At 38.9% G+C, this 85,197-nt stretch carries 60 protein-coding genes (1 of these 60 only partly in view); 14 read left to right on the top strand and 46 right to left on the bottom strand.

All coding sequences use genetic code 11. From position 1 onward, the window contains the following. Positions 1–196: hypothetical protein (locus tag ACK2WI_RS06360; RefSeq protein WP_409150124.1), on the bottom strand; the 196-nt coding region annotated here is incomplete at its 3' end. Between the two features lie 237 nt (positions 197–433). Here ACK2WI_RS06360 and ACK2WI_RS06355 point away from each other — a divergent pair. Further along, a complete protein-coding gene (locus ACK2WI_RS06355; RefSeq protein ID WP_409150123.1) occupies positions 434–616 on the top strand; it encodes a hypothetical protein in 183 nt (60 codons plus the stop codon). Between the two features lie 374 nt (positions 617–990). On the opposite strand, the gene ACK2WI_RS06350 is transcribed toward ACK2WI_RS06355, so the two are convergent. After that, positions 991–2,169, bottom strand: a complete 1,179-nt coding sequence (locus ACK2WI_RS06350; protein WP_409150122.1) for a PepSY-associated TM helix domain-containing protein — start codon at positions 2,167–2,169, stop codon at positions 991–993. A gap of 74 nt (positions 2,170–2,243) precedes the next feature. Then, on the bottom strand, positions 2,244–4,706 hold the full coding sequence (locus ACK2WI_RS06345) for a TonB-dependent siderophore receptor (RefSeq protein ID WP_409150121.1): 2,463 nt from the start codon (positions 4,704–4,706) through the stop codon (positions 2,244–2,246). Between the two features lie 1,165 nt (positions 4,707–5,871). On the opposite strand from ACK2WI_RS06345, the gene ACK2WI_RS06340 reads away from it, so the two are divergent. The 3 genes from ACK2WI_RS06340 to ACK2WI_RS06330 all read left to right on the top strand — a co-directional run bounded on the left by ACK2WI_RS06340 (position 5,872) and on the right by ACK2WI_RS06330 (position 7,654). Continuing rightward, positions 5,872–6,072, top strand: a complete 201-nt coding sequence (locus ACK2WI_RS06340) for a hypothetical protein (protein WP_409150120.1) — start codon at positions 5,872–5,874, stop codon at positions 6,070–6,072. A gap of 304 nt (positions 6,073–6,376) precedes the next feature. Continuing rightward, on the top strand, positions 6,377–7,363 hold the full coding sequence (locus tag ACK2WI_RS06335) for a lipoate--protein ligase (RefSeq protein ID WP_409150119.1): 987 nt from the start codon (positions 6,377–6,379) through the stop codon (positions 7,361–7,363). 84 nt (positions 7,364–7,447) lie between these two features. Continuing rightward, on the top strand, positions 7,448–7,654 hold the full coding sequence (locus ACK2WI_RS06330; RefSeq protein ID WP_409150118.1) for a hypothetical protein: 207 nt from the start codon (positions 7,448–7,450) through the stop codon (positions 7,652–7,654). Between the two features lie 143 nt (positions 7,655–7,797). Here the strand turns inward: ACK2WI_RS06330 and ACK2WI_RS06325 are convergent, their stop codons facing one another. The 3 genes from ACK2WI_RS06325 to ACK2WI_RS06315 form a co-directional block, all read right to left on the bottom strand. Further along, positions 7,798–10,323 (bottom strand): tetratricopeptide repeat protein, encoded by a 2,526-nt coding sequence (locus ACK2WI_RS06325; protein ID WP_409150117.1) that lies wholly within the window; start codon positions 10,321–10,323, stop codon positions 7,798–7,800. Between the two features lie 279 nt (positions 10,324–10,602). Then, complete coding sequence (locus ACK2WI_RS06320) at positions 10,603–11,364, bottom strand: TIGR03915 family putative DNA repair protein (protein ID WP_409150116.1); 762 nt, start codon at positions 11,362–11,364, stop codon at positions 10,603–10,605. Beyond that, a complete protein-coding gene (locus ACK2WI_RS06315) occupies positions 11,364–12,617 on the bottom strand; it encodes a putative DNA modification/repair radical SAM protein (protein WP_409150115.1) in 1,254 nt (417 codons plus the stop codon). Before ACK2WI_RS06315 ends, ACK2WI_RS06320 begins: the two co-directional genes overlap by 1 nt. Before the next feature lie 126 nt (positions 12,618–12,743). On the opposite strand from ACK2WI_RS06315, the gene ACK2WI_RS06310 reads away from it, so the two are divergent. Next, a complete protein-coding gene (locus ACK2WI_RS06310; RefSeq protein WP_313368692.1) occupies positions 12,744–13,250 on the top strand; it encodes a pyridoxamine 5'-phosphate oxidase family protein in 507 nt (168 codons plus the stop codon). 28 nt (positions 13,251–13,278) lie between these two features. On the opposite strand, the gene ACK2WI_RS06305 is transcribed toward ACK2WI_RS06310, so the two are convergent. Continuing rightward, positions 13,279–13,488, bottom strand: a complete 210-nt coding sequence (locus ACK2WI_RS06305) for a hypothetical protein (RefSeq protein WP_409150114.1) — start codon at positions 13,486–13,488, stop codon at positions 13,279–13,281. 73 nt (positions 13,489–13,561) lie between these two features. Here ACK2WI_RS06305 and ACK2WI_RS06300 point away from each other — a divergent pair, with 73 nt between their 5' ends. Further along, a complete protein-coding gene (locus tag ACK2WI_RS06300) occupies positions 13,562–15,757 on the top strand; it encodes a sensor histidine kinase (protein WP_409150113.1) in 2,196 nt (731 codons plus the stop codon). Between the two features lie 88 nt (positions 15,758–15,845). Here ACK2WI_RS06300 and ACK2WI_RS06295 read toward each other — a convergent pair whose 3' ends face one another. The 5 genes from ACK2WI_RS06295 to ACK2WI_RS06275 form a co-directional block, all read right to left on the bottom strand. Continuing rightward, positions 15,846–16,979: a TlpA family protein disulfide reductase gene (locus ACK2WI_RS06295; RefSeq protein ID WP_409150112.1), complete on the bottom strand. Its 1,134-nt coding sequence runs from the start codon at positions 16,977–16,979 to the stop codon at positions 15,846–15,848. After that, a complete protein-coding gene (locus ACK2WI_RS06290) occupies positions 16,980–17,705 on the bottom strand; it encodes a DUF4369 domain-containing protein (protein ID WP_409150111.1) in 726 nt (241 codons plus the stop codon). A gap of 203 nt (positions 17,706–17,908) precedes the next feature. Next, positions 17,909–18,382: a hypothetical protein gene (locus tag ACK2WI_RS06285; protein ID WP_409150110.1), complete on the bottom strand. Its 474-nt coding sequence runs from the start codon at positions 18,380–18,382 to the stop codon at positions 17,909–17,911. Positions 18,383–18,597: 215 nt separating this feature from the next. Next, positions 18,598–22,584, bottom strand: a complete 3,987-nt coding sequence (locus tag ACK2WI_RS06280; protein WP_409150109.1) for a LamG-like jellyroll fold domain-containing protein — start codon at positions 22,582–22,584, stop codon at positions 18,598–18,600. A 240-nt stretch (positions 22,585–22,824) separates the two neighbouring features. After that, positions 22,825–23,952: a hypothetical protein gene (locus ACK2WI_RS06275; RefSeq protein WP_409150108.1), complete on the bottom strand. Its 1,128-nt coding sequence runs from the start codon at positions 23,950–23,952 to the stop codon at positions 22,825–22,827. Between the two features lie 213 nt (positions 23,953–24,165). On the opposite strand from ACK2WI_RS06275, the gene ACK2WI_RS06270 reads away from it, so the two are divergent. After that, positions 24,166–25,461, top strand: a complete 1,296-nt coding sequence (locus ACK2WI_RS06270) for a CitMHS family transporter (protein WP_409150107.1) — start codon at positions 24,166–24,168, stop codon at positions 25,459–25,461. A gap of 108 nt (positions 25,462–25,569) precedes the next feature. Here the strand turns inward: ACK2WI_RS06270 and ACK2WI_RS06265 are convergent, their stop codons facing one another. Next, positions 25,570–26,082 (bottom strand): hypothetical protein, encoded by a 513-nt coding sequence (locus ACK2WI_RS06265; protein WP_409150106.1) that lies wholly within the window; start codon positions 26,080–26,082, stop codon positions 25,570–25,572. 547 nt (positions 26,083–26,629) lie between these two features. On the opposite strand from ACK2WI_RS06265, the gene ACK2WI_RS06260 reads away from it, so the two are divergent. Further along, positions 26,630–27,097 (top strand): hypothetical protein, encoded by a 468-nt coding sequence (locus ACK2WI_RS06260; protein WP_139185446.1) that lies wholly within the window; start codon positions 26,630–26,632, stop codon positions 27,095–27,097. Positions 27,098–27,172: 75 nt separating this feature from the next. Here ACK2WI_RS06260 and ACK2WI_RS06255 read toward each other — a convergent pair whose 3' ends face one another. The 25 genes from ACK2WI_RS06255 to ACK2WI_RS06135 form a co-directional block, all read right to left on the bottom strand. Continuing rightward, on the bottom strand, positions 27,173–28,141 hold the full coding sequence (locus ACK2WI_RS06255; RefSeq protein WP_169918999.1) for a discoidin domain-containing protein: 969 nt from the start codon (positions 28,139–28,141) through the stop codon (positions 27,173–27,175). Positions 28,142–28,152: 11 nt separating this feature from the next. Next, positions 28,153–29,982 (bottom strand): RagB/SusD family nutrient uptake outer membrane protein, encoded by a 1,830-nt coding sequence (locus ACK2WI_RS06250; RefSeq protein ID WP_409150105.1) that lies wholly within the window; start codon positions 29,980–29,982, stop codon positions 28,153–28,155. 8 nt (positions 29,983–29,990) lie between these two features. Further along, positions 29,991–33,161 (bottom strand): SusC/RagA family TonB-linked outer membrane protein, encoded by a 3,171-nt coding sequence (locus ACK2WI_RS06245; RefSeq protein WP_409150104.1) that lies wholly within the window; start codon positions 33,159–33,161, stop codon positions 29,991–29,993. Between the two features lie 846 nt (positions 33,162–34,007). Then, entirely contained in the window at positions 34,008–35,096 is a 1,089-nt protein-coding gene (locus ACK2WI_RS06240; protein ID WP_409150103.1) for a dipeptidase, read from the bottom strand. 8 nt (positions 35,097–35,104) lie between these two features. Further along, positions 35,105–36,211 (bottom strand): D-TA family PLP-dependent enzyme, encoded by a 1,107-nt coding sequence (locus ACK2WI_RS06235; protein WP_409150102.1) that lies wholly within the window; start codon positions 36,209–36,211, stop codon positions 35,105–35,107. A gap of 3 nt (positions 36,212–36,214) precedes the next feature. Next, positions 36,215–36,685, bottom strand: a complete 471-nt coding sequence (locus ACK2WI_RS06230; RefSeq protein WP_409150101.1) for a RidA family protein — start codon at positions 36,683–36,685, stop codon at positions 36,215–36,217. Between the two features lie 28 nt (positions 36,686–36,713). Next, entirely contained in the window at positions 36,714–38,042 is a 1,329-nt protein-coding gene (locus ACK2WI_RS06225; protein ID WP_409150100.1) for a gluconate:H+ symporter, read from the bottom strand. A 164-nt stretch (positions 38,043–38,206) separates the two neighbouring features. Continuing rightward, positions 38,207–39,595 (bottom strand): ATP-binding protein, encoded by a 1,389-nt coding sequence (locus ACK2WI_RS06220; protein WP_409150099.1) that lies wholly within the window; start codon positions 39,593–39,595, stop codon positions 38,207–38,209. Beyond that, the gene (locus ACK2WI_RS06215; RefSeq protein WP_409150098.1) at positions 39,585–40,940 is read right to left on the bottom strand and encodes a DUF6851 domain-containing protein; all 1,356 of its coding nucleotides are present in this window, start codon (positions 40,938–40,940) and stop codon (positions 39,585–39,587) included. Before ACK2WI_RS06215 ends, ACK2WI_RS06220 begins: the two co-directional genes overlap by 11 nt. A 50-nt stretch (positions 40,941–40,990) precedes the next feature. Further along, the gene (locus ACK2WI_RS06210; RefSeq protein ID WP_409150097.1) at positions 40,991–42,313 is read right to left on the bottom strand and encodes a contractile injection system tape measure protein; all 1,323 of its coding nucleotides are present in this window, start codon (positions 42,311–42,313) and stop codon (positions 40,991–40,993) included. 4 nt (positions 42,314–42,317) lie between these two features. Beyond that, on the bottom strand, positions 42,318–48,659 hold the full coding sequence (locus tag ACK2WI_RS06205; RefSeq protein WP_409150096.1) for a hypothetical protein: 6,342 nt from the start codon (positions 48,657–48,659) through the stop codon (positions 42,318–42,320). A 15-nt stretch (positions 48,660–48,674) separates the two neighbouring features. After that, entirely contained in the window at positions 48,675–53,123 is a 4,449-nt protein-coding gene (locus tag ACK2WI_RS06200) for a hypothetical protein (RefSeq protein WP_409150095.1), read from the bottom strand. Positions 53,124–53,150: 27 nt separating this feature from the next. After that, positions 53,151–53,576, bottom strand: a complete 426-nt coding sequence (locus ACK2WI_RS06195; RefSeq protein ID WP_409150094.1) for a GPW/gp25 family protein — start codon at positions 53,574–53,576, stop codon at positions 53,151–53,153. Between the two features lie 12 nt (positions 53,577–53,588). Then, positions 53,589–53,882: a PAAR domain-containing protein gene (locus ACK2WI_RS06190; protein ID WP_093096905.1), complete on the bottom strand. Its 294-nt coding sequence runs from the start codon at positions 53,880–53,882 to the stop codon at positions 53,589–53,591. A gap of 16 nt (positions 53,883–53,898) precedes the next feature. Then, positions 53,899–55,674, bottom strand: a complete 1,776-nt coding sequence (gene vgrG / locus ACK2WI_RS06185) for a type VI secretion system tip protein VgrG (protein ID WP_409150093.1) — start codon at positions 55,672–55,674, stop codon at positions 53,899–53,901. Then, positions 55,674–56,396 (bottom strand): hypothetical protein, encoded by a 723-nt coding sequence (locus tag ACK2WI_RS06180; RefSeq protein ID WP_093096910.1) that lies wholly within the window; start codon positions 56,394–56,396, stop codon positions 55,674–55,676. The genes vgrG and ACK2WI_RS06180 overlap by 1 nt, the downstream gene beginning before the upstream one ends. Continuing rightward, positions 56,386–56,556: a DUF5908 family protein gene (locus ACK2WI_RS06175; protein WP_409150092.1), complete on the bottom strand. Its 171-nt coding sequence runs from the start codon at positions 56,554–56,556 to the stop codon at positions 56,386–56,388. Before ACK2WI_RS06175 ends, ACK2WI_RS06180 begins: the two co-directional genes overlap by 11 nt. 2 nt (positions 56,557–56,558) lie before the next feature. Further along, positions 56,559–57,017 (bottom strand): phage tail protein, encoded by a 459-nt coding sequence (locus tag ACK2WI_RS06170; RefSeq protein ID WP_409150091.1) that lies wholly within the window; start codon positions 57,015–57,017, stop codon positions 56,559–56,561. Between the two features lie 10 nt (positions 57,018–57,027). Then, positions 57,028–57,492, bottom strand: coding sequence for a phage tail protein (locus tag ACK2WI_RS06165; RefSeq protein WP_093096915.1), 465 nt, complete (start codon positions 57,490–57,492; stop codon positions 57,028–57,030). A gap of 23 nt (positions 57,493–57,515) precedes the next feature. Then, positions 57,516–58,439, bottom strand: a complete 924-nt coding sequence (locus ACK2WI_RS06160) for a hypothetical protein (protein WP_409150090.1) — start codon at positions 58,437–58,439, stop codon at positions 57,516–57,518. Between the two features lie 44 nt (positions 58,440–58,483). Next, the gene (locus ACK2WI_RS06155) at positions 58,484–59,509 is read right to left on the bottom strand and encodes a hypothetical protein (protein ID WP_093096921.1); all 1,026 of its coding nucleotides are present in this window, start codon (positions 59,507–59,509) and stop codon (positions 58,484–58,486) included. 35 nt (positions 59,510–59,544) lie between these two features. After that, positions 59,545–60,966, bottom strand: coding sequence for a phage tail sheath family protein (locus ACK2WI_RS06150; RefSeq protein ID WP_409150089.1), 1,422 nt, complete (start codon positions 60,964–60,966; stop codon positions 59,545–59,547). Between the two features lie 37 nt (positions 60,967–61,003). Further along, the gene (locus ACK2WI_RS06145; protein ID WP_409150088.1) at positions 61,004–62,326 is read right to left on the bottom strand and encodes a hypothetical protein; all 1,323 of its coding nucleotides are present in this window, start codon (positions 62,324–62,326) and stop codon (positions 61,004–61,006) included. Positions 62,327–62,330: 4 nt separating this feature from the next. Then, positions 62,331–62,927 (bottom strand): DUF4255 domain-containing protein, encoded by a 597-nt coding sequence (locus ACK2WI_RS06140; protein ID WP_093096928.1) that lies wholly within the window; start codon positions 62,925–62,927, stop codon positions 62,331–62,333. A 544-nt stretch (positions 62,928–63,471) separates the two neighbouring features. Continuing rightward, a complete protein-coding gene (locus ACK2WI_RS06135; RefSeq protein WP_409150087.1) occupies positions 63,472–64,185 on the bottom strand; it encodes a response regulator transcription factor in 714 nt (237 codons plus the stop codon). A gap of 499 nt (positions 64,186–64,684) precedes the next feature. On the opposite strand from ACK2WI_RS06135, the gene ACK2WI_RS06130 reads away from it, so the two are divergent. Beyond that, a complete protein-coding gene (locus ACK2WI_RS06130) occupies positions 64,685–65,230 on the top strand; it encodes a hypothetical protein (RefSeq protein WP_409150086.1) in 546 nt (181 codons plus the stop codon). 52 nt (positions 65,231–65,282) lie between these two features. Here the strand turns inward: ACK2WI_RS06130 and ACK2WI_RS06125 are convergent, their stop codons facing one another. Both ACK2WI_RS06125 and ACK2WI_RS06120 read right to left on the bottom strand, forming a co-directional pair. Continuing rightward, entirely contained in the window at positions 65,283–66,794 is a 1,512-nt protein-coding gene (locus ACK2WI_RS06125) for a RagB/SusD family nutrient uptake outer membrane protein (protein ID WP_409150085.1), read from the bottom strand. A gap of 15 nt (positions 66,795–66,809) precedes the next feature. After that, positions 66,810–69,884, bottom strand: a complete 3,075-nt coding sequence (locus tag ACK2WI_RS06120) for a SusC/RagA family TonB-linked outer membrane protein (protein ID WP_409150084.1) — start codon at positions 69,882–69,884, stop codon at positions 66,810–66,812. A 396-nt stretch (positions 69,885–70,280) separates the two neighbouring features. Here ACK2WI_RS06120 and ACK2WI_RS06115 point away from each other — a divergent pair, with 396 nt between their 5' ends. Then, on the top strand, positions 70,281–72,455 hold the full coding sequence (locus tag ACK2WI_RS06115; RefSeq protein ID WP_409150083.1) for a DPP IV N-terminal domain-containing protein: 2,175 nt from the start codon (positions 70,281–70,283) through the stop codon (positions 72,453–72,455). Positions 72,456–72,605: 150 nt separating this feature from the next. Continuing rightward, complete coding sequence (locus tag ACK2WI_RS06110; protein ID WP_409150082.1) at positions 72,606–75,053, top strand: TonB-dependent receptor; 2,448 nt, start codon at positions 72,606–72,608, stop codon at positions 75,051–75,053. Here ACK2WI_RS06110 and ACK2WI_RS06105 read toward each other — a convergent pair. Further along, a complete protein-coding gene (locus ACK2WI_RS06105; RefSeq protein ID WP_409150081.1) occupies positions 75,050–75,859 on the bottom strand; it encodes an AraC family transcriptional regulator in 810 nt (269 codons plus the stop codon). The genes ACK2WI_RS06110 and ACK2WI_RS06105 overlap by 4 nt on opposite strands. 305 nt (positions 75,860–76,164) lie before the next feature. Between ACK2WI_RS06105 and ACK2WI_RS06100 the strand changes: the two genes are divergently transcribed. After that, positions 76,165–77,994 (top strand): alpha-L-fucosidase, encoded by a 1,830-nt coding sequence (locus tag ACK2WI_RS06100; protein ID WP_409150080.1) that lies wholly within the window; start codon positions 76,165–76,167, stop codon positions 77,992–77,994. Between the two features lie 41 nt (positions 77,995–78,035). Here ACK2WI_RS06100 and ACK2WI_RS06095 read toward each other — a convergent pair whose 3' ends face one another. The 5 genes from ACK2WI_RS06095 to ACK2WI_RS06075 form a co-directional block, all read right to left on the bottom strand. Next, positions 78,036–78,707: an ankyrin repeat domain-containing protein gene (locus ACK2WI_RS06095; RefSeq protein WP_409150079.1), complete on the bottom strand. Its 672-nt coding sequence runs from the start codon at positions 78,705–78,707 to the stop codon at positions 78,036–78,038. Positions 78,708–78,709: 2 nt separating this feature from the next. Next, the gene (locus tag ACK2WI_RS06090) at positions 78,710–80,047 is read right to left on the bottom strand and encodes an amidohydrolase (RefSeq protein WP_409150078.1); all 1,338 of its coding nucleotides are present in this window, start codon (positions 80,045–80,047) and stop codon (positions 78,710–78,712) included. A 91-nt stretch (positions 80,048–80,138) separates the two neighbouring features. After that, the gene (locus ACK2WI_RS06085; protein ID WP_093096959.1) at positions 80,139–80,990 is read right to left on the bottom strand and encodes an AraC family transcriptional regulator; all 852 of its coding nucleotides are present in this window, start codon (positions 80,988–80,990) and stop codon (positions 80,139–80,141) included. Positions 80,991–81,059: 69 nt separating this feature from the next. Beyond that, complete coding sequence (locus ACK2WI_RS06080; RefSeq protein WP_409150077.1) at positions 81,060–82,175, bottom strand: acyltransferase family protein; 1,116 nt, start codon at positions 82,173–82,175, stop codon at positions 81,060–81,062. 19 nt (positions 82,176–82,194) lie between these two features. After that, complete coding sequence (locus tag ACK2WI_RS06075; RefSeq protein ID WP_409150076.1) at positions 82,195–84,219, bottom strand: beta-L-arabinofuranosidase domain-containing protein; 2,025 nt, start codon at positions 84,217–84,219, stop codon at positions 82,195–82,197. Positions 84,220–84,376: 157 nt separating this feature from the next. On the opposite strand from ACK2WI_RS06075, the gene ACK2WI_RS06070 reads away from it, so the two are divergent. Then, positions 84,377–85,078, top strand: a complete 702-nt coding sequence (locus ACK2WI_RS06070; RefSeq protein ID WP_313367819.1) for an ABC transporter ATP-binding protein — start codon at positions 84,377–84,379, stop codon at positions 85,076–85,078. Beyond that, positions 85,059–85,197, top strand: the beginning of a protein-coding gene (locus ACK2WI_RS06065) for an HlyD family secretion protein (RefSeq protein WP_409150075.1). The gene runs 809 nt beyond the window's last position; the window shows 139 of its 948 coding nt (coding positions 1–139); it begins with the start codon at positions 85,059–85,061; its stop codon lies off the right edge, out of view. Before ACK2WI_RS06070 ends, ACK2WI_RS06065 begins: the two co-directional genes overlap by 20 nt.

Here is an 85,197-nt window from a genome sequence, read left to right as displayed (position 1 = left end):
AGGGCAGTATTATTTTAGCAATGATATCGAACAATATAGGGTTAATGCAAAAACGATGTTCGATTAATCGAACATCGTTTTTGCGCGACTTCCAGGCTAACGTGCCATGCCAGCTAAAATAATGGAACCCCAAAAGGGGTTGTATCTCTAAAATTAAAAAAATTTTCCCTTCCGCTTTCCTGTCATCACCTTCCAATAAATTTAGTCCAAATTTTTACTTCTCAGTGTGACACAAAAAAGGGGCAGAAAAATATTTCACCCCCGCTAGGGGTTATCCCTTGAGTGCTTCAAATTTCTATAAAGATTTCACCCCTTCCAGGGGTTTCATGCAAACACCATTCTTCCGAAGGAAGTTCTTTAGCATCCGGCTCATTTCCAGTGGCGGAAAAATGGATAGAATGCCGTTGACTTGCGCGATGGGATTGGCCTTGGAATGCTTTCAATAGATCATCCCATTAAAAGGGATGATCTATTGAAAGATATTCCCGACAACAAGGCATTCTTTTCATGCGCGTTGGATTGTGCGAAAAGCCACCTTAAATGGGCCGAAGGTTTTTGGTTACTTTTGGGCTCCAAAAGTAACGAAGAGAATTTGTTGATGTTCAAGCATTGGTAATCATTAAAGAAAACCATTTCAAATAAAGAAAGGATTTTCCGAGACCCTTCGGTGCTGTCCTCTGTGTTACAAAAAAGGTTATAGAAAAATATTTCACCCCCGCTAGGGGTTATCCCTTGAATGCTTCAATTTTCTATAAATATTTCACCCCATCCAGGTGTTCTAAACTAGCTTCTATCTCCTCATTCATTTCATAAATAATCGTGCGCTTTCCATCAGGCAAATCCCCATTCCTTAAAACTTTCAGCAGCTTTTTTTTATCCTAACTTGATCAGCTAAATGAAATACTCAAATCCAAAAAAGGTAAAAGCCATACAAGATTATCACCCTTGACTTTCTCAGTGACAACCTTACATGGCGCTTACCTCAACAATTTAGCGACGGACCGTCTTTTTCTTTTTCCTTCTACCCCACCAGATTAAGAACCCTGTAATTGGCAATGAGGTAGCAATAATCCCTGCCAAGAAAGTAGACAATTTCCCGAATTGTCCCCACCATTGGCCCATATGCAATTGCCAAACATAATTTTCAACCTTTTCATGGAGTACAAATGGTCTTTCAACCGCAATATGTTGACCGTTATATTTGTCAAAGACTTCCAAGCCTAGGTTTTCGGTACTTTTTAGACCTGATACGCCCATCTGAAAGGTATAAGCACCTACTTTATCGAGGTTATAAAGCCAAATAGATGCATTCTTCTTATCTGGATTTTTTTCTAAAGCACGGTAAGCAAATTGGGCAAAATCCAATGATGTCCTTGATTCATCTACTGCTGGAAGTGCAGCCTCAAGATGTTCATCAGAACCGCCAAAAGACCTGATGATCGCTGATCCCAAGGAGGCGTGAAAGAAGATAATGATGCCTGTGGCACTTAGGATAAAACACAACAATAGCGAATAGAAACCATAAACATTGTGAAGGTCGTAATTCAATCTTTTGAACCTCGCTTTCCATTTGATCGTGAAACTATCCTGTTTTGTCTTTTTAGTCCATCTTTTTGGCCACCATAGGATTAATCCAGTGATGCAGCTAATCAGAAAAATTACGGTAGAAATTAAGACAACCCAACCTCCTATGCTATGGGCCAAAAGGCTAGCATGAAGATGCGCGGTAACAAAGAAGAAATGTATGGTATAATCGACCTTCATTACTTCAGCTGTATAGGGATTGATATAGATCAGATTTAATTTTTTGGATTCTTTATTGAAAGCTCTTGCCCTAACCGATCTTTCAGGATCATTGAAAAACACCAATTGAGAGATTTCAAGATTGGGATTCGTCTCCTTGACAGATTCCAGCAGTTGCACCGCAGTGGCTTTAGGACCTGCCACTTCCACATATTTGGCATCCGCAGCTGATAGTTCCAATATTTCATCGCAATAAACGATTAAAGTCCCTGTAAGACATACAAAGACTACAATCAATCCTGAAACAATGGATGGCCAAAGGTGTAGCCAAGCGTTTAATCTGCTGAACCAATTTTTACCCTTCTTTTTAGGTGGGGCAGCTTTACTGACAGGCTTGGGATTTTTTTTCACTTCGAAATTTTGCATGTTTTGATAGGTTGTTAGCAATAAACTACCGCGAGGGTCTTTCCCCGCAGTAGTTTGGCATTAGAAAAATCAAATTAGAATTTGAACGATAAATTAGCTAGGAATTCAAATGGTCTTTGTGGTTTGCCATACATATCCCAGTATTTAATATTGGCAATGTTGTTTAATTTTACACCAACGCGGTATTTGGGTTGGTCATAAAATACAGTACCATTCATTACGGCATAAGAAGGGATGTAGAAATCATCAGCGATATTCATCAATACTTTGTCTACATAATTAAATCCAGCTCCGAATCCCAATCCTTTCACTCCATTGTCCAGGAATTTGTAAGAAGTCCATAAATTGGCAACATGTTTTGGAGTCCAAGCTGGTGTCTTTCCAAGAATACCTTCTTCACTCTTCACATATTTATTTTCGTTGAAACCGTAGCCTGCAATAATATTCCAACCTCTGACAGGATTTGCAATTAAGTCAACTTCAAATCCTTCACTTTTCTGCTCACCGTCTTGAATATTAACTCCAGTAGTTACTTCCATCAACCTATTGGTGACCTTGATATTGTAATAACTAACTGTTGCATTGATTAGACCATCCATCAGTTCGAATTTTGCCCCGGCTTCTATTTGGTTTGCTTGCTCAGGTTTCCACTTAATGATATCTGCTTGTTCAGGATCATCATTTATATTCGCAATACCTCTGGATGCGGCAATGTTCGTGAAACTGTTCATGTAATTCGCAAAAATCGAAACCTTGTCTTTTATAGGTTGATATACTAAACCTATTTTAGGGGAAACATTGACTTGCGTATAACCTTCGGTCTCGGTATATGTTTCGGGGGTCGCCCTTTGTTCTACCTTACCGTTTTCGTCTTTTATCTCGGGTTGCCCTGGACTATAGGATTTAATGGTTCCTTGCTGGAATCTATTAACCCTAGCGCTCAGCATCACGAAAAATCGATCGGAGATATTAGTAACATTGGAAAGGTACGCGCTGGATACATTATACTTGCTATCATCAATTCCATCACCAAAACTCCTATCCCCTCTAGAAAGATCAACTTCAGAACGAGTCAATGGTTTCCATACCTGATCCTTCACGGATACCGTGTCGTAGATAGCAAAAAATGGAACCATATAGAGGTTTTTGTTGGTGTAGAATGTTGCATCAAGACCTAATAAAATCTTGTTTTCTACGGAACCAACTTTATAAGAACCATTGAAATTTTGCTGGATTACGGAAAAGTTCAGACTGTAATCATCAAATATTCTATAGCGTCGCTCGATCCTGTTGTCGTCAACAATCATGGGAACCATAAATACGGAACCCTTGTCGCCTGCGTTATTGTATAGGTAAGAAGTTCTTGAAGTCCAATTTTCTGAAATCTGATGCTCAAGTTCAGCACCGATGTTAATGTTGGTCCTATTGGTAGCGATATCATTTGAAGTAAGAGATCGATCATAAGGCAGATCCCATTCCTTCATATTTGACATGGTTAATTTATTGGTATTTCTTAGATAGGCTACCAAAGGTTTTGTAGAATTGTATAGATCAGCGTCTAACCTTACCGTGGTCTTAGCTCCTGCTTTAAACAATAAGCTGGTAGCAAATCCGAAAGCCTTGCTCTTACCTTCATTTTGAAAACCATCATTAGTCATTCCCATCACATTGAACCGTCCTAATGCTGTTCTGTCTTTATTTAAGGGTGCATTAACATCGGCAGTCAATCTGTTCATGCCGAAGCTTCCGGTAATATAGCTTACCTCTCCCCTGAATGATTCAAATGGCTTTTTGGTAACATTATTAACCACACCGCCATAGGAAGTTACTTGGGCGCCAAAAAGCGTAGCAGACGGTCCCTTCAATACCTCAACCTTTTCTAGGTTGAAGATTTCAGATACTGCTCTAGTATTTACTGGAAGGCCATTTCTAACCATTCCTGAATTAAAGGTGGTAAAACCACGCAATAGAATTCCATTCCCACTGTCGTTTACCCCATTGGAAACTACAGCTGAAGGAACTTGACCTAAAGCGGAAACATAATCTGTTGCCGCGGTTTCCAGCATCAATTCTTTGGTAATTACGCTATATGCTTGAGGATTCTCAAGATTGGCCAATGGCATTCTGGCAATATCCTGGGTTTCTTTCCTAGCGTATTTATTCCTTTGGATATCCGATACGATGACTTCTCTCAATTGCGTAGAATTGGATTGTACGGTAATACGGTCCACTTGTGTAGTTTGTCCGGATTCAATAGTCACAGCAACTTCTTCAACGGTATAGTTAGCATAAGTTACCTGTAAAACATATTTGCCTACTGGAGCGCTTAATGAAAAATGCCCAGTTTCGTCCACCGCAGTATTATAGCGAGTGTCTTTTAAGCGAATGGAAGCATAAGAAAGAGGTTTACCGTCGATGGTATAAACCTCACCTTGAATTAGGCCCGTCTGTTGGGCTAATAAAATAATCGGGATTAAAATTAAGATGGAGATCGTTAATGTAATCTTTAGAAAATGTTGAGTATGATTTTTAAGCATAGATATAACTTATTTAGATTAAATATAAATAAGAGGCAAAAATATTACATTTGAAAATCCATTGATAACATATAAGGGATATAAAACAACATATTAAGGATAAAATGAAAACAGAGGCATTAAAGGACCTTTGTGGCAAAGAACATTAACACAAGTTTTAGAGTTTTCTGACAATCAGTTATTTACATAAGGCGTTGGGTTCGAATTGATGTAAAAACGAACTGATAGAAGCACGAAGGGTATCGAATTATACAAAAATGATTGAAATGACGAACAGGTCATCCATCTTCGATGGATAATGACAAGGTGGTTGACGGGAAATCGTACAGATTCTTCACTATTTGTTCAGAATTGGATGTTTCCAAGGAGGGATTCAGAGCACAGCGAAGAATCTATTTATATTTTTTTTAAAGATCGTTGTCATTGTGAATCGTAAGATGAACAATCTATTTCAAATGACTTAGGGATAGTTCCGAGACCCTTCGGTGCTGCCCTCAGGGTGACACAAAAAAGGGGTAGAAAAATATTTCACCCCCGCTAGGGGTTATCCCTTGAATGCTTCACCTTTCTATAAAGATTTCACCCACGCTGTGGGTTGGCCATAACAAACGTACATTTCCTATAAAGACGTAACCACAGCTGGCGGTTGGTTGTTGAAGGGTTCAAATTTCTAACAAACTTTTCATTGTTAATTACGAAAGGTTCATATCTATACAAATCGTCTGTATTGGCGTACAGGTTCTCCATCTTCGATGAAGAATGACAAGATCAGAGTGGAGACATACGTACAGATTCTTCAAATTTGTTCAGAATTGAAGGTTTCCTGAGAGGGGTTCAGAGCACAGCGAAGAATCTATTTTTGTTTTTTTAAGGATCGTTGTCATTGTGAATCGTAAGATGAACAAACTATTTCTATTGATTGTGGATTTTCCAAGACCCTTTGGTGCTGCCCTCTGTGTGACCCAAAAAGGGTTATAGAAAAATATTTCACCCCCGCTAGGTGTTATCCCTTGAATAATTCACCTTTCTATAAATATTTCACCCCTTGCAGGGGTTTCATGCAAACACCATTCTTCCGAAGGAAGTTCTTTAGCCTCCGGCTCATTTCCAGTGGCGGAAAAATGGATAGAATGCCGTCGACCTGTGCGATGGGATTGGCCTTGGAATGCTTTCAAAAGATCATCCCATTAAAAGGGATGATCTTTTGGAAGATATTCCCGACAACAAGGCATTCTATCCATGTGCGGGAGGCCTTGCGAAAAGCCACCTTAAATGGGCCGAAGCCTTTTGGTTACTTTTGGGCTTCAAAAGTAACAATGAGACTGGTTTGGTACTTTTGCCCTTCAAAAGTAACGAAGAGAATTAGTTGATATTCAAGCATTGGTAATCATTAAAGCAAACCATTTAAAATAAAGAAAGGATAGTACCGAGACCCTTCGGTGCTGCCCTCAGGGTGACACAAAAAAAATGCTATAGAAAAATATTTCACCCCCGCTAGGGGTTATACGTCTTAACAATCAAATTTCTCTATAAATATTTCACCCCTTCCAGGGGTTTTCTATACAAGCTTCTATCTCCTCAATCATTTCATAAATAATTGGGAGCTTGCCGTCAGGCAAATCACCAATCCTTAAAATTTTCATTAGCTTTGGTTTTATCCTATAAAAAATATGTTAATTATCGATTCTACTTCTAATGATGCTTATTTCAATATAGCGCTAGAAGAATATTTAATTTACAAATACCCTACTGAGCCAATTTTCCTTTTATACATCAATGCTCCTGCAATTATTGTAGGAAAGTTCCAGAACACTTTGGCAGAGATCAATCTAGAATATGTTCAGGAGAATGGTATTAAAGTGGTTCGGAGGATGTCTGGTGGTGGTGCGGTATACCATGATTTGGGCAACCTGAATTTTTCTTTCCATACGAAGTTAATTGAGGAAGAGTTTATGGACTTTGCTAATTTCACTCAGCCGGTACTCAACGTATTACATCAATTCGGGATACCTGGGCGACTGGAAGGGCGGAATGATCTATTGGTGGATGGCAAGAAGTTCAGTGGTAATGCGAAACTTGCCAAGGCTGGGAAAATGATCCAACATGGCACCATATTGTTCAATTCGGAGATGAGTATTTTGGCCGATGCTTTGAAGATAAATCCATTAAAGTTTCAGGATAAGGCTGTAAAATCCAATCGCTCAAGGGTGATAAACTTGAAAGAATATTTGCCCGATCATGTGAGCATAGACCATATAAAGCAAGCCTTAATCAATCAGATGATGATTGATGATCCGCAGGCGAGCATTTATGAGTTGACGGATGAGGATGTGAAAGCGGTGGAAAAGTTAATCGCAGAAAAATATGGCACATGGGATTGGAACTTTGGTTTTTCACCCATGTATAATTTCAAGAATGCGATCAAAGTCCCTTCTGGTTTTATAGAGCTACACATGGATGTATTACAGGGTGGAGTGATCAATGCAGTAAAGATCTTTGGAGATTTCTTTGCGTCTAAGCCTATTGAAGAGCTTGAAGCTAAGTTAGTCGGCATCAATCACAATGAAGAAGATATCCGGACTTTGCTAAATTCTGTTGATCTTACGGCGTATTTTGGCAAGGTGACGGTGGATGAATTAATCTCTATATTTAGGTAGTTGGAATGCTAGGTTGTGGTGATGGGAATTTAAGATTCAAATCAACACATCCCAATCTAAAATCTTAACAGCAATAATATTTATATGGAAATAAAGGTAATAACAGGCAGCGTTGATGTTCATAGCAATGAAAAATATACTGGCGGAATAAAAATAGAGGCAAAGATAAAAGCCTACATTGAGGAAAATAATATCAAGGACATAAAAAATGTGCTTCCTGTTCAGGTTCAATGGGTAAAAGACAGCAATGCGTATTATACTCTTTTTTATTCCGTTACATTAATCCTTTAATAAAAATTTGAGGACAATGTATTGAAATAACTTCATGTATTGAAGCCTTAAAATAGAGAAAGCCGTTCATTATCCTGAACGGCTTTCTCTATTATTGACCATTAGCTAGGAATAGTAAAGGTCCTTAACTAAGTCTCTAACTGTTATTTCTTTTTCAATTTCTGCAAACGATCTTTTGCTTCAGGGATGATATCATCATCACCTTCATAATTTTCGATTACACTCTCCAAAGTACTTCTTGCCTGAACCGCATCACCTTTGCGGGCATAGGTGTCAGCAAGTAGAATAAAGCTCTTTGCTACCCAATAATCATTGTTATCCATGTTATTGATTACATCAAAGGCTGACTCCTGTGCTTTTGTATATTGTTTTTTAGCATATTGCAATTCAGCTACGCGGTACCTAGCTTCTGCACTTGCGGTCGCTTTACTTTTCAGTGCAGCCAGGTTCAGCTCTTTCAATGCTGATTCAGCATTCCCCTCCTGTTCATACGCTTTGGCGCTGTAAAGATGGGCGGTAGCAATTTCTGCTTCGGTTGCCTTATTGTAATTCTTGATCAATTCAACATATTTCTGCATCTGCTCATAGTCACCAATTTCGTAATAACAGATCATCAGGTTCGTAATGGCATAGCCATAGTTATCCTTATAATCTGAATTAAGCTCTAACTTTTTGAGGTGCACAATAGCTTCGTTGTATTCCTTCAATTTCAGGTACAGTGCAGCCACTGTCATCAGGGTTTTCTCGGTATACTGACTGGTCCAATCGTTCAAGATAATGTTCAAATCGTGCAAAGCTTCCTCTGGACGATTTGTATGGTATAAACTCACTCCTCTGATAAATCGGGCATGTTTCTCTTGCCTTGGTTTTGGGAATTTATCAAAATAGGCATTGATGGCCTCTACTGCTGGCCCATACTGTCCTCTTGAAAACAAGGTGTTACCAGCTTGAAAAGCTAGGTTATCCTGTTCTGCTGGACTTAGGTCAGTGATATTGGTGCTGGTAGCATATTGAATATAGCTGGTTGCATCACCTTGATCCAAATAGATGTTCTCAATTGAAAGCAATGCCTGTGAAGCCTCACTGGTTTTGGAGTAATCCTTTACAATCTTCTGGAAAGTGGCCATTGCAGCTTCAGAATCATCTTTGTTGTATTGTACAAGTCCAATGGTCATCAACGCTCTTGGCACGTAGCTACTGCGAGGATATTGTTCGATCATCTTTTGCAGACCTTCGATGGCAACATCATAATCGCCTTTCACAAAATAGATATAAGGGATCTCAAAGGCTACATCATCTGCATAGTTTGATTTTGGAAATTTTTCAACGACAGACTGAAGGGTCTTTAGTTTGGATTCATTATCTCCCTGCAATCCTTGGATAATACCATGCTGGAATAAGGCATAATCCTGATTTGGTGCCTTTTCCGCAATCAATTGATCATAATATTCATTGGCCTTTCCATAGTTACGCATGGACAGGTAGGAATCTCCTAAACGAGCCATCACATCATACCTGGTATCTTTGTCCAATGAACTTCCTTCATACGCCAGAAAGCGTTCAAAGTATTGGGCTGCTACACTATACCTGTTGATCCTGAATGCAGCGTATGCCAAGGCATAGTTCGCATAATTGTATACAGTAGTTTGTTTGGCAACGGGTAGTTGTAGGAACTTGGAGAAGTTATCAACGGCCTCACCATATTTACGTACTTCATACATAGCCTCTGCCTTCCAATAAGTTGCCAAAGCTGCCATTTCGGGATCAAAGGGAAATTTCTCGGAACGCATGAACATGGAAATACTGTTTTCAAAAGCTCTCTCATTATAGAATTCCAATCCGCGGTAGTAAGTTATCTTTTGATAGACCCTATCGGCAACCTCTTCCCTATTGTTGAAGGATTCCAACAAGTATACAGCAACCTGAAAGTTACTGGAACCCGATAAGACCTTAGCCATACGCATTTCAGTGGTCTCAGAGCCTTTATCTTCTTTGTCAAGGTTGTTGTAAACCATGCCAATATATTGCTGCAGGGGCACTAAAGATGCTTGTACAGAGTCTAAATCATAGAGGATCTTCGCGTAGTTGTACATAGCATCTGCTTTCAGGTCTGCATCATAATTAAGCCTGGATGCTTTATAGAAGGCATCGCGAGCGGCTTGTTTATTTCCGGTATCTTGGGCCATATAGCCTAAAGCGATAACGGAACTTTGATAAAAAGCATCTCCAGGTTCTACTTTCTGCAGAATGGAAGTTGCTCTTTCGTATTCCTTGCCCCTATAGGCAATGATACCAATCCTGTTATTATCAATATTGCTACCTTTTGAGTTAGGATACTTTTGAGGAAGAGGAAAGTGATAAGGTTCTTTGAAGCCATTCTTGCCAAAATACATACCTGCGGCAATCTGGCGCAGCTCAACCTCTAGAGCTTTCCGGTCGATATTCATCTCCGGACTCCGACGGATCTTTACCGCATCGGCCAACATTGGACGATAATCCCTAACCACCTCAATGGAATCCATGTCTTGAGGTTTGGTTCTCTCTAATGGTTTAGTAGGTACCTGTTCTTTTTTCTCTTCTTGCGCATACCCAGCGACCAGCATAACGGAAAAGGTTCCGGTAAGTATATATTTTAAGTAATTATTGCGAATCTTCTGTTTAAGTATCATTGTTCGTCCGTATTTCATAGCATTCCCAAACATTCTTTCCTAATGGAAATAATAATGATTTATCTTCTCCCCTTAAAGTGTGATACCCAAAACTAAAAAATTCAATTCACATTCAGGGGGATTGTCAGGAAATAGGCAAACTCAATGCCAATATATTTACATCTATTGATTATTAATGCAACAAAGATTTTAATGGTCTTTCGGGAAGTAAGCACCTAATAATAATAGCTAAAAATCACTCATTACCAGATTTTTATTTTACCATAGTATTACCAGATCTTAAACCTTTTTTTCCACTAAGTACTTCCAATATCTTTTGGGTACATGCCTGAGGTGAAGTTTTAGGTTTTTGCGTGCTTCTATATTGGTACTTTTGAAATAGGTACTCCAAAGATGTTGATATTCCAATTCTTTAGGATCAATGTTCAATTCGAGTTCATATGGATTAGGGATGGTATCCTTAATATTACCGGAAACTTCATTGATTTCATTGGCTGAATAATGAAAACCATAATTCCTTTTTATATCATATATTAACCAATCTTGGTCGGCAAATCTGTTTTTAAAAAATTCGACAATCAATGGGAGTACATTAAAATCTGGTTCAACCACGGCTGTATATAAACCATCATCTGATTTCACGAAACGAATAAAAGCTTTCATTCGATGTCTTTCGCTGCTCACTTTTTTTAGGGTTTGATGAAGCCGAAGTATACTAGGGTCGCCAAAATTCCGAAGATCTAGTTTCTTCATTTTAAAGAGTTCGATAATAAGCTGGAAAGCATTGAGCCATTCTACAGGCGAATCAGACAAGAAGTTATGATAAAACAAGTTTAGATTTTTTCTTTCCACGACCTTTTCCATAGCAGAGAGAACCCTATTATACTTTAAGGGGTCTGTATCAATAGTCCTGTATTCAGGAAACAATGTACTTTCCATCAAGGATTCCGTGATGGGAACAGCATGAAATTCTTTTCTTTCAAAAGCTTCAAAAACACAGCAGAGATAGCCGGTATAGCTACCATCAAAAATATAATGCATTAAAATAAACTTAATTGGGACATAGAACTGAATTCTATATTTTGGCTTTCGGGCCCCTGGATTGCCTTTCTAATAGCATCTGGATAAATAAATCCTTGAGGGACCAATGTGTCTTGGCATTGCATAAAATATTTTGCTCGATTAAATGCAACACCCATTTTCTTCAATTGATATTCTTTTAGTTTTCCATATTTCCTGGCCTGAATGATCTTTGCTGCAGATTGCCTACCCACTCCTGGAATTCGAATAATCCAATTGTAGGATGCAGAATTAATATCCACCGGAAAAAACTGTGGATTCCTTAATGCCCAGGCTAATTTGGGATCAATTCCCAATTCAAGGTTCTGATGTTTGCTGTTGAGTATTTCATTTAATGAAAAACCATAAAAGCGCAATAGCCAATCAGTCTGGTACAGCCTGTTTTCACGCTGCAATGGTGGTGCTGTTCCGACCTGAGGCAGCATGCTATTCGTAGAATTAATTGGGATATACCCAGAATAATAAACCCTTTTTAAGTTGTAATCCTTATAAAATTCATTTGCTGTTTGCATGATCTGTAGGTCACTCTCTTCTGTTGCACCAATAACCATTTGTGTGCTTTGACCGGCAGGTACAAATAATGGAACTTTTTTGAATGATTTTTTATCCCGTTCTATAGTTTTTATTTCATCCTTCACAATTGCCAATGGTTCTTTTACGGACTGATGGTCTTTTTCTGGAGCTACCAATTTAAGGCCATCCTCCGTTGGGATCTCCAGATTGACACTCATCCGGTCCACATAAAGCCCAGCTTCTTTCAGTAGTGATTCACTCGCTCCTGGTATTGCCTTTAAATGGATGTAACCATGAAAACGTTCTTCTGTTCTCAGTTTTTTAACAACCAACATCAACCTCTCCATGGTGTAATCTGCAGACTTAAAGATTCCTGAGCTCAGGAACAACCCTTCAATGTAATTTCTACGATAAAAGTTCATGGTAAGATCTACAACCTCTTTTACCGAAAAAGAAGCTCGCTGAATATCATTGCTACGCCTGCTCACACAGAATGAACAATCATAGATACAATAGTTAGTCATCAGGATTTTTAAAAGTGAGACACAACGGCCATCTTCCGTATAAGTATGGCAGATCCCACTTGCTGAAGAATCTCCAATCCCTCCTGTATTTCGTCTCTTGCCGCCACTCGAACTACAACTTACATCGTATTTCGCTGCATCAGCTAAAATATTCAGCTTATCATCAAATCCAAACATACGCTTTACCCTTTCTTAGAAACAAATTTACTAATATTTTTAGTAAAATAAACATACAACTTTTGAAATACAACTTAATTCGCAACAATAAGCGTGGTTAGCTGTTGAATATTAAAACGAATAATTATGGCACAAGAAAACTTAAATAATCAAGAAGCGATAGAAAAGTTGAAATCCATCGTCGATCAAATAGATATTGGCATATTATGTTCTTTCAACGAAAATTCTGATTATCCGCATGCAGTTCCGATGAGTAGGCAGGAAGTCGATAAGGAAGGAAATATTTGGTATATCTGTTCAGCAGAAAGTGATACCTATAAAAATCTGGATAAATCTCCTCTAGTATCTGTACTGTATTCAGATCCCAAAAACTTTACTTTCTTAAGTATCAATGGAAAGGTAATTCTTACGAGAGATCAACAAAGAATAGATAGATATTGGAACAAAATGATGGAGGGATGGTTTGAAAAGGGAAAAGAAGATCCAAATATTCGATTAATAAAGGTTCTACCTGACGATGCACACTATTGGGATTCTGATACCAATATGATTGCTACCCTAGTTAAAATGGTAAGAAACTCAATATCCGGAAACAACGAAAGCATCGGTAAAGAGGGAGATCTCAATATTTAAATCCATGGAGCCAAGAATAATCCTTGGCTCAATTTTTTCGATCAATTCTACCTAGAATTAAAATCTTCCGCTCTCCGCTGAATCCCCCTTCATTCAAGGTATTTTCTCCTTCCTCAAAAAAAAGACTTGCTTCTGAAAACACTTTTTTGAAGTCTATTCTGTCATCAACAAAAACATATTTCATTAATAAAATTGAATCCTTAGTTAGATTAAATATTTTCTTATTACTTTGCAACATATTGGTCTTTATTTGACCAGTAAATTCCTATTAGATTTCCCAAGATTGAGTAAGCTATTAATAAATGAATGTAATGAGGTGTGAAGATGAAAAAATACAATTTCTTGGTACAATCCAGGATGTAGGATTTTTTATAGTACTCAATAAGGATGGTACGGTAATGGCGTATAGTGAAAATAGCAGCCAAATATTTCCGGATATAGCCTTTAATAAAACCATTGACTCCCTCTGTAAAGACTTCTTCCTGTCTGACCCAATTTGTAAAGCAAACATTCATGATGAATTAAAAGAATTAAACCATGGTTCTGTTTCAAAAAGAAATACCAGTCTTGTTGAAATTGGAAACAAGCATTACTATTTAAGCTTATTCAAATTTGAGGATTCTCTTTATTTAGAATTTGAAATATGTCGAAATAGAGCTCACAATATTAACTGGATTTTAAACAATAAAATGATTGAAATCCAAGAAGAGGACGAACAGGTTTGGGCCACTCTGACCAAAGTGATATCTGATCAACTCCACTTTGACCGAGTAATGGTATACCGGTTTAATGAAGATAAAAGTGGTGTTGTAGTTGCCGAATCCTTAGGTAATACCAAGCTGGAATCGTACTTAGGATTAAACTATCCTGAATTTGATATCCCTAGGCAAGCTCGGGAACTCTACAAGATAAAACATTGCAGATTTATCGTCGACACCGAAGATCCAGGTTCTACTATCCTTTCTGAAAATCCAGGAGAAATAGACCTCAGTGGGGTTTCTATACGAAAACTGTCCCCTATCCATCTTCAATATCTAAAAAATGCAGGGTTTCGTTCCAGCATTAGCTTTTCCATTATCATCCAAGAAGAGCTCTGGGGCTTGGTATGCTGTCAAAACGAAAATCCTGCTCATATCGACTTAACCGTACGTGACTTTGCCTTATTGGCTACTAATTTTGCTGCAAATAAATTTCAGCGATTAGAGGAAAAGGCAAAGACGGAATATTTAAAGGAAGTACAGCAGATAGAATTAATAATGAAGGAAAAGATCTTGCTAAAGAAAAGAGTCTTTCCTGAATTAAAGAATTTCGCCAATACCTTACTGGAATTCTTAGAATCTGATGGAATTGCTATTGGTTATGAAGGTTCCATTTATCTGGAAGGATTTCACCCCAACAAGGAAGTGTTCCGGTCTCAACTATCCCAAATTACAAGCTTAGCTCAAGACCATGTATTTCTTACCCATTCCCTATCTGACTATCCAGAAATATTCGAGGCATTCGAAAAGGACATTGTAGGCATTGCATTTGCCGAAGTAGATATGCAAAAGGATTTTTTTATCATTTGGTTAAGAAAAGAAATCGTGGTTGAAAGATCGTGGGCCGGAAAACCCGAAAAACATTTTGAACATGATAACGATACCCATATTCTAAAACCTTCTCCTAGAACATCCTTTGATGTATGGAAAGATCAGGTCAGAGGGACTTCTAAAAAATGGAGTTCTAAGGATATACATTTTATTTCAAGGATAAGGGAGCTACTGCGTGACTCCATCCTTCAAAAATCCGGTGAAATAGAATCGCTCAATAAACAGCTTATTGAAATGAATAATGCATTAGATACCTATGCCTATACCATCAGTCATGACTTAAAAAATCCACTTTCAGCCATTAAGGTGTCAACGGAATTTTTACAATATAGGCAGGATGTCAAACCAGATATGTTGAAGAAAATGACCACTAATATTTTAGATTCAGTGGACATTATCCTCAATATGCTCGATAAAATCCATCAATTTTCAAAGGCAAGTTCCTTTAAGTTTACAAGAGAGACCATTGACCCAGAATCTTTTGTTCAGGAAATCATAGATGTCAGCAAACAACGATTTGGTTCCAATAACGTACAGGTCGAGGTCAAGCAATTATTACCAGTTTCTGCAGAAAAGACTTTGCTTTACCAATTGTTCCTAAACTTAATTGGAAATGCCATCAAGTACTCTTCCAAATCTCAATCGGCTTTGGTAATGATAGACTCCCTTCAAACAGACAATGGCGTGATCTATACGATTAAGGACAATGGGATAGGCATTGCAGAAGAAGAATTGAAAACCATCTATGAAATGTTCAAGAGAATGTCCAATGCCAAAGGGTTTGAGGGATCTGGTGTAGGGATGGCAATCGTAAAGAGAATTACGGATAAGTTAGGGATAGATATTACAATCAAAAGTAAAATTGGGGAAGGAACAATCATTAAATTAATGTTTCCTAACCAACCAATTGAACAGTAAGGGAAATCTTATGAAATATTAACCCATGTATCAGGGCAATGGAATCCATAGCCTTTGGTATCGTGTTCGTCATTTCTCCAACAACACTTTATTCAATCAATTTATATTTCCTGAGTACCCTTTCTATGTTATTAAATTCTATTTGCTGCTCCACTAATTTTAAGTCCTTGGTTCTTAACAAGACATATCTCGGAATTTCCATAATATTTAAGGCTTTTTTGAAGATTTCCGAATTGTCCGAATCCAAATAGTAGTTCGGATATTTTACAACTTCTTTTTTCAAATAATTAAGCCAATGGTCTTTACTGGATGAAATGGCAAGCCCCACAATGGTAAAATCTTTAGTGTCTTTGTTTGCAGAATAGAGTGAATCAATTGTAGGATGCTGAGCCAAACAAGGTCCACACCAAGTCGCCCATACATCAATTAACAGATAATCGTGTTTTGATTTCAATGATTCAAAGGAAATAGTTTCTTGAAAAGGCAAAGTGGAGAATACCGGAAAGTTACTTGGGTCATTCTGGATTTCTACTCTTTGGACATATTCTTCATATCTGTTTTTTAGCAATCTTAATTCTTCATCGCTAAAGGAACTTTTACTAAAGGAAGAAACAGTTTTTTCAATCTCTGCTCTCAGATCAAAAGAGGAAGGCCTAAAGAGGGTAAGCAGTTTTGTATAGGCGGTATGGGAATCAACACTCTCTTCAATAATCTTCAAAAGCTTTATGTTCTTCACTTGATTGATAGAATCAATAATATCCCTGTCGAGTCCAATAGAATAGTTTTTTATTTCACTAGCAGCTTCCTGCTCCACTTTATGGAACAATTGGAGCATGTGATTTTCAGGACCTCCTTCGACTGAAATAACTTGGCCTAAATCCCAATTCACTACAATATTACTGCTGTCAATAAGGAAGTATGGCGATTGAATAATTTTATCGTCCTGCCCTACTCCATCGGCATTAACCATTAATCTAGCGGATTTTGGTTGTTCAAAATCAAAATTCCTTTTCAACTCTCCTTCGTAGCAGGTTTTTGATTTATTTATTAAGTCTATAGTATCGGTTCTATTAAAGATCAACTTTACATTATCATTGAAATCCTTTAATTCTTGGATATTCACCTTAAGTTGAACGGTTTTCTCATTTATTTCTTGAGAATAGCAGTGATTAATAAAAATCAAAAAGCAAATGCTGCTAAGAACTATTTTGTGAAACTTCATTTAATTTGGTTTAGTCAAGAGCAATCTTTTATAGAGATTTACGCCATAAAAACTATTTTTAATATCAGCAGATAACTTATTATAATAATCAATGTACCTGGAATAGGAAAAATCTGGAGCCGCTGGCAGCAAATAAGTCATTTCATAAGTATCTGGATGCTCCTTTGAAGCATCGTAATACAATGCAGCCAACTTTTCATTTAATTGTTGCAGTTCATCTTCATAAGAATTCCGCTCAGCATCCGTAATTTCTCCCTTTAGTAAATCTTGAACCTCTAGCTTTTGATCATTTAAATCACCTTTTCTCATACCTAGATTTTTCCAAAGATTGAAGAATGGAGACTGTGTTTCAATCCTGATATCATCATATGCGTATCTCCCATTTCCTTGTTCACTAACGGCTACAACGACTTGATATTCGCTTTCATCAATTAAGAGAAGAAAACCACCACCTTTAAAATTCACCATGGCGACAGAGGGAATATCTACCTGTCCGGTAAATTGAAACTGTTCATTGGAGACAATCGCAGAATCAATCCTTTCTAGATTAATAAAATCCAAGGTAATTAAATCCCCATTTTCAATAGTATATCCAGCCTGACGAAAAACCGAATTATCAATTTTTCCGTTAATCTGAAATTTCATCTGTGAAAAACTGGTTTTAATGGAAACAAGAACAAAAAGTAATGTGAAATAATAGAAACGTGATTTGAAAAGTTGATTCATATATTAGATATAAAAGGAATAGATGCTTTTTGGATTACCTTGTTCAAGATAAGAAATATAATTTATTCCATATACGATTAGGGATTTCATTTTGGGACAAAAGAAATATTAATGCTCTTAGAATTCGAGTAAATATCATTAAGCCTATATAAAAATAGCCCCAACCTTCAGGTCGGGGCCATTTTATTTCACTTAATAATAACCTACTTATTGTATTTTGCTTCGAAGGCATCTGAAGCCTTGTTCACATTGTTCGCAGCATCTTCAAATGCTTTATTGATATCATCTAACAATTTGGTTTCCGTAGCCGGATCTTCAACATTGTTCTTACGGATTTCGATCAATTTAGGATAAGCATCAGTTACGATTTTCTGGTATCCTTTTAAGCCATCCACAACAGCTGTTTGGAATTCAGCATCTCCGTTGAAATCACCAAGGTCTTCTACTTTCTTGATATCAGCATTTAAAGCTTTTTCCCATTCTGCACGTACGGTTTCTGCTTTGGCATAATCCGCAGAGGTCAATGCTGAGTTCATATTGGCAATATGTGATTCATTCTCATTGATCACTGTAATGATTGAATTGTTGTATTCCGCTGCATTCTTCGAGCTAGATCCACAACTTCCTAGGGTCAATGCGCCTAATACGGCTAGGCATGCAAAAGATTTTCTTATCATAATATGCTTTTTTATTTTTTACTTGTTTTCAATTCCAATATTGAAACTTAGCTTCAAATTGTTATTACAAATTTATTCCGAAATCAAGTGCAGACCTATAGCTGAAATCAGGGATTTTTTAATACAACTATAATTATTCAACTCATAAACCAGCATATATCAAATATTCTTAATTCCATAGCTCCATAGGCAATCTTATTAAAGTTCAGCTTATGCTAATAAACTATCGAATCCAATTGAAAATTCATATCCTTCCAATTGCTCATGGCAAATACCAAGTCTGCATTAGCTTGGACCTGTATGCTTTTCATAAGTTTCGATTTAATTGCCTTTGACTCATCCATTACAGTCGCCTCTACCGATACCTCAGAGACCATCTTTGGATTAGCAAACCGACAGAAACTTAAATCAGGTGCCAATGTCATATCCACATCCTCGGTTTCATGCAATTGCAGACCTTTTATACTGATACTTCGGATTTCATTTTCAATGACCCTAGAAAATGTCAGGCCTAATGGTTTATTCCTTTGGCTCTTTAACCGAATCTGGGTAGCATCTGCATTGACCATCAAGATATCCCGTTCATCCTTCTTGGTTTCTATGTTTTCCAGCTTTATCATCGCCCCATCCGGCATAATGCTGTTGTAAGTATAGATGCCATTTGCAGTGCCTTTGATATTGCGAGTCAAACTTTGTCCAAACGGCAATAGATAAGCTCCAGGGATCAGGTAACAAGGATGACTGTTTGGAATATCACTATACAGCTTTCCGTCAAAATTACCGGTCTTTCTACCTTCAGCATCTGTAATTTCTATATCAGCTGGGCTCAACAAAAAGTCCAAAACAAATGTACTTAAGCCTAATGGACCTGAAAATGGCATATCATGATCCGCTAGGTTATAGGCACCATTGCTCATCATAGCTAATGTAATACCGTTACTTAGCGTAAAACCTGGTTTCTTGTCATATTTATAACGTAATTCTCCGCTTTCAAGATAAAAACTCAAGAAACAATCATCTTCATCATGGTGGTTACAATCCCATACTTTGAGTTGCACCCCATCCAAACTATTTACCGTTGTCTTCCCATCTGCGGAAAGCTGGGCTCCTGGATGGTTGTCAGGATAAATAAATTTATAAGGGAAAATACAATGCGAATCACTCAGCTTGTCATAATAGCCACTATCCCAAACCTCACCCGAAGGAATAAAAAACAGCAATGGCGAATTGTTCCGGTCGCATCCTTTCAAGAAAGTGGTCTCAATCTGCCTTATGGTTGTTTCAATATTCTTGCCCGCCCTTTTTCCACAATCATGAAAGTAAAGCAGGGATTCTTTGCTCAATAGTTTCCCATGGATACCTGTAAGTTCGGTGATGATGTCTGCTTCCTGGATGGTCGAGATATTCTTGTTCTCATTAAACAAGTTATCAGCCACCTTTGCGGACATTGATGTGCAAAATCCGGTCGCTAATCCACCATCTCCCTTTCCTTTCAGGAAGTAATGATAAAAGGCATAAAATGCAGCTGTCAGGATGGGATGTCCAAAAATTGGATCTATCGATTCATGCCAGACCTCTGAACTGCCAAAGGTAGCCTTAAAGGTATCCCAACTTGGCTTACCGATGTCAGGATTATGAAAACCTAAATTGTTGTGACCATATTTAAAGCGAATTTCCAATACACCTTTCACCTTTGCCACACGGGTATTACTGAGCATACCATCCGGGTTCTGCACCTGCAGAGATTTTTCAACTCCCACTTGCATTCCCGCATCCACTCCAACCATGGTAAAACTCAGCTTTGTTCCTCCGTTCGAAACCGTCGTGGGCAGACTCTGACCATTGATCAATATCGCTGCTCCATCCAAAAATGCCTTTCCAGTTACCTCCACCACAGAACCTGGGATCAATCCATTAGCAAACTCATCCAATTGGGGTTTAATCCGAATAATAATGCGATTACTCTCCACATTATCCGATGCCCGCTTAAAATATATCAGCTTGGATCCACCTTTCGCATCAGCAGGCATGGTGACCTCCATTGTGCCATCAGGCAACAGTTTCTTCTCCAAGCTTACATTGCCATCATAAATAAAGGTATCAGCGTTAGTAAAGATATTTCCTTTGAGGATGATCTTATCTCCTGGAAACACCTCATAAGTACTTGCTGAGGTAATAAATGGCAAAGTCATCTGTTCATCCCAATCCGCTTGCGTGAATTGGAAAAACTCATTTTCCCCATCTTGTCCGTTATATTGCCCCAATGGACCATCATAACCACGCTGCCCTTTCGCTCCTGTATCTCCATTTCTGGCTCCTTTGCAATCCTCTCCGTTTCCCGCAATACCGCCTATGCCACCATCACCGCCATCGGCTCCGGGGCCACCAAAACCAGCCTGTCCACCTTGATTTTTCCATTTGAATCGTTGGTTGGTAACCGATTGTTCCAAAGTTCCAGTAAGCACGCCAATCGAGATATTTCCAGCATTGCCTCCTACTCCACCCATTCCACCATTTCCACCGTTGCCGCCATCTCCACCACGACCTCCATTGCCACCTTCAACATGACAAGAACCCCAAAACCAGACTAATCCATATCGTCCACCCTCTCCATTGCCACCATTGCCACCTCGTTGTCCTTGGCCACCCTGAATTCCGTTTTCTCCATTTAAATCAATATTGGGAAGATTCTTTAAATCCTTTACCCATAATTTTAAATTGGGTGCATTTCTGCCTGCGGCACCATTTTGGCCAGCTATGCCATCATTTCCTCGACCTCCTTGTCGACCTGTATGGTTATTATGGTCCCGACTCCGTTTCGAACGGTCATAATTCGGCAAACCATTCAAATAAGGATCATCCGTGCGAGCTGGCGTAAATCCACCTGGTCTTTTCCAAATAATCCATGCATCAGGACCACAAATCAACTCTTCCGCATATATCGTTAAAGTCTCTACGTCAGCAGATACCTCCAAATGCACATTCGTTAAATCAATCTTTTTGGCAATGATAACGGTCTCCCTTTGTCCAATTACCGCAGGTCCTCCCATGACATGAAATCCCTCAGTCAAAGTTGGCCAAAGTGCTGGGTTTATCGCTTCAAATGATTTCTTGAAATCGGTCTTGTTGGCTAATTCCACTTTCCCATCGGTTTCCTTGAATAGATCCTTCAAATTTATCCCTGTTGATCTTGGGTTAGTACTACCTAGATTCAAACCTCGCCTTCTGGTCCCACCTCGATTCAATATATCAGGGATAGAGGGTACTCGAGTTTTCTTGATTTCAAAATGGTTGAAACTCTTCGCATTCCCCAGGTTATTATTCAGAATATCCACTTTAGAGGTAATGGATGCCGAATTAAATGTAACTGCCCAATTATGCCATACATCTTCCATATTATACTTCTTCTTGCCAATCAAAACATCACCAGGTTTAATGCTTTTATTACCTTCCAGCTTCAAGGTGCCCAAATCATCGATTGACTTGATTCCCAAGGACTGCATCACCTGTTTGATCCTTTTTAAATGACTTCTTCCTTCATTAAAATCTATATAGATCCGGACATTTTGAATATCTAATACTGATTTTATCTTTTCGGAAAGGATTTTGACCTCTTTTGCCTTCTCCTGCATCAAGCTCGAGCTAATCGCTTCATTCTCCATTTCTACTTTAGCGATACTTCCTTGGAAAGAACTAGCAGAACCATTAAATGATCCACCTAATCGGAATTGCTGTTTTCCCCAATTATTGATCTTACCCATTTTGGCATCAGAGGCCATAACTTTTCCGTTAACTTCCAACTCTGCCAATCCATTTGCATATTTTAATATTCGGATGGTACTAGGCTTACCTTCAGGCATTGGTTCGGAACTCATTAAGGTTTTCATACCTTGATCACTATCGATCTCTGAGACCAAATTTCCATTAGGATCCAAATAAAGAGAGATCGGTTTGCCCTCACTCTCAAAAATCATCTGTTTATTTCCATTAACCTGGTCTGGAGTTAACTCCAAAGTCAGGGTAAATTCAGTTAACTGATCATCGGGGATGTCTAGTTCAATGTCAACATGCGAATCAGATAGCTTCATCGCCGTCTCTTCCATGGCTACATTTCCCTCCGTCTTCCAATTCAAATTCTTGAGCGTGCCGGTATCAGGAAGTATCTGACCTTCCTTAACCTTAAATGAAAACAAGTTTTCCATGATATTTTTGTTTAAATAGTAATTCGAACCTAATTATCTGTTGATAAAAATGGAACCTTAAAACTACTAGTTAAACAAGAGTAATAGCCTGGTTTTGAGTGAATACCAAACTTTAATGAGTGAAGTGAGCAATATACTTAGCGAACCTTACAATTGTCTGAAAAACAACAGTTTACCTAAAATAAGTTATTCATAATCAAGAAGAAAAACCTAGAAATACTCAAGAAAAGAAACATGATTTTACTCCAATAAAACAACATCCTTTCTTGGATTCAGCAATAAGATGCTTTCCTCATTCAAATGAGACTTCAGTTCCTCATTTTCATCCTTGTCCAAATTCTTGTATTGCAGTTTATACTGTTTACTGCTATTTCCATGTCGCCATTCTATTATCTTACAATTACAGGCAGCATTTTCTTGGGTATTTATGATTTGGTTCAAACTTCCAGCATCTGCTACTTTATGGTATAAATTGCGGATAGCGATGATCCCATCCCGATTATCTGATTCGAAGCTCCATGTTGTAGACAAAGCGACCATCCTCTTTTTCAAGGTATCCAACCTTCCTAAGGAGTGGCTTGGCGAAAGGACCTCCCCATTCTTCTTCCGACTCACATAACTATGGATGGATACAATAGCAGGCGAATTATAGACCATATAGCCATAATGATTGATATTGGCGCCATGACGGATGAATTCAAACTTCCCTTTATGGTATTTAATTTCAACGATGTTGTTAACGAATTGACGAAAACGGTTTGGTTCATTAGACCTTGCCTGAGGGGCACCTGTATAATATAACCAGATCCCCGATAAAGCTTTAATTTCCGATGCCAAGGGGCTGTATGAGACTTCAATACCCTTTTCTTTACGATTCAACCGGAGTATTATTAAACCTAACAAAAGAATAACGATTAGACTGGTTAGCAGAAGCAATAATAATACTTTAGGTTTCAGAACCAAATTGCCATACAACAAGGATTTCCTCCTAAGTGGTGTGGCAAATTCTTTATCCTGATTTGCCCTGGAACCTTTGCCAGTCAAATAAATTAAGCAGGCATCGATGAGATAGGGACGCGGATTGCTGACAATGCCAAAATAAGCATCCTTTAATTGCCCACCTGTGATATCGTATTTCCGATTGGGGTAGTTCAGATTAGGTTGTGCATCCTCTTCATAAGGATCATGAGCTAGGTCTGCAGAAGTATAAGGCAATTGCCTACTGATTTCACTCAATACCCTAGCCAATTTGCCGTAATTCTCCCGATTGGTATTTCTGATTAATATATCGCCGGACTCTTTTTCGTACTTTTCAAATACCCGTTCCATTAATTCAATCAAATCTTCCTTATTTGAAATAATAACCATATAATATTAAATATTAAGCACTTACCCACTTTCGAAAACCTTTCGGAAACCAAAATGGACCTTTAGAATCATTTCCGAATGCATAATCACAGCCTATTTCTTTTACATATTACTAATTTGCGAAATAATTGTAAAGATAAATATTTTATCAACGATTAAGTTTTTGTTGCTTAAAATATATCTCCCTAGATAATCAATTAAAATAAATCTTATATGCTAAGTATTATTGGCTTGATAACAATCTTGATCATTGTTATCCTCTTGATGGGCAAGCGTTTTTCACCCATTGTGGTTCTAAGTATAGTACCTTTGGTAGCTGCATTGATTGCAGGTTTTTCACAAAGTGAAATAGCAACATTCTACACCGAAGGGATCAATAAGGTAACGGGGATTGCCGTTATGTTTATTTTTGCGATCCTATTTTTCGGCATCTTGCAGGATATCGGTTTTTTCGATCCACTGATAAACTTTGTCCTGAAGAAAACGGGATCAAACCAAATCGCTATAACCTGTGGCACCGTTATTATAGCTGCCATTGCCCATATTGACGGTTCGGGTGCATCCACTTTTCTATTAACGATTCCACCCTTGCTTCCCATATACCAAAGGCTAAAAATGAGTCCGCATCTGCTGCTATTGTTGGTCGGACTGAGTGCTGGAGTCATGAACCTGATTCCATGGGCTGGTCCAATGGGCAGGGCCGGTATTATAATGGAAATGGATCCCTTCGAATTATGGAAACCTTTGATTCCTATCCAGATCATGGGTTTTCTGCTTGTCTTGATAATGGCCTTTTATTTTGGATGGCGAGAGAAAATGAAAACCAATGGTAAATTAGTTGAACTAGAAAATCAAGAACTGACACCTGGAATGCACAGCCAAACTGAAACCATTGACAAAGAGCACATTAAACCACTTTGGTTAAACAGCTTGATTGCCCTTTTTATTTTTGTTTTACTATTCTCAGGGATTCTTCCACCAGGGCTGATTTTCATGTTAGGATGCAGTATCATTCTCTTTATTAATTTTCCCAAAAAGGAGCAACAGATGCGACGCATAAAAGTCCATGCGCCAAATGCACTGCTTATGGCATCCATCATTATTGTTGCAGGGTCCTTTATGGGTATTCTGAGTGAAAGTGGCATGCTGGAATCTATTGCCAACGATCTTGTCATGGTATTGCCTAAGCAGGCAGTCCCCAATCTTCATTATATTATCGCCTTCCTAGGTGTCCCAATAGAACTCTTGCTCAGTACAGACGCCACCTATTTTGCACTGTTCCCCGTTATCGAACAGATTGTTTCCGAATATGGTGTCGACAGCAGCCGGGCCATCCAATTTATGATGGTAGGAAATATAGTAGGCACATTTATCTGTCCATTTGCTCCGGCAGTATGGTTAGCTGTGGGATTAGCCAATGTAGAATTAGGAAAATATATCAAATATGCCTTCCTATGGGTCTGGGCTTTTGGAATCGTCTTATTGCTGATTATGTACCTATGGATGTAATTCCCAAAACCCAAATCACATGAAGATATTTAATCGAATACAAAAAATGGATCTCGATATACTTTAAAGTCTATTGAGATCCATCCTTTTAGTTTTCCAATAAAACCTTTACCGCACCCTCATTTCATATTTATTAATCATTTTGTTCAACCAAGCGTCTTTTTCCTCAAAAGTTGAAAGCGTTCCTTCCTCATCATTTTCCTCCAAACTTTTAATTATTTCATCAACGTGTTTCAAGTTTAATGCCTTTGCCACTTTCCGAATTTCATCATCAGACCATTCGTTTTCCCACCAAAAAGAAACCTCATCCAACCAAACACCATCCCAGGTGAACAATTTTGGTTCATCTATGTCTTTTTCCAAATCGTAAAGGAAAAATCCTTTATTTGTAACATCATAAGCCAAAATTTGATAACTATTAAAATTTAATATCGGCTTATATTGATCCACTTGATAAGTTTTGCGTTCTTCATCAGTTAATTCCAAAATCGACTCAGGCTTGGAATAATTATATTTCATCAACTCAACTATTTCAGGGTCTGAGATATTCCCATTGAAGATCTCCAACACCAATTCAGGTAATTGAAGTGTTTTAATTAATTCAAAGACTTCTTTTTCCAATCTGTTTTCCATGCTGAATTAGCTAGTGTGTAAATAAAAAATGTTTTCAAGCATAAAATAACTATTTCTATTCAATTTTTTGGATTTTAAGTAAATATTAATGGAGAACCAGGATTGAGTTCCATTCCCCCTCAACTCCCCCTCGACGGTTATCGAGCGAAGCCGAGATGCCGCTCGGGGATCAGCCCCAAAGGTTGAGACGATCATCAGCGGTACCGAGATGACGATCACCTAATGGATATTTGAACCAGGATGGATGGGATGGGAGGATAAACCAAGAACTGGGAATGAACCAGGATGGGTTAGACGGGCTAACCCACAAAGGATGGGAGGATGGACCAAGAACTGGGGTGCTACCCTCCTTTCACTAACCAATACAACAATAAAACAACTTTGTTAAATATTTTTATAACTATTAGGAAATAATTGCGTTATTTTGCATCAAATTTAAATAATGAAAATTCTACTCACCATTACTTTAATTTTAATTCCTTTTTTATCCTTCGCTCAGAATCTAACGTTAGAACAGTTTCTTATGCTCCATAGCATGGATTCAAATAAAACCATCAATTATCTTAAGAAAAAGGCCTGGAAAATATCAAGTCTGACAAATGAAAAAGGAAATATTTTTATTGTATTGAACCATAAGCCTGAAACGAATTATGAATATTTGGCAAATAAAACAGTTAGTGTTTCCAAAAATCAATATATAAGAAGAAATGAAGAGTCAAGGATACAGCTATTTTCCTCATCTCAAAATGTTGTCAAGAGTATTTCCTTAGAAATCTTTAATCCACAAATCTTCAAGAAATTCAAATCAGGATTAAAAAACAACAAATATTCTATTTTTGACCACTTCTTCTTAGGCGACAAAATGGTACAGCTATATAAACGAAATTCAACCATTATCCGAGTATTGACAACAAAATCGAAAAATTCAAGCTTCCAGAAAATCAACTTATGGAAGGTAACGGTTATGTCCGAAGATTACTATTCTAATTATTTTATTGAATAAAAAATGGCCGCTTATTTCTAAACGGCCATAACCTAATTAATCTAATAATTATCCAAACTTAACTAACGCTTTTCCTTAATACCCCAATACATCAATTTCAGCTAGGTGGGTAGATGCCTGTCCATTGAAATTATCTTTAATATTGATCTTGATCTTTTTCAGGAACTGTGCTGGAACTTCAAATTTCTGCATCTCAATCTCTGTCCTGTCCATCACCTGATCAACCGCTAAGGTTTTCCAAGTGGTACCATCGGTACTTCCTAAAATATCAAAGGTTTTAAAGCCATTGGTATTATTCTGTCTTCTGGTCAGTCCAATCTTCGTCACATATACATCGGCTTTGAAATCCACTTCAACCCAATGTGGGAAGTTTGGCTGGTTCCCTTGCCACTGCGTATGCCAGAAGGTATTGATGCTGTTATCGATTACAAATTTCACTTTTCCGTTAGACTCGCCCTCTCCTGTCAACTCTTCTGAGTCTGCCTTAGCTTCCCAGTTTGTTTTTGGTTGAACCTTCTCCACGACCGCTGCATAATAAAGGATAGTTTTTCCAGTTGGGAAAAAGGAGTATCCCTGATCATTGGTAGCGGTTAGTGCTAACATATATTCCTTGCTCAGATCAAATTTCTTAGGATTGTAAGTCAGTGTCAAATATTCAGAACTAGTCTTTCCCTTAGGGATCACGACTGACTCCTTATCGATATTGAAACTTCCTGCTGGAAATGGCAATAGCAATTCTTGTCCATTGATCTCACGGATCTTATTGACGCTGTCCAATGCTTTTTGGTCTTGCGCAAAGCTTATCCGCAGATCTTCTGCTGGATAACCAACACCACCATAATTAACTCTAAACTGGTCTTTTCTTTCATCGATCTGAGGAAAAATCACAAGGTCTTGCCTGCCATCAGTTGCCTTCTGTACATTTAACTTTGCTTCTTCTCGGGTATCGTTCAATTCTTCATAGGTTGGCACATCTTCCTTACAGGAAACCATGGCCAATAATCCTAAGCAGATTGCAATAAATGATTTATTATTCTTTTTCATAAAATTCATGATTAATAGCCTGGAATCTGTACCAATTGTTTATTACGGTCAATTTCCATTTGATGCCAAGGCATAAAGTAATTTTTGTCCTCCCATGGTGCTCTCAATACAGCAGGCACACGTTTATAGAAATCAGGACTATTGATAGCCGTACCTTTTGTCATATCCATACCTTCATAATTTCCACCTTGTCTATAACCTTCTTGGTCAGCAACTTTCCATCTTCTTACATCAAAAAAGCGCTTTCCTTCAAAACATAACTCTACTCGACGCTCTGTACGGATCTCTTGTCTTACACGTGCTTGTGATAAACCTGATGCCAATGCCGGAAGCCCTGCTCTGGTTCTTACCTTATTCAAGTAAACCAATACATCTGGGTGGTTTGGTTGTGCTTCATTCAATGCCTCTGCATAGTTTAGATAAAGCTCTGATAACCTGATCAACATGGCTGCACGGTTAGTTGCATTCGATGGGTTCACAGAAAATGAAGGATGAATATTTTTTCTAGCGGTATAACCTGTTTTAGGCCAATCCCTAGGAGCACCATTTTTACCTGAGTTACCTGTTGCGAAAAATTCAACCCATTTCATCCCTGTTTTTGGAGCACCCGGAATCAATGATCCGTTGAAAGTGATATAAGAATAGAACCTTGGTTCGCGGTCCATATACATTTTATTGGTTCCTTCTGCATAGTACCTAGTTTCAACACTTGAATAGGTATTTTCATTATAAGTACTGCTTTGTTGGATGGTTTGTCCATTTTGCATTCTGAAATCATCCACCAACTCTTGAACAACTGCCAATCCATTGTAAGCTGTACCCGAGATCGCTCTTGGCGAAGCATGGATTTCCCATTGGTAGCGGTTGGTAGCTGGCCTTAACCAGATACCTTCTTTTTGGTATCCATCCCAGAATACATCTCTTGTTGAAAGGTATGCCGTTTCAAAATCATTGGCACCCGTTTTTACAAATAATGCTTTTCCATTTCTTTCTGCTAGGTCAATGGCTGCTTTAGCTTGGGTAGCAGCTTTTTGCCAACGTGAGGCATCATAAGTTGGATTGATCAATTGCTTGCCATCCAAATTTCTCCAGTTGGACATAGCCGTATTACCATTGTATAATGGACTAGCATGGAACAATAGGATTTCAGATTTTACTGCTTCCGCAACCATGCGGTTGATACGACCTAATTGCGTTCCATCAACTGTCGTGGTTCCCATTTGGAAATGCTCTACCGGAAGGTCTTTGATCGCCTCGTCTATCTGTGCAATGACAAAAGCCACTGACTCATCCCAAGAACTTCTTGGAATCTGGTAATTCTCACCCGCTGCATCATCACTTACTAAAGGAAGGATAACCGCTGGACCGTGCATTTTCATTACTGACCAGTAATAGAAGGCCCTTAAGAATTTTGCTTCCGCCTTATATTCCTTGACCAAGGTAGCACCATTCTCCGCAGTCAATAACTCAGTACAACGGTCTACATTATCAATGAAAATCTGAGCCTGTCTGATTTTATTGTAATAATTGACATACATGGTATTCACATTATCAGCGGACAATGCGCCTGAATTCGCTGGGAATTCCTGCCAATTGGATACGTCCATTTCGTCGGTGATCGCTGACCAAAAGTAATTATATGGCTGATCCCAAACATCCTGGATCGGAGAATACAAACCTCCCCAATAGTTTTCCGTTTGTGCACGGTTGGAAAATATGGTTTCAATATTCAATAGGTTGTCCGGTTGTGCATCGAAGAACTTATCGTTGCAACTGTTCATGGACATCGTTGTCGCGGCAAGCAACAACATGATCGATATTTTTTTATAATTGATTTTCATTGCTGTTCTTATTTAAAATTTAGTCTTATCCCCATATTGTAAACTCGTGTAATAGGGTAAGCTGTTCCTCTACCATCACCCATTTCTGGATCCCAGAAATCCCATTTTGAAACCGTGAACAAGTTGGTTCCATTCACATAGATCCTGAACTTAGAAACACCAATTCTATCCAACCATGATCTTTCTGTAAAGTTGTAACCAAATTCTGCTTGCTTCAAGCGAAGGAAATCTGAGCGATGCAACCAATATGTACTTCCATAGTAGTTGGTCGTAACGGTTTCATTCGTCGATAATCTTGGGTACAAAGTTTCTTTATCAGGGTTATTTGGATCCCAACGGTCTAATAGGTTGGTATACATGTTTCCATAAGTAGCACCTTGTGAGAACGGTGTTACAGCAAATCCACTTGCATAGTTTAGATCGACCATACCAGCACCTTGGAAGAATAAGCTCATATCAAATCCCTTAAATCCTCCACCTAGGGTAATACCGTAAGTCAATAATGGAGTCGAACCATAACCAATAGCCGTTTGGTCATTGGAGTTAATGATACCATCACCATTCAAATCCTTGTATCTGATATCACCCACACGCACATCACCAGCTTGAGATGCAGAGTTTGCTATCTCCTCGTCTGTCTTGAACAAGCCTTGGTCAATGTATCCGAAACGTTGTGAAATGCGGTGCCCTTCTCTGTTCAGGTATGGGAAAGCCCATGGCGGTAAGTTATCTTTTACAGCACGGTTAGAGTTGTAGTTCATCGTACCTCTAGCCATAAAGAAACCATTGGTCATTTGCTTGTTGTACTCCAAGGTTAAGTCAATACCCTTGTTGGCAGTCTCGCCAATATTTTTGTAAGGAACGTTTCCTGAGTTATATCCCGATACATAAGGAATATCCAAACCTTGCATCAAGATGCCCTCTCTATCTTCCTTGAATAATTCAGCTATAAATTGCAATTCGCTATTGAATAGGTTGATCTCGAAACCGATATTATGTCTGTAGGAAGTTTCCCAAGTTACATCACCACGCATCAAGGATTCTACATAACCTGTAAAGCCTCTTTGCGATCCTGGAATACCGAAATTATAAGAACCTCCACTTTGTCCAAATCTGGTTAGGTACAAGAAGCGGTTTCCAGTATTCGAGTTTCCTGATGAACCATATGAATAACGTAATTTCAAGTGATCGATATGATCTTTCAATGGCTCGAAGAAGGCCTCATTTGAGATCACCCATCCTAAACCTACAGATGAGAACAATCCAAATCGGTTATTTGGCGTAAAGTTGTCCGATCCTGAATAGGAGAAGTTGGATTCAAAAAGGTATTTTCTATTGTACGCATAAGTTGCTCTTCCCACTAAATTTCTATTTCTGTAAGGAATAGCTGCTTGGTACGAACCAACATTGGATGCTGCATCTGAGAAATCCGTTTGGTTGAACAATAATAAACCGCCAACCTCATGGTCTCCAAATGCACGGTTATAGTTCAATGATGCTTCTGCATATAGACGACGGGAAGACGATCTTCCCAATCCAAAGTTTAGGTCTGGAGATCCTGCATCCGTCAAGTTCAAAATTAGGTTTCCTTCATCATCTCTGCCTTCTGCAAAATAAGCAGGTAGATTTCTAACCCTGGAAAGTACGGATTGAACCGTAGCATCAAATGCGAATAATCCATTTGCACTCAATCCTTCGGTCAAGAAGCCTAATTGTTGAGTCAATCTCAGGTTGGAACGAACTACGTTGTCATATCTGTTATTGATACCTGATTGCGTCAAAGCCTTGTAAGGGTTTTCTGTAGCTCCCTTCACAAATGGCCATGAACCATCCGAGTATTGAACTGGAATAACATGTGGAGAGGTCTGTGTCGCCAAAGCGAAAATATAGTCCCTACCCCTTGCCGGTTCATTATAGTTTTTCAAGAAACCATTGATACCAAAGTCAATCTTGGTATTTGGGGTTACATTGACGGTCAAATTACTGGTGAAATTAAATCGATCTTCTTTCAATGCTGAATTATAGGTATCGATATCTTCAGTTTTAAACTGACCAGTTTCATTGTAATAGCCTAGCGACAAATAATACTGGGCAATATCTGCACCACCGGTAATATTTACGTTGGCTCTGTTATTGGTAGCATTGTTTTTGAAAAGCACATCATACCAATTCACATTAGGATATAGATCCGGATCGGCACCTGTTCTGTGCAATTCTATTCTTTCAGGTGTGTAGAATGGCTGCTTGCCACGCATGGTCAAACCTTCGTTGAACAATTCCATAAAGGTTGGTCCATCCACAAATTCAGGTAGATAGGTAAAGCCTGTGATACCCTGTTGAAGTTCGGCTGAAATGGTTGGTTTACCAGCCTTACCTTTACGGGTATTGATGATAATTACACCATTCGCACCTCTCGTACCGTAAACGGCAGTCGCGGTTGCATCCTTCAGGATCGTGAAGCTTTCGATGTCCTCTGGATCGATATTGTTGATATCACGATCAGGAACTCCATCCACGATCAATAATGGCGATTGCGGAGAACTCGCAAAGGTCGATACCCCACGAACAAAAAGGTTTGCTCCACCAGAACCTGGACCTCCACTACGCTGCGTGGCTACTACCCCAGCCAAACGACCGGCGATTGCAGTAGTCAAGTTAGCAACTGGAACCTTAAGCTCTTCTCTCTTGATGGTCGCTTGCGAACCCACATTACTTTCTTTCTTCTGCGTACCGAATCCGACAACCACAACTTCGTCGATTCCTGCCAGATCCTCATTTAAAGTTACGGTGATGTCCTTTTCATTCTCTGAAAGTGGCACTTCCAGAAATTCAAATCCTACCAACTTGAAAACAAGTGTAGCATTTGATGGTACTTCGGCGACGAATCTACCATTTGCATCGGTAGAAGTCAGCGCTTTGGTTTGTCCCTTTACGGAGATGGTTACCCCTTGCAACAGATTGCCATTGGCATCCTTAACCGTTCCTGTGAAAACGGTCTGCTGTTGAGCAATCATGGATACGTTTGGAAATAATTCCGAAATGTTTGTGGCACCTAAAACATCAATTGGACACATTGATGAAATCAATAAGGTTGCTACTGAAACCTGACCCCATTTTGGGACAAGCTTGAAAACATTGGACATAGGTTTTTTAATAGGTTTCCCCTTTTTCATGTTCATAGTTAGCGGTTAGTAAAATTGATTATTGAGGTAATGATAAGAGATAATTAAAAGAAAAAAAACAGCAATCGTTTGCGTAAATTTTCATTGATTTCGTGGTTTTTTGTTAAAAATTTAAATTAATAATAATACAAAATGCCATTTAATCGGTGCTAAAACCATTAAATAGCACATAAACTAATATTACCCCTGTGTTAATAACATTTTTGTTACAAAACTTTATTATGTCTAACAAGAGCATGAGCATGAAAAAATTTTCGGTCGTCCATTCGGACCATATTCGAGAATCATTCGAGGCATATTCGGAAAATTCCGAACGTGGTACGAATAAGGTCAAAATGATATCGCTTGATAGTCGATAAATTGGAGAGATTGGAGATTTATTGAGAAAGAATAAAGAATTTGATTAGGGAGATTAAAAAAGGAAGGAGTTAGTGAAATATATAAATAAAGTTGAGGGGTAGAATTCGGTTGGAAATCATAAGAATTTATATCAGCGAGAGTACGAGATATGCCCGTGCAAACCTGGTTAAATTTAGCTAAAGGAAATGCCGCCAATAATCTTGGTCTATCCTCACATCCCTTTAATCCTGGTTCAAATGTATGCGGCGGGCGTATGCAATTCGCCCCTACAAACCTGGATAATTTTAGCTAAAGAAAATACCGTCAATAATCTTGGTCTATCCTCCAATCCCTTTAATCCTGGTTCAAACCAACGGGCGTATGCAATACGCCCCTACAAACCTGGATAAATTTAGCTAAAGGAAATGCCGCCAATAATCTTGGTCTATCCTCTCATCCCTTCCATCCTGGTTCAAACCAACGCGCGTCTACAATACGCCCCACCTAAGATAAATTCAAACTCCCCCTCATAAACCTCAGCCAATTGCCATTTGCAATCTTCTGAATATCTTCCTCTGCATAGCCTCTATTTCTTAAGATCGGGAAGACCTTTTGAATATCGGCAATAGTTTCTAGATCATAGGGACATTGTTCTTTTCCAAAGGCGCCATCCAAATCACTGCCTACTGCTACATGGTTAGTGTTTCCGGCAAGCTGACAGATATGATCGATATTGTTGGCCATGATTTCCATATTGCAGCCTGTTCCTTTTGGAGTAGATGTTCCTCGAATCCAATTCGGGACCATCATCCAGGCATCCAATGCTACACCAATAACGGCATCCCGATCGATCAAAGCCTTTATCATGTCATCCGAGAATTGCCGGTTGTGATCCACAAAAGTGCGACAATTGTTATGGCTGGCCCATACAGGCCCTTTATATCGATTTAAAGCATCCCAAAATGCATCGTCATTGAGATGCGTCGCATCCAGGATCATATGCAGACTGTCCATTTCCTTGAGTAAGGAAATCCCGTCCTGATTTAACTTACCACTGGAATCGGTGCCATTGGCATATCGACCTGGACCATAATGAGCTGGCCCTAGAGCACGAAGGCCATATTCGTAAGCACGCTCCAGATAAGAAAGGTTGACTATGCTATCGGCTCCTTCAAGGCTCAGGATATAACCGATAGGCTTTTTTTCATCTTCTTTAGTATTATTCCAAGACGCAACATGTGCATCCAGTTCTGATTTTGTCCGGATCATTTTCAGCTGCCCATCCGCCTCCATCGCTTTATACCAAGCCAATTGCCCTTGAGTTTGTGCCCATGCCTGTTCAGGAGATAACCAACCCGGCAGGAAACTTCCATGTTCCACATATCGAGCAATCTGGGTAGCGACGACAAGACCAATATTACCTTTCCGGAGTTCGTCGAAGGTTACAGTCGCTTTAGCCCTGTCGGGTTTATCATGCATACCTTCTTCCCTCCTGTTCAGTTCGGAAATGGGGATCCGTAAATCCCTGTTCCATTCCATGGCATTCATACTCAGATCTAGGTGTCCATCAATCAAAAAAGGCTGTTCTTGCATAATAATGCTTAAATATTCAACATTCTGTTTCTGGCTATGACTTGCCAATTCTTTACTTTTCGATGGTCTTCAATGACTGATACCTTATCATATAAGGCAACGGTTGGACAGATATGTAGCGGAATGGCATACAGCTCAGTCCCTACAGGATACTCCTGGCTATCATTGACATTCAGTACCATGTGCTCTTCGCTTTGTAAGACTGGTACAGCATCGTCTGCATTCAAAAATTTGACTCTCGGCAATGGTGATTCGGAAGCTACGGCTTTATAGCCCAAGTCTATGCATACGCGGTGCTCATTGATCACGGATATGACCCGGGTCAATAATACGGCAGCTACGTCAAAAGCTTGTTCCGGAATCTTCTGGGAATAGCCCCAATCCCAAAATACAAAGGTTCCAGGGCTACAGGCCACATTCGGGCGTTCTGCATGCCGAGTAAATGAAGGCGATCCACCCACGACAATTTTAAGCGGATATGCGCATTTCTCCTGTAAATAATCGAATGCCTCTTTGAGTATATCATATCCAGAATCTGCTTCTTTCTCACGAATGGCAGAATCAACATTATTAATCTGTCCATCATATCCATGTATGCCCTCAAGAACCAAATGATCTTGCGCAGCAATGCAATCCCAAAGGTTTTCTATATTCTTAATGGATGCTCCAGTCCTGCCCATGCCTACATCTAAATCTAGGTAAAAACTGACTTTTAAACCAAGCTCCTTAGCCAGTTCATTGAGGTTTTGGATGGAATCGATATTATCCAACAAGCAGGAAAAATGGGTGTTCGGATATTCTTGGACTAGTTTAAGGAATCGCTTCATATTAGGGCCTACAGGTTGGTAAGCCAAGAGCACATCCTTTGCATTGCTCAGTGCCAGCATTTCTGCTTCAGCAATGGTGGAACATTTGAATTGCTCGATACCCTCATCAATCATCATTTTGCTGACCTCAAGCATTTTATGGGTCTTGGCATGGGGACGCAATCTCGAGGTATCATTTGCCACCATCTTTTTGAGCAAACGGATATTTCGGGTAATCCGATCAGGATAGAGCAAGAGAGCCGGCGAAGCGATACAATCTGAATTTTTTACTTCGAACCAATTTTCCATTTCTTAATCTTGATGTAATTCAAACATGGCTTCAATCTCCACGGGGATATTGTCCGGAAGGGAACCAAAACCTACAGCAGATCTAACGCCTACTCCATTTTCTTCGCCCCAAACGGATGCAAACAATTCGCTGCAGCCATTGATGACATAAGGATGTCTTTCAAAATCAGGCGTGGCATTGACCATCCCCAAAACTTTGATGACACGTTTTACTTTGTTCAGCGAACCTAAATTGGCTTTTATAGTAGCCAGCATAGCCAGTCCGACCTGTCTAGCGGCTAATTTACCAGCTTCCATATCCATATCCTCGCCAACACGGCCAATGATCAAGGTTCCATCATTTTGAACCGTACCATGACCCGATAAGTAAAGATATTTTCCATCGACCAAACATGGTTTGTACACGCCAAGAGGTTTTGGAGCTGGAGGTAATGTTAAACCTAATTTTTCAAATTGTTCATCTGCATTCCACATGATTTATTATTTTTTTGATTAGTAATTTTTATATAAATAGAGATAAGATCATGACCCCGATCAAACCAACGGTGGAGACAATGGCCTCCATCATCGACCAAGACCGGAACGTATCTTTTACCGATATTCCTAAATATTCTTTAAACATCCAAAAACCTGAGTCATTTACATGTGAAAACATGAGACTGCCTGCTCCAATGGAAAGGACCATAAGGTTAGGGTTAATATTAGTCGCCTGCAATAGTGGCAACAGTACACTTGCTGCAGTAAGGGCGGCGACGGTTGCGGATCCAATACATCCACGGATAATGGCGGTGATCATCCAGGCCAAGATCAAAGGATGTATAGGTAAGCCTTGTAGTGCCTCAGCCAATTTCAAGCTGACACCGCTAGCCTCCATAACCTCCTTGAATACCCCAGAGCCGGCAATAATCAATAAGATCATGGCAATATCCTTGACCGCATCTGCATACACCGACATCACCTCTTTAATGGGTCTACCTTGGAAGATACCCAGTGAAAACATGGCGTAGATCACGGCAATGAGCATCACGATGTTTGCCGAACCTAAAAACGCTATGATTTCATGCATAAAGGTTGCTTCTTTCGGCACCACATAGGGCAAGACGGTAAACAGAACGATCATGACAACCGGTAATAATGCAGTAAAAAAGCTATTGAAAGCACCTGGTTTTTGGTAATTCTCGTCTTCAGGTTTTGGTTCTGCCGGTTGAAAGATTTCAGATTTTCCTGCTTTGATATTCTTGAGGGTCTTACTGAATAAGGGACCACCAATGATAATGGCTGGGATAGCGATGAGCAATCCATAGATCAAGGTCAACCCCATATTGGCATTGAACAAGACCACCAGAGCTACCGGAGAAGGGTGTGGCGGAATAAAGCCATGGGTAACCGACAGGGCCGCCAGCATAGGCAAACCGATATAGACCAAGGGTAATTTGTACTTATAGACGATGGAAAAAATAAGGGGTACCAACAATACAAAGCCTACGCCATAGAACAAGGGAATACCGACGATAAAACCGGTAAATGCCATTCCCCATTGCAAATGCTTGACCCCGAACAGGCGAACCATAACGGTGGCAATATTTTCTGCAGCGCCACTATGGGCGATTAATTTTCCGAGCATGGCTCCCAATACAATGATCAAGGTGAGCCCACCCATGATAGAACCTATCCCCTTTTCAACCGTCCCTGGAATCTTTGCCAAAGGAATGCCAAGAACAATGGCAGCTAAGATCGAAACGATCAAGAAAGCCAAAAATGTATTGATTTTAAAGTAGGTAATGAAAATGATTAGCAACAATAGGCTAAGAAGTACGATTGTAAATACCATTTAGTTTATATTGAAGGTTAGGAAGCTTTCACAGAGAAAGCTTTAGGCAATTGTTATCCCTAAAATAGTAATACCTAGGCGAATAAGAGAGGGATTTGAAAAATAAATATTTAATAGTTCTCGGATCTAGAGTGGCCCCTGTCCACAAAAGAATTATTATTCTGTTAATGGAAAGGTTTGCCTTCCTTCAATAACTCTTTACGAATGCCATCCAATACATCGGAGAGATATATGGATTTTTTATTTTTTGAGGTGGAATCTCTTTCCAAGGCTTTTATACAAGAATAATGAACAGCATTTACAATGGATCCACCGGAGATCACATAATTTTTCACCAGATCTGGAATATCTACGGTTTCATGCTTTTCATTGAGGAATACAGCATCTTCAGGAAAACTGAGTTTCCATATTTTTGCTCGGTCTGCGGCTTCTGGAACAGTAAATTTCAATATCGCATTGAACCTGCGCATAAAGGCATCATCGATATTGTTTTTCATATTGGTGGCCAGGATGACCATGCCATTGTATTCTTCAATACGTTGCAACAGATAGGAAACCTCCTGATTGGCATATTTATCATGGGCATCGCGTACATTAGTCCTTTTTCCAAATAATGAATCGGCCTCGTCAAAAAACAGGATCCAGCCTTTATCTTCCGCTTTTGCAAAGATCTGTTCCAGGTTCTTCTCGGTTTCACCGATGTATTTCGACATGACCATCGATAGATCGATCTTGTAGACATCTTTGCCTACCTCTTTTCCCAACAAACCTACGGTCAGGGTTTTACCTGTTCCTGAGGGACCATAGAGTAAGGCTTTATAGCCATTGTTGATCCTTCCTGCCATCCCCCATTCATTGATCAAAATGCTGTTGTATTTTAACCAGCTCTTTAATTCATGGATTTGTTCTTTCAGTTCATCATTGATCACCAAGTCTTTCCATTCCAATTTGGTGCGGATTATTTTTGCCGGAAAATTGACACTGAACTTGGGTTGGGTAGCCTCGCCAAAGATAAAGCTGTCTAGGTATTCCTTTGAGATCAGAATCTTTCCGCTCATTTCCGGCTCTCCTGCGGGTACTTCATCTAGCCAAAGGATTTTCTTGCTATCAAACAAATGATCAGCCCAAAACAGTTTTTGGATTTCCATCTTCTTTACAAAATCATCATCCCCTAAAAGAAAAACAGCAGTTTCCCCTGTTGGGATAAAACCTCTAAAATCCTTTCCACGTACGCCTCCAATTTTTTGGAAATCACCAGTTCGCTGTAGTTTATAATTGATGGCATTATCAAAAAGATCAGGTTGGATATGCGGCGCCATAGCAATCAGCAATAGGCAAGCTTCTTCTTCATTAAGTTTATGTAGTTTGATAAATTCCTGTAGTTTTTTGGACCAAGTTCGATAATTCGGTTTTGGTTTATCCATTTCATGTTCGGCTGGGAACCAAATACTCAATCGAAATAGGATCAGCTGCTCCAGGTATTTTAATTCTTCTGGTGCATTGATATCAAGAAAGCTGATGCTCGATTCCTTATGTTCCTTTTTACTTTTCATTGAAATAGACTTTTGCTTTTTCCCAAACGCACATTGCTACTTTTAAACCTAATTTATGGCCTTCTGCAGTGGCTTTTTGAAAATGGGTTCCAGCATATATGCAGGATTGTCCGGCCTGTTCTGCTGCGAAGGAATAGGTTGGCCATTCCAAGACCATATCCATACAAGGCGTTACAGCTGGTTCAATCTTGGAAGACCCCATCTTGATGGTCGTTCTACCACCGAAGGCATCATTTCCAGTAAAGTTCTTAAGGATCACCGCAGCAGCCCTACTCAAACAGCTATGGGAAGAAATGTATTCGGGGGTCGAAGGAGTCTTCAGATAAGGATTCCATTGGTCCCCTTTAATGGTTTCAGTCCCTTTACAGGCGCCACCCCAAGCATGCACATGCAGCCCATTGAATAAATTACGGATGGCCGTAATCGGTCTGACTGAATTATAATGATGTTTGCATTCCCAAGTAGCAATAGAGGCATCTAACAAGGCATTGCTGAGCACAAAGAACAGTTTGATGCATTGCGAATTTCTGTAGAATTCCTTTTGGGCAACGAACTGTGCGATTTCACACCAATGTCCTGCTGTGGTATAGGTTCCGCGGGCATCCTCCCAATAGCTAGCAATCACCTTCTGTTCATCTGTCAGGGCTGCATTGATATCCAATATTTCCCTGGCCTGTTGCTTAAATTCTGGTTGTTCTTTTGTAAATGGCGCATCGGGTCTGAATTGCCAATTGAATGGTAGTGCGAAGGCTTTCGCCAAGCCCCAATGAGGTACGTGGAATCGTTGAAACCTGGTTTTAGATCCCTCTTTGATTTTCTGTAAGGGTTGCCAATAACTCAGATTGATCAATTGTCCAGGCGGATTGATGGGTTTAAAACCAGTATAGTCCGAAAATCTAGGCATGTGCAAAGTTCCATACGGATTACTTCCATCGCCATATCGCTGTTCGATGGTCAGTTTTGCCATGAGGTTGCCAATTCCTTCTGGCTTCGTGATATCTAAACTTCTATTATCAGGGTCATAATCTAATTGGCACATAAAATCACGGAAAATATTCTTTTCATCTGCTGGCAATCTTAACCAAAAAAGTTCCATCAGCACCCTATAAGCGGCATAACTGAAGGACTTTCGGATATTGTCTTTGGCGCATTGCGATTTTGATATTTTGATATATTTTGCGGTGCTGCTGCTGAAGGCACAGGTATCATAAACAGACCATGCGTCGTACATTGCAGTATGCATCATTGCCAAGGCTCTAGCGGCCAAGGGAGCCGAAGTTTTGGTCAACTTGATGGCCTCAAGAATAAGTTGATTCCATTTTAACACTAGCGGTTTTTCTGACATGATATTTTACAATAAATTCATCCAACAATCTGTAATCCAGCTTCAACAATTTACCTCCATTCTACATGGATAAGCTGTTTTAGCCACGGAAACTTAATCATATTCAAACTCCAGGGTAGGTAGTCCAGGAGCATATCGACAGACCCTTTTTCAACCTGTACAGTTATCTTTTCCATACCGAGCTCTACTTTCCCCTTTCGTTGTAAAAAGCTTTCCCGTAACCCATCAATGGAGGTCTTCTTTAATATTTCCCAATTGGCAATACAGGCTTCCAGCATAGCATTGACTTCTTCCTTTTCAGCATTGCTCAATTCCATAGTTATAGGTATCGCGGCTTTAATGGGATAGGCACAAAATATCTTAGGAATGACTAATTCATATTCCTTAGGTTGATCAGTTCCAGTTGCTGCAAAATGCAATAGATGGATGGCTTTTTCTTTAGCTTCTACGTTTTTGAAGTCTTTATCCTGTAGCAAATCTAAGCGTTTGAATAATGAGCTTAAGAAGGGATGCAGTAATACTAAACCGACATAATCAAGAAAAATAGCTTCTTTAATATCGCTTGAATCCTTAAACTCATCAAAACTTCTGACCGGATTGTCAACAGTACTGGAATTGGAATAGTTTTCTGGCTTAATAAGTTCAATATGGCTTTGGGAATCAGCTTGATTGGGATTGAAGAAATCAGTTGAAACAGCTAGAAGCAATTCAAGCCAAAACTGCTCTCTCCTCTCCTTCAATCTATCTGATGCGAGATCCTTATTCAATGACTCAAATGTGTAGAGTTCAGTCGCTTTTTTTTCTATTAAATTCTCGTATTTAGGAGCAATTACCTTAATCAATCTGTTCAAAAAACTATCAGGATGTTGCCTAACCAATCGGATCCGGAAATTCGGACTGCGATCTACTTCCAGAATAAAATGATTTAGAGTTTCCAAATTACTAGAAAGGGCTTCTAATACATGTTCATACCAATCATCAATTGGAAATTCCACATTCCAATCTAAAAATCCTTCGCGTAAATAAGAGAACCATTTATTAAAGTTAGCGTGAGCTTTATCCTGAAAATTCAACACATTCTTTGTTGATTTTTCTTTCCAGATCTGTTCTTCAAATTGTTGTCTAATATTTTCTATTAATTGGCTATTGGATTTCATTCCATCCAGATCGCTGAGCTTCAATTTTCCTAGATCAATGGTCAATGATTCCAGGCTTAAGACTTTATTCTCTTCAGATAATCCATTCAGGATTTCATCCATTAAGGGCACAAAAAACTCCCAATATTGATCACTCAGTTTTTGCTGAATGCTAAAACTGTCTTCTCCTTGTGGTAATTGGAGCTCAATACGCTGTCTTTTGATAATATGCAGCATGGTCTCACTTTTTAGTTCCCAAAATCAGGTTCTTGATCTCGACTACATTAATGACGGGTTGATGCTTCTTTAGTTCGGTACCATCCCAATGATTGTATATGGAGGCTACATCAATTTTGGCTTTCCGCATTTTTTCGAAGGCAGCATTGATGAGGGTCAAGTCAGTTTTGTTCTTTTTCTTGTGGTTAACCTGATCCAATGCATAGCATACCACAGATTCAAGCACACGTTGCATTTGAGGTTTATTCAGGACCACATAGTTTTTTGCGGTAGTTTTTTTGTTTTCAATTATTTGGGTTACGATAGCTTCCAATTGGTTTATTGCCAAATTAGGTTCGCTCATGTAATTCTGGACACTTTGAATGACAAGATTTTTCTTTAGCTTTTCGGCTATTTGTTCGATTGTTGAACGATAATGTATTATGCGTCTTTCTTTCAACAACTTCAATTCTTTACTATTTCCCCTCTTTACAGCACTGGCAACAGGAGCGATTGGCTTTAACTCTTCTTCTTTTTCCTCCTTTTGGATCTTACGTACATAATCATAGTTTGGTTGATTATCTCGATCGCAACTGATAAATTGATATTCGCCTGGATAAGATACTCGCCAACAAAATGAGGCATTTACTTGGTCCAGGAAGCTTTGTTTCATCATATAATTGCCATCTTGATTAAGATCACGATATGTACAAGGATTATTGATTACTACTTGATCAGCACAAGGCTTGCAGGTCTCGCAATCAACCAGTTCCTCATAATTCCGATGGAATAGAAAATTCAAGAAATCATCAACGGTGAAATCGGTATTACAAGTTTTTCTCTTTGCTAGCCATTGTCTCCAGTTTTTGTATTTCGATTCGAAACAGCAGTAATCGTGTGGAGCTAACCAAAGAATCCTCAACATGACATGCGCTGGTGCCAGTCGATATAAAATATCCTCCATTAACATTCGGCCTGTTTCAGACCGGAATCTTTTTGGCCAAGCCGGTAGGGCTACGGTTGCAATAAAGGAATAAGGATCAATGGCAGGCACAAAGCAGATATCAGATTGATTTGAACAAGGATCTTCTTGATCGGCTTTCCAAGTGTATCCACAATATTGGTAAGTTTCATTGCAATATAAACCTTGCCTAACTTCACAGTCTTCTTCACATCGAGGTCTGAGCAGGATATGCTCTACCACCTGCAAGCCTTCGGCGTTAATGAGTTCATTTGCCCGATCAACGGCTTTGCACATTTCTTGGGAAGTCTCATAGCACTGTGGATTAAATGCAATCTGTTTGCCATTGATAAAAAATTGCTCCCTATATTCTGGTAGATTGAAGTCCATGGCAATGCCAAATGAATTGCAACTACAATCCAAAATGGATTGATAGTTTTCAAAATTGCTCAGCAAATAAGTGGTCAAGCCGTACAATCGCATAGCCGTATAGCAGTTTTGGATTGGACAGGAAGTTTTCCAAGCCACAAAACAGGTTGGCTCCTCTGCTATTGGGTCAGAACAACCGCAACCCGCGGTATTTTCCTCATTACAGGTATTGAAGCCTGGAAGCTTTATTTCTATATGATATTGATAGCCTTCGGATTTTTCATTTTTACTTCGTATAACTGGGAAAAAGCATAAAAAGAGTTCTAACTGCTCTTTAAACGATTCCTCGGTCCAACCTTGGCTATAAGATTCGAGAATAACCTGACCGCTTTTATTTTTAACAAAGACAAATTCCTTTTCTATAACATAACGATTTCCTTCCCCTTGAAGTTCGTCCAAATAATCAAAAAGCAGGTCACAAAATTCTTGGTTCTCATTTTCGTTAAACCTTCTTATTGCAAAAGGCTTTCCTCCCTCATCATGAAAAATCAAAGAATTATTCTCAGTTGATAAAGTATATGCTTTCCTATCCTCATAGCGTTTGAATTGATCATAGAGCTCTAGTACTACCTGATTTCTCTTTTTGGCTGTATCGTAAGTACATGGATGAATTAGGAAGTCTGCTCCACAATTGATATAGAATGAATAACAGCAATCTTCTTTCCGCTGATATTTTTGGAAACCTAAGTCAGATTGAATGGCACAGATCAGCTTTTCTACACCTTCCAATCCCCATGCTTCTTCTTCCGTGTAAAAGCGTTGGCTACTTTCTGCCAACACCTCACGGATATAGATCCTATAGTTACCTTTACCGTCATCATTAAAATCACAATCGACATATAGATTGCCAGCATACTTTAAGAGCATCAAGAAAAATAAGAAATCCTGCATGGCTGCATCCGCCGTAGGATATTCTTTGACGCTGTGCCAGCCTCGGGTATCTTTAGATGAATGAAAGGTCTCGAAATAATACAAATCATTATTTCTTTTAATTGGGTAGGTCCTTAGCAATTGCATCAGCATTTGCGGAATGCTGCCTTCATCAAAAGCTTTTATCTCCTCCTGGGTTGCCAAGGGAACAAATACAACAGCAGCAGAATTTTCGCTCTTTGTTTTTTCAAAACTGATCAAACTGCCATAGTTCTCTTCTATAGCCGCTAATTCTAGAATATTGAACAGGTTATTTTCAAAGGCTTCAAGTGCCTGTTCTTTAGTCGGAAATGATTCAAAGCTTTCGAAAATAACCAGTTCCTCATTAATCGGTCCGGCATGTTTGTATTGAATATTATGTGCCCTAATCTGATAGGAATAGGATTTTGCTTTTTTGTTTTTATTTCCAGAAACTTCCTTGATGACAGCGGTTCCTAAACATAATTGCAGATAATTTAGGTTTCTTTTCAACAACCTAGAAATTTTCATTTTGGCTAATACCGCTTCTTCTTTGGATAAGAATTGGTCCTGATAATAGGCCAAAACACGGTCTTTATCGACCAAGCGGTAAATATATCGGGCTGAATTGTCTGTTGATTCCTTGCGAATGGAAGTCCTAAAATTCTGTGTTTTATTGCTGCTGGCAAACTGGGAAATGCTTTTTTGCGAATCCAGTGCCTTATTGATGCTTTCTTCATTAAAATCTACAGCATCCAAATTAACAGTGGGAAGTTTACTTCCTCTATTTTGCTGGGTTAAGATAATTCCGTTCTTACCTTTCCCTAACCTTAAAGATGGAATAGCCTGTTGGAATGCATGGGAAGCTTTAATTGCTTCTTCTTTATATCGATATTCCTTGCTGCTGCTGAACTTAAAATTAGAGTCTTGATCATATCCTAATTCATAATTAAACTTCCATCCTTTTGGAAATGAATTGCTGGTCAACCTGTATGATGCATGTTGAAAGGAAGTGATGATTTGATCCCTTAGATTTATGGCTTCCTCCTCAGTATCAAATTCTGTATAACAGATGGCTTCGACCTGTTCTTTGTAGACAATTTGAAGTCGCCATTTGGAATCAATAGATGTCCTTACTATGGAATAGTTTTTAGAATTTCCTGCTAATTTCAATACCAAATAAGCATTGGCCTTTGCTTCTTTATTACTTGAAAATTCTTTGGCAGCATAAAATTTAAAGGAATTTGCATGATCCAAAAGATCGTAAGTAAACTTATCTGGTTTTCCTACAATGGAATTGTTGATTGTGATCTTGAAAGCTTTAACATCTATATAATTAGGATCATCTACCTCCAGGTCATTGAAGGTAAGCTGGGTAATTTTACTATCCTTTGAATCCTCTTCTTGCCATAGGGTACTGTCGTTTAACTTACTCATGTTTTTCCGACCAGCCTCTAAAGCACTCAAATCAGAATCATAAGCTTCTACGGAGTTCCGAAGGATATTTCCTTTATGGTCTACCAATTGGACCTTATGCGCATAACTGCTGATATAGACATCTTCAACAGGTTGTTTAGAAAACATGCGGTTCAATTTGGCCCGCACCTCATCTGCCTCTTGAGAAGTCGCATATTGCTTATAGAATGGAACCGAAGATCGGTCATCATATTGCAGCACGATGCTGTACATCTTTTCATGAGCGACATACCGAGTTTTTAACCTTTCGGGTTGGGCAAGTGAATCAAATGCCATTTGAGCAGCTTCTTCGGCTTCTTTAGGAGAATCAAACTTTTCAGTCAACTTGAAATATGCCTCCTCGGCTATGCTCAATTCGACAAGGTAATATTCATCCAACTGTTCTACAACAAAGTTGCACAGGCTATGCAAGGTCTTATTGGAGATTCCTGCTAAATATTTGGCTTCCTTTTCAAACCCAGAAATATTATTGTTGTTCCACTCATCCTTTAGATAGTCATAGGCTCTGCCTCGATTGGCACTGATCTCATCATAATGGCTAAGTAAATCTTCTTTAGCCTGAATCAACAAATTAGATTGCTGATTGAATTGCATTAGGACATCATCGGTAAACCTTTCTGCAAATCGAGATAAGAGATGATTCAAGAAAGAATTCCTTCGTTCAGCATACAGATCTTCATCTTCCAATATCAAGGCCAGATAAGACTTAAACGATGCTATATTTAATTCAATATCGAAGGATACGTGATTTTCATCAATAATATAGCTCCTATAGTTTTCCTCAAAAGAGCCCACATAGGCTACTGAACTCAAATGCAGATTAGCAGCAGATAGAGAAGGAAAACTGATTTTACTGATGAGGGCAAATTCCGCTGATGTGCCAATCAGGTAGTAGAAGATCTTTCCTTCAGGATCATAGATAAAGCCATATTCGAAGTTATTGTTACTGAAATCCTCGATTAATTGATTGATAGCAATCTGCTGTTTGATCAATGAACTAAATTGAAACTGTTCTAGTGCATCTATATCCTTGCTATTATTTTCTATCAATTGATCCAATTGACTTTTCTTAATCACTCGAATTAAGCTATCCCCTTCTGCTCCTAAGATTTCATTCTGATCAGTACCGACTGCAAACCGTAATAATTTGCTTAACTCGGGTTTCTCAGTCAATTGATTGAGGAAATAGGTTCTTCTTTGTTGGCTATCATCGGGTGAGTTCATTGAAAATAATGAACGAATGTTCTTCAGTTGTGCTAAATAGCCAGATAACAGTTGGTCAAAAAACAACAGATAACCCTTTAGCTGTAAAGCCTGCGCTTTTCTTTGGTTGGAAACATCATCCGGCAATCCGCCTTCTGCAATACCATAAACCCGAGGAAAATCATCCTGTAATAGGAAATACTCATCTAAATTCTCATGGTATGTTCCAGAAGGGATAGAATGGTCTAAATAAGGCGAAGGCAATTGATACAGAACCTTTCCAGAGTTTGAAAAGTTAAGATTAAATAGACCTTGAAATTTTTTGCTATCAAATTCAATCGGGATTCCGTTTTTAGTAAATTGAATACCAGAACAGGCTACCGAAAAATTAGTAATATGATTTTCGGGAATTTTAAATTTCCATGCGTTAATGTCAGTAAAGCGACCAGATTCGCAGTTCCTTATGGCCAGCTTATTGACTGATTTCACTCCTATCGAATCCAAAATCACCTGATACAAATCTGAAATATGGATTTCCTTTTTCAGCTTCAAGGCATATAGTTCATCGGTATCTATGAAACCATGGCTTTCGGCAGGGTTATAGGGTCTGCCTGCAAAAATGTCTTCTATTGGCTTTTGACGGTCCAAGAGCTCTTGCAAGGTATAAAATTTGGGCACTGGTGAAATAAAATCCCTTAGCCTTTGGACAATCTCTTGATAAGATTTTTCTAAATCGGCATCATTTTGTAATTCTATTACGGCGCATACTCCAATATCTATCTTACAGAGCATGGAAATATCCACAAAGTCTTCACAGAAGTTTCGGTGTGCCATCAATCTGTTTTTGATGGTTTTGTTCAAATCTTCTAAATAGGTATTCGCAGCAGATTCATCTGGAAAATCCTTGTTTACATCCTTCTCAGGCTCTATAAAAATATGATATAGGCCATTGAGGTATTCAACGCAGCCGCTGTTTTGATTATTAGTAGATTGCTGATCATACCTAGGTCTACAAAAGTCGGTTTGATCGATTGCTACTTCTAACCAGGCGTTCTTCACCCCTTCAATATCGATCAAGAACTTTCTATAATCCATAATAGTCAATGGATTACAGCTCAGGATTTGTGCCGCTGTAAAGAAGTTATTATCTGCTCCGGATTCTTTAGGATCCCTGCTGAACAGATCAATGGCTGGTAAATTCGTTCGATAGCCCAGATCAAGAAAAGAATAACATAGGACTTCCAATATGGTAATCCCAGGATCATGGACATTATGGTCTGTCCAGATTTTTCCAGAGAGTTTACCAAGGTAAGCGATTCCTTCTGCCCTTAATTTTTCAAAATCTAAGTAGGCAGGGAAACCAGCATTGTCCTTGTTTATCGATTTTATATTTTCTCCTTGGCTTGCCATGATCTTGCATTTTACCTATGCATAATAGTTATTACAATAATTTTCAATAGGAACCGCTGGATTGCGACAAGGCTCTGCCAATTTTCGTGACTCCCATCTTTCACAATCTGCTTGTTCGATCTTTACATCGATATTTCCAGCAATCAGGATAGATCTAGGGCTGATCGGACAGACCACCTTGGTCATTGAACCCATTACGCCGCCTTGCTCATCAGCATGTTTCATCCATAATTCCACGATATAATCGAGGTAATCCCTAGATTCCAAAAAGCCAACGATATCCGATTCGTAAATACACTGTCCAAAGGTCAGTTTATCGAATTCACCAATTGCCCATGGAGCCAGGAACTCACGCAGATCTTGTTTCAATTTCTCTCTATAAAACACCTCATCCATTCCTTTCAACAGTTTAACCTTGATACAGAAGTTGACTCCCTCATATCGTGGATTCATTATTCGGATCTTGACAAATGGCGAACTCCTTTCCTGTAAATACTCTTGGATGCTTTCCAATAGACTGACAGGAACGCGCGGTTCAAATAACTGAGAAGCCTTTAATTTATTCATATCTGGAATGACAGCCATGATGATGTATCCAGGTGCCATTGGGATATCGTTGACATATCTATGTGCGTCCAAAGCAAAGCTATGGTTCACACATTTCACCTTAAATAACTGCGGAAAGGCTTCTAACACCAATCGTTCATAATCAAACTTTTGGATCGCCCTATTCTTATGCTTTAAGAGTTCCGAAACTCGGATATAGAAATGACCTTCCGCCTCAGGTACCCTCCCTGCGAAAGAATCATAAGGTTGTGAAACAGATTTGATGGCGACATCGGCATCTTTCATCTTGGAGATAGAGCCTGCCGGCAAGCCTTTATCTAGCCTTAATTTATCATTCAATGGTTCATTACTGAAAGTGGCCTTGATAGCTTGGGTATAAAGACCGATCGTTTCACTGACTGACTTGCTATTTTTTGCTATCCCAGCTTTTATCCAGTGCAATCCTTTGGGAAGTACAGTATTTTCATTGCTGATATTGGCCGGAATTGAAAACTTTATGATACCCGAGGTGGTCAGACCATCAGTATCATCTTGCAATACTTCAAAACCATTCCGCAAGGGTTTCCATTCATTATTATCCAAATAAGCCCATGAAACCGGTTCTCTTTCTGATTCCGAATCGGCCGAAGCTTCTGCCATCTGGAAAAGAATATTCACCGTGCTTCCCGGCTCTAGATCCTTCAATGCGAGAAATAAGTTTCCTTCATCGCAGTAGGTTGGCAATAAAGTAGGTTGTTGTTCAATTTGTTCCAGCTTATAGGTACCTGGGAAAGGATAAAGATGGATAAGATCGATATCTTCTATACTTGCGGTAGCAGAATAATCAATTTCTATCTTTTTAATGATAGGAGTCCAAGGTTCATTTGGGATGACCGCTTGAAAGCTATCATTATTGCTGATAATGTTCTTAATCTGTTGGATTTGGTTCCTCAGTAGAGTTACATCACCAGTTAAGTTCTTATTATAAAATTCTCCTGGATAAGGTGTTAGAACCGTTCTACGTATTGAATCAGCTTCGGCTTCATTGATCTTACCTGCTCCAATCCCTCCCATTTTAGCTTTTATACCTTCTGAAGGATTATTGACATCGTCCTCCACACGAGTGGAGACGGTTTTGGCATCTTCAATGCTCTGTGCAATGGCATTGGTACTGAATACGATAAGGTTTCCACTTTCATCATAGTAGATGGCATCTTCTAGCTTGCTATCGGGCAATTTTCCTAAGGCCATCATCTGCCTTGCAAGGACGTATGAATAGTTCTTATGGCAAAAATCTTGACCTTGCAGATTGATTTTTAAAAATCCCGCTGAAGTTCCAACCTCATATTGCTCAATAGCAGAAGTGTTTTTAGAAAATTGCTGATTGAGTTCAAAAAAGGTATTCCTCAAAAATATGGTTTGATCAAATTCACTGCTGCCAGGACAGGTAGAGCTATTATTATTTTCAAATAGCTTCCTATCGTTATAGGTTTCCCCTTGAATGGTGACAGTCTTTGTTGATGGTGAGCTATGCGATTTTTCCTTAACCCATTTACCGTTTTCTAAAACAGCTAAATTGATCAAGAACTTATTTTCATCAAGCCCAAACAAGCCACCATCTTTCAAATAGCCTTTATAGTAATCCCTGAAGCTGGTTGGTTTATCTTTCCAATCAAACTTAATATGGATTTCGTTCCATTTCTTGGTGAACACTTCTTGACTTCCAATATAGAAGTCAGGTCCCAACAAGTTTAAGCTTGTTGGATTGTTTAGATTTGGTGGATTCTTTATATCATAATCTATGATTTCTGGGCGAGTTCCAAATGGATAGATCGGACTATTGACATTCTGCAGGCTCTCGCTGTTCTGTACCACGAAGTTTTTCAATCCACAGACATTCACTTTGATCTTGGTGCCCTTGGTATGAGATATCTGGACACTCCTGAAGAATTGATACAGAGAAACTAATTGGATCTCATCTTCTGATTTCTTTTCACAGCATGATTCTCTGCTGGTCCATTTAACATCTTGTTCTATTTTTACACGATCATCCAGGTTGATTTTTATCAATGGTAATGCTGTTTCAAAACCTTCTTTAAATAGTTCTTCATCATAGTTTACTATTCCTTCTTGGTCTGCAGAAAGCGTCAAAGCAAGGGTAATTTCAAAAGTACCAGAAGCATTGAGGTTCGACATTACGATTTCAACAGATTGGTCTGGAATTAGCCAGCCTTTCTTACCGGTCAAAGCAATATTTAATGCTTTTATAGGCTTAAAAATATCCTTAATTGACGCTATTTCTTCGGGAGAAGATATCAGCTCTCGATATTCTACATCAGATATGGTTTTCTCGTAGAGAGCTTCTTCCAATGGATAATAACAGGAAATCTGTTTTCCAATAGGGCTGTCTTTCCACAATACCGCCTCCAGCTTTTCCTTTAGCGGTTTACTGATGCCTTTTTTGACTGCTTGCGCAATAAGGTCACGGTTTATCGGGTAGAATTTATCATTGATTACGGTCCTCACCCTTTCATAGAATGCAAAGGCATCATTGCCATTTTCACAAATGTTAGCATGCAGTTTGCAGGCTAAGGTAATTTCTATTTTCCGAGTCCCTTCACTCAAAAAGAGAACGGGAGAAGCAAGGACAAATCCCAACCGTGCATTAGGATAGGGTTTCAAGAACTTGCTCTCAGGATCAACATACTTGCTCAATGCTGCTCCTAATGTAGGCCAGCTAGAGTTTTGCATATCTTCAAATGGTTTTTCAACAGCATCTGCCATCTTAGCATTGCTAGCCATATAAACGCCTTCTAAATAGCTATTGCCAGCATGTACTTTGTTATTTAGGAAAAGCGTGCGTTGTTCAACAATCTTGGTTTTATTGACAACGATTTGATCATCCAGAGCAAATTGAATTTCTACTTTATTTGCATCCTTGCTGTCCTTCACTATGATTCCTTCTTTCAACAGGTACTTTTGTATATGTTTTTGGATTTCAAAAACCAGATGGACTTGATCAGGAATAGCTGGCTTGGCCTTCAATAACAAGACCTCCTTATAGAAGAAATCAAGGTGCTTCTTGGTAAAGGAATTTAAATCCTGTTGAAGATATTTGAATAGTTTCAGAAAAGAAAACAATAAGGCTAAATGCGGACTTAGTTTCTCCTTAAATTCATCATTTAAGGAATGGAAACTAGGTTCCAAGCTGGATTCAGCCGATGCGTGAAGAGAATCAATCACTGTTAAGAAAGATTCGCCGATTGACAGAATTTCATTCTTCAGGGCAATCATCCTTTGTCTTTTATTTTTCCCCGAATCTTGAATAGCTTGATTGCTTTTTACGGCATATAAGTCGGTCAATTCCAAAATCCAATCATCATTTCCCAAAAAACACATCAGGTTAATAGGCTTGATCCTAAAATACCTGACGGCAGAATTCACCTGAACAATAAAAACCTTTAAACTATCTGATAATTTATCTTTAATGATTTTATTCAATGCCAACATGACTGGCAGTCCTGAAGCTTCAAGCTTAGAATTCCAATCATATATTTTATAGATAATGGATCGATAAACATAGTTGACGATCAATTGAAGGCTAGCTTTTGAAGGAGATTTTTCAAACAGCAAGTTATAGAAAGCAAGTTTTTCTCTTATTTTATCGGCATCATATTTTAAGATGGATGTTATAGTAAAAGGCAGATTATTTTGGAAGAAGGACTGCCAATCAGAAACATTCAAGTCGGCATCATAATAGTTGATATGCCTAGAGAGTTTTTCAAAGTAATCTAAAAGATCTGCGAGGTTCCTTGCATCGATTTGGGCAGTTCCAGCCAACAGATCATCCATAACCCGCTGTCTTTGGCTGACACCGGGATCATTTTGGAATGGATGTATAAGCTCTTTACATTGCATGGCTTCAGACTTTTAGTATTATCCAACTTAAATTGACTTTAATGCTTCATTCAAATAATAGTCATAGACATAGTTAAACCTGGAGTTAGTCCCAGGGACAAAATATTGTATACTGATCGTAAAGCGACCCTCAATAAGATCCATGGAATCACTACTGGTAATTTCTATCTGTTCTACCCGAATCCTGGGTTCATAAAATAATATGGCGTTGGTCACTCGATCCTTCAGATAACCAATCACCGAACTGTTCAGCGATTCAAAGACATAATCCGTCAGGTCACAGCCGTACTTCGGTTGCATAACCCGTTCTCCCAAAGCTGTTGACAATAGAATATTCAAGCTTTGATCGATATCTTCAATTCCGGAAACCAATTCCACAGAATTGCTAACCTTGTTGAATTCAGGCGGAAATGACCAGCCTGTTCCTAAAAATGAATTGAAAGAATTTTCCATGTCTTTTGATATTTATCCTCCTATTTGTACTGTTGCTAATCCCATAACAATGGTGCCACCATGGGCCGTCATATCACCTTGTCTTGCAGCAGGTTTTCCTCCGATCAAGACGGTCATCGAACCTTGAACAATGCTATCTGGTGGACCTGTACAGAGCAACAAATCACCAACAACAGCTGCAGGCAAACCACCGATAAGGACCGTTGGGGCTCCTGGACCTAAAATAGGACCACCCACGTGCGGCACTGGCCCAGGATTCACCATCGGACAGATGTGCATATCGTTTATTCTTGCTGCTGAAGGCATAACGTGTTCTATTTTTCTAATTTATTTTTACCAAAGACCCTTTGATTTCAGTTACTCCATCAGAATTTATTTTCGTCAAAGCTGCATTAATATTCACGTTTGTATCTGACTTTAGGGTCATTGTTTTTCCTATGATTTCCAATTTGGTTCCGGCGCTGATCTTAAGTTCTGCACCAGCCTTTATTTCGATGTTTTTTGGGCTTTCCATTATTATCCCATTGCTATCCATCGTAATCTTATTACTGTTTTGATCTTTGATCTCTATTTTTTTCCCGTCTTCATCTAGTGTTACACTATTGCCGGCGGGCGTGTCGATGATGATGGTTTTCGTTGCATCATTGAAATGCACACGCATTTTACTCCGGGTAAAAACCCCTTTTTCATCATTGGCATCAGCTCCTTTAAGGGGAGCAGGTTTTGCACTACTGTTCAACATCCCCAACATGATAGCATGTCTTGGATCGTTATTGATGAAGCCCACGATAATCTCATCATCAATCTCCGGCCTAAAAAAAGTTCCGCGATCACTTCCTGCATCCAAGCAGGCAACCCGAACCCAAGTACCGTTAGATGCATTCTCAATAATTGGAATCTTGACCAAAATCCGGTCTTCACCATCAGGGTCATTTTCCAATTGTAGGACCTTCCCTATCTGCAAGCCTTGTATTGAACCTAAAAGCCCTGCAGCTGGAAAATCATCAATATCATTATACAAAGAAGAATACTTCGCTGGATCAAGCCCAAACTGTATATTGGTATACCAATTGCCATCCCCTACCTCCTGCCTTACGGCAGTCACAAAAGCATTCCCATTAAATCGATCCCCAACTCCAGCAACCTTGACCATATCCCCAGGCTTTATATCAGCAAACCCTGTAAAACGTGCCCTACCTCTTACCTTCGCCAATCTACTCCGCAACATTGCCCCATCTGCCCAAGCTTTAAGCTCTTGTTCCAATAAGTGACCACTATGATGCAACACATACTTTTCCAGTTTATTAGCTGCAGCCAAATCAGAACTGCTCACATTTCCTAATTGAGTAAACCCTGAAGCTTCATCGACCTCAGCAGTAAACAAGCCTTGGTTCTTATAATCCCAAGAATTAGCCTCTACTTTGGTCAATTGGCTACGGAGGTCCAGCTCTGCCTCGAACTCCATTACCGATGATCCATAGGTAACTTGTAAAACAGGATCAGTTCCTGTTTTTGGTGATTCAATTTTCAACTTACCATCATTTGCAAAAAGCAATTGGCCATTAGCTTCTGCCCTCAGGGCAATAAAATCCCAATCACTTAGATGATGTTGAATCAATTCTTTATGTTTCAAGCTAGTTGCTTCCACATCTCCTGTTAAATCAGCATAACTGCTGATAATGCTGTCCATCACTTCACTATCTTTTTGGTCAAGAAAATATTTGCTTTTCCTGCCCAGCGTCATTCGTACAGCTGCATCCTTGCACTCTATCAGTAATTGTGTATTCCCATTTTCTTTCACCTTTACCTGATGCTTGGTAATGATGCCATTAAATGCTTGTTTATTGTCGCTATCAAAACCCAATTTGATGACAATTTCTTTTCCAGGAACAAAATCCTGCTTATTACTGATTTCAAATTTTCCCAATGAAGCATCCCCATCTTTTAGCAAAATCTTTGCAGTAGGTATCCGGTTGACCTCTTTGTCAATGGATATACTGAGTATTTCGTAAGAAGAATCCATTTTAGACCCACCCAATGATATTTCATAAGAAATGGTATCATGCTGGGACGGATTCGGTATGATGAGCTCTTCCATTAGTTTTCATTTTTATTAAAAGGTGGAAAATAGATATCATTTCCAGGCTGCAATCTTCTTATGGAAGTCAGCCCATTAGCTTTCGCAACCTGTAGAAAGTATTTCGGATCATTATAGATACCGTAAGTCATCAGATCCAATCGATCTCCTTGTTTGATGACCCGATGGTGGGTCAGATCTGGTGAAGATGGATTGTCTTCGGCCATCCGCTGTTCACGAGATTGATAGTCTAGAAAGGTTGCAGAGAGGCGTGCTCGCAATGGAGTGCCATCAGGCTTAAATAAGGTGAAATTCACATCCAGATTAGCTAACACGCAACGGAATCGAATTTCCGACCCCCAGATAATCAGCAAGAAATTTGGCCTATGGATGTCCCCTTGATAATTATAAGCACAGTCCATAAAGATCTTCAATTGCTCATTAACGGGCTTGGTTTTATATTCCTCCCAATAGCCTTCCATGGTTCCAGTTCCATCCAGAATAAAATCAAGTTTTAATTCCTCTGGCGCAGTAGATTTAAATTTAACCTCTGCTGAACCTGTTCCATGAGGCCTTTGCACATCATGTTCAATTTTATAGTTCTTAGAAAAAGACTCAGGATTGATTGGGGCTACGAATGCTGGCTTATTGGTCTGCTCAACACCCTTAACCTGAAACTGCCTATCTGTAAAAGAATAGATCAACAGTTTCTCCAATTTCCCCGAACTATAATTAGCGCTCATTTTTACCCTTTATAATCTCCAAAACATTATCGACACAAACCTTAACCAGCTCCTCTGAGGGAGATACTCCATTATCTTGGCCGCCCCCATTTCCTTCCGAGGAAGCAAGGTCTTGAACAATAGTCGCTTTAATTACCAACTCTCTAACTTCAACTGGCATAGCTATGATTTTTGAAAAATTAACCGATTATAATTCAGTTCCAGAGTTTCAATCAGGATCTCTGCCCGACCAGCATTCAGCTCTGTAAGCTTCCAGCTTCTGGGCCATACATTGTTTATTTTCCAATGCATGATGGATTGATGCTCCTCATCCAATAAATTGATGACCACAGTCTCCAAGGTTTCATAAACCTGATCGTCGAAAGCCTTCTTCAGCCAATCCGTTATGGCCGATGAACCCGGTGATATCAAACCTCTTTTTAATACCAATGGACCATATTTATGGCGACTTGGAACAACATGTTCAAACCTGTTTTCACCACCTTCCTTGATGGTTTCAATATCAATCGAAGAATCCAAACCCAAAACAGACTGGAATTTAATATCCACAGCTTTATTCCCTTTCAGCGTAAAATTCACTGAAAAATGAAAATTGACCGTTTGATATAAACTGTCAGCCATGACTAATCAATTATTTTTTAGCTTCTACAATAGATAAACCCTCATGCACCAATTCCATGGTTTCGATCGCCACCTCATTGGCATCTGCTTTCAAATTGGTCGATTGCACCTTTGAAGGCCATGCTCTAGAAAGAGTCCATGAGATGATGGGTTGATGTTCTTCATCCAATAAGCGAATGGTAACATCCCGTCTGAATTTCTCCTTACCTTCTTGAAACATCATAGTTTTCTTCCACTGTTCAAAGTATTCGAAATCACCAAAGAAAGTTCCCCGTTTTAGGGTCACATTTGGGTATTTGGTCAATCCAGGTTGCTTAGTCTTGTTATAGGTGGGGCTACTGCCTTCACGGTATTCAATAACCTCAGTTTCAAAGTCAAGTCCACTAACTTCTGTAAAACCAATTCTAGTACCACCCCAATCCAATTGAAAATGGAACTTCGGTAGTGGATAGTTTTTTTTAGGATCGTTTGACATAACAAATGATTTAATGGTATTGATTATTTACACTTATTTGCAGGATTCACTTCATTGATAGCATTCTCAAGGCTCTGCTTGCATGCAAAAAGTGCATCCCTCTTCTCTTTTGCGGAATCCAGTTCCTTTTTCAGCACGTCAACCCGCTGCTTGGTCTGATTATAATCTGATTCCAATTGATGATAATATTCATCAGAATCGATCGGAAGATGGATATGCGGTTCAATACAGCAGCAATCATGAGAATCCGAACTGCTTTCAATTTTAGCCGGTTCTGCATACGCTGCACTTTCTGAACCCGCATGGTTACAATGGAATTTATCCTTCCAATATTGGATCGTTCTTTTCAATCCGTATTCTTCGCAGATATTGATATGTAAACCATAGGCTAGTTCCACCACGGCAACAACTTGCGGAATCATGATATCCCGAGTTAAGATCACAGCATCCAATTTTTGTCCATAATCCTCCAAAACCTTCATGATACCAATTCCTGGAGCCAGTTCAGGCCGCTTCAAACAATTGATGCAAAGGATTAACTTGTCGTAATTGTTTTTCAACCTGTCTACACGGATATAGAGGTCTTCAACCATACAGAATAAAATCTCTATGGCTTTGTTGGTCTTATCAGTGACGATACAAACCTTTTGCAACAGCAGGATAAAAAGTTCCAGTTGCCGGCATAGTGCATCTGCATTTTCATCCGTCGCTTCCCAGTCGGCAAACCAAGCCTTAAGGCGATCTCTTTCCTCGATACTTAGGTTATATTCCAGTTCCTTATTGCTGGCATAGGCATTCGCCGCCTTCCAGTCCGAGGTTACATGTACCAGATCCCCCATCCATGCATCATAGCAGCAATCTCCGCCTGGCTCATTACTGTTAGGTTTTTGATCGCAACAATCAAAAATATCCCTATCAGAATTGCTTATTTCATTATAGCTTAACATAATTGTCTATTTTAAAATTTACCATATTGAAAATGGACCCTCAATCAGTCACAGCTTGAGCCACCTTCATTATCACGGATGCAATAGATTTCAGTGACTTCCTTACAGATATCACAGATATCACATTTACACTTCTTGAACCTGTTGTTATCCTCATTACCACCCTCATTACAACCACAGTCTCCTATGCAGCTACATTTATGGCAGCATAGGTAATCCTTCACCTCAACCAAGGTTTCCAATTCATTGCGTTTGCCATAAAGTGCATAACTCGATTGGGTATGGGATTTAATGGCTAGGGTCAAATCATCTTGTGATTTCTTTAAACCCGCAGTAGCCGTATTGATCTGAGTTTGGATCAGGTCATCAAAGGTTTTTGCATTGCTAGCAAAATCCTGTTGGAATTTCTCTAATGATTTAACATTTGAAAAAGACTGGATCCCAATAATATCAGCAACTGAATTACAGATAATATCAATTTCCTGGCTTAGGTCAATTGGCCTTTCCACCAATTTGTTCAATATCCTACAGGCATCTTGGCACTCATTCGGCGCGTTGCTAGCTTCATGTTGTTTTTCCCCCTCATTACAATTATCGTTCGAACAACCCAATATTTTTAATTGGCCCGAATTACAACTATCATTCATGGCGGCATCCAATTTGGCTGCCGATTCCCGAAGGTTAGCAAAAGCAACTTTAGCATTCTTGGCGGTCATCAAAACAGCTTTCAAACCTGCCACTAACGCATCATTCTGGCTTATGCTAGCTGCAACATTCTTTTTTATTTCTTCTGAAGCTTGTATCAATTCCACTCCGACCTTCAATTCAAGGTTCCGGAGCATTTGGAAATTCTTTTCAGTTTTGACAAAAACACATTTCTTCTTTTCATACATCATCAAGGTCCCATCACTGGTCACCTCGCTTTCACTCAACTCACCTAACTTTCCTTTCAGCCTATTGCAGTAATCCTCTTTGATCTGATGGAGATTCTTCTGAGTTATTGTCTTTGCCTCATTACCATTACAATTCCCGTTTTTCGGGTTTCGCATATTTGAGCTTTCAATGGTCATAACAATGGTTTTTTAAGATTTACAATAAACATGATTTAGGACTCAGCAAGCATTTTATGCATGAAACGAAGAATTATGAACTCAGCCGGACGAACCACTGCCATTCCTATTTCTACGATCATCCTTCCTTCCCAAATATCCAGCTCCGTCATGGTCTCCCCCAGTCCGATATGAACAAAGAAGGCTTCTTTGGTCGAAGCACCCATTAATGCGCCTGCTTTCCATTGTTGGGTCAAGTAGTTCTCGATCATTGATTTCACACGAACCCAGGTATTTCTATCATTTGGCTCAAATACAAATTGTTCAGTCGCATTTTTAACAGACTCTTCCACCATCGAGAAAAATCGCCTTACCGGAACATAACGCCACTCATTATCATTTCCCGCCAAGGTTCTAGCCCCCCAAACTATTGCTGGTCCTCTTCCAGGAAATGATCGGATAACATTGATAGATTTACCCGCCGTGGTATCCACATTCAGGTTCATCTGTTCCTTTTGATTGATCAAGAATTCTGGACGGATGGCATTGGCGACATTTACATTGGCAGGAGCTTTCCATACTCCCCTTGCATTATCGACTTGGGCATATACCCCAACCATGGCCGCTGAAACGGGCATGAGCATCTGAATATTGGAAATGGCACTCTTCGCCTGGAAATACTTTTCATTATTGATCGCCAATAATTCCTTCAGGTTCGCAGCACCGGGAGCACCGCTAATGGCGACCAACTCATCATTATCCTTGCTTGGATCTCCAGCAACCTTATAATTATAATCCACGCCGGTATATAATTTCGGAAAATATACAGCCGCATATTTATAAAAATCAGTAGTTCCTGAGAGCGTACTTCTCAATAATTCAACATCCAAACTCCATTGCGTCAGATTTGCAGGGTCATGGTAGACGTCCAAAACGGTAAACCGGTCTTGTAGCTCCACACATTGGTTAATGGCCTCTGTATGCACATTGTAATAATCAGAAGCTGTGCTCAAATTAGTAGAGTCAGGGAACACCAATAAGGTCACCTCATTGATCTTTCCAATCTCTTTCAAGCCATCAATCAAATTACTGGCAACAATAGAACCTCCACTATCTACATAGTTCCCGACCGAACAAATCCAACATGGTCCACCACCATTCGCAAAAAACAGCTGCATACTGTAATGCATCAGGAATTTAGACCTTTTGGTATCATCTATCTTCCCATTGACATCTGCATTTGGACCAAAGACAACCGATAAACTTTCCTTCTCCGGATCGGGATATCCAAAATATTGCTCATACTGAAGCATGGATTCAATCCGCCAAGGTTTATTTCTAAGGTCATCTATTTCTTTCCATTTTGCTATTTCAGTATATCCAATAAAAGCTGGAATAGCGGTTTCTACCGAAGCAATCGAAGGTGGAAGATGTGGTATCTCCTCTATATACACTCCGGGGGTTTTATATTCTTGCATAACAATAGATTTTGATTTATTATTCTTTTAATTATGGTCAAGGTGCCAGTGGTAACAAATCTGATTCTGGAACCATTATATCACTGTATAACTTCTTGTTTTCTATATGGATTTCCTCCGCCCCAACGGGATTAGGAAGATAAAATAAACTACTATCCGGTAACTTAAATAAGGTGCTGTTAGCCGTCAATGACTTAGGTTCTTTGGAGATTAACAGTCCATCGATGCTATGCATAAGGTCAGAATAAAGACCACTTTGTAAAGCATGGTTCCTGTTATTCATATATCGCCAGAAGGAAGGTTTGCTGAGGAAATGGATCTCAAAAATCGGTGCAGCCGGATCAACGATATTGAATTGATTTTTCCGCGTAATCAGTTTTCCCGATGCATCAAATAACTTATAACCATTAATATTCCCCTTGACCTTAATGAAAATCAAACCAATACTGGAACTTAGCTCCTGTTGATCTGAGTAAAACACCAGCTTATGAGATTTACTGAATGAACCCGTTCCGCTTACATCCAACTGATAGATCAAATCCTCCGAGATCTTTTCTCCGGGAAGCATTTTCAATAATTTAGGATCAAAAGCCAAATGTACCTTTGGAAATGGAGTAGCAGCTTTAAAATGGAGTTCCTGTACGAAATTCCCCAAATGGTCTTTGAGGGTAAAATCTGCTTTACTGATATTATTTGCATTTAGGAAGGAATAGCTAAAATTGCTACCACACAAAACCCTATCATTTTCATTGGCAAATGACTTCCCTGCTTTACTTAGCCATTGTTTGGTATTTGCCTGATCAAAATAAAACGCTTTAATATCATTTCCAGCAAACTTCGCCAATTCCCCCTGCTCATAGTCGTTCGCCGCATCATGATTTGATACTTCAGAATTTAAATAAGGAAAACTGCGAGTACCTGTTAAGGTAGAATCATTGCTGAAAAGATAATAGGAATTGATATTTCTTTCCAATTTTTGGTTAGTAATGGAATCAATTCTCGAAGTCCTTCTTTTGATCAAGATTGGAATATGCAGATCATCTTCTAACTTATGGATAGGTTCATAAGTACTCACTCCACTCGCTAATTTCTTGAGTTTGGCCTCTATCAATAATTTTAAACCCGAATAACTTGGTAATAGCTTTAGTCCATAGTTCTTCAGCAAATCCTTACAGGTTTCAGGGATTTCATAAGATAAGTCCGAATTGATCTCATCTGCAAAAGATTCAAATTTATGGAACAGAAAATCCAGACGATCAGCTTGAGCGCTTAATTCAAACACGTTATTTCCGGACCTATCGGTGAGATAGAATTCGTGGAGGAGTTTGACCTCAAATAACGGTTTGTACAGCGTTCTCATGGTGTCAATTTATTTTACTGAGCTTAGTTTCAATTTCTTCAATCAACGGAGCATTCCTTACTTTTACATGTTCCGATAGGCTAATCAGACGGAGCTTGTACATCGCGAATGGCACTTGCCTGCCGCCCAATGATCCCCATAGGTAATTGATCTGTTCAAAGGATAAGGTGAAGAGTTCCATATTAAATTGGAACGGTTCGGTATGATCTGGATCTATAGGATTAATATTCACAGGATTGGAAGATGAAAAGCTGCTTTTGCTTTGCAAAAAACGAATCACCATGGACAACCTTTTTAAGGCCAATAAATAACCCTCCCCAGCATAGTTGCATGTAATCAATACGTAGAGGTTAATATAGATAGCAGGGTTTTCATAGAAGGCAGAACCATCAGGCATCCGCCGTAAGGGAGACTGGTTCTTCAATGTACTTTCTTCCTCAATATTCACCAGACTAATTACTATATTATCAGGCAAACCATTTCCCCCAGAAGTTTCCCCCAGACCAATATTGTCAATAATAACGCTTGCAGCGTTATCGCCTTTAGAACTCAGATAAGCCAGCAGTTCAGTCTTAAACAATATAAGGGCTTGATCTATCATGCTGATTGGTTATTAATGGAAGCTAGAGTGCTTTTTCTTAGAAATAATTATCAAATAAATTTCTGCATAAAACCCTTTTACAACAATAGCTAGCAATAGTCATTTCATTGTATGGAGGTGTCATTCCTTTATTTTCTAAATGGCAACTTGAGATTTCCCCGAAGGGTCTTGGAACAATCCCTGCTTCATTTTTTGAAAAACCCACTACGGGCAATGAAATTAAGTTAAGGGTGTTTGTGTCATTCTGACGAAGGAAGAATCTCGGGAAAACGCAAACATCCAAAATTAAAAAAAAATCATTTTTTTGCACTGCCTTACAGTTCCTTAACCTTCGGTTAAGGATGACATTATCTACAGGTTAAGAACCGCACAGATTCTTCACTACAATTTCATGTCATCTTCAATCTTCGATTGAAGACCTGTTCGCCAATGCTATTCATGTTGTTTTTAATTTTGAATGTCTGCATTGTTCCGAGATGCTTCGTCCCTCAGCATGACAAACAAAAAACTAAACTTGAGGACATTGCCTTGCAAGCTTTCCTTTTTAAACCATATTGAACAAAATCGCAAACTTGGTCAAATGACATAGGTTATTAATCTCCAACTTGTTGGTGATATTCTTTCGGTGATTATTCACGGTATGGATGGAGATAAACAATAACTCCGAAATATCATGACTGCTCTTTCCTTCCACAATTAATTTTATGACCTCCTTCTCCCGCTTACTCAATAACATGACCCGATTACAATACTTTTGGAAATAACTTTCATCATTTAGTGATAATGGTTTGTTTTCAGCCTTATTCAACTCAAAAGCATAGCGAAATAATATCCCAGGTTGGCTTTCATCACCAAGGGCAAACAACTTACTGGTTGCGAAATACCATTTATAATCCCCGGTATGCTGAGGTCTCGCTCGCTGAAAAAAGAAATATACCTTATTCAATTCCTTCTGTCGAATAGCATGGAATAGCTCCGGCATTAATGGGACAAGATCTTCAGGAGGAAAGAAGAAATCAAAATAAGCCAACCAGATCTGCTCAGTATCTGGATTAGCATGATTCATCCCATCTGTTCTACATTTATAAAAGAAGGAATTCGTTGGCTCATTATGATTCTCAACAACTAAGTTTCCTACATCAAAATCACCTATTTCCACCTTTAGGAATTTCTGCTGCAGAATCTGGCCAACCATATCAATAATATGACTGTTGAAGTCATAATATTGGCTTGATTGTGTATCCTGTGTTAGATTCATCGGATGCGTATTAAAAGTTAGCGAAACGTGTAAAATCAAAACCGGCAATTAACCAATATTGATGCAATTTGAAATAAATCTAATGCTTAATGGCAATAATTTAAATGGCAATGAGTAGGATATAACTATGAATGAGTAAGGCCTAGTAAATAATTAGTGAACGGCTTTTTTGATTTTTCAAACTGCTTATGAAATATCTTATAACTAAAGACTTATAATTTCAGAAAGCAAAAATATATAAAAATGAAATAGAATATATATTGCTTACCTAAAAAAAACAATAAATTATCATTATAAATAAAAATAAGCGTAGAACAAACCCAAGATTGAGCTAAAAACATTTGAATAATTTCATACAAATCATCTGTTAAAAAATGCTAACTTTTTAATACATAAGTGGTTAAAAGGTTAAAAACGTTAAAGAAATTTCTTTTTTAAATACTTTGTAATAGTTTTACTGTATAGAAAATTTTATCGTCTAACTGTAAATTATTTTCACATGAATTATCCGTTATTTTCAACACTGCTTATCTTCTGCACAACGCTGAATTTCAGTTATGCCCAAGACTCTTCATCAGCAAAAACACATTCAATCGGAATTGGTCCGATGCTTGGTTATGATTTTTCCATTCACGGCGCTTCATATGGTGTAGGGATGATCTATGAATATAGACCTATTAATAAAATAAGTTTCTTTTCAACTCTAAATTATGAGGTCACAGTTCGGGATATATCCAAGAATGTTCTTTTAACCATGCCTGAAATCTGGAAACACGAAGTCTTTTCCCTAAATGGAGGTATTCGATATTATTTATTGAGGAACCTATATCTTTCCGGATCATTAGGTTTAGCCTTTGAAGCCAGCACCCTTCAAAAAGCAAATGGACAAAAGCAAGGCGGAGAATTCAAACCTGCTTTATACCGTTCTTTGTTTGTAGGCTACCAAATCCCATTGATCAATAAGGATATCATAGAGATTGAATCTGGTTTTTCTGGCACAAAAACCTCAAATCGAGGTGCAATGGTCGCTCGGTATAAGTTTTAAAAATAAAGAAAGCCGTCGATTGACGGCTTTCTAAATAAAACATCTATAACACTTAATAGCCCTTATTTTGCACAAGTTTATTATTGTTCCTGATTTCTGATGTAGGTTTAGGGAACAACAATTCCCGCTCGGTCAAAACTGGACCATAAGAGAATTTATGCCCTACATAATTATCAAATTTCTTAGTTCCTGCATTATAAGCTTTCCTTAAGCGTACCATATCAAACCAAGTGATATTTTCATAACACAGCTCATACCAACGCTCTTTCCAAATCGCTTCCCGAAGCTGATCCTTGGACAATCCGCTCAAGTTTGGTAGTTCAGCCCTTTTTCTGATTGCGTTTACCGCATCATAAACCTTTTGGTTAGGGCCTGAAACTTCATTGGCAGCCTCAGCATACATCAACAGCACATCAGCATAACGAAGGATTGACCAATTTAAATCACTATTTGTGGTACTAGTCTGTGCCGCCTCATCAAAATGCTTATAGAGGAAATATCCGCCTAGATTAACTTCCTTTGTCCGATCCGACTCATGGGTATACTTGGTAAAGAAAAACTGTTTCTCTGCACGGCGAAGGTCGTTCGATTCATAAGATTCCACAAAATCCTTAGTCGCGTAGATTCCTCCAGTTTCATCTGAATATGCTGAGATGTTCTTATTGTATGGAATGATTGCAACTTGCCAATTTGATGCGATTACCTGGGTTTTATATTGGATACTAAAGATATTCTCTACCCCATTTTTCTTCTTGGGATCATGCAGATCCGCATAAGCAGGAAACAATTGATATTGCTTGGAATTGATTACTTCCTCTGAAGCCTTTGCAGACAGATCAAAATAAGCTGCCCCTTTATTCAATGGATATCCAGCCATGGTCAAATAAACTTTCGCCATCAACGATTTGATAATGCCCATATTAACTTTCCCACTTTGATCATTCCATGGCAAACCTGAATTCTCAGCAATTTTCAAATCACTGACGATTAATTCATAGACCTTGTCTACCGTAGACTGCTCTGGATAAAGTTGCTCAGAAGTCAAACTTACCGCTTCCGTCACCAATGGAATTTCCCCGAACATCTGAACCAGATTAAAGTAGAAAAATGCCCTTAGGAAATGTGCCTCACCCAATATTTTTTTCTTTTCAGTTTCGTCCATCGTAATCTGCGGAATATAAGTTATGGAAAGATTTGCATTCCCAATACCCTTATAATAGGTTGTCCAATAATCTAATCCATAGCCATTATCTGAAGTATTTCTTAAATCCTTTACATAGTAACTATTTACCGCCTGACCTAGATCTGTTCCTGCCAATCCCGTTGCAAACTCAAGCATCATCCAGGTTCCTCCACCAAATCCGCTGACCATTGGATTCCTTAAATTGGCATAAATTGCACTCACCGAACTACGGGCATGCTCTGGTTTGGTGAAATAATTCTCTACCGTAAAGTTACTGGGATCCGATTCATCCAAAAAGCCAGTACAGCCAACCAAGCCTACGAATGAAGCCATCGCTGTAGTTAATTGAATCGTTCTCTTGATATATTTTATGTATTTCATGATTTTCCTGTTTTATTATAATCCAATGTTCAATCCTAACGTAAATACTCTTGGTCTTGGATAGTCATATAATCCAAAACCCTGATCAAATGCAGACCCCGAGTTAGAAACTTCTGGATCATATCCTGAATATTTAGTGATCACGAAGAAGTTCTGTACGGAAGCGAAGAAGCGCAATCGATCCAATTTCATTCTGGAAACAACATCTGGATTCAAAGTATATGAAAGCATTAAGTTTCTCCCTCTGATAAATGAAGCATCAGATACTTTATGGCTATCGTTATTTGTGGTGTAATACGCATTGATTGGACGTACCTGTGCGATCGGAGTATTCTGGTTACTTTCTGTCCAAGCATTTAAAACAGTTTTATAACTATTTGCAATCCCTTGTCTGTCTTCCGCAGAGTGAATACTACGATCGATCACATCATTGCCAAACATATATTGAAGATCAATCAATAGGGAAAGATTCTTATACTTGAATGTATTGGAGAATGTACCGTAACCATCAGGAATACCACGACCAATAATGGTTTTATCATTATCATTGATCACACCGTCTCCATTGATATCTTGGTACTTAACATCACCTGGAAGTCTATTGAATTTAATAGCTTCTGCCTCTTCAGCGGTTGACCAAGTTCCTAAATGTTGGAAACCCCAGAATGATCCCACCGGCTCACCTTCACGGATAATGGTGGCTCCACTATAGATATCAGCACCACCAATCAATTTCAAGACTTGGTTTCTGTTGTAGGAAAAATTGAAGAGACCAGACCAACTGAATACATCATTTCCAATATTTGCCACATTGACACCAAATTCAATCCCATCATTTTTCATACTTCCGACATTTCTGAAAATGGTACTATATCCACTGGACAATGGAACTGGCGCATCTAATAGCATATCTTTTACCTGACGGTGATACACATCCAATTCAAAGTTTAACTTGTTTTGGAACAAACCTAGTTCAAGACCCAAATCCACTTGTTCAGTACGTTCCCATTTCAGGGTCGGATTGGCAATCCTTCCAGTTCCTACTCCTACCAGACGATCGCCGCCTTGAATGATTTCATAGTTCCCCATTCCAGCCAATGCTCGGTATGCAGGAATTTCTGAATTACCCGTAGCACCATAGCTCATCCTCAACTTCAGGTTGGAAATGCTTTCTGATTCTTTCAGGAAATTCTCTTCATTGATTTTCCATGCCACCGCTGCAGAAGGGAAAAATGCATACTGATTATCCTGTCCAAATTTGGAGGATCCATCCACACGACCTGTAAAAGTAAATAGGTACTTGTTCAACAAGGTATAGTTGATCCTCGTGAAATAAGAGTTCAAGCCATTGGCATTCGCGCCTGAAGATGGCGCATTCATGGTTGCTCCTGCTCCTAGGTTATTGAATTGATAATAGAAATCGGTGTACTTGCTTGAGCTAGCATAGGATCCAAAATAATCCGTATGCTGCCAAGAAAAACCTAACATGGCATTAATGGAATGGATATTTCCGAAATCTTTCAAATAGGTAAAATAGTTCTCGAATTGCCAAGAATTAAATCGCTTATTGTCCACATTCGCCGAACCGTCACTAGAAATATATTGTAAACCAGCAGCTGCAGCATAATCCTTTCTTTGATTGATAATATTGGTACCGATGGAAGTCCGGAACTCTAAGCCATCCAATATCTTGATATTGGCATACATATTTCCAATAAAAGGCTGGGTAGAAAGAAAATAAAGTCTTTCATCCGCAACACGGATGGGGTTATCGCCACCTTCCATGCCTGGATAATCGCGGTTACTGGCCCACCTACCATCTGCATAACGCACCGGAATCAAAGGCAATGCTTCCAATACCTGACGCATCATGGTAATTCCGCCGCCTCCAAGTTCATCAACTTGCTTGTCCTTTTGGTCCGTATAACTCAATACCCCACCTACTTTCAACCAATCTTTGATCTCGGTATCAAATACAAATCTTGCCGAATACCTCTTCTGCCAAGAACCATAAGCTACACCTTGTTCATTTCTGTAGTTGACAAAACCACCATAAGAACCTTTTTCATTTCCATTGGTAAAAGATAACTGATGATTTTGGGTGATAGCATTCCGGAAAGCTTCCTTCTGCCAATCCGTATTATAGAGCGGATTACCATTGGAATCAAAAAGCAAAGGATTGGTCCGTTTTGTTTTAGGGTCGGTGTATTTTGTCCCAGTTGCCCAGCCAACTGGATCAAATTTCTTGGCATTCTGATAGGCTAGTTCTTCCACTGCCAAGAATTCCTCTGAACTCAATACTGGCAATAATTTTGGAGCATAACCAACTCCAACCTCCGCATCATAAGTCGCCCTTCCTCCGCCAGAAGTACCGCGCTTGGTCGTAACAATAACAACCCCATTGGCACCACGGGCACCGTAGATGGCTGTTGAAGAAGCGTCCTTCAATACCTCAACGGAAGCAATGTCATTTGGATTGATATAATCAATTGGGGAACTACCATTCTGCAATCCATCCCTGCTCATGATCACTCCATCAATAACGTACAGGGGATTATTCGTGGTTGAAATGGAACTCGACCCACGGATCCTAATATTGGCACGACCACCCGGTCGGCCAGAACTGGTGGAAACATTCACACCGGTAATTTTGCCACCTAAAGCTTGGTTTAAATTTGAAGCAGGTCGTTCTTGTAAAGCCTCCCCCTGAACGGTACCAACAGCACCGGTCAAATCACTTTTCTTCACCACACCATAACCTACAGCTACAACTACTTCTTCAATGGATTCTGAGGAAGTGCTCATCTGTACATTGATGACGGCCCGGTTGTTGACCGCTTCGCTATGGGTATTGTAACCGATATAGGTAAAGGTCAGGTTGGCATTTGGATTGGTTTTGATTTCATAAGCACCATTGGTATCGGTGCTTGTACTGGCATTTCCAGAGCTACTCTTGATCGAAACGCCTGCCAGGGGTTCGTTGTTTGTCGAGGTCACTCGCCCAGTAATCGTGAGCTCCTGCGCATATGTCATTTTTACCAATAAGAAAAATAACAATAAAGGAACACATCGGATGTAAGTTCTCATCATGGTTTTAAGTTTAAAAGGGTTATATATTGTGTTATTTGTTTTCTTATAAAAAGGAAAACCAACATGCTAAAACTCTTAACCTTAACCCAATACACTCCACCCTCGCCTTTTTTTAAAGGCAATTAAATCCCATCGAGAAGAAATCAACTCAAATCCCAGAATTGCTCGGGAAATTACATGATATGTGCTTGTTTATTTTTTGAGTGCGTTCTTAATTAGTGTTTACAGGTTATATGGTTAATTATCTGAGCAATATATAGTTGTCTCAGTTCAAGTTAAAACTAAGATAAACCTCTCATTCCGATAAAGTATCCTGTACTATCCTGACTTTTACCAAATTGTCGCATCCTTTCCTAACAATTCCTTAATTTCGTCATCATAAAATTTGATTAAACAATGAAAAAGCTACTGGTATTACTCTTATTAAGCTCTTCAGTCGCTTACGGTCAACGAGGTTTCACTATCGATGAGACAGTTTATGGACCCAGCAAGTTTGCTCCTAAAACACTGACCGCAGCAAAATGGATCAAAGATGCTGATGCATTCTCCAATCTGGACAGTACCTCCCAAAACCTTTTGGCTCGTGAGGCAAAAAATAATTGGACTCCTGTTCAATTAGCTAGCACCAACGATATACTCAATGCCCTTAAAGAAATAGCGGCAAATGATAAATTCTCCCTCCGCTCCTTTCCTAGCAATTACAGTTGGATAGATAAAGAAAACATCAAACTGAATATTAGGGCTGAGAAAAACAGCTATAACATCTCTTACAATGTGTATAGCAAAAAAGCGAAACTCAATGCTACGCTGCCCAACAATAGAGATGCTGAAGAATTCAGTCATTCAAATAAGCATACAGCTTATCTGAACGGCAACAATATCGAAATCATTAAAGCGGATGGCAGTAAGATTACGGTCACTAAAGATACCGTGGACGGTATCGTCAATGGTAGCTCAGTGGTTCACAGAAATGAGTTTGGCATATCCAAAGGAATGTGGTGGTCCCCAGACGATAAAAAACTTCTTTATTATCGTAAGGATGAAAGCATGGTTAGCAAATACCCCTTACCGCAGTGGGATACTCGTGTAGCGACCATTAAAGATATTCGCTATCCGATGGCTGGAATGAAAAGTGAAGAAGTCACTTTGAATCTCTTCAATACCGAAACAGGCGAGTATGTTCAACTGCAAACAGGTGAACCAAAAGAACAATACTTAACGATTGTAACTTGGGACCCATCGAGCGAGTTTGTATTTGTAGGGGTTTTAAACCGAGGTCAGGACCATTTAAAACTGAATAAATATAATGCTAAGAACGGCGAATTGGTACAGACCTTATTTGAAGAATCTTCCTCTACTTGGGTAGAACCACAGGTAGCCTTGGAATTCATACCAAATAAGCCAGATCAATTTTTGTATCAAACCGATAAGGATGGATTCAATCAACTTTATCTTTATAATACCCAAGGGAAATTGGTCAAAAATCTAGGTTATAAAGATGTGATTGTAACAGATTTCCAAGGTTTCGATGCTAAAGGAAACAAAGGATATTATATTGGTGCAAGTAATCAGGGAATGGAACGCCACTTATTTGAAGTAGACCTGAAATCTGGAAAAACTACCCAATTGACTTCCAATAAAGGAACCCATAATGCTTCTGTGAGTAGCTCAGGAAAATATATCCTGGATCAATTCAGTAATTTGGACCAACCCAATATCGTTCAGGTTATTGACATAAAATCCAACAAGGCTCAGAATTTAGTTACAGCTGCTAACCCGTTCAATGGAAAAGTAGATTTACCTAAAATTGAATTCAAGACCCTGACTTCCGCAGATGGTAAGACTCCGCTAAATGCTAGGATCACCTACCCTGCCAATTTTGACCCTAACAAGAAATATCCAGTTATGGTTTACCTATATGGTGGGTCCCATGCACAATTGGTAACCGATAAATGGCTAGGAGCTGTTGGTTATTTCGATATGTACATGGCGCAAAATGGATATCTTGTGTTTACCATGGACAATAGAGGTTCCGATGCCCGCGGTCGTGACTTTACCCGAGTTACCCATCGCAATCTTGGTGAAGCAGAAATGGCTGATCAACTGGTAGGTATTGAATACTTAAAATCCAAACCTTACGTAGATGCTGAGAACATGGGCATATTTGGCTGGAGCTTTGGTGGCTTTATGACAAGTTCCTTGATGACCAAACACAATGATATCTTTAAGGCTGCGGTTGCTGGAGGACCAGTAATCGACTGGAAATATTATGAAGTGATGTATGGCGAACGATATATGGATACCCCTCAAGAAAATCCTGAAGGCTATGAAAAGACCTCCATGCTCAATAAAGCAGATCGATTGAACGGTCACTTATTAATTATCCATGGAGCCCAAGATCCTGTTGTGGTTCAACAACATAGTATGGAATTTATCCAAAAATGCATTGAAGCCGGTAAACAAGTCGATTACTTCCTTTACCCAACGCATGAACATAATGTACTTGGCAAAGACAGGATCCATATGTACGATAAAATTGCTAAATACTTCGATTTATACTTAAAAAAATAGCCAGAATAAATCATCAAAAAAATCCCTAATATCGAAAGGTATTAGGGATTTTTATTTAAATAATGGTCGATTTGAAAAAACAATGGTAAAAATATCAATCCCCCCTTTTTCCTGATTTTACTTTTATATTTTTGAAAAAAACTTAAACCATTGAAAAGGATTATTACCATACTTTGCTTCATTTTCGCTGTTCAATTAAGCATCGCTCAAACATCAAAAATCTCAGGAACAGTAAAAGATTCACTATCATCAAGCCCAATAGCATACGCTAGTGTAGGTCTTTTGGATGCCAATAAAAATGTAATCGATGGAATGATTACCGACACAACCGGAGCATTTCAGTTCTCTAACCTTAAAAACGGCCAGTATATATTACAGGTTAAGTTTATTGGCTATAATCAAAAGAACAGCACGATTGAGATTAAAGGGCAAAAGTTAATTGATGTGGGAAATATCCTGATTTCAGGAGCCAACCAAAGTTTAGAACAAGTAACAGTCACGGCCAATATTGCTGGCCAGAGACATAGCAGCGATAGACAGACCTACCAAGCAAGCCAATATAAAAATGCCGTTGGTGGAACGGCCTTAGATATCGTAAAAAACCTTCCCTCCGCAGCGATAGATGTCAATGGAAATATCAGCATGCGTGGAAATACAGGTGTCATTGTACTGATCAATGGGAAACCTTCATTCCTTGATCCCGCAACGATCTTAGGGCAAATCGCTGCCAATGATGTTTCAGAGGTAGAATATATCACTAGCCCTACGGCACAATATGATCCCGATGGCAAAGGCGGAATAATTAACCTAAAAACGAAGAAATCGGCTGCAAACGGATTTGCTTGGATCTTAAACTTACAAGGAGGTCTACCCAGTATTGATGATTACGATAATATCGAAAGTCAAAAACGCTTTGGCGGAGATATTTCTTTCCAATTGAAAAAGGATAAGCTGGAACTTAATGGTTCTGCAAACTACCTTCGTAATGATAATGCTGGCTTCAGGGACGGAGATGTCAATACCATTATCGGAGATCGTCAAACCTTCTTCCCTTCCAAGGGGGAACGCAGTTTTGATAAATACAATTACGGTTTAAGATTGAATGCCGCTTATGAAGTATCAGAAAAAAACAACCTAAACTTAGGAGTTTTGGCTTCCAGAAGATTCCAAGACAGGTTAGCTGATATTCACTATAACAATAGAACGATTCAGCCTTCAACAGGGGACCAGATCTCAAGCTTAGATTATTTCAATAGCAATCTTCAGAACAAACAAGGTGAGTTTTATCTGTTGGATTTTTCTTATCAATATAAAATTAATCCAACGCACTCCCTTCAATTGGGTGCCATCTATGAATTTGCCAATATTTATGGTTCCACTAAAAATGGTAATATTGAAAATAACATCGATACGGTACAGTGGACCCATAATACCTATACCAATCCCCTGCATGGTTTAAGACTTTCTGTACAACATAACTGGAAACTAAACAATGCAGAATTGACCTCAGGCTATCAATTAAGGAATGATCGCCAGAAGGGAAATTTTGAATACTATGCCTCAGAAAAAGGAACGCAAAACCTTCAATTAATCCCAGAATTTACTGGTCGATTGAATGCAACGAATAGAGTACATGCAATATTTAGCCAATACGACAGAAAATTCAACAGTACCCAACTTTCCTTAGGGCTACGTTACGAATATTATCAAAGGGACCTCCTATTATTGCACAATAATCAGGAATACCCTTATTCCATTCATCAACTCTACCCAAGCTTTAATCTCATGCAAGATTTAGGTGCAGGCTGGTCTTGGAAATTAGCAGCGGCAAGAAGGGTCCAAAGGAACAACAACTTTGAGTTGAATCCAATCCCAGAACGTGAACACTCCGAAACCTTAGAACAAGGTGATCCAGAATTATTACCGGAGTTTACAAGCAATGCGGAAACTGGACTCGTAAAAAAATTAAATACAGGAAGTCTTTTCCTCAATGCCTACTACCAACATACCAAGAATCCTATACAACGGGTAAACTCGGTCTATGCTGATACCATCTTGCACCGTGTATTTACCAATGCTGATTATGCTTCACGCTATGGAATGGAAATCGGTGGAGAAGGCAAACCATTAAACTGGTTAAAAGTTAATGCTGGTGCAAACATCTATAACTATAAGATTTCTGGCCAAGTACTAGACTATCAAGAAACGAGGTCAAACCAAGATTGGGTATATTCCATCAATGCTGGGGTACAAGCAGATTTTGCCCCTACTTGGAGCACTGGTCTTCAGGTCAATTACCTTTCGGAAAGACCAACCGTTCAAGGCAAGGATTCGAGGTTCCTGACCCCACATTTCAACCTGAGCAAGGGATTCTTAAAAGGAGCCATTACCGCTCAATTGCTTTGGCAATTCATAGAATTAAACAAGAAATGGGGCGTTAATGAACAAAGGATTACGACCAATTCCAACGATTTCTACACCACTACGAATTACATTTATGAGAAAAATGTCTTTTTGATCAATCTGAATTTCAACCTGCATAAATTAAATCAGATCATTAAGCTACCGAAAAGTGAATTCGGGGAAAAAGAGTTTTAAGACACTTGTTTCTTGAAATCCTTAGGCGTAATTCCGGTATAGCGCTTAAAATACTTGGAAAAATTAGATTTATCAGAGAAGCCAAGAATGAAGGCAACTTCCGAAATGCTGTTTGTTGTGTAATACAATAGTCTTTTGGCTTCTTTGATAATATATCCAGCCAATACTTCCGATGCTGTAAGGTTGACATGCTTTTTACAGGCAGCACTTAAATTCTGGGGACTTGTATTGAGTTGGGCAGCATAATGTGCAACATGGTTGACTACTTTTACTTCTTTATTCAGTAATTCGCAGAAATTCACATACAGGTTATTCTGTATCACTTTCGAGGATCTACTTTGCTCTGTATTTTCCAAAACCTTAGACAACATTGCTTTAAATAATCCTTCTTGAGCAATTTTATTATTTTCCTTTTCCAATAATCTAAAGATCTGCTCTATACTTTGGCTCTCTTTTAGGAAAATCTGATCATATTGAATGATGCTTTCGACAAGCCTATTGATTTCAAAATCTAAGCTTTGCTCCACAAATAATTTCTTTACCAAAAGGACAAATCCTTCCACAGGATTTTCCAATTCCCAATGGTGAACATTATCCTTTCGGATGATTAATATGCAAGGGACCTTAACTGCCGCCTCTCTCCCATCAATATAGTGCCTGCCCCTAGTTTCCGATAAGAAAACCAATTCCAAGTAGCCATTATGCTTATGCGGCTTCGTCTGATTTTTTGCGCGATCAAAGACAGCAACCTTGATCAGTTTCTGAGGTTCAAGCTTATCCTTAATGGCTATTTTCTTTACTTGCATGCTATGGGAATAATATTTTATCGCTATTCTTTCAAATATATTGGAATTCCTTAATTTTTTTAGAAAACCATAAACCATAATCCGGGAAAAATTTTTAATTAAAAAAAATGGAAAATCATTTGGACTGTTCTCTTAACTTCGCTTTACCCATATTCGAGGCATATTCGGAAAATTCCGAATATGCCTCGAATAAGATCAATGGGAAATCTAAAAATCATTGGATTTTTCAGCTTTATTTAAGCTATTAAAAAATTTATTTGTATCATTATTAGTTAAGCAGAAACTTAAACATTTTAATAAACTTTATGCGCCGTACTCTAATCACATTAGCATTGGGACTATTGCTTACTCATTCAAATGGGCAGGAAATCAGAAAAGAGGTTGAAAGCCCAAAAATGGAATGGTTCGATGATGCTAAATTGGGAATATTTATTCATTGGGGGATCTATTCCGTAGATGGAATATCAGAATCTTGGGCTTTTTTCAATAATTATCTAAGCCATGAAAACTATATGAAACAGCTCCAAGGATTTACTGCCGATAAGTACGATCCAAAGGAGTGGGTTCAATTGATCAAAGATTCTGGCGCGAAGTATTCTGTTATTACCACCAAACACCATGATGGGGTTTCCTTATGGGATAGTAAGATGGATCAACCAACAACTATTGCTAAGGATGCGGCTGCGAAAAAAGATGTTTTGACTCCTTTTGTGCAGGAACTTAAAGCCTCTGGCTTAAAGACTGGTCTTTACTTCTCTTTGCCCGATTGGAGCCATCCGAATTACGATATCATCACGAGGACCCAAAAAAGGTATGATATCAAGGAAGACCCCAACCGTTGGACTCAATTCCAAGATTATTATCAAGGACAATTAAAAGAATTATCAGTTGCCTATAAGCCCGACCTGATTTGGTTTGATGGTGATTGGGAGCATTCTTCTGAAGAATGGAAAGCCAAGGAAACTTTAGATTTACTTCGTAAGTATAACAAGAATATCATTATAAATTCCCGATTGAACAATCATGGCGACTATGCTACACCGGAACAAGGTATCCCTGTTCGGCGTCCTGACCATCGGTATTGGGAGTTATGCTATACCATGAATGATTCTTGGGGATACCAGCATTTTGACAAACATTACAAGAGTCCAAATATGATTGTGAGGACCTTGATTGAATGTTTGGCAATGGGTGGTAACTTATTGTTGGACATTGGCCCAAAGGCTGATGGAACAATTCCTGAAGAACAGGTTGCGATCCTCAAGGAGTTAGCCCGATGGACCAAGAAATATTCGGAAGCCATTTATGGCACTAGAGCTGGTTTATCGCAAGATTTACTAAATGAAAAGAACAGTTTTTCTAAAGATGGTAAAACCATATTTATTTACCTGGATCAGGTTAAGGATTATGTAGAGATGCAAGGTTTTGATGATCAGCCCTTGGAAATAAAAATGCTAGGAACAAACGAAAACGTTCCTTTTGAGTATCAATTTGGTAAACTAAAGCTGCAAATACCAACTGCTAATTTTGACCCCGTTGCCTCAGTTGTTGCAGTAAAATTCAATAAAAAGCCATCTATTAATCCTCATATCCTACCAGAACCAGTTGGAATTACTGACTTTCTATATGCAAAAACCCCAAAAGAGTCCATCCGTAAAATTGTGGATATGACCTCAATTGGTGCAAATCTATTTAAAGGTTATATCAATGAAGATGGCAGCAAATTGGATAAATCCTTTAACTTCCATAGCGAGGAAACTAAAAATTGGGTTAAAAAACATGCTGAAGTTCTCCAAGATGCTGCTAAAGGAATTCCAGCAAATCACTTTAACGGAAAAACAGCCTTATCCCCTGACAAACAAACATTATATCTATTTGTAGAGGGTCAACCAACAGGTCCAATTGCCATCAAGGGATTAAAGAACAATATCGCAAGGATTCGAATTGTAGGTGAAGGTTCTATGATTGGCCATGAGATTTATAACAAGCTTTACTGGAGTGCTACGCCAGGAATTGTATATATTGATATTCCTAAGGATAGATTGGATAAAAATACAACGGTGATTGCAGTCTTATTGGAAAAACCAATTGAATTGTTCTCTGAAGAAGTAGGTGCTATTGAAAGCAATCTTTAGGTCAAGTGATACCAAAATAATAGAGGGATAAATCTTTTGATTTATCCCTCTATTATTTTGACGATTTCTTTGAATCCTCGGTTTTTTGCATGTTGGAGTGGACTTATTCCATCCTTATCAGGAATATCCATTTTAGAACCTACATCTTTTAATATTTGTACGATTTCTTGGTATTTCTTGCTCCCATCACCTAATACGATAGCTTCCATTAAAGCAGTCCATCCTAACCTATTCACATGATCGATTGGATACCCTTTTGTATTGGCCAATAACCTAACAGTTTCTACATGTCCGCGTTCACAGGCAGGAATCAAAGCCGACCCATGATAACGATTAAAGACATCAAACCTCGCCCCATTTTCTAAAAATAGCTTCAGCATTTCAGTTTGGCCTGTTGCTCCCGCATATAGAAACGGGCTATCTAAATTATCAGCTTGTTGGTTAACGTCTGCTTTAAATGAAACCAACAACTTTACCATGGGTAAATCTTGGTTTATCGTAGCGATCAATAGCAAGTTCCGTTTATTAGCATCAACCGTATTGACATCTTGTCCAGCTTTGAGAGCCGATTCCACTGCTTTAATATTTTTGCTCTCTACCAATTTAACCAGTCCTTGTTGGTCCACGATTTCGATCTCCTGTTCTTTTTTAGTTGAAGCCTGGCAAGATGAAAATCCCAATACCAGACATAGACAAATTGTTACTATCTTCATAATCAATACACTACCTTTCCGTTATAAATTAAAGATTTAACTTCAGAAACCCTTGATACCGCTTCAGCTGAACAACTTGCATCTACCAAAACTAAGTCTGCCGTATCACCAACCTTTGGCCAAAGCTGAGTACCTTTTTCGTCCAAAGGTGTAGGACCTGCAGTTGCTAATTTCAACATCCTAGACAATCCCAATTCCGTTGAATAGCCATATAATTGCGCCGCCAAATTTGCCTTTTGCAAAACACTTCCAGAACCAAAGGTATTCCAATGATCTACAATACTATCATTACCTACCATTACCTCTACCCCTTTGTTCATTAAGGTAGGAATTGGCATGATCAATCCTCCAAATGGAACCGTGGATATAATACCTATTCTAGCATCCGCTAATTTCTCAGCCAGCTCTTCTTGTTTAGCTTGGTCAATTTTGCCTAAAGCAAAACAATGGCTCAAATAAGTTTTGCCTTTGAGGCTTGGATTCTCATTAACTTTAGCAATCAGATATTCTATGGTTTTTACCCCTGAATCTCCAGTTTCATGGAGATGTATATCAATTCCTTTTTGATTATCCAAAGCCAGTTGAACGGTAAAGTCCATGGTCTTTTCAATAGCTCCATCAATACTGAATGGATCCAGACCACCAATAAAATCAATATCCATTTTTGCAGCTTCCTTTAGATAAGGAACAGTGTCTGTATAGAATACACCGTGTTGAGGGAATGCTACCAATTCAGCTCCAAAACTGTCCTTTTTATGGTCTAATGCTTTTTGGAGGTTTTTTAGGGATTCTAATTTCGACGTGGGTTCAATATTGACATGGCTCCTTGCAAAACCTGATCCATGGGATTGCAATAATTCGATCAATTTCTCTGCCTTGAAGGTTGATGTCTTCAACAATTCCGGCATGATTTCCTGTTCAAGAGCGATCATTCCCTTCACGCCGCCTTTTCTCCTCTTGACAGCTTGCCATTTGTCAGCATAAAATGTTTTATCCAGGTGAATATGCATATCCTTGAAGGAAGGCAACATCAATAATCCCTTGGCGTCAATGGCATCAGGATCATTGGAATTGGCACTGATATTTTTGATTTTACCATTCTCGATTTCAATCAAAAACAGTTCAGTTTTGGTTGAAGCCACTTCACCTTCCATAAATTCAAAGCCAGTCTCTAGTCTTACATTTTTAAGTTTTAGATTTTTCATGTCTTTATTGTAATTGATGGAGTCCATTGCTCTAGATTTAATATCTTCATTTGCAGCTAGGACATTTGAACCTATTGCTAAGCCTGCAACACTCATGGCGGAATTCCTTAAGAAGTCTTTTCTTGAAAGTTTCATATCCAATAATTTTGAATGTGTGATTTACAATACAAAGGTAAGATGCTCTCCATCGAAATTCTTGGAAATAATATCCAAATCCTTGTAAATTTTATAACTGCGAACGGAATTGACTAGGACTTAGACCTGTTTGATTCTTGAAAAAGTTAGAAAAATAGGCATGATCCGAGAAACCCAGATCGAACGCTATTTCCTTAACGCTACGATCAGAAGTCTGTAAAAGCCTTTTGGATTCAAGAGTAATCCGCTGATGAATAAGCTTATTCGCAGAAACTTTGAGATTCTTTTTGCAAAGGATATTCAGATAATTAGAACTGATGTTTAATTGTTCAGCATAAAAAGAAATCGATTTCTGGCTCTTGTAAAATTTATCAATAAGCCAATTGAACTTGGCTAGACGTGGCTGGGTTTGATAAACCTTAAATTCCTCAATATCAAATTCAGCTTCTTTACTGACCAATGCTGCAATAACAGCTGCACGTGCAGAAATCAGCTGATTTACAGGTTGGGGATCAAGTAATTCATCGCGGATAGCATTGAACTCATATAGCAACTTTTCAAATGCCTCCTTGCTAAGTTTAATAACGGGATGGTTCTGGTAATTGGTAAAAGAATATCGAAAAGCTGGAGCAAATTGCTCTAGGAAGGATTTTTCAATCATAAGCTGATATCCTTTAGATCCGGCAGCGATATGCCACTTATGGATCTGTTCTGGAAAAAGAACATGCACTTCCTGATCAGCAATGGAATAATCGACAGAGTCTATACTATGGACACCAGAGGCATGATCAAAAAGGATAATAATAAAGAAGTCATGCTTGTGGGGTTTCTCAATAATCTTTTCACCCAGGATCTCATTGAAGAGCAATTCTTTTTTTCCAGCGAATTGCTCCTCACGGAATCCATGCATATCAAGTGTAGGAATTACATTTTTGTCTTCCATTTGATTTCCTTTGAAAAGATTATTTCCTTCTAAAATTAAGGAATAACAAACGGAATAAGCTGACTAAGTCTAGATTTTGACAAAAATCCCTCTTTTATATAAGAAGATAAGTATTAGGAGAACAATAGAGTAATTTCCGATAGTCAGTATCAAATGAGAATACTCTTCAAAATGTTTTTCTAAACCAAAAGTCAAGGAATGAACCAAACTTCTGAAATCAATAACTTCAGCCAGTCCGTAGGCTACAATGGAATTCATACCATAAACTTTTAGCCAGCGGAAAGGCATTTTTATTTGTTTGACATCGATTACATAGTAAAAAACAGCCATCAATAAGATGCATATACCACCAGAGAACAAGGTCATGCTACCTGTCCATATTTTCTTAATGATCGGTTGTTGAAATTGCCAGATCAAACTTACAACGATACAGATTGCAGCGGCGATGATCAATTTTATAGTTGTTCCATTGGGATCTTTATCCTTCCCATCCTTGATCACTTTACCGGTAAGACAGCCCATTAATACCGTAACAACAAAAGTCAAGCTGCTCCAAATCCAGGTATATTGATAATGTTCGGAAAATATCCATTCATCGCCTTGCCATTTCACTCCATCCATAAAATTTTGAAGAAACATTTTGTCTAGATAGATGGCAAAATTATAATTAGGTTCGTATCCACCCCATGTGGACATTGGGATAGAATAAATGATCAATAAGGACAAGCCTAATCCGATGAGTTTTTTAAAGCTAAAATGAAGATACGCCAAGGAGGTAATGAGGTATCCTGTAGCGATTGCTTGTAATGTATTGGAATATAATCGTAATACGTGCCAATCAAATGCTAAAAGATTACCTTGCACAATCATCCCAATAATCCATAAAATCAGAAATCGCCTTATGATGTGCCTATATACTTCAGGGCTATCGTTTCCAATTTTCCGATCTAAGGAAAAAGGAATGGTAATACCTGTCATAAATAGGAATAAAGGCATGATCAAGTCCCAAAGCCTAAAGCCTTCCCATGCTTCATGTTCAAATTGGGTCAACATGCTGTGATAAGCAAGGTTATCCCAGATCTGTCCAATAGACATCAAGACAGGTTGTAAAAAAACCAACAGAAACAGGTCAAGGCCCCTAAGGATGTCGAGAGACTCTAATCGTTGTGAAGGAATAACTTTCATAATTTATGGTTAATTGGGTTTATTTTCTAAGCATTGGAAATTGAGATATCCTTAAGGTAGTACAACCATAGGGTATCAATCGGATTTCAACTTCTTTTAATTCATTGATATTCAAACCATACATATCTGCGGTCGGCATGGGGCCTGCCATGCCATTATAAAGTTTCCAGAAAGGCAATTGCCTTGCTTTTACTTTCAATTCAATAGGAGCATTTTCACGGTTCCAAGGATATTCCTTATTGGCATTTGGATTTTCAGAGACTTGGAATAGCGTGGCCATTTCCTTTTTGTTGAACAGTGGCAAGCCATAATTCCAATCTGCAGTAGGCCTGACTTCAATAAAGGAATTTCCATAGGCTACTTTTTCTTTGTCATCCAAGAACACTTCTTTTTCTTCACCAGGAATATCCAAAGCATAAACCAGAGGTCCTCTTTCTATGGCACGTGAGCCTTCATGGTAAGTCTCAAAGTTAAATTCCATTGGAAAATCCAAAGTCATGACATCATTATTTTTCCAGGCCCTTTTGATTTCAATGACAGAACCTGGTTTCGCATCGGCATTAAACTCCTCCCCATTGATAAGGATTTTGGCATTTTTTGTCCATGAAGGAATTCGGATCTGATATGGAAATTCAACTGCATTTTCTCGGTGATTGAATTTGAGGTTGATTTTACTTTCAAATGGATAGAAGGTTTCTTGGGAGACTTGTACCATTTTACCTGCTTCTCCAACTTTTACCACAGCGGATGATGGAGCATAGATCATGGAAGCAATTCCTTTATTTGCAGTTGCATAATATAGGTTTTGCGTGAATTTCGGCCAGCCTTGATGCATATTGGATGTACAACACGGATAACCAGTCAAAAGCCCAAAAACAACATCTGTTCCTTGATGGTTGACATCGAAATTGTACATCTGCCTAGTGATCTGAACCTGATTGGCCTGCTGGAAATACTGCCGACGCATAAAATCATCGGAAATCTGTGTTGGCAATGCATTGAACGCCACTTTTTCTAAATGCTCTGCAAATCCTACATCGCCGGTGATTTCTAGCATCTTTTCTAAGGAAAACATCAACTCCACTGCAGAACAGAGTTCGGAACCCTGTGTAGGATTGCTCCCATGCAAGGCTTCATCACCGCCATACATGCCTTGAGCCTGACCATTAAATAATTTTATATCAGAAAGCCCTTGTTTCACTGCGGCCAGATGTTTAGGATCTTTACTTTGTTGATAAAAAATAACCGGCTCCTTGAGTCCTTGAGCAAGGTTGACACAATGTATGCTCCTAAATGTAGCAAGCATGTTGCGTTGGATAAATTTTTGGGTAAAGTCAAAACCCTGCGCATGCAGGATATCGGCTAGTTCCAGCAATTTTGGGTCTTCGGTAATATTGTATAGCCAATAAACTGCCTGTAAATTATCCGCTGATCGATATTCAGCCCAAAAGGTCCAATGTCCAAGGGGCTTCTCTTCTAATGTCTTTAGTTGATAATGGAAATATTTTGTAAAAAGGTTGACTACCCTTTGATCTTCAGTTGCCGAATAATATTGCTGCAATATTTTGAGCATGACCATCTTGGGCCACCAATCATGGGAATTATTCCTTTGGATACCTGGTTCATAATCATAATCTTTTGCTGGACCAAAATAACCATCTTCCGATTGGCTTTGCAGGGCCCACTCCACCCAACGCTGTGCTTTGGCTTTTAAACCTTTATCATTTAACTGATAGGCCAAAGGTAAGAGGCCATCAACCCAATAAGGTCCACGCTCCCATTGATCGCCATCACCACCTAACCAGCCATTTCGATCTCCCATAACCAGTGGATAAAGTTGATCTAATTGACCTGTAGCTCCATTTTTCTGGGTAATTAGCATTTCTTCCAACCAGCCTTGAGGTTTAATCGCTCCTAAAGGCAACTCCATATAAGGCTTTTGGATCAAAGGAGCCTTATTTTGAATATAGGGTTGGGCTTGAACTTGGGCGCTGGCAAAAGTCAATAAAAATGCAGCAAAGGACAATTTGATTTGTTTATTCATGGCATTAGGTTTATTCGAAACGAATCGATCGAAGTGATTACTCACTATGAAGTTAAAGTTTTTTTAACAATCATTTCCCATTTATATAAAGAAATTAGCTTTTGTTTTTGGCTTTAGATGAATTCTTGGTTATTTTTAAAATCAAAGCTAGAAAAGCATGCCCGAAGAAATTGTTCGCCTAGAAAACGTAGATAAAATATATCAAACTGGAGACACTAGCATTACTGCATTGGCTAAAAGTAGCCTAAGTTTTGATTCAAATAAATTAACGTTGATCATGGGGCCATCCGGTTCTGGAAAAACTACTTTATTATCCATCATAGGATGTATTATCTATCCAAGTTCAGGAAAAGTTTATTATAAAGATAAAGAGGTAACGAGTTTATCGGAGAACAAACTTGCGGATTTACGTTTGCATGATATTGGCTTTGTTTTCCAGCAATTCAATTTATTGGAGCCTCTAACCGCATTGGAGAATGTGATGCAGCCATTATTATTGCAATCCGTTGAAAAAAAGGAAGCCAAAGAAAAGGCAATTTCAGCTTTGGAAGCAGTGGGATTATCCGACCGATTGCACAATTTGCCAAAGAAATTAAGTGGAGGGCAAAAACAACGTGTAGCCATCGCAAGAGCTTTAGTTACCAACCCCAGCATGATTTTATGCGATGAGCCTACTGCTTCCTTGGATGCAAAAAGTGCGTCCATCATTATGGAAGAACTCAAAGAACTAGCTCAAGAGGGAAAAGCAGTGATTATTGTCACACATGATTTAAGGTTAAGAAAATTCGCAGACGAAGTTATATATGTTGAAGAAGGAAATGTTTCAAATAGTATTCGAAATGAGGAAGATTACAAATAGCCTAAGCATTTTGAGTTTCTTGGTCTTATTGCTAGCTGTAGTCAGCTGCAAGAATGAAAAGAAACAAAAGGAAGAAGAGAAAGCGAAAGTCTCAGCCATTTATGGTTCTGTGATAGCAA

Source organism: Sphingobacterium sp. BS-2 (assembly GCF_046161205.1).
Taxonomy (GTDB): domain Bacteria; phylum Bacteroidota; class Bacteroidia; order Sphingobacteriales; family Sphingobacteriaceae; genus Sphingobacterium; species Sphingobacterium mizutaii.
Note: the sequence above shows the minus strand (reverse complement) of the source record. Positions and strands in the feature narration are given on the sequence as shown.

Excerpts from the sequence above, each read along its gene's own strand:
- ACK2WI_RS06245 (WP_409150104.1), bottom strand. The coding sequence starts at position 33,161 with ATGAACATGAAAAAGGGGAAACCTATTAAAAAACCTATGTCCAATGTT.
- ACK2WI_RS06225 (WP_409150100.1), bottom strand. The coding sequence starts at position 38,042 with ATGGTATTTACAATCGTACTTCTTAGCCTATTGTTGCTAATCATTTTC.
- ACK2WI_RS06095 (WP_409150079.1), bottom strand. The coding sequence starts at position 78,707 with ATGAAGATAGTAACAATTTGTCTATGTCTGGTATTGGGATTTTCATCT.
- ACK2WI_RS06350 (WP_409150122.1), bottom strand. The coding sequence starts at position 2,169 with ATGCAAAATTTCGAAGTGAAAAAAAATCCCAAGCCTGTCAGTAAAGCT.
- ACK2WI_RS06325 (WP_409150117.1), bottom strand. The coding sequence starts at position 10,323 with ATGATACTTAAACAGAAGATTCGCAATAATTACTTAAAATATATACTT.
- ACK2WI_RS06080 (WP_409150077.1), bottom strand. The coding sequence starts at position 82,175 with ATGAAAGTTATTCCTTCACAACGATTAGAGTCTCTCGACATCCTTAGG.
- ACK2WI_RS06140 (WP_093096928.1), bottom strand. The coding sequence starts at position 62,927 with ATGATAGATCAAGCCCTTATATTGTTTAAGACTGAACTGCTGGCTTAT.
- ACK2WI_RS06175 (WP_409150092.1), bottom strand. The coding sequence starts at position 56,556 with ATGCCAGTTGAAGTTAGAGAGTTGGTAATTAAAGCGACTATTGTTCAA.
- ACK2WI_RS06190 (WP_093096905.1), bottom strand. The coding sequence starts at position 53,882 with ATGCCTTCAGCAGCAAGAATAAACGATATGCACATCTGTCCGATGGTG.
- ACK2WI_RS06105 (WP_409150081.1), bottom strand. The coding sequence starts at position 75,859 with ATGCAAGTAAAGAAAATAGCCATTAAGGATAAGCTTGAACCTCAGAAA.
- ACK2WI_RS06230 (WP_409150101.1), bottom strand. The coding sequence starts at position 36,685 with ATGTGGAATGCAGATGAACAATTTGAAAAATTAGGTTTAACATTACCT.
- ACK2WI_RS06330 (WP_409150118.1), top strand. The coding sequence starts at position 7,448 with ATGGAAATAAAGGTAATAACAGGCAGCGTTGATGTTCATAGCAATGAA.
- ACK2WI_RS06160 (WP_409150090.1), bottom strand. The coding sequence starts at position 58,439 with ATGTTAAGCTATAATGAAATAAGCAATTCTGATAGGGATATTTTTGAT.
- ACK2WI_RS06235 (WP_409150102.1), bottom strand. The coding sequence starts at position 36,211 with ATGGAAAATTGGTTCGAAGTAAAAAATTCAGATTGTATCGCTTCGCCG.
- ACK2WI_RS06130 (WP_409150086.1), top strand. The coding sequence starts at position 64,685 with ATGAATTATCCGTTATTTTCAACACTGCTTATCTTCTGCACAACGCTG.
- ACK2WI_RS06290 (WP_409150111.1), bottom strand. The coding sequence starts at position 17,705 with ATGAATCAACTTTTCAAATCACGTTTCTATTATTTCACATTACTTTTT.
- ACK2WI_RS06155 (WP_093096921.1), bottom strand. The coding sequence starts at position 59,509 with ATGACCATTGAAAGCTCAAATATGCGAAACCCGAAAAACGGGAATTGT.
- ACK2WI_RS06280 (WP_409150109.1), bottom strand. The coding sequence starts at position 22,584 with ATGGAAAACTTGTTTTCATTTAAGGTTAAGGAAGGTCAGATACTTCCT.
- ACK2WI_RS06270 (WP_409150107.1), top strand. The coding sequence starts at position 24,166 with ATGCTAAGTATTATTGGCTTGATAACAATCTTGATCATTGTTATCCTC.
- ACK2WI_RS06205 (WP_409150096.1), bottom strand. The coding sequence starts at position 48,659 with ATGGCAAGCCAAGGAGAAAATATAAAATCGATAAACAAGGACAATGCT.
- ACK2WI_RS06240 (WP_409150103.1), bottom strand. The coding sequence starts at position 35,096 with ATGCAAGAACAGCCTTTTTTGATTGATGGACACCTAGATCTGAGTATG.
- ACK2WI_RS06090 (WP_409150078.1), bottom strand. The coding sequence starts at position 80,047 with ATGAAACTTTCAAGAAAAGACTTCTTAAGGAATTCCGCCATGAGTGTT.
- ACK2WI_RS06210 (WP_409150097.1), bottom strand. The coding sequence starts at position 42,313 with ATGCTGCATATTATCAAAAGACAGCGTATTGAGCTCCAATTACCACAA.
- ACK2WI_RS06195 (WP_409150094.1), bottom strand. The coding sequence starts at position 53,576 with ATGGAAAATTCTTTCAATTCATTTTTAGGAACAGGCTGGTCATTTCCG.
- ACK2WI_RS06150 (WP_409150089.1), bottom strand. The coding sequence starts at position 60,966 with ATGCAAGAATATAAAACCCCCGGAGTGTATATAGAGGAGATACCACAT.
- ACK2WI_RS06255 (WP_169918999.1), bottom strand. The coding sequence starts at position 28,141 with ATGAAAAAGAATAATAAATCATTTATTGCAATCTGCTTAGGATTATTG.
- ACK2WI_RS06125 (WP_409150085.1), bottom strand. The coding sequence starts at position 66,794 with ATGAAATACATAAAATATATCAAGAGAACGATTCAATTAACTACAGCG.
- ACK2WI_RS06120 (WP_409150084.1), bottom strand. The coding sequence starts at position 69,884 with ATGATGAGAACTTACATCCGATGTGTTCCTTTATTGTTATTTTTCTTA.
- ACK2WI_RS06320 (WP_409150116.1), bottom strand. The coding sequence starts at position 11,364 with ATGCATTATATTTTTGATGGTAGCTATACCGGCTATCTCTGCTGTGTT.
- ACK2WI_RS06115 (WP_409150083.1), top strand. The coding sequence starts at position 70,281 with ATGAAAAAGCTACTGGTATTACTCTTATTAAGCTCTTCAGTCGCTTAC.
- ACK2WI_RS06260 (WP_139185446.1), top strand. The coding sequence starts at position 26,630 with ATGGATTCAAATAAAACCATCAATTATCTTAAGAAAAAGGCCTGGAAA.
- ACK2WI_RS06085 (WP_093096959.1), bottom strand. The coding sequence starts at position 80,990 with ATGGAAGACAAAAATGTAATTCCTACACTTGATATGCATGGATTCCGT.
- ACK2WI_RS06300 (WP_409150113.1), top strand. The coding sequence starts at position 13,562 with ATGAGGTGTGAAGATGAAAAAATACAATTTCTTGGTACAATCCAGGAT.
- ACK2WI_RS06315 (WP_409150115.1), bottom strand. The coding sequence starts at position 12,617 with ATGTTTGGATTTGATGATAAGCTGAATATTTTAGCTGATGCAGCGAAA.
- ACK2WI_RS06200 (WP_409150095.1), bottom strand. The coding sequence starts at position 53,123 with ATGCAATGTAAAGAGCTTATACATCCATTCCAAAATGATCCCGGTGTC.
- ACK2WI_RS06070 (WP_313367819.1), top strand. The coding sequence starts at position 84,377 with ATGCCCGAAGAAATTGTTCGCCTAGAAAACGTAGATAAAATATATCAA.
- ACK2WI_RS06340 (WP_409150120.1), top strand. The coding sequence starts at position 5,872 with ATGCTTTCAAAAGATCATCCCATTAAAAGGGATGATCTTTTGGAAGAT.
- ACK2WI_RS06180 (WP_093096910.1), bottom strand. The coding sequence starts at position 56,396 with ATGAGCGCTAATTATAGTTCGGGGAAATTGGAGAAACTGTTGATCTAT.
- ACK2WI_RS06100 (WP_409150080.1), top strand. The coding sequence starts at position 76,165 with ATGCGCCGTACTCTAATCACATTAGCATTGGGACTATTGCTTACTCAT.
- ACK2WI_RS06135 (WP_409150087.1), bottom strand. The coding sequence starts at position 64,185 with ATGAATCTAACACAGGATACACAATCAAGCCAATATTATGACTTCAAC.
- ACK2WI_RS06145 (WP_409150088.1), bottom strand. The coding sequence starts at position 62,326 with ATGAGAACGCTGTACAAACCGTTATTTGAGGTCAAACTCCTCCACGAA.
- ACK2WI_RS06335 (WP_409150119.1), top strand. The coding sequence starts at position 6,377 with ATGTTAATTATCGATTCTACTTCTAATGATGCTTATTTCAATATAGCG.
- ACK2WI_RS06250 (WP_409150105.1), bottom strand. The coding sequence starts at position 29,982 with ATGAAAATCAATTATAAAAAAATATCGATCATGTTGTTGCTTGCCGCG.
- ACK2WI_RS06170 (WP_409150091.1), bottom strand. The coding sequence starts at position 57,017 with ATGGCTGACAGTTTATATCAAACGGTCAATTTTCATTTTTCAGTGAAT.
- ACK2WI_RS06310 (WP_313368692.1), top strand. The coding sequence starts at position 12,744 with ATGGCACAAGAAAACTTAAATAATCAAGAAGCGATAGAAAAGTTGAAA.
- ACK2WI_RS06215 (WP_409150098.1), bottom strand. The coding sequence starts at position 40,940 with ATGTCAGAAAAACCGCTAGTGTTAAAATGGAATCAACTTATTCTTGAG.
- ACK2WI_RS06345 (WP_409150121.1), bottom strand. The coding sequence starts at position 4,706 with ATGCTTAAAAATCATACTCAACATTTTCTAAAGATTACATTAACGATC.
- vgrG (WP_409150093.1), bottom strand. The coding sequence starts at position 55,674 with ATGGAAGAGCTCATCATACCGAATCCGTCCCAGCATGATACCATTTCT.
- ACK2WI_RS06285 (WP_409150110.1), bottom strand. The coding sequence starts at position 18,382 with ATGATAAGAAAATCTTTTGCATGCCTAGCCGTATTAGGCGCATTGACC.
- ACK2WI_RS06220 (WP_409150099.1), bottom strand. The coding sequence starts at position 39,595 with ATGAAAAGTAAAAAGGAACATAAGGAATCGAGCATCAGCTTTCTTGAT.
- ACK2WI_RS06305 (WP_409150114.1), bottom strand. The coding sequence starts at position 13,488 with ATGTTGCAAAGTAATAAGAAAATATTTAATCTAACTAAGGATTCAATT.
- ACK2WI_RS06165 (WP_093096915.1), bottom strand. The coding sequence starts at position 57,492 with ATGTCAAACGATCCTAAAAAAAACTATCCACTACCGAAGTTCCATTTT.
- ACK2WI_RS06075 (WP_409150076.1), bottom strand. The coding sequence starts at position 84,219 with ATGAATAAACAAATCAAATTGTCCTTTGCTGCATTTTTATTGACTTTT.
- ACK2WI_RS06275 (WP_409150108.1), bottom strand. The coding sequence starts at position 23,952 with ATGGTTATTATTTCAAATAAGGAAGATTTGATTGAATTAATGGAACGG.
- ACK2WI_RS06355 (WP_409150123.1), top strand. The coding sequence starts at position 434 with ATGCTTTCAATAGATCATCCCATTAAAAGGGATGATCTATTGAAAGAT.
- ACK2WI_RS06295 (WP_409150112.1), bottom strand. The coding sequence starts at position 16,979 with ATGAAGTTTCACAAAATAGTTCTTAGCAGCATTTGCTTTTTGATTTTT.